This is a genomic window from Williamsia herbipolensis, assembly GCF_036153515.1.
GTDB lineage: Bacteria > Actinomycetota > Actinomycetes > Mycobacteriales > Mycobacteriaceae > Williamsia_A > Williamsia_A herbipolensis.
In genome coordinates, this window is the sequence record NZ_CP108021.1 from 2533539 (window position 1) to 2648881 (window position 115343).

At 69.1% G+C, this 115343-nt stretch carries 101 protein-coding genes (2 of these 101 cut by a window edge); 41 read left to right on the top strand and 60 right to left on the bottom strand.

The window, feature by feature from the left end; genetic code table 11:
• The 14 genes from OG579_RS11350 to OG579_RS11415 all read right to left on the bottom strand — a co-directional run.
• Positions 1–1160, bottom strand: partial view of an acyl-CoA carboxylase subunit beta gene (locus OG579_RS11350; RefSeq protein ID WP_328856017.1) — the 5' portion only. Its footprint begins 388 nt before the window's first position; only the first 1160 of its 1548 coding nucleotides appear in the window; it begins with the start codon at positions 1158–1160; the stop codon falls past the left edge of the window.
• Positions 1160–6457 carry a polyketide synthase Pks13 gene (pks13, locus tag OG579_RS11355; RefSeq protein ID WP_328856018.1) on the bottom strand — a complete coding sequence of 1766 codons (5298 nt, stop codon included), beginning with the start codon at positions 6455–6457 and terminating at the stop codon, positions 1160–1162. The genes OG579_RS11350 and pks13 overlap by 1 nt, the downstream gene beginning before the upstream one ends.
• Before the next feature lie 11 nt (positions 6458–6468).
• Positions 6469–8367: a long-chain-fatty-acid--AMP ligase FadD32 gene (gene fadD32, locus OG579_RS11360; RefSeq protein ID WP_328856019.1), complete on the bottom strand. Its 1899-nt coding sequence runs from the start codon at positions 8365–8367 to the stop codon at positions 6469–6471.
• Between the two features lie 296 nt (positions 8368–8663).
• Positions 8664–9665, bottom strand: a complete 1002-nt coding sequence (locus tag OG579_RS11365) for an LLM class F420-dependent oxidoreductase (protein ID WP_055784137.1) — start codon at positions 9663–9665, stop codon at positions 8664–8666.
• Positions 9666–9792: 127 nt separating this feature from the next.
• Complete coding sequence (locus OG579_RS11370; protein ID WP_328856020.1) at positions 9793–10788, bottom strand: cutinase family protein; 996 nt, start codon at positions 10786–10788, stop codon at positions 9793–9795.
• Positions 10789–10794: 6 nt separating this feature from the next.
• Complete coding sequence (locus tag OG579_RS11375; RefSeq protein WP_328856021.1) at positions 10795–11328, bottom strand: DUF732 domain-containing protein; 534 nt, start codon at positions 11326–11328, stop codon at positions 10795–10797.
• 80 nt (positions 11329–11408) lie between these two features.
• The gene (locus OG579_RS11380) at positions 11409–13334 is read right to left on the bottom strand and encodes an alpha/beta hydrolase-fold protein (protein WP_328856022.1); all 1926 of its coding nucleotides are present in this window, start codon (positions 13332–13334) and stop codon (positions 11409–11411) included.
• Positions 13335–13515: 181 nt separating this feature from the next.
• Positions 13516–14454 carry an alpha/beta hydrolase gene (locus OG579_RS11385; protein WP_408068666.1) on the bottom strand — a complete coding sequence of 313 codons (939 nt, stop codon included), beginning with the start codon at positions 14452–14454 and terminating at the stop codon, positions 13516–13518.
• 360 nt (positions 14455–14814) lie between these two features.
• Positions 14815–16731: a flagellar motor control protein ZomB gene (gene zomB, locus OG579_RS11390; RefSeq protein WP_328856023.1), complete on the bottom strand. Its 1917-nt coding sequence runs from the start codon at positions 16729–16731 to the stop codon at positions 14815–14817.
• A 43-nt stretch (positions 16732–16774) separates the two neighbouring features.
• A complete protein-coding gene (locus OG579_RS11395) occupies positions 16775–17701 on the bottom strand; it encodes a decaprenyl-phosphate phosphoribosyltransferase (protein WP_055784143.1) in 927 nt (308 codons plus the stop codon).
• Positions 17698–18336 (bottom strand): phosphatase PAP2 family protein, encoded by a 639-nt coding sequence (locus OG579_RS11400; protein ID WP_328856024.1) that lies wholly within the window; start codon positions 18334–18336, stop codon positions 17698–17700. The genes OG579_RS11395 and OG579_RS11400 overlap by 4 nt, the downstream gene beginning before the upstream one ends.
• Positions 18317–20206, bottom strand: coding sequence for a glycosyltransferase (locus tag OG579_RS11405; RefSeq protein ID WP_328856025.1), 1890 nt, complete (start codon positions 20204–20206; stop codon positions 18317–18319). The genes OG579_RS11400 and OG579_RS11405 overlap by 20 nt, the downstream gene beginning before the upstream one ends.
• Positions 20203–21411, bottom strand: coding sequence for a UDP-galactopyranose mutase (gene glf / locus OG579_RS11410; protein WP_045821166.1), 1209 nt, complete (start codon positions 21409–21411; stop codon positions 20203–20205). Before glf ends, OG579_RS11405 begins: the two co-directional genes overlap by 4 nt.
• Before the next feature lie 67 nt (positions 21412–21478).
• Complete coding sequence (locus OG579_RS11415) at positions 21479–23146, bottom strand: SpoIID/LytB domain-containing protein (RefSeq protein ID WP_328856026.1); 1668 nt, start codon at positions 23144–23146, stop codon at positions 21479–21481.
• A gap of 235 nt (positions 23147–23381) precedes the next feature.
• Between OG579_RS11415 and OG579_RS11420 the strand changes: the two genes are divergently transcribed.
• Positions 23382–25571, top strand: a complete 2190-nt coding sequence (locus OG579_RS11420) for an N-acetylmuramoyl-L-alanine amidase (protein ID WP_328856027.1) — start codon at positions 23382–23384, stop codon at positions 25569–25571.
• Between the two features lie 12 nt (positions 25572–25583).
• Here the strand turns inward: OG579_RS11420 and OG579_RS11425 are convergent, their stop codons facing one another.
• The 3 genes from OG579_RS11425 to OG579_RS11435 all read right to left on the bottom strand — a co-directional run bounded on the left by OG579_RS11425 (position 25584) and on the right by OG579_RS11435 (position 27631).
• A complete protein-coding gene (locus tag OG579_RS11425; protein ID WP_150116345.1) occupies positions 25584–25949 on the bottom strand; it encodes a hypothetical protein in 366 nt (121 codons plus the stop codon).
• Positions 25950–26010: 61 nt separating this feature from the next.
• Positions 26011–26841 carry a Cof-type HAD-IIB family hydrolase gene (locus OG579_RS11430; protein WP_045821164.1) on the bottom strand — a complete coding sequence of 277 codons (831 nt, stop codon included), beginning with the start codon at positions 26839–26841 and terminating at the stop codon, positions 26011–26013.
• A 1-nt stretch (position 26842) separates the two neighbouring features.
• Positions 26843–27631 (bottom strand): lysophospholipid acyltransferase family protein, encoded by a 789-nt coding sequence (locus tag OG579_RS11435; RefSeq protein WP_328856028.1) that lies wholly within the window; start codon positions 27629–27631, stop codon positions 26843–26845.
• Between the two features lie 214 nt (positions 27632–27845).
• On the opposite strand from OG579_RS11435, the gene OG579_RS11440 reads away from it, so the two are divergent.
• Entirely contained in the window at positions 27846–29000 is a 1155-nt protein-coding gene (locus tag OG579_RS11440) for a GGDEF domain-containing protein (protein WP_328856029.1), read from the top strand.
• A 6-nt stretch (positions 29001–29006) separates the two neighbouring features.
• Here the strand turns inward: OG579_RS11440 and OG579_RS11445 are convergent, their stop codons facing one another.
• Complete coding sequence (locus OG579_RS11445) at positions 29007–29762, bottom strand: lysophospholipid acyltransferase family protein (protein ID WP_328856030.1); 756 nt, start codon at positions 29760–29762, stop codon at positions 29007–29009.
• An 80-nt stretch (positions 29763–29842) separates the two neighbouring features.
• Between OG579_RS11445 and OG579_RS11450 the strand changes: the two genes are divergently transcribed.
• Both OG579_RS11450 and OG579_RS11455 read left to right on the top strand, forming a co-directional pair.
• On the top strand, positions 29843–31423 hold the full coding sequence (locus OG579_RS11450) for a Rieske 2Fe-2S domain-containing protein (RefSeq protein WP_328856031.1): 1581 nt from the start codon (positions 29843–29845) through the stop codon (positions 31421–31423).
• Positions 31420–31908, top strand: a complete 489-nt coding sequence (locus tag OG579_RS11455) for a PaaI family thioesterase (protein ID WP_045821160.1) — start codon at positions 31420–31422, stop codon at positions 31906–31908. Before OG579_RS11450 ends, OG579_RS11455 begins: the two co-directional genes overlap by 4 nt.
• Before the next feature lie 3 nt (positions 31909–31911).
• On the opposite strand, the gene OG579_RS11460 is transcribed toward OG579_RS11455, so the two are convergent.
• The gene (locus OG579_RS11460; protein ID WP_328856032.1) at positions 31912–32568 is read right to left on the bottom strand and encodes a hypothetical protein; all 657 of its coding nucleotides are present in this window, start codon (positions 32566–32568) and stop codon (positions 31912–31914) included.
• Positions 32569–32743: 175 nt separating this feature from the next.
• On the opposite strand from OG579_RS11460, the gene OG579_RS11465 reads away from it, so the two are divergent.
• Complete coding sequence (locus tag OG579_RS11465; RefSeq protein WP_045821158.1) at positions 32744–33043, top strand: FeoA family protein; 300 nt, start codon at positions 32744–32746, stop codon at positions 33041–33043.
• A 28-nt stretch (positions 33044–33071) separates the two neighbouring features.
• Here OG579_RS11465 and OG579_RS11470 read toward each other — a convergent pair whose 3' ends face one another.
• A complete protein-coding gene (locus OG579_RS11470; RefSeq protein ID WP_328856033.1) occupies positions 33072–34127 on the bottom strand; it encodes a hypothetical protein in 1056 nt (351 codons plus the stop codon).
• A 217-nt stretch (positions 34128–34344) separates the two neighbouring features.
• Here OG579_RS11470 and feoB point away from each other — a divergent pair, with 217 nt between their 5' ends.
• The 3 genes from feoB (at position 34345) to OG579_RS11485 (ending at position 38450) form a co-directional block, all read left to right on the top strand.
• The gene (gene feoB / locus OG579_RS11475; protein ID WP_328856034.1) at positions 34345–36291 is read left to right on the top strand and encodes a ferrous iron transporter B; all 1947 of its coding nucleotides are present in this window, start codon (positions 34345–34347) and stop codon (positions 36289–36291) included.
• A complete protein-coding gene (locus OG579_RS11480) occupies positions 36288–36872 on the top strand; it encodes a NifU family protein (RefSeq protein ID WP_328856035.1) in 585 nt (194 codons plus the stop codon). Before feoB ends, OG579_RS11480 begins: the two co-directional genes overlap by 4 nt.
• An 84-nt stretch (positions 36873–36956) precedes the next feature.
• The gene (locus OG579_RS11485) at positions 36957–38450 is read left to right on the top strand and encodes an HNH endonuclease signature motif containing protein (RefSeq protein ID WP_328856036.1); all 1494 of its coding nucleotides are present in this window, start codon (positions 36957–36959) and stop codon (positions 38448–38450) included.
• 15 nt (positions 38451–38465) lie between these two features.
• Here the strand turns inward: OG579_RS11485 and OG579_RS11490 are convergent, their stop codons facing one another.
• From OG579_RS11490 to OG579_RS11505, 4 genes are all read right to left on the bottom strand, one after another.
• Positions 38466–38972: a hypothetical protein gene (locus OG579_RS11490; RefSeq protein ID WP_328856037.1), complete on the bottom strand. Its 507-nt coding sequence runs from the start codon at positions 38970–38972 to the stop codon at positions 38466–38468.
• Positions 38969–42265 (bottom strand): PE family protein, encoded by a 3297-nt coding sequence (locus tag OG579_RS11495; RefSeq protein WP_328856038.1) that lies wholly within the window; start codon positions 42263–42265, stop codon positions 38969–38971. The genes OG579_RS11490 and OG579_RS11495 overlap by 4 nt, the downstream gene beginning before the upstream one ends.
• A gap of 166 nt (positions 42266–42431) precedes the next feature.
• On the bottom strand, positions 42432–42914 hold the full coding sequence (locus OG579_RS11500; protein WP_328856039.1) for a hypothetical protein: 483 nt from the start codon (positions 42912–42914) through the stop codon (positions 42432–42434).
• Positions 42915–43010: 96 nt separating this feature from the next.
• On the bottom strand, positions 43011–43847 hold the full coding sequence (locus OG579_RS11505; RefSeq protein ID WP_045820982.1) for an alpha/beta fold hydrolase: 837 nt from the start codon (positions 43845–43847) through the stop codon (positions 43011–43013).
• 106 nt (positions 43848–43953) lie between these two features.
• Between OG579_RS11505 and OG579_RS11510 the strand changes: the two genes are divergently transcribed.
• Both OG579_RS11510 and OG579_RS11515 read left to right on the top strand, forming a co-directional pair.
• Positions 43954–44511 carry a TetR/AcrR family transcriptional regulator gene (locus OG579_RS11510; RefSeq protein WP_045820981.1) on the top strand — a complete coding sequence of 186 codons (558 nt, stop codon included), beginning with the start codon at positions 43954–43956 and terminating at the stop codon, positions 44509–44511.
• Positions 44511–45173, top strand: coding sequence for a maleylpyruvate isomerase family mycothiol-dependent enzyme (locus tag OG579_RS11515; protein ID WP_328856040.1), 663 nt, complete (start codon positions 44511–44513; stop codon positions 45171–45173). Before OG579_RS11510 ends, OG579_RS11515 begins: the two co-directional genes overlap by 1 nt.
• A gap of 19 nt (positions 45174–45192) precedes the next feature.
• Here OG579_RS11515 and OG579_RS11520 read toward each other — a convergent pair whose 3' ends face one another.
• Complete coding sequence (locus OG579_RS11520) at positions 45193–45696, bottom strand: VOC family protein (RefSeq protein WP_203225389.1); 504 nt, start codon at positions 45694–45696, stop codon at positions 45193–45195.
• 63 nt (positions 45697–45759) lie between these two features.
• Here OG579_RS11520 and OG579_RS11525 point away from each other — a divergent pair, with 63 nt between their 5' ends.
• Positions 45760–46572, top strand: coding sequence for an AraC family transcriptional regulator (locus OG579_RS11525; RefSeq protein WP_203225388.1), 813 nt, complete (start codon positions 45760–45762; stop codon positions 46570–46572).
• A 3-nt stretch (positions 46573–46575) separates the two neighbouring features.
• On the opposite strand, the gene OG579_RS11530 is transcribed toward OG579_RS11525, so the two are convergent.
• From OG579_RS11530 to OG579_RS11545, 4 genes are read right to left on the bottom strand one after another with little or no spacing between them, the layout of a single operon-like run.
• Positions 46576–46968, bottom strand: a complete 393-nt coding sequence (locus tag OG579_RS11530) for a tautomerase family protein (protein WP_045820978.1) — start codon at positions 46966–46968, stop codon at positions 46576–46578.
• A 54-nt stretch (positions 46969–47022) separates the two neighbouring features.
• A complete protein-coding gene (locus tag OG579_RS11535; protein WP_328856041.1) occupies positions 47023–47925 on the bottom strand; it encodes a hypothetical protein in 903 nt (300 codons plus the stop codon).
• A 10-nt stretch (positions 47926–47935) separates the two neighbouring features.
• Entirely contained in the window at positions 47936–49195 is a 1260-nt protein-coding gene (gene serS / locus OG579_RS11540) for a serine--tRNA ligase (RefSeq protein WP_045820977.1), read from the bottom strand.
• Positions 49196–49238: 43 nt separating this feature from the next.
• Positions 49239–49649, bottom strand: coding sequence for an ankyrin repeat domain-containing protein (locus OG579_RS11545; protein WP_328856042.1), 411 nt, complete (start codon positions 49647–49649; stop codon positions 49239–49241).
• 54 nt (positions 49650–49703) lie between these two features.
• Here OG579_RS11545 and OG579_RS11550 point away from each other — a divergent pair, with 54 nt between their 5' ends.
• Both OG579_RS11550 and OG579_RS11555 read left to right on the top strand, forming a co-directional pair.
• Positions 49704–50972 carry a septum formation family protein gene (locus OG579_RS11550; RefSeq protein ID WP_328856043.1) on the top strand — a complete coding sequence of 423 codons (1269 nt, stop codon included), beginning with the start codon at positions 49704–49706 and terminating at the stop codon, positions 50970–50972.
• A gap of 37 nt (positions 50973–51009) precedes the next feature.
• On the top strand, positions 51010–51360 hold the full coding sequence (locus tag OG579_RS11555) for a metallopeptidase family protein (RefSeq protein WP_045820975.1): 351 nt from the start codon (positions 51010–51012) through the stop codon (positions 51358–51360).
• A gap of 1 nt (position 51361) precedes the next feature.
• On the opposite strand, the gene OG579_RS11560 is transcribed toward OG579_RS11555, so the two are convergent.
• Both OG579_RS11560 and pheA read right to left on the bottom strand, forming a co-directional pair.
• Positions 51362–52009, bottom strand: coding sequence for a histidine phosphatase family protein (locus tag OG579_RS11560; protein ID WP_328856044.1), 648 nt, complete (start codon positions 52007–52009; stop codon positions 51362–51364).
• The gene (gene pheA / locus OG579_RS11565) at positions 52009–52947 is read right to left on the bottom strand and encodes a prephenate dehydratase (RefSeq protein ID WP_328856045.1); all 939 of its coding nucleotides are present in this window, start codon (positions 52945–52947) and stop codon (positions 52009–52011) included. The genes OG579_RS11560 and pheA overlap by 1 nt, the downstream gene beginning before the upstream one ends.
• A 100-nt stretch (positions 52948–53047) precedes the next feature.
• Here pheA and OG579_RS11570 point away from each other — a divergent pair, with 100 nt between their 5' ends.
• The 4 genes from OG579_RS11570 (at position 53048) to OG579_RS11585 (ending at position 56664) form a co-directional block, all read left to right on the top strand.
• Positions 53048–53803, top strand: a complete 756-nt coding sequence (locus OG579_RS11570) for a DUF2470 domain-containing protein (RefSeq protein WP_328856046.1) — start codon at positions 53048–53050, stop codon at positions 53801–53803.
• Positions 53804–53830: 27 nt separating this feature from the next.
• Positions 53831–54643 (top strand): CPBP family intramembrane glutamic endopeptidase, encoded by an 813-nt coding sequence (locus tag OG579_RS11575; protein WP_328856047.1) that lies wholly within the window; start codon positions 53831–53833, stop codon positions 54641–54643.
• Between the two features lie 37 nt (positions 54644–54680).
• Positions 54681–56030: an LCP family protein gene (locus OG579_RS11580; RefSeq protein WP_328856048.1), complete on the top strand. Its 1350-nt coding sequence runs from the start codon at positions 54681–54683 to the stop codon at positions 56028–56030.
• 73 nt (positions 56031–56103) lie between these two features.
• Complete coding sequence (locus tag OG579_RS11585) at positions 56104–56664, top strand: ferritin (protein ID WP_328856049.1); 561 nt, start codon at positions 56104–56106, stop codon at positions 56662–56664.
• A 1-nt stretch (position 56665) separates the two neighbouring features.
• On the opposite strand, the gene OG579_RS11590 is transcribed toward OG579_RS11585, so the two are convergent.
• The 5 genes from OG579_RS11590 to OG579_RS11610 form a co-directional block, all read right to left on the bottom strand.
• Positions 56666–57118, bottom strand: a complete 453-nt coding sequence (locus OG579_RS11590; protein WP_328856050.1) for a YdeI/OmpD-associated family protein — start codon at positions 57116–57118, stop codon at positions 56666–56668.
• Entirely contained in the window at positions 57115–58053 is a 939-nt protein-coding gene (locus OG579_RS11595) for a DUF5926 family protein (RefSeq protein ID WP_328856051.1), read from the bottom strand. Before OG579_RS11595 ends, OG579_RS11590 begins: the two co-directional genes overlap by 4 nt.
• Positions 58054–58087: 34 nt before the next feature.
• Positions 58088–58894, bottom strand: coding sequence for a glycerophosphodiester phosphodiesterase (locus OG579_RS11600; RefSeq protein WP_045821004.1), 807 nt, complete (start codon positions 58892–58894; stop codon positions 58088–58090).
• Positions 58895–58977: 83 nt separating this feature from the next.
• Entirely contained in the window at positions 58978–59877 is a 900-nt protein-coding gene (locus tag OG579_RS11605) for a DUF4328 domain-containing protein (RefSeq protein WP_328856052.1), read from the bottom strand.
• Between the two features lie 423 nt (positions 59878–60300).
• Positions 60301–61167 carry a S49 family peptidase gene (locus OG579_RS11610; protein WP_328856053.1) on the bottom strand — a complete coding sequence of 289 codons (867 nt, stop codon included), beginning with the start codon at positions 61165–61167 and terminating at the stop codon, positions 60301–60303.
• A 56-nt stretch (positions 61168–61223) separates the two neighbouring features.
• On the opposite strand from OG579_RS11610, the gene OG579_RS11615 reads away from it, so the two are divergent.
• From OG579_RS11615 to OG579_RS11625, 3 genes are read left to right on the top strand one after another with little or no spacing between them, the layout of a single operon-like run.
• Complete coding sequence (locus tag OG579_RS11615; RefSeq protein WP_328856054.1) at positions 61224–62147, top strand: LLM class F420-dependent oxidoreductase; 924 nt, start codon at positions 61224–61226, stop codon at positions 62145–62147.
• 25 nt (positions 62148–62172) lie between these two features.
• Entirely contained in the window at positions 62173–62937 is a 765-nt protein-coding gene (locus OG579_RS11620) for a maleylpyruvate isomerase family mycothiol-dependent enzyme (protein ID WP_328856055.1), read from the top strand.
• The gene (locus OG579_RS11625) at positions 62937–63695 is read left to right on the top strand and encodes a VOC family protein (protein WP_328859226.1); all 759 of its coding nucleotides are present in this window, start codon (positions 62937–62939) and stop codon (positions 63693–63695) included. The genes OG579_RS11620 and OG579_RS11625 overlap by 1 nt, the downstream gene beginning before the upstream one ends.
• Positions 63696–63719: 24 nt before the next feature.
• Here the strand turns inward: OG579_RS11625 and OG579_RS11630 are convergent, their stop codons facing one another.
• Both OG579_RS11630 and OG579_RS11635 read right to left on the bottom strand, forming a co-directional pair.
• A complete protein-coding gene (locus tag OG579_RS11630) occupies positions 63720–64967 on the bottom strand; it encodes an MFS transporter (protein ID WP_328856056.1) in 1248 nt (415 codons plus the stop codon).
• Complete coding sequence (locus OG579_RS11635) at positions 64964–65605, bottom strand: GntR family transcriptional regulator (RefSeq protein ID WP_328856057.1); 642 nt, start codon at positions 65603–65605, stop codon at positions 64964–64966. Before OG579_RS11635 ends, OG579_RS11630 begins: the two co-directional genes overlap by 4 nt.
• 81 nt (positions 65606–65686) lie before the next feature.
• Here OG579_RS11635 and OG579_RS11640 point away from each other — a divergent pair, with 81 nt between their 5' ends.
• Complete coding sequence (locus tag OG579_RS11640) at positions 65687–66163, top strand: nucleoside deaminase (protein WP_328856058.1); 477 nt, start codon at positions 65687–65689, stop codon at positions 66161–66163.
• A 12-nt stretch (positions 66164–66175) separates the two neighbouring features.
• Here the strand turns inward: OG579_RS11640 and OG579_RS11645 are convergent, their stop codons facing one another.
• Genes OG579_RS11645 through OG579_RS11660 form a run of 4 tightly spaced genes read right to left on the bottom strand, consistent with a single transcriptional unit; the run spans position 66176 to position 73023 of the window.
• Positions 66176–67261, bottom strand: a complete 1086-nt coding sequence (locus OG579_RS11645) for a winged helix DNA-binding domain-containing protein (RefSeq protein ID WP_328856059.1) — start codon at positions 67259–67261, stop codon at positions 66176–66178.
• A gap of 7 nt (positions 67262–67268) precedes the next feature.
• Positions 67269–70670 carry an ATP-binding protein gene (locus OG579_RS11650; RefSeq protein WP_328856060.1) on the bottom strand — a complete coding sequence of 1134 codons (3402 nt, stop codon included), beginning with the start codon at positions 70668–70670 and terminating at the stop codon, positions 67269–67271.
• Positions 70667–71494, bottom strand: coding sequence for a DUF4194 domain-containing protein (locus OG579_RS11655; RefSeq protein WP_328856061.1), 828 nt, complete (start codon positions 71492–71494; stop codon positions 70667–70669). Before OG579_RS11655 ends, OG579_RS11650 begins: the two co-directional genes overlap by 4 nt.
• Positions 71491–73023, bottom strand: a complete 1533-nt coding sequence (locus OG579_RS11660) for a DUF3375 domain-containing protein (protein ID WP_328856062.1) — start codon at positions 73021–73023, stop codon at positions 71491–71493. The genes OG579_RS11655 and OG579_RS11660 overlap by 4 nt, the downstream gene beginning before the upstream one ends.
• A 185-nt stretch (positions 73024–73208) precedes the next feature.
• Here OG579_RS11660 and OG579_RS11665 point away from each other — a divergent pair, with 185 nt between their 5' ends.
• The 5 genes from OG579_RS11665 (at position 73209) to OG579_RS11685 (ending at position 76887) form a co-directional block, all read left to right on the top strand.
• The gene (locus OG579_RS11665) at positions 73209–74177 is read left to right on the top strand and encodes an epimerase (protein WP_328856063.1); all 969 of its coding nucleotides are present in this window, start codon (positions 73209–73211) and stop codon (positions 74175–74177) included.
• A 106-nt stretch (positions 74178–74283) separates the two neighbouring features.
• Positions 74284–74442 carry a hypothetical protein gene (locus OG579_RS11670; RefSeq protein ID WP_160298490.1) on the top strand — a complete coding sequence of 53 codons (159 nt, stop codon included), beginning with the start codon at positions 74284–74286 and terminating at the stop codon, positions 74440–74442.
• A gap of 188 nt (positions 74443–74630) precedes the next feature.
• Positions 74631–75260 (top strand): superoxide dismutase, encoded by a 630-nt coding sequence (locus OG579_RS11675; RefSeq protein ID WP_045821001.1) that lies wholly within the window; start codon positions 74631–74633, stop codon positions 75258–75260.
• 202 nt (positions 75261–75462) lie between these two features.
• A complete protein-coding gene (locus OG579_RS11680; RefSeq protein ID WP_045820958.1) occupies positions 75463–76041 on the top strand; it encodes a hypothetical protein in 579 nt (192 codons plus the stop codon).
• A 108-nt stretch (positions 76042–76149) separates the two neighbouring features.
• Positions 76150–76887, top strand: a complete 738-nt coding sequence (locus tag OG579_RS11685; RefSeq protein WP_328856064.1) for a TMEM165/GDT1 family protein — start codon at positions 76150–76152, stop codon at positions 76885–76887.
• Here OG579_RS11685 and OG579_RS11690 read toward each other — a convergent pair.
• Both OG579_RS11690 and OG579_RS11695 read right to left on the bottom strand, forming a co-directional pair.
• Positions 76861–77442: an XRE family transcriptional regulator gene (locus OG579_RS11690; protein WP_408068667.1), complete on the bottom strand. Its 582-nt coding sequence runs from the start codon at positions 77440–77442 to the stop codon at positions 76861–76863. The two genes, OG579_RS11685 and OG579_RS11690, sit on opposite strands and share 27 nt — an antisense overlap.
• A gap of 205 nt (positions 77443–77647) precedes the next feature.
• Positions 77648–79372 (bottom strand): TM0106 family RecB-like putative nuclease, encoded by a 1725-nt coding sequence (locus tag OG579_RS11695; protein ID WP_328856066.1) that lies wholly within the window; start codon positions 79370–79372, stop codon positions 77648–77650.
• Positions 79373–79519: 147 nt separating this feature from the next.
• Between OG579_RS11695 and OG579_RS11700 the strand changes: the two genes are divergently transcribed.
• The 5 genes from OG579_RS11700 to OG579_RS11720 all read left to right on the top strand — a co-directional run bounded on the left by OG579_RS11700 (position 79520) and on the right by OG579_RS11720 (position 82884).
• Positions 79520–80215 (top strand): DUF6474 family protein, encoded by a 696-nt coding sequence (locus OG579_RS11700; protein WP_328856067.1) that lies wholly within the window; start codon positions 79520–79522, stop codon positions 80213–80215.
• A gap of 17 nt (positions 80216–80232) precedes the next feature.
• Positions 80233–80907: a hypothetical protein gene (locus OG579_RS11705; protein WP_328856068.1), complete on the top strand. Its 675-nt coding sequence runs from the start codon at positions 80233–80235 to the stop codon at positions 80905–80907.
• 92 nt (positions 80908–80999) lie between these two features.
• Entirely contained in the window at positions 81000–81704 is a 705-nt protein-coding gene (locus OG579_RS11710) for a YcnI family protein (RefSeq protein ID WP_328856069.1), read from the top strand.
• Entirely contained in the window at positions 81701–82231 is a 531-nt protein-coding gene (locus OG579_RS11715) for a copper resistance CopC family protein (RefSeq protein WP_045820953.1), read from the top strand. The genes OG579_RS11710 and OG579_RS11715 overlap by 4 nt, the downstream gene beginning before the upstream one ends.
• A 164-nt stretch (positions 82232–82395) precedes the next feature.
• Positions 82396–82884, top strand: coding sequence for a hypothetical protein (locus OG579_RS11720; protein ID WP_328856070.1), 489 nt, complete (start codon positions 82396–82398; stop codon positions 82882–82884).
• 24 nt (positions 82885–82908) lie between these two features.
• Here the strand turns inward: OG579_RS11720 and OG579_RS11725 are convergent, their stop codons facing one another.
• From OG579_RS11725 to OG579_RS11735, 3 genes are all read right to left on the bottom strand, one after another.
• A complete protein-coding gene (locus OG579_RS11725) occupies positions 82909–84462 on the bottom strand; it encodes a succinic semialdehyde dehydrogenase (RefSeq protein WP_328856071.1) in 1554 nt (517 codons plus the stop codon).
• Between the two features lie 92 nt (positions 84463–84554).
• Positions 84555–85031, bottom strand: coding sequence for a ribonuclease E activity regulator RraA (gene rraA, locus OG579_RS11730; RefSeq protein ID WP_045820950.1), 477 nt, complete (start codon positions 85029–85031; stop codon positions 84555–84557).
• 27 nt (positions 85032–85058) lie between these two features.
• Entirely contained in the window at positions 85059–85289 is a 231-nt protein-coding gene (locus tag OG579_RS11735) for an RNA-binding S4 domain-containing protein (RefSeq protein WP_328856072.1), read from the bottom strand.
• Positions 85290–85435: 146 nt separating this feature from the next.
• Between OG579_RS11735 and lysX the strand changes: the two genes are divergently transcribed.
• Together lysX and OG579_RS11745 are read left to right on the top strand one after the other, a co-directional pair.
• Complete coding sequence (gene lysX, locus OG579_RS11740) at positions 85436–88825, top strand: bifunctional lysylphosphatidylglycerol synthetase/lysine--tRNA ligase LysX (RefSeq protein WP_328856073.1); 3390 nt, start codon at positions 85436–85438, stop codon at positions 88823–88825.
• Positions 88822–89724 carry an alpha/beta fold hydrolase gene (locus OG579_RS11745; protein ID WP_328856074.1) on the top strand — a complete coding sequence of 301 codons (903 nt, stop codon included), beginning with the start codon at positions 88822–88824 and terminating at the stop codon, positions 89722–89724. The genes lysX and OG579_RS11745 overlap by 4 nt, the downstream gene beginning before the upstream one ends.
• A 59-nt stretch (positions 89725–89783) precedes the next feature.
• Here the strand turns inward: OG579_RS11745 and OG579_RS11750 are convergent, their stop codons facing one another.
• Positions 89784–89948 (bottom strand): hypothetical protein, encoded by a 165-nt coding sequence (locus OG579_RS11750; protein WP_160298489.1) that lies wholly within the window; start codon positions 89946–89948, stop codon positions 89784–89786.
• A 233-nt stretch (positions 89949–90181) separates the two neighbouring features.
• Here OG579_RS11750 and OG579_RS11755 point away from each other — a divergent pair, with 233 nt between their 5' ends.
• Positions 90182–90679: an enoyl-CoA hydratase gene (locus OG579_RS11755; RefSeq protein ID WP_328856075.1), complete on the top strand. Its 498-nt coding sequence runs from the start codon at positions 90182–90184 to the stop codon at positions 90677–90679.
• Positions 90680–90683: 4 nt separating this feature from the next.
• Here the strand turns inward: OG579_RS11755 and OG579_RS11760 are convergent, their stop codons facing one another.
• On the bottom strand, positions 90684–93092 hold the full coding sequence (locus tag OG579_RS11760) for an acetyl-CoA acetyltransferase (RefSeq protein WP_328856076.1): 2409 nt from the start codon (positions 93090–93092) through the stop codon (positions 90684–90686).
• 46 nt (positions 93093–93138) lie between these two features.
• Between OG579_RS11760 and OG579_RS11765 the strand changes: the two genes are divergently transcribed.
• Both OG579_RS11765 and OG579_RS11770 read left to right on the top strand, forming a co-directional pair.
• A complete protein-coding gene (locus tag OG579_RS11765) occupies positions 93139–93804 on the top strand; it encodes a TetR/AcrR family transcriptional regulator (RefSeq protein WP_045820945.1) in 666 nt (221 codons plus the stop codon).
• A gap of 11 nt (positions 93805–93815) precedes the next feature.
• Complete coding sequence (locus OG579_RS11770; RefSeq protein ID WP_045820997.1) at positions 93816–94691, top strand: SMP-30/gluconolactonase/LRE family protein; 876 nt, start codon at positions 93816–93818, stop codon at positions 94689–94691.
• Positions 94692–94700: 9 nt separating this feature from the next.
• Here the strand turns inward: OG579_RS11770 and OG579_RS11775 are convergent, their stop codons facing one another.
• From OG579_RS11775 to OG579_RS11810, 8 genes are all read right to left on the bottom strand, one after another.
• Entirely contained in the window at positions 94701–95252 is a 552-nt protein-coding gene (locus tag OG579_RS11775) for a dihydrofolate reductase family protein (protein WP_328856077.1), read from the bottom strand.
• A gap of 185 nt (positions 95253–95437) precedes the next feature.
• Entirely contained in the window at positions 95438–96904 is a 1467-nt protein-coding gene (locus tag OG579_RS11780; RefSeq protein ID WP_045820943.1) for a glutamate synthase subunit beta, read from the bottom strand.
• Positions 96897–101495 (bottom strand): glutamate synthase large subunit, encoded by a 4599-nt coding sequence (gltB, locus tag OG579_RS11785; RefSeq protein WP_328856078.1) that lies wholly within the window; start codon positions 101493–101495, stop codon positions 96897–96899. The genes OG579_RS11780 and gltB overlap by 8 nt, the downstream gene beginning before the upstream one ends.
• A 301-nt stretch (positions 101496–101796) precedes the next feature.
• Positions 101797–103746 (bottom strand): EAL domain-containing protein, encoded by a 1950-nt coding sequence (locus tag OG579_RS11790; RefSeq protein ID WP_328856079.1) that lies wholly within the window; start codon positions 103744–103746, stop codon positions 101797–101799.
• Positions 103747–103855: 109 nt separating this feature from the next.
• Positions 103856–104470: a response regulator transcription factor gene (locus tag OG579_RS11795; protein ID WP_328856080.1), complete on the bottom strand. Its 615-nt coding sequence runs from the start codon at positions 104468–104470 to the stop codon at positions 103856–103858.
• Entirely contained in the window at positions 104467–105633 is a 1167-nt protein-coding gene (locus OG579_RS11800; RefSeq protein WP_328856081.1) for a sensor histidine kinase, read from the bottom strand. Before OG579_RS11800 ends, OG579_RS11795 begins: the two co-directional genes overlap by 4 nt.
• Positions 105634–105659: 26 nt before the next feature.
• The gene (locus OG579_RS11805) at positions 105660–106463 is read right to left on the bottom strand and encodes an ABC transporter permease (protein WP_328856082.1); all 804 of its coding nucleotides are present in this window, start codon (positions 106461–106463) and stop codon (positions 105660–105662) included.
• Positions 106460–107389: an ABC transporter ATP-binding protein gene (locus tag OG579_RS11810; protein ID WP_045820938.1), complete on the bottom strand. Its 930-nt coding sequence runs from the start codon at positions 107387–107389 to the stop codon at positions 106460–106462. The genes OG579_RS11805 and OG579_RS11810 overlap by 4 nt, the downstream gene beginning before the upstream one ends.
• Before the next feature lie 100 nt (positions 107390–107489).
• Between OG579_RS11810 and OG579_RS11815 the strand changes: the two genes are divergently transcribed.
• Positions 107490–108515: an alpha/beta hydrolase gene (locus OG579_RS11815; RefSeq protein WP_328856083.1), complete on the top strand. Its 1026-nt coding sequence runs from the start codon at positions 107490–107492 to the stop codon at positions 108513–108515.
• Here the strand turns inward: OG579_RS11815 and OG579_RS11820 are convergent.
• On the bottom strand, positions 108499–108987 hold the full coding sequence (locus OG579_RS11820) for a hypothetical protein (protein WP_328856084.1): 489 nt from the start codon (positions 108985–108987) through the stop codon (positions 108499–108501). The two genes, OG579_RS11815 and OG579_RS11820, sit on opposite strands and share 17 nt — an antisense overlap.
• Positions 108988–109040: 53 nt before the next feature.
• Positions 109041–109586: a hypothetical protein gene (locus OG579_RS11825; protein WP_328856085.1), complete on the bottom strand. Its 546-nt coding sequence runs from the start codon at positions 109584–109586 to the stop codon at positions 109041–109043.
• Between the two features lie 172 nt (positions 109587–109758).
• Here OG579_RS11825 and OG579_RS11830 point away from each other — a divergent pair, with 172 nt between their 5' ends.
• A complete protein-coding gene (locus tag OG579_RS11830; protein ID WP_328856086.1) occupies positions 109759–110934 on the top strand; it encodes a sensor histidine kinase in 1176 nt (391 codons plus the stop codon).
• Entirely contained in the window at positions 110931–111611 is a 681-nt protein-coding gene (locus tag OG579_RS11835; RefSeq protein ID WP_328856087.1) for a response regulator transcription factor, read from the top strand. The genes OG579_RS11830 and OG579_RS11835 overlap by 4 nt, the downstream gene beginning before the upstream one ends.
• Before the next feature lie 99 nt (positions 111612–111710).
• Here OG579_RS11835 and OG579_RS11840 read toward each other — a convergent pair whose 3' ends face one another.
• On the bottom strand, positions 111711–112175 hold the full coding sequence (locus OG579_RS11840) for a toll/interleukin-1 receptor domain-containing protein (protein WP_328856088.1): 465 nt from the start codon (positions 112173–112175) through the stop codon (positions 111711–111713).
• Between the two features lie 378 nt (positions 112176–112553).
• Between OG579_RS11840 and OG579_RS11845 the strand changes: the two genes are divergently transcribed.
• Both OG579_RS11845 and OG579_RS11850 read left to right on the top strand, forming a co-directional pair.
• Positions 112554–114296, top strand: a complete 1743-nt coding sequence (locus tag OG579_RS11845) for a type I restriction-modification system subunit M (RefSeq protein WP_328859227.1) — start codon at positions 112554–112556, stop codon at positions 114294–114296.
• Positions 114293–115343, top strand: the 5' portion of a protein-coding gene (locus tag OG579_RS11850) for a restriction endonuclease subunit S domain-containing protein (protein WP_328856089.1). It continues 209 nt past the right edge of the window; the window shows 1051 of its 1260 coding nt (coding positions 1–1051); it begins with the start codon at positions 114293–114295; its stop codon lies beyond the right edge, outside the window. Before OG579_RS11845 ends, OG579_RS11850 begins: the two co-directional genes overlap by 4 nt.

The window sequence follows — 115343 nt, forward strand, 5'->3', positions numbered from 1 at the left end:
TCCACGTAGGCGAAGAGGAACTTGCCCGAGCGCCGGATGGTGCCCTTGGCCTCCTCGGCGACGCCGGGGAGGATGCCCGGGGTGTCGACGACGAACACCAGCGGGATGTTGAAGGCGTTGCAGATGCGGACGAATCGCGTCGCCTTCTCCGAGCTGTCGGTGTCGAGGACACCGGCCATCACGCTGGGCTGGTTGGCGACGACACCGACACTGTGACCGTCGACGCGCGCGTACCCGGTGATGATGTTGGGCGCGAAGATCTCCGACACCTCGTGGAACGCGCCGTCGTCGAAGATGCGGACGAGGATGTCGCGCATGTCGTAGCCGGCGTTGTCGTTGTCGGGTAGGAAGTCGTCGAGACCCAGATCGCTCTCGGTGACCTCGGGCTCGAGACCCGGGTTGATCACCGGGGGCTTCTCGTGACACGTCGAGGGCATGTAGTCGAGGTATTCGCGCACCCACGCGAAGGCGTCGGCCTCGGTGTCGGCGATGTGGTGGATGTTGCCCCAACGCGCCTGGTTGTGGGCGCCGCCGAGATCCTCGGCGTCGATCTCCTCGCCTGTGGTCTGCTTGATGACGTCGGGACCGGTGACGAACATGTAGCTCGAGTCCTTCACCGCCACGAGGATGTCGGTGTTGGCGGGGGTGTAGACCGCGCCGCCGGCGCACTTGCCGAGGATCACCGACACCTGCGGCGCGAGACCCGAGAGCAGATCGTTGCGTCGTCCCATCTCCGCGTACCAGGCCAGCGAGGTGACCGCGTCCTGGATGCGGGCGCCGGCGGAGTCGTTGATGCCGACCATGGGGCAGCCGATCTTGCCCGCCCACTCCATCAGCATCGACACCTTGCGACCGAACACCTCGCCCACGGTTCCGCCGAACACGGTCTGGTCGTGGCTGAACGCTGCGACCGGACGGCCGTTGACGAGACCGTGTCCGGTCACCACGCCGTCGCCGTAGCCGCTCGAGTCGGTGCCCGGCAGCTTGGCCAGCTGACCGAACTCGACGAAGGTACCCGGATCGAAGAGCATCGCGAGACGCTCACGCGGAGAACAGATCCCCTTCGCGGCACGCTTGGCGATCGCCTTCTCGCCACCCGGTTCCTTCGCGACCTCCAGTCGTGCTCGGAGGTCGGCCAGCTTGGCTGCGGTGGTGTCCACTAGTTGGTGCCTCCTGAGGCGCTCGCTGCGGCCGAGTGCCGCGTGATGTCGGCCAGCCGCGTGGTGAGATCGGCACCGATCCGCCCGATGTAGGGCTCGTCGATGAGCGCGAGGTGATCGCCGCCGATGTGCACGATCTCGAGGTCGTCGACGACCTCACCCCAGCGACCGTCCTCGGGGATGTCACCCCACCGGGGCTCGAGTTCGACTGCGCCGTCCTGCATCTTGTCGGCGCGGTAGAGGACCACCTTGCCGTCGTACCGCGTCGGTTCGATCGTCGACAACGCGCGGTTGTCGAGGAACGAGGTGCGCTGGTGCTCGATGATGCCGCCGGGGATCTTGGCGTTGCTCATCGACAGCAGCTCCATGATGATGCGGAACTGACCCTCGTCGTCGGCCTCGACGAGTCGGTCCATCGGGACCGGCACGTCGTCGACACCGTAGGTGCGCTTGGCGAACGTCATGTACCGCTCGAGGCGGGCACGCTTCTCGTCGGTGGTCTCCTCGGGAGAACCGTTGGGCCGCACCGCGTCGAGCAGTGCCACCATCGCGACATCCTCACCCTGCTCGCGCAACACCTGTGCGCAGCCGTAGGCCAGTGCGCCACCGAGCGACCACCCCGCCAGCACATACGGCCCCGTGGGGACCACCTCACGCAGCTTCGGGATGTACTGCAGCACACGCTCTTCGATGGTGCCCTCGACCCGGTCGAAACCGATCACCGGGAGGTCGGCGGGCAACTTCTTGATGAGCGCCTCGTACGCCATCGACGACCCACCCGCGGGGTGGAACAGCAACAGCGGTGGGCGGGTCGGGTTCTCGACTGTGCGCAGGTACCGCACGAAGCCGTCGACCTGTCCGCCCTCGAGCTGGTCACGCACGTAGGTCGAGAGGTCCTCGATGGTCTGCGCGTCGAGCACGTCCTCGATGTCGATCTCGCCGCCGGCCCGCTCGGAGAGCCGTGCCGTCAACTTCTCGGCGGTCTCCTCGTCGAGCACGGGCAGCGGGTTGAAGATGCCGCCGGCCGAGGTGCCCGTGACCATGGCCCACACACCGAATGTGAGCCGCTCGGCCGCATCACGCGGGGGCACGTCGGCACCTGCGGCCGCGGCCACCGCGGCCTGACTGATGAGGTCGCCCGCCTGCGCGGCGGGACGTGCGGGCTCGCTCGGCGCGGCCTCGGTCGGTACGGGGTCCGGCTCCGCCGCAGGGGCGGTCGGCTCGGCGGCAGGTGCGGCCGCGGCAGCCGGCGTGGAGGTCGAGTCGATCAGCTCGGCGATGGCCGCGGTGTCGATCTCGCCGCCGCCCTCGGCGTCGGCGGCGAGGGCCGCCACCTCGTCGCGGTGTTCCACGGCGTAGCTGACGAACTTCACGACGTCGCGCAGATCGGCCTCGCGCATCGCCTGCAGCTGCATCTGCGGGATGTCGAACTCGTACTCGACACGGTTCTTGATCCGCATCGCCATCAGCGAGTCGAGACCCAGCTCGATCAGCGGGATCTCCCGCGGCAGGTCCTCGGCCTCGTAGCCCATGGACTCGGCGATGATCGACGCGACACGGTCGTCCACGCTCTGTCCGCTCTCGGGATCCCATCGCGCACCGGCGTCCTCGACGATCTCGGGCTCGACGGTCACGCGTTCGTCGACGAAGCCCGACGCGCGGGCCGCCTCGGCGGGGGTGGGGGTCGTGATGGGTTCGCCCGCGACGGCGGTGCCGCCCAGTGCGGCGCCCGCGGTGACCACGGCGTCGGCCAGCAGCGTGAAGGCACCGCCGGCGTCCTTGCCGTGCACCTGCAGCGAACCGCCGCCGGGGTGCGGGGTGAACGTGGTGGTGACGGTTCCGGCCGTCGGCATCTCGCCGCGGGTCTCGACCGCGCCGACGCGGATGTCGGTGAGGACCTGCGTCGCGGCAGCCGCGACGAGTTCCCGCGGATCGGTGACGACCGAGGCCGCCACCTCCCACGCGTGACGCCCGTCGGGCAGCGCGACGTGCGAACCGGGGACGCGGTTGGCGCCCGCGCCGCCGTTGATGACCGCACGCATCCAGAAGTCCTTGCGCTCGAAGCGCGTCCGCGGGATGTCGGCGAACTCGCCGGCACCGAACAGCGACGCCACGTCGACGCGGTGGCCGTGGACGTAGAGCTTCATCAGGGCGGTGACCCACCCGAGGTTCTCGTCCTCCTTGCGCCGCAACGTCTCGATGAGCTCGGCGTCGTGCAGACCGGCACCGAAGGTGACCGCGGCGACCGAGATCAGCACCGCCGGGTTCGGCGACAACTCGATGAAGGTGCGGTGCCCGTTCTCGACGGACTTCGCGATGGCCTGTGAGAACCACACCGAGTGCCGGAGGCCCTTGGTGAAGTACTCGATGGTGTGGACCGGCTCGTGGCCCGGACGGTAGAACGTCTCACGGTCGATCGAGCTGTAGAAGCCGACGGTGGGCCGCAGCGGCTCGATACCGGTGAGCTCGTAGGCGAGTTCACCGAGCAGCGGGTCCATCTGCGCGGTGTGGCTCGCACCCTTGGTCTGCAGCTTGCGACCGAGCTTGCCCTCGGACTCCGCCCGCGCCACGATCGCGTCGACCTCGGCCTCGGGTCCACCGATGACGGTGTGGGTCGGGGCGGCGTACACGCAGATCTCGAGACCCGGGTAGTCGGCCAGGACGCCGGTGATGTCGTCGGCGCTGTACTCCACCAGCGCCATCAGGCGGATGTCGTCACCCTCGAGGCTGGCCTCGCCCTCGCCCATGAGACGCGAGCGCTGGCAGATGACGCGGGTGGCGTCCTCGAGCGACAACCCACCGCTGAGGTACGCCGCGGACGCCTCGCCCATCGAATGGGGCACCAGCACACCGGGTTGCGCGCCGTGATGACGCAGGAGCTCGAACAGGCCGACCTGGATGGTGAAGATGCCGACCTGCGCGGTCTCGATGCCGTAGGTCTGCTCGTCGTCGGTGAACATCTCCGCGATGGAGTAGCCGAGCTCGTGCTGGACGAAGCCGTCGACCTCGTCGACCGCGGCGGCGAACACGGGGTTGTCGAGGTACAGCTGCTTGGCCATCTTGCGGTGCTGTGAGCCGAAGCCCGACAGCAACCACACCGCCGACGCGGGGTCGGGGGTGTCGCAGCTGAACACGAGCGGGCTGTTCTTGCCCTCGGCCACCGCGCGCACTCCGGCGACGGCGTCGTCGTGGCTGTGGGCCATGATCACCGCGCGGCTGCGGCCGTGGTTGCGGTGGGCAAGCGATCGACCGATGTCGGCCAGCGGGGTGGCACGGCCCTCATCGGACTCGAGCCACTCCAGCAGGTCGGTCGCGGTCTTGCGGCGACGCGAGGGCAGGAAGCCCGAGATCACCAGGGGCACCACGGCTCCGGCCACCGTGCTCGGCGCGTATCCGGCCAGCGGATCGACCGTCGGGGCGATCTCCTCGACCGTCGCGGCGGCGCTCGTGGCGAACATGCCACGCGCGGCCTTCTCGGCGTCGGTCAGGTACTCGTCGTCATCGTCGTCGTACGGGTCGATGTCACCGCGGTCAGCCGAGGAGTGCGACAGATCGGCCTGATCGAGATCGCTGACCCCCGACGTCGCGGGCACCGGTACCGATGTCGGCTCGACGAGGTCGGTGGGCAGCACCTCGCGCACCACCACGTGCGCGTTGGTCCCGCCGAAACCGTTGCCCGACACACCCGCGACGGCGTGACCGCCGTAGCGCGGCCAGTCGGTGGCTTCGGTGATGACCCGCAGTCGGGTCGCCTCGAACTGGATGTAGGGGTTGGGGCCCGCGTAGTTCAGCGACGGGGGCAGCTTGTCGTTCTGCAACGCGAGCACCAGCTTGATGAGACCCGCCGCGCCCGCACCCGACTCGAGGTGGCCGAAGTTCGTCTTCGCCGAGCCGAGCAGGGTCGGCTTGTCGATGTCGCGGCCGCGCCCGAGGACGCGTCCGAGCGCATCGGCCTCGATCGGGTCACCGAGGATGGTGCCCGTGCCGTGCGCCTCGATGTAGTCGACCGAGCGGGGGTCGATCGCGGCGTCGCGGTAGGCGGTCCGCAGCATCGCCACCTGCGCCTCGGGGTTCGGCGCGGGCAGACCGTTCGACCGCCCGTCGGAGTTGACCGCCGAGCCGGCGATGATCGCGAGCATGGTGTCGCCGTCGCGGCGCGCGTCGGCGACGCGCTTGAGGATCATCAACCCGCCGCCCTCGCCGCGGATCATGCCGTCGGCGTCGGCCGAGAACGCCTTGATACGACCGTCTTTCGCCTGCACACCGACGCGGTCGAAACCGAGCGTCGCCGCGGGCGAGATCAACATGTTGACGCCACCGGCGACGCACACGTCGGTCTCCCCCGAACGGAGGCTGCGCACGGCCTGGTGCACGGCGACCAACGACGACGAGCACGCCGTGTCGAGCGCGACCGACGGGCCGTGGAAGTCGTAGAAGTACGAGACGCGGTTGGCGACGATGGCCGTCGACGTACCGGTCAGCGCGTACGCCGCGGTGTCGCCCATCGCCTCGGGATCGGCGACCGCGAGCATCTGGTAGTCGTTCGTGGAGCTGCCGATGTAGACACCGACCTGTCCGCCCTTGAGATCGCTCGGCGGGATGTGTGCGTGTTCGAGTGCCTCCCACGTGAGCTCGAGCGCGAGCCGCTGCTGCGGGTCGACCATCTCGACCTCGCGCGGCGACATCTGGAAGAAGTCGGCGTCGAAGCCCTTCACGTCGTCGAGGTAGCCACCGCGGATGTTGCTCTCGGCGAGCACCTTGGCCAGTCGCGGCTCGGCCTTGAACTCCGTCCACCGGTCCTCGGGGAGATCCCCGGTGCCCGAGCGGCCGTTGATCAACAGATCCCACGTCGACTCCGGGGTGTGGCCGGCGCCGGGGAAACGGGTCGCGACACCGACGATCGCGATGTCGTCGTCGGCGGGACGATCGCGGTGGTAGAACGCCGCGTCCTCGTCGACCTCGAGACCCTCGTCGGGATCGCCCTCGATGATGCGCTTGGCCAGCGACGCGATGGTCGGGTGCTGGTAGGCGACGGTCGCGGTGAGCAGGACCCCGGTCTTGTCCTCGATGTCGGCGGCCATGGCCACCGCGTCACGCGAGGCGAGACCGAATTCCTCCATCGGACGGTCGTCGGAGATCTGGTCGGCGGGCATGCCGGTGGCGGTCGAGACCCAGTCCCGCAACCAGTCGCGCAGTTCGGCGACCGTCAGATCGCCGGCCGTCTCGCCGTCGTTGCTGGTCGCCGGGTCAGCGTCGGGTGCTGTGGGGACGTGGGTGTCGCTATTCAGTTCAGACATCGAGATCCAGTCTATGGAGTGGCGTCAGGAGCGTCGGGGAAGGCCGTCTGGGTGTGGCCACCGCGCAGCGTTCCGTCGATGTAGGCGTTCTTGCACGCCGTGTGGGCGATCTTGCCACTGGAGGTACGGGGGATCGATCCCGCGGGCACCATCAGCACGTCACGCGCCATCACACCGTGCCGCTGGGCGATGGCCGCGCGCACGATGTCGGCGACCTCCTGCGGATCGGCGCGCTTACCGGTGTTGCGCTCGGCGACGATGACGAGCTGCTCGGAGGCGTCGTCGGCGTCGAACTTCAGGCCGCTCGCCGACGATGCGAACACCTCGGCGGGCAGCTGGTTGGCGGGCACGGCGAACGCGGCCACGAAACCGGGGCGCAGCGCGGTGCTGGCCTCCTGCGCGCTGAACTCGAGGTCCTGCGGGTAGTGGTTGCGGCCGTCGACGATCACGAGATCCTTCACGCGACCGGTCACGTACAGCTCGTTCTCGAACCACACGCCGTAGTCGCCGGTGCGCAGCCACCGGTCGTTGTCCGGCGCGCCCTCGGCGTGGCTGCCCGATTCCAGTGGGTGGATCAGGCTGTTGCGGAACGTCTTCTTGGTCTCGGCCTCGTTGCCCCAGTACCCGTGGCCGAGGTTGATGCCGTTGAGCCAGATCTCCCCCACGTGGCCGTCGGGGCGCTCGGTGGCGGTCTCGGAGTCGACGATCGCCGCCCACTGGCTCACCGCGACCTGTCCGCAGGAGACCTGCGCGACGGCACCCGGGGTGGTCTCGTCGACGAGCTCGAACCGACCCTCGTTGAGGGCTTCGCGGTCGACGTAGATGACCTTGGCCTCGGTGTCGCGCGTGGAGGTGGAGACGAACAGCGTCGCCTCGGCCATGCCGTAGGAGGGCTTGATCGCGGTCTTCGACAGGCCGTAGGGCTCGAAGGCCTCGGTGAACTTCTTCATCGAGCTGACCGTGACGGGCTCGCTGCCGTTGATCAGACCGATGACGTTGCTCAGATCGAGGGTCTCGCCCTCACGCGGCAGGCCACGGGCCGCGGCGTGCTCGTAGGCGAAGTTCGGCGCGGCCGCGAAGGTGCCCGCGCCGTCACTCAGTGCGGCGAGCTCGTTGATCCACCGACCGGGCCGCCGGACGAACGCCGCCGGGCTCATGATGGTGATGTACTTGCCGCCCAGCGCGGGGATGATGATGGTCAGCAGGCCCATGTCGTGGAACATCGGCAGCCAGGTGACCCCACGCGAGTCGTCGGTGAGGTGCATCGCCTCGATCATCTGCAGCGCGTTCGCCGAGACCGACTCGTAGGTGATCTCGACGCCGGCGGGGGTGCGCGTGGACCCCGAGGTGTACTGCAGGTAGGCGATGTCGTGCAGGTGCGGCTTCGGCTGGCGCCACGTCTCGCCGACCGAGTCGGGGACGGCGTCGACCGCGATCACACGCGGCCGCTCCTTGGCCGGGAGGTGCTTGAAGAAGTCGCGGACCGCCTCGGCCGACTTCGACGCGGTGAGGATCGCACTCGGGGTGCAGTCACCGAGGACCGCGTGCAGGCGGTCGGTGTGGCCCGGCTCGTCCGGGGAGAACAGCGGCACCGCGATGTTGCCCGCGTACAGCGAGCCGAAGAATCCGATGACGTACTCGAGTGACTGCGGCGCGAGGATGGCGACGCGGTCGCCCGGTTTGGTCACCTGCTGCAGGCGCGCGGCGATGGCGCGCAGGCGCTTGCCGAACTGTGCCCAGGTCAGCTCGATGGCCTCGCCGTCGCGCTCGCGGCTGTAGTCCATGAACCGGTAGGCCAGGGTGTCGGCCTTGTCGCGGACGTTGCGCTCCACGTAGTCGACCAGGGTGTCGTCGTCGCTGAAGTGGATGTTGCCGGTCTCATCGAGGAAATCGTCGAACGCGTTCTTCATGTGGACTCCTGTTGACATCGTCTACCCCGATCGTCGGTCGCCGTCGTCGCTACAGCCGGTCCACGTCGTGGCTCGGCGGCGCCGGGAATCGTCGGGCAGTCGTCGATGACCTGGCCTCGGATCCGTCCCCCAGCGTTTCCTTCGATTGAACGCACCACAGTGTGACCGACACCCTCGGCTCCCCACGGCCGACGCTGCCGATGGCACGTCAAACTCCGAGTATGTTAGCCGCTGCGAACGGTCTGTCGGGTTCACCCCTGCAAACTGTGGTCGCACGTCACCCCGCACGGCGGGCATCATGTTCCCCTCAACAGTGGGATCACCGGTGCGAAGGCATCCATCTGTGTCGGGAACACCCCCACATACGACATAGTGGTGCGCTCGCGCACGGTACGGATCTGCTCGGCGATCTCCTCGAACGACCCGCACATGATGTAGGGCGAGGCCAGGATGTCGTCGACGGTGAGGTCGGCGTCCTTCGCGAGGTTCGGCGGGAAGCCGCTGTCGATGGCACCGAGGATCATCTCGGCGGTCGACGCGCGATCGTCGGTGATGAGGATGGTGGCGATCGTCCAGTTCAGCTCGATGTCGTCGAATCGGCTGCCGGCGGCGCGACGGATCCGGTCGACGCGCTCGATGGTCTTCTCGATCGTCATGTCCGACAGCTTGAGCAGACCGTCGGGGGTGCTGCCGGTGGCCACCGAGATGATGTCGGCGTGCTGTGCGGCGAGCTCGAGCATGCGCGGGCCGCCCGCACCGACCATGATCGGCGGACGCGGTCCCTGACGCGGTCGTGGCGCCCCGACGACACCCTTGACCTGGTAGTAGTCGCCCGAGAAGGTGCACTCCTGACCGCGCAGGAGCACGTCGAGGATCTGCAACGCCTCGTCGAGCTGGCGGAGACGCTCGCCCGGCGTGCCGAACGGGATCCCGGCGGACTCGAAGTCCTCACGCAGCCACGAGGCCCCGATACCGAGTTCGAGGCGGCCCTTCGACAGCACGTCGATGGTGGTGGCCTCCTTGGCCAGGACCACGGGGTGTCGCATGCCGGCGGCCAGCGTCGTCGTCGCCAACCGGATGGTGCTGGTCGCCTGGCTCAACGCACCGAGCGCGGCCAGCGGCCCGACCTGGTTCTCGAGGTGGTCGGGGATGGCGAAGGTGTCGAACCCGTACTCCTCGGCCCGCTGGGCGAGGGCCACGAACTTGCGGGCGCCGCCCTCGTCGCGGTTGCCCTCACCTCCGGCCGCGAATCGGAACGGGCGCAACGCCGGGGTGGTGGCGGCTGCGTCGGTCGTCATCGGCACTCCTCATGTCGTGCGATCGGCGGTGTCGCCGATCAGCAGGGCGAATCGGTCGGGTGAACGCCGGACACGATACGTGGGCAGACCTGCGGTACCCAACTCCTGTCCGCGTGCGCACACCGGGTCAGGTGTGCGGTGGGCGGGGGGCGTCGGAGATCAGCGACCGGGCCCACCCGAACATCCACCGGGTGGCCGAGGCGCCGTTGTCGTTCCAGTACCGCGTGGTCGCATAGAGCGCGTGGACCGGGTTGTTGATGGCGCCCGCGAGTTTCCCGAGTGCGTCGATCGGGTTGAGGATGGTCGGCGAATCGCACACGAGGTCACCCTCGGCGCAGATCGAATAGGTGCGGTCCTTGAGGTCGCCGAACGCGCCGGGCCGGCCACCGGTCATCGCGATGCCGGGGACGATCCCGCCGAACCCGCCGAGCGCCACCTCGGCGCCGACGCCCTTCGGGTCGGGGCCCGGCGTCTTCGCCTCGCCGGGCTGGCGCCGACCGTCGGCGATGAGGCCCACGCCGAGCACGAGGTCCTGCGCCACCGGTCCGCGTCCGTTGCCGATGTCGGAGGCGATGTCGCCGACGATGACCGCGCCCTGCGAGAAGCCCATCAGGACATAGCTCGTCAGCGGGCACCGCTGGTTGACCTCGGTGATCTTGCCCTTGGCACGAGCCGTGCCCTGCGCACGCGAGGTGTTGTAGTCGGTGGTGCGGTCGGCCGGGTTCGTCGGGTTACGGAACTGCGCGACATAGGGAACGGTGTAGACATCGGCCCGCGAGCCCGGGAAAGCCTCACCGAGGGGCTTGGACACCTTCAGCATCAACGACGCCGGGTTCGCCGACGGCGCGTACGGGTCGTCGTTCGCCGAGGACTCCCAGGTACCGGGTACGACGATCACCTGCACGTCGGGGCAGTCGGCCGACTGCGCGCTCGGACGCTGCGCACTGCTCGACGGTCCCGGACCGGGCCCCGGTCCCGGTGGGGACGGACGCAGCAGCGAGACGATGAGGGCGACCACCAGGATGATCGCGATGATCGCGAGCACCACGACGCCGAGGATCACGCCGATGACGATCCGACGCCGACGACGGCGTGGATCGGTGGTGCGGGGCCGGGGAGGCATGGCGGGCTACTTGCAGTAGGTCGACGTGGCGGCGGCGATCACCTTGTCGGCCTTGGCCGAGGCCGCCGCGGCGTCGGTGGTGCCCGAGGCGACGAACGCGGTGACGTAGGTCTTGATCTGCAGCGCGTCGGTGTTGGAGGCCTTGCTCGAGCACACGTACTCCGCGGTCGCGAACGCAACCGCGTTGTCGGGATCGTTCGGGAACTCGACGCCGGTGCGCTTGAGTTCGGCGAGGTAGGCCGCACCCTTGCTGCCCTGCGGAGCCGGCGACGCGCCACCGGGGAAGCCCGCGGGCGCCGACGTCTGTGTGCCGGGCGCGGTTGCGGCCGAACCGGATTCGGGAGCACTGCTCGAGGCGGTGGACGACGCCGCACTCGAGGAGGCGGCCCCCGACGACGGCACCGACGAACTCGTCGTGACCGAGCTCGACACGCTGTCGGGGGCACTGACGGTCGAGTCGCCGCTGCCACATCCGGCGACCCCCACGGTCACCGCGGCCCCGGCGGTCGCCACGAGCACCCGCATCCACTGCTTGTTCATCTCACGTCCTCGCTGATCTGGTCTGTCGTCGCCGGGACGCTCACGCGCCCCGACGGCCTGCGCCAGGCTACCCATCGGCGTCAGCGGATGGTCGCGACCCCGTTGACGACCTCGATGTACCCGCGCTCGAAGTTGACGCGGTCACCCCCGGTGACCTGGAACTGGTCGCTGATCGGGTAGCCCAGGCGGCCACCCTCGAAGCCCACGGTCGCCCAGGCGTCGAAGACGGGTCCGCTCGGGAGTGCGAAGGCACCCTTGGCAGGTGTCCAGTAGATGTTGCCGCCCTCGAAGCGGTTGAACCGGCCGCCGCGGACCGCGCCGATCTCGTTGCTGGTCGGGAACCCGAGGTAGCCGCCCTCGTACCCGGTCTTGGCGTACTTCTTGATGATCTCGCCCTGCACCGAATGCGCGCCGGTCGCCGCCGTCCAGTAGTAGGCGCCGATCTGGAATCCCTGGACGCGCCCCTTGTCGTTCGGGGTGTCGACCTCGTCGCCGGTGGGGTACCCGAGCGGTCCGCGCTCGTAACCGCTCTTGCCCCAGTCGGCCAGGATGGCCCCCGTCACCGGGTGGGCGCCGGTGGCCTGCGTCCAGTAGACGTAGCCGCGCTGGAACTTGTTGAGACGTCCCTTGCGGTCGGGCGTGCCGAGCTCGTCGCTCACCGGGAACCCGAGGTATCCGCCCGGGCCGTCGGCGGCCACGTAGGCGCCGCCGATCGCCCCGGCCACCACGTGGGCGCCGGTCGATGCCGACCAGATGACACGTCCGCCGCGGAAGTCCTGGGCACGGCCGCCGGGGACGCCGTACTCGGGCGTGAGGCACTCGCCGAGCTCACGATGCTTGACCGACACGGGTTGGATGGCACCGCTCACCGAGCACTTGGGGGTGTCGGAGGCGACACCGAGCGCACGGGCGGCCTGCGGCCACGCCTGATGCATCTCGAACTCCCAGTACGGCCACGTGTGGGTGCCCGACGGCCGGTACACGACCTGGGCGGCGATGCCCATCCGGTTGAGCGTGGTGGCGAACTGGGTGGAGGTGACGCGTGAGAGGACCTCGAGCCCGACACCCGCATAGTTGGTGGCCAGGTACGGCAGCGTCGACGGTGTGTCGTACTGGCCGATCAGACCGTTGCCCGACGAGACGTAGAGGCTCATCCCCTTGAGCTTGTCGGCGTGCAGGTAGGGGTCGTGTTCCTTCCACGCCGGATCCGACGGCGGGCCGAACATCTTGGCCGAGTCGTATCCGCCGGCGTCGCGGACGGCGAACTGCACGGCCTGCGGCATGCCGAACGAGCTGAGCTGCAGGATGCCCGAGAACGACGCCGCGAAGCGGAAGAAGCCGGGGTTGCGCTCGGACAGCATCATCGCGGCGCTGCCGCCCATCGACAGACCCTCGACGCCGCGGACGTCGGTGGACCGCCACTGACCCTGCAGGATCGGCGGGAGTTCCTTGGTCAGGAACGTCTCCCACTGGTAGTTCTTGCCGTTGTCGGGCTGCTTCCAGTCGGTGTAGAAGCTCGACTCGCCGCCCACCGGGAGGACGACGTTGACGTTCTTGTCCTTGTAGAAGTTCTCGACGTCGGTGTTGATGGTCCAACCGTTGTTGTCGTTCTGGGCCCTCAGGCCGTCGAGCATGTACAGCTGGGCGAAGCGCTCCTGGGGCGACTGGTTCCAGTCGCGGGCCAGCAGCAGCTGGACCTGGATGTTGGTGCCCATCGCCGGCGAGTAGACCCAGATCGCGACGCGCCGGTCGGAGTACCAGAAGGTGTTGGTCACCCGCACGCCCGCGACCGGGGCCACCGAGGTGGCGGCTGGGGCGGGATCGGCCGACGATGCCGGCGCGGCCGGTGCCGACGAGGAGCCCGACGCGGCGGGCGCGTCGGAACCGTCCGGCGCCGACGCCGCGACGCCCGTACCGCTGACCATGAGGAGCGCGGTCAGACCGGCTGCTGCCCCGAGAACTCCGCGCCGCCACACCCGCATCGACCGATACTCCTTCGCCACCATCGGTTCTGCTCGTGGTCGACGGTCTCGTGAACCGTCGATTCCGGCATCGTCACCGGCAGCAGAACGCCCTACGTGTAGAGGTCTACACGTAGGGCGCTGCGAAGTGTGGACGCCACACTGTGACTACTGTGAATTGATGTGACTTGTGAGGTTTCTGTGACTCACCAGTCGCGGGCGGGTGTCAGTCCCGGAACCATCCCTGGTTCTTGGCGCGGAACACCATGTCCGACCAGTAGCCCCAGGCGTGCAGACCGGTGGACGGGAAGTCCGAGGTGATCTGGACGCCGTTGACCAATGCCTGCACCTGGAAGGCACGCGACTGGGCCAGCGACAGCGCCTCGAGCGGGGCGCCCTGAATCAGGCCGAGGAAGTCGGTCGGGAAACGGCCCTGGAGACCACTGCCCGAGGCCACACGGACCTTCTTGCCGCGCATCTTGCCGATCTGCACGAACGGGTCGTTCTCCAGCCAGCGCACGCTGGTCGGCGGTCCCCACATCGAGTCGGAGTTGAACGGGCCGACGCCGGCCTCGATGCCCGCGTCGAGCAGGGCGATACGGATGGCCTCGCGCATACCGGGGGCCGAGAGGTTCAGGTAGCCCGACATCGAGAACATGTGGTCGATGCGCGGGTTGTTCGCGCCGATCACCATGGCGGAGTTGCCGCCCATGGAGATGCCCATGATCGCGTACTTGCCCGTACGGCCGACGGCGAGGCCGCGACGGTCGAGCTCGGGGATCAGGCGCTGGTTGATCGCGCAGCTCCACCGGTAGCGGTAGGGCTGGTTGTTGAAGTTGCTGGGCGCGTTCCAGTCGCTGTAGAAGCTGGCGAGTCCACCGATGGGCTCCACAACGTTGACGCCGGAGTCGGCCATGTCCTGGATGCGGGTGTTGTGCTCCCAGCCGCTGATGTCATTGGTGGCGCGGAGACCGTCGAGCGCGATGACGGTCTTGTAGTTGCCGGGCTTGGTCCACATACGGACCTTCACCGCGGGCATGCCGCAGCCGTCGATGAAGTACTGCTGCACGCGGGGTGCGGCCGAGGCGGTGCCCGATCCGACGACCACGGCGACCGACGACATCGCGGCGAGCGCCACGAATGCGGCCATCAGGCGCTTCATCATCGAGAACTGGGTCCCGGACCTGCGGGCTCGTGAACTCACACGCATCGAGTGGTGCTCTCTCTCTGTCCGCCACCGACGAAGTCGGCAACTCTGTCCACACCGACGGTGTCGGTGGTCTTCCGGCGTTCGACGACGCCGAACCGGCCGACCGTCTTCGATCTCATTTCGGCAACGCGGAGCCATCCACGTGCGCCGAACGGAGCCTATTGGATGCCATTGCGTCTGACAAACCTGCGATCTCGTTCCGTCGGCAAACCGTCACACCGGCGTGACCTGCCGAAACCGGTCCGTGTGACCATATCGGTCGAAGGCGGCACCGCGTTACACAACCGATATGTTAACGATCGCGAACGTCACGGATCAGCGCTGCCCGACCGGCGCGGGGATCGGCAGACGGCACCGCTGCAGCTCGTAGCGCGGCACACGATCGATGCGGTAGTCGGTGAAATCGAACGACTGCACCAGGTTCCGACGGAAGCGCGTCAGGTTCATCGGCGCCTCGTAGGACGCGATGAGATCCTGTGTCGGCTTACAGGTCAACGCCTCCTTGGCCTGTCGCACCCAGTCCTGGTCGAGGTAGAGCGGCAGGAACGGGTAGATCGGCACCGCGCCGCTCTCGGCGATCACCCATTCGGTGTCGAGATCCTTGTCGTGACCGATGCGGGCGTCCTCGAGGCGCTCGGTGTGCGAGGCGATCGGGTACGCCAGTCCCATCTGGTCGATCACACGGACGTCGAGGGACGAATTCATGCTCGTCATACCGAGATTGAGGAAGAAGACGGTGATCTGCTTGGGCACGCCGGCCGGCGGCGGCACCGGCAGCGGGTCGTAGTACCACTCGTCGTAGTTGCCCGAGGGCAGCAACACGCCGCCCTTGTCGGAGTGCTCGGCGATCGACTCCACCATCGCGCGCATGCGCGGGTAGTTGAGGTAGTCCTCGGCGGTGACCGGGTGCTCGATCCCGATGTTCTGGATGTAGTAGCGCCGTTCGTCGACGATGCCGCTGCGCCCGATGTCGGTGCCGTTGGGCATGCCGGGCGAGTGCGAGGTGACGATCGCCCACACCACCGTGGTCACGAAGAAGGCCGTCGACGCGACCGCGACTCCCACACCGACGATCCCGCCGCCCGCGCCCCGCAGCGAGGTGGGCACCGCGATCGGCAGCACCATCACCGGGAGCATGAGCAGGAACAGCGGGACGAGCAGCACGCGCGCGTGCATGAAGTCGCCGCCCTGGCGCAGCCAGTAGACCGCCTCCAGGAGACCGGCGACGAGGACGACCACGACGACCGCGCCCGGCGACCGCAGGCGCGACCGGAATCGCGCGACACGACCGACCGAGGCCGACCGGACCGGCGTGGGCAGCGACCGCGACCGTGCGAACCACACGAGCGCGAGGGCGAGCAGCGCCACGATCAGCGGCAACAGCAGGACATAGGGACCGAAGAGGTTGCCCAGGTAGCGGAACCCCTGCTCGAACTTCGAGCCGCTCGCGTCCTTCGCGACGGCCGTGTTCGGGATGAGCAGCCCGTAGTAACCCATCCGGAAGATCTGGTAGCCGACCGGGAGCACAGCGGCGACCGCGACGAACGCGATCCGCATGCGCCACGTCATCGTGGTGGCGAAGACCAACAGCAGCACGAGCGCGCCGACGATCGCGAGTTCGGGCCTGATCAGCGGCGAGAGCCCCGCGGTGAACCCCAGGGCCAGGGTGGCGGCGTTGGCGCGGACACCGGTGGTCTCCGGTGACCGACGCGACCACGCGACGACCTGACACCAGAGGACCGCGACCCAGAAGATGCAGAGCGACACCTCGAGACCGCTGGTCGCGAAGTCACGCGCGGGCGGCAGGGCGATGTAGACCAGCGCACCGAGCGGGACGACGAGGACCACCGCGGCGCGGTGCGCGGCCGGTGCGCGCTCGGACATGCCGAGCAGCCGGTAGGTGCCGAACATCGCCAGCGGCAGGGCCGCGACCGAGAGCACCAGGGCGATCCACAGGACGACGTACTCGATCTGCGCGTCGGTGATCCAGGTCCAGAACCAGATGAGGTAGGTCCACACCGTCGAGGTGTTCGCCTCGACACGTTCGCCCTTGTTGAACACCGGACCGTTGCCTGCGAGCAGGTTGCGGACGGTGCGGAGCACGATGAGGCCGTCGTCGGCGATCCAACGACGCTGCCAGGCGCCCGAGGCGAACAGCGCCGCGACCACCACGGCGCTGATGGCGAAGGTGCCCGTGGGCAGCGCCGAGCGGACACGGGAGGACGCGCTCACGGGGCGCTCGGAGGTGATGGCTGTGCGATCTGTGATGTCAGCCTCAGCTGACGATGTAGACCGCGACACCCACGCATATTAACCAGGCGACCGCGAGGAACTGCAGGACGCGGTCCCCGAGCGCGATCTCCTCGGGCTCACCGGCCTGACCGCCGTCGACGTCGACCGCGTAGCGCAGGATCGCGACGGTGAACGGCACCATCGACACCGCGTACCAGACGTTGTCGCTGTGACCGGCCTCCTTGTCGAAGGCCCACAGTCCGTAACAGAGGACGACCGCGGTGGCCGACAGCGTCCACACGAACCGCAGGTAGGTGGTCGTGTAGTACTCGAGCGACTTGCGGATCTTGGCGCCGGTCCGTTCGGCCAGCTGCAGTTCGGCGTAGCGCTTGCCCGCCGCCATGAACAGCGACCCGAAGGCCATCACCAGCAGGAACCACTGCGAGAGGCCGTTGGGCAGTTCGGTGGCGACACCACCGGCGATGGCGCGGAGCAGGAAGCCCGACGACACGATGCAGATGTCGAGGACGGCCTGGTGTTTGAGGCCGAAGCAGTAGGCAAGCTGGATGCCGATGTAGACCGCGATGACCGCCGCGAGATGCCAGTTGGCCAGGAACGACAGCGCGAGCGCGCCGACGCCGAGCACGATCGCGAGGGCGAAGGCGAACGACCGCGGCACCACGCCTGCGGCGATCGGACGGTAGCGCTTGGTGGGGTGCGCGCGGTCGGCCTCGACGTCGAGGGCGTCGTTGACGAGATAGATGCACGACGCGGCCATGCAGAACACCACGAAGGCGATCGCCGCGCGGGAGAGCACCGTGCCGTCGTCGACCGCGCCGGCGGCGAGCGGAGCCGCCAACACGAGCGCGTTCTTCACCCACTGCCGGGGACGGACGGCCTTGATCAGCCCGCTCGTCAGGTTCTTCGGCGGGCCCTTGACCTCGGCGGTCTCGACCGGCTCCTCGCTCATCTCACTCCCATGCCGCGCATCGGTCCCCGAGAACTGCTCAGGGCACGCCACACCCGTGGCGTCACGCGCGCAGCCAGTCTGTCACTGCGCGTGGTCGCGGCTGCACACGCGGCTCCCACCAGGGCGCCGGCGGCGACGTCGGACGGATAGTGCACACCCAACACCAGTCGCGACAGCATCATGGGTGCCACCAGCACCGCGGGCAGGGCCGCGGGCGGGAGTCCGGCCGCCCGGCCGAGCAGGATCGCCGCTGCGGTCGTCGAGGTCGCGTGGCTCGAGGGGAAGCTCAACCGGCTCGGGGTCGACACCCCGACGGCGATGCGGGGGTGCGCGGGCCGCGGGCGTCGCACGATGCGCTTGATGATCACCGACGCCGCGTGGGCACCGAAGGCACCGACCCCGGCCTGGGCGTACCGCGCGGCTGCGACCTCGTCGCCACGGAGCTCCGACACCACGACACCGATCCCGGCCGCCGCCATCCATCCGAGCGCGTGCTCACCGACGTGCGACATGCCGCGCGCGATCGGCAGCACCCCGGGGCGGTCGGCCAGCGCCGACTGGATGCCCACGAGGATCGCGTCCTCTCCCGACACGGCGCGGTCACTGTTCTGCCCATCACTCTTGTGCGAAGACACGTTCCCAGCTCTCCTCACTGGTGAGGTCGGCGGCGGCGGCGCGGTAGGTGGCGCGCATCTCGTCGAACCGGGCCTTCACCTGGCGGTTGAGCGACAACGACTCCCGCAGCAGCGCGGCGGCGATGTCGCGGTCGCGTTGTCGGTAGACGACGCCGCGTCCGTCGGCGGTGGTCACCGTCACGCCGTCGACGCGGCCGAGGCTGAACCAGCGCGCCTCGATCGGCGGGTAGTTGGCCTGCGGCACCTCGTGGTGTCGCGGATCGGCCGGACGCAGGTTGTTGACCACGGCCGAACCCAGGGCACGCATCTTGGTGATCGGGTTGCTCGGCGCGTTGACACCCAGTGCTGTCGCCTCGCCGCTGGTGCGCGGCAACGCCGTCGCCGAGGGAAGCACCACGGCGTCGGGGTACTGCTTGCGCATCGCGGCGATCTTCGGCAGTGCCGTGGGCAGCAGATCGCGGATGTGATCGGGGCCGGCGAGGAAGTCGCGGATGGCCTCGTTCTGGATCGCGACCGTCGAGTACTCCAGGCACAGAAGATGTTTGACCGTGGCCTTGGCCATGGAGGTGACGATGCCGTTCACCGGGCCGTCGTGGTGGATGGCCGCGACCACCAACCGGTTGCGCAGGTGGAAGTAGGCCTGCCAGTCGATGGCGTCGTCCTTGTCACTCCACGCCATGTGCCAGATCGCGATCCCGGGCACGGTCGCCGTCGGGTAACCGGCCTTGCGGGCCCGCAGCGCGTACTCCCAGTCGTCCCACTTGATGAACAGCGGCATGGGCAGCCCGATGTCCTCGGCGCACTGCCGCGGGATCATGCACATCCACCAGCCGTTGCCGTCGACGTCGATCCGGCGGTGCAGGTTCTTCGAGTTCTTGCGGTCGCGCAGTGGGTATTTGGCGAAATCGTGGTCGTAGGTGACGAACGGCGCCGCAGTCCACATGAAGCGGTTGCGGTCGATGCTCTCGCCCATGCAGTGCAGATGGCTGCGGTCCTGCAGGTTGAGCATCTGCCCGCCGACCAACATGGGGTCGCGCGCGAACCGCGACATGGCCAGAGCCCGCAGGATCGAATCGGGCTCGATCGCGATGTCGTCGTCCATGAACAGGATGTAGGGGCTGTCGGTCTGGTGCAGCGCCTCGTACATGATGCGCGAGTAGCCACCGGATCCACCGAGATTGCCCTGCTTGAACATCCGCAGTCGGTCGCCGAGAGCGGCTGCGGCGGAGTCGAACCCGTCCTGCTCGCGGACCAGCTTCGTGCCCTGGTCGGGCATCATGACCGCGTCGATGACCTCGTCGACCAGGGGGTCGGAGGTGAGGGCGGCCAGTGCGGCCACGGCGTCGTCGGGCCGGTTGAAGGTCGGGATGCCGATGGTGACCCGTCGGGTGTCGTCGCCACCGGGGGCGTCGATCGGGGCGTACCAGGCTGCGGCGACGATCTCGGCGTCGGTGTCGGTGGTGACGTCGAACCAGATCCATCCGCCGTCCTCGAACGGCCCGAGGTCGAGGGTGAACTCGATGACGCCGGTGCCGGTCTCGGGATCGAGCGGCACCAGGTCGCCGCCGATGCCGATGCGGGCGCCGTCGCTCTTGGAGCGGTAGACGTCCACACGGCAGGTCCCGACGACCTCGACGCGCAACACGACCGACTCGAGGATGCTCCAGCGCCGCCAGTACGACGCGGCGAAGGCGTTGAAGTACGTCTCGAAGCTGACCTCGGAATCGGCGCCGAGTGCCACCGACGTACGGGTCGGGGCGTGCGCGCGACGGGCGTTGTTCTCCGACTCCACGAGGTAGAGCGCGCGGACGTCGAGCGGCTCACCCCGGCGGGGGAAGATGACGCGCTGCAGCAGCGTCTGGGCCGTCACTCGGATTCCACCAGCGGCGCGCCGTCACGCAGGTGCGGCGCCACGGTGTTGGTGTACAGGGTCAGGGCGCTCGCGATCGCCATGTGCATGTCGAGGTACTGGTAGGTGCCCAGCCGACCGCCGAAAAGCACGTTCTGCGAGGCCGTCTCGGCCTTGGCGCGATCGCGGTAGCGGGCCAGCTTGGTCCGGTCGTCGGGGGTGTTGATGGGGTAGTACGGCTCGTCGCCCGACTCGGCGAAGCGGCTGTACTCCCGCATGATCACCGTCTTGTCCTTCGGGTAGGACCGCTCGGGGTGGAAGTGCCGGAACTCGTGGATGCGGGTGAACGGCACGTCGCCGTCGTTGTAGTTCATCACCGGGGTGCCCTGGTAGTCGCCGGTCTCGAGCACCTCGGTCTCGAAATCGAGTGTGCGCCAGCCCAGCTCGCCCTCGGAGTAGTCGAAGTACTGGTCGAGGGGACCGGTGTAGATCACCGGCGCATCGGGGTTGGCGGCCCGGATCTCGTCGCGCACGTCGAACCAGTCGGTCTCCAGGCGCACCTCGATGAGGTCGTGGTTCGCCATGCTCTGCAGCCACGCGGTGTAGCCGTCGACCGGCAGTCCCTCGTAGGTGTCGTTGAAGTACCGGTTGTCGAAGGTGTAGCGGACGGGCAGGCGCGTGATGTTGCCGGCGGGCAGGTTCTTCGGATCGGTCTGCCACTGCTTGGCCGTGTAGTGCTTGATGAACGCCTCGTAGAGCGGCCGGCCGATCAGGCTGATGGCCTTCTCCTCGAAGTTCTCTGCGGTGTCGCTGTCGAACTCGGCGGACAGCTCGGCGATCAGGGCGCGCGCCTCGTCGGGGGTGTGCGATTTGCCGAAGAACTGGTTGATCATCCCCAGTCCCATCGGCAGCGGGTAGGCCTGGCCCTCGTAGAGGCCGAACACCCGGTGCTGATAGTTCGTGAAGTCGGTGAACTGGTTGACGTAGTCCCACACGACCTTGTTGGAGGTGTGGAACAGGTGCGCCCCGTACTTGTGGATCTCGATGCCCGTGGTCGGCTCCGGCTCGGAGTACGCGTTGCCGCCTAGGTGGTTCCGGCGGTCGATCACGAGGACCCGTTTGCCCAGCTGCGACGCGGTGCGCTCGGCGACGGTGAGTCCGAAGAATCCGGACCCCACGACGATCAGGTCGTAGGAGGAATCGGGTGCTGCGTTGTCAGGTGCCACGGGGCCTCAGGGTAACGGACGGCGATGGCCCACCGGGTCACCGCCGATCGGGTGCACCCGGCCGGGGTCACCTCGTGGGGATGCCGGCGTCGGCGGTCGGCAGGCCGAGGACTCCCTCGGCCCCCTTGGCCACGTAGTCGGTGAGCGCCGACCCGCCGAGCGCGTGCGCCCCGGTCTGCGGACTGAAGTAGACGTTGCCGTTCGCGAACTTCTGGAGGAACCCGCCACCCGCCAATTGCAGGACGGGGGTGAGTACCTGACCGAGGAGTCCCGAGGGGCCGCCGTATTCGACGATCTTGGCGTCGATGGCCGCGATCGCGGCCTTGAGCAATGCGGAGATGGGTCCGCTGATCAGCGTCGACAGGTCGCTCCCGGTGGGCGCACCGGGTGTCGCGGGCGTGCTCGGTGCCGAGGGCGCTCCCGGTGTGGACGGGCTGACGAGACCTCCGAGCGCGCCGGTGACCGCGTCGACCAGCGACGGGAGCACACCACCGGGCACCGACGGCACGCCGGGCAGGGTGGCCGTGCTCGCCCCGACACCCGCGGGCGGCGCGACGATCTGCGGTTTCGCCTGACCCTGGACGGTGAACCAGGCGGATTTGAGCTGCAGCTTGGAACGGACCTCGTCGCCGGTGGCCTCCACCGTGCGCGAGCTGCCGGAGATGCGGACCTTGATCGCCCGGCCGTTCTCGGCCCCGAGGCCGTTGGCCTGGATCACCTGGAACCCGGTGAGAGCGCCCACGCCGAAGGCCGAGGCGATGCTGCCCGACCCGACGGTGGCGGTCCAGTTGTGGTTGGGCGACTCGGTGTCACCGTCGTCGACGACGGCGGGGAAGTTCACACCCGCGGTGTACCCGCCGGTGGAGGAGGAGAACTCGGTGAACGCGGGCTGGCCCCCGACCACGCGGATCTGGCCTGCGGTCGCGTCGGCGGCGGCGTTGGTGCGCGGATCCTCGCTGCCGGCCCCGCCGTACACCTGCGACATCATCGTGTCGTCGATCTTCTTGCCCTTGGCCGTGGCGGCCAGCGCGTAGGTGCGCGCGGCGACGGCCTGGGCCTTGAGTGCCTCGGCGCCACCGGAATCGGCCCAGCGGGCGGGGCTCTCCTTGGGCGTGACGCCCTTGGTGTAGTCGTCGACGCCGACGATGTTGACCACGCGGCCACCGTCGAGGCCGATGGAGCCGCGGTAGGCGTCGTTCGATCCGCAGAACCGGAGCCACTCGTTGGCCGGCCGGTTGCTCGCGGTGTTGATCGGGTCGATCGTCGGCGGGTTCACCGTGACGGTGCGGACCACCGCGCCACCGCATCCCGCGGTGATGGTGGCGGTGGTCCCGGACAGTCGAACCGCCTGTCCGGGCGCCACCGTCTGCCCACCGACCCTCATCCCGGCGTCCGCACGCACATTCGCCGTGGTGTTGCGCGTGAGCGCAACGGTCACGGATTTGTCCGTCTTCCCCGCGGTGGTGCCACCGTAGTAATGGTTGAGGATCTGATCGGCCGTCCAACCCTTCTTGGCGTAGCCGTACGCGCCGTACTGCCCCATCCCGCGCCCGTGTCCGAACCCGTGGCCGATCAACGTGACCTGGCTGCCCACCGACAGGGTCACCGGCTCGGAGATCTCGCGGTGCGCGACGACGGCCCCGACGCCGAGGATTCCCGCGCCGAGCACGAGAACGGGCGCGAGACCGAGAGCTGCCGAGGTCAGCAGACGTCGGTCGGTGGCCCGTTGTGCCATCGGCTGGGGTCCTTTGCGGTTGGGCGAACATCGTGATGCGTGCGTATGGATGGGACTCCAGCGACGATAGTGTCCGATTAGTAGTCACAACAGCCCCATGCGATAACAACCGCATCACGAGTTTCACGCCACGCCGTGTCCGGTTCTGGACTTGACCCCTCCGCGACAACACGATGTGGCGGTCTGCGTACGACGACTCGTCGTGTGCGATTCACCGTCACGCGAGGAGTTCACTGTGCGATATCGCCGCTCGAGGCCGTCGATCGTGGTGGCGACCGTCGCGGCGGTGGTCGTGGCCAGCCCCGTGATCGCCGTCATCGGCGGAAGCGCGCCCGAGAACGCCACCGACCAGCGTCGACCGACGCTCGCGGCCGAGGCGACCACGATCAGCCAGGTCGGCCTCAACACCGTGCCGACGATCGTCCTCGACCTGGTCCGGTCGGGTCTCGCCGCGGCCGGGGTGACCCTGCCGCCCATCGACCTGTCGTCGATCCCTCTCCCCGATCTGTCGAAGGTCATCCCCTCCGGCGTCCTCCCGCCCGGCCTGCTGCCCTCGGATCTCCTGCCCACCGGGGCGGCGCCGTCGGGGAGCAGCACGACCGCGCCTGCCCCGACGACCGATCCCCGGACGCCGGTCTCGGCTGACGTCCCCGCGGGCGCGGTCGTCAAGGAGATCAGCCGCGACCGGCCGTTCAGCATGATCGGCCTCACCTGGGACGACCTGAAACCGGCCGCGAACGCACCGCAGGCCGCGACGGCCGCCGCCGAGCAGGCGCTGGCCCAGACGACTGCATTCATCCGGGCGCAGAAGTCCGACGGCAGCTGGGGTCCATGGCTCTCGGCCGATCCCGCCGACGGAGGACCGCGTGCCGGCGGCAAGGGATCGACCGCCGGCACCGAACCGATCTGGGTCGGGGTCACCAAGGCCGTGCAGGTCGCCGTCACCCGCGCCGGTGTCGCCACCCCGGCGGTCCCCGGCGCGCCGGAGAACCCCGCATCGGCGGACAAGCCCGAGATGACCGTCGCCCCCGGCGAGATCGCCCCGCGGGCGTTCACCGTCCCGCGCTCGCCGGTCGCAGGTGACCCGATGGCTCCCGCCGCCGGCACCACGACGGCGACCGGACCGGCCCCGGTCACCGGGCCCTCGACGCCGAGCGTGCTGGAGAACGTGGTCTCGACCCTCAAGGCCGCGCTCATCGACCCCGGCACCCCGGGCGGTTCGGGCGGTGCTCTCGGCCTGCCGACGGTGCTGCCCGGTCAGCAGCCGCCGATCATCACCCGCGCACAGTGGGGCGCCGACGAATCGAAGCGGTGCGATCAGCCCACCTACGATCCGACGCTGAAAGCCGCTGTGGTGCACCATTCCGCGGGCAACAACGACTACACCCCCGAGCAGTCGGCGGAGATCGTGCGCGGCATCTACGCCTATCACGCACAGACGCTGGGCTGGTGCGACATCGGCTACAACGCACTCGTCGACAAGTACGGGCAGATCTTCGAGGGCGCGTTCGGTGGGCTCGACCGCAACGTTCAGGGCACCCACACCGGTGGGTTCAATCAGGGCACGGTCGGTGTGGCGATGCTCGGCAACTACAACGACGTGGCGCCGACCCCGGAGCTCATCCGCTCGGTGGGCAGCTACCTCGGGTGGCGCCTCAAGCTCGCCGGCCTCGATCCGAAGGGCACCTCGGCGCTGACCTCCATCGGCTTCGACACCGCGAAGTACGGAGCGGGTCAGACGACGTCACTGCCGATGATCAGCGGGCACCGCGACTACGACAACACCGAGTGCCCCGGGACGCTGGGCTACGCCGCGCTCCCACAGATCCGCGAGGTCGCCGCGGGCAACCTCGCCGCCGCGGGCACCACGGCGCCCACCGCGACGACACCCTCGACGTCCACCCCGACCGACGCCACACCGGCGCCGACGTCACCGACCACGGCGCCGGGCGAGACGACGACGTTGGGCGGGGTCGCGACGCAGGTGTTGTCGGCGACCGACCCGGGCGCCATCGCGCAGAAGTGGTTGTCGATGGGCGGGGCGACCGGCGCGTTGGGTGCGCCGACCAGCGCAGAGCTGACCACCCCGAACGGGTTGGCCAAGTATGTCGATTTCACGAACGGGAAGATCTACTGGTCGCCGCAGACCGGGGCGCAGGTCGTCCAGGGCGCCATCGCCAAGGCGTGGGGCGCGGCCGGCTACGAGAAGAGTGCGCTGGGGCTGCCGACGGGGTCGGAGGACTCCGCGATCAGCGGGATCATCACCCAGGCGTTCCAGTTCGGCTCGCTGGTCTTCAACAAGAGCAGCGGCGTGGTGGTGCAGGTGATCAAGGCGTTCATCGACGAGTTCACCCGCAGCCTGGGGAATCAGATGAACGGTGCCAGTGCGCCGGCACCGGTGCCCAGCACCGGCCCGGCGAACTGAGGTCGCGTCAGGTCAGTTGACCGACTGGTTCGAGTTGGCGGTGCCGGCGTCACGCAGGCAGATGGCGGTGATGGTGGCCGTCCAGCCGGTGGGGTTGTCGGGCTTGACCAGCGGGTTGCGCTGCTCGGAGCAGGCCTGGTTGCCGTTGAGGCGCACCGAGTTGAACAGGTAGAGGTTGATCTCGGCCCCGATGACCGCGCTCTGCGGGGTCGGGTAGTACCGCGAGGTGAACGTCTTGGTGTACGTCCCCTCGGGGGCCGACGGTGCGGCCGAGGCGGCACCGGCGCCGGCGGCGACGAGTCCGGCAGCAGCTGCCGTCGTGGCGACACCGAGTGCGATCGTGCGGGCGGTGGGGCGGCGATCCTGTGCTGTGTTCACGACCACAGTGTCCCCGAATCGGATGCACCTGTCGACCTCGATGGGGCGGGATGCGCCCCGATCAGGTGAACCACCGGTGCAGCACACGACCGACACCCTCGTTGTCGTTGCTCGTCGTGATCTCGTCGGCCGCAGCCCGCGCCGCGGGGTGGGCGTTGGCCATCGCGACGCCGCGCGCGGCCCACCGCAGCATCTCCACGTCGTTGGGCATGTCGCCGAAGGCGATGACCGCATCGACCGGCAGTGAGGCGATCTCGGCCAACCGCCGCAGACCGGTCGACTTGTCCACGCCGGGCACGGCGAGTTCGATGAGCCCGTTGTCGGTGGAGAACGTGACCGCGGCACGGTCGCCGACCGCGGCGGTCATGGCCGCGGCCATCGCGTCGCTGGATGCACCCGGCTTGCGGATGAGCATCTTCACCGCGGGTGCCGAGACGATGTCGTCGTCGCCGACCTCGACGTGATCGGGGTTGAGCCAGGCGTGCACGTATCCCGCGGCGGCGACGAAGGGCGCGGTCGCCGAATCGTGGGCGCTCTCGCCGACCCGCTCGGCGGCCAGACCGCACCCGGGGATCTCCCGGCGCGCGATCTCGGCGATCTCGGCCAACACCTCCGGCGAGAGGGTGGCCGACTGCAACACGACGTCGGCGGTCACGTCGTAGACGATGGCGCCGTTGGCGCAGACCGCGTAGGTGACGTGGTCGAGCTGCTCGGCGATGGGGGCGATCCAGCGGGGCGGGCGACCGGTCGCGAGCACGAAGGCCGTGCCCTCCTCGGCCGCGCGGCGCAGAGCACGGCGGGTCAACGGCCGGACCGTCTCGGAACCGTCGATGAGGGTGCCGTCGACGTCGCTGACGATCAACGAGGGCGGCCCGAACGGGGTGCGGCGCATGTCAGCCCCGTCCCTTCTCGCGGCGAATCTGCTCGGCGCGCCTGCGCTCCCGCAGCTCGGCCTTGCGGACGGCCTCGGCGGCCTCGATCTCGTGGGCCTGCTCGGGTGTGGGTGCGCCACCGCCCATCGACGCGGGAACCCAGGGCGCGCCGGCGGGATGGTCGCCGTAGTCGGCGCGCACGGCATCGAGCAGCTCCGACATCTGCGTCTTGAGGCGGGCGGTCTCGTCGACGGGGTCGATGTCGGCACCGACGTGCAGGGGGTCACCGAACCGCACCGACACCGGGATACGGCTGCGTCCCATGTCCCGCGGGACACCTTTGCTCCACTGACGCTGCGCACCCCACACGATCACGGGCACGATCGGGACGCCCGCGTCGGCGGCCATGCGCACCGCGCCGGTCTTGAACTCCTTGAGCTCGAAGCTGCGACTGATGGTGGCCTCCGGGTAGACGCCCACGACGTAGCCCTCGCGGAGGTTCTCGACGGCCTGGGCGTAGGCCTCCGCACCGGCCGAGCGATCCACAGGGACGGTGTGGGTGTGGGTGATGAGGAATCGCACCAGCGGGTTGTCCATCATCTCCGACTTGATCATGTAGCGGGCACGACGGCCTGCGCGGTGGACACCGAGTGCCGCCGCGAGGAAGTCGACGTATGCGGTGTGGTTGACCGCCAGCACCACACCGCCGGTGGCGGGCAGCTTGTCCTCGTCGCGTACCGACAGCCGCATCCCCTGCGCTCGGACCAGGGCATGCGCCGCGATCTCGAGCGTCCGGTAGACGGGTTCCATCTCTTCAGACTATCGACCCGTGGGAGTGCGCCGGAGTGCAATGATGTGGGCCGAGCCCGTCGGGGGGCTGACCGCTTCGACCCGAAAGCTCTCTGTGCTGCATTCACATCCGTCGTACAACCGGCAGCGGCTGGTGCGCCTGCGATCCGGCGACCGGCCGCGGTCACGGGCCGGCGGCGATCAGGCCGGCGTCGCGGTGATCTGACAGGTACCGATGCCCACCCCCGACCACACACCCGACCGACCCGCACCGGTGAACACCATCGGGGCCGGCGGCCGATCTCACCTCGTCCGGTGGTTGACCGGGCCCCACGACTACGCCTGGATCGTCGACCACCACTCGATGCGGTCGCTGCGGTCGTCGATCCGTGCGGTGTTCGCAGGTAACACGCTGCTGATGGCGGTGTGTTCGGCACTGCTGCTGCGTAGCCCCGACGGCCCACAGGGGACCGTCGCGCGGACGGTCGCCCTGGTGGTGATGGCGGTGCAGGCGGCCGCGATCGTGCTGATCGTGCTCGCCCCGATGCCGACGACCCAGCGGCGGGCGCGGAACTACTTCGTGGGGTTCGGTGTCTTCGGTGACGTGGGGTTGACGCTGATCCTGGTGCTCTACAGCCCCGTGGTCCACGCCATCGGGTGCGCACTGTTCGTGATCAACAGCGCGCTGTGCACCTACTTCGTGAGCTCGCGATGGCTGCTCGCCCACCTCGCCTGGGCAGCCGCGGTCATCGGCTATGCGCTGTGGCGAGTGGACGATGCGCACCTCTTCGACCCGTACGCCGTCGCCGCCGGTGGACTGGTGCTGCTCGCCGCGGTGTGCGGGGTGCCGATCGCCGCGCACATCGCATGGAATCGGCTGTCGATCGATGCCCAGCAGTCGCTCGTCGACCCGTTGACGGGTCTGCGCAATCGGCGCGGCATCGAGGTCTCGGTGGAGCCGCTGTGGGAGCGGGCGTCGCGCGACGGTCTGGCGATCGCGGCGGTGGTCGTCGACATCGACGATTTCAAGCGGGTCAACGACACCCACGGACACGTGGCCGGCGACGACGTGTTGCGGTCCCTGGCACGTCGGATGCGCGACACCCTGGGTCGTGACGCGGTCGCGGGACGCACCGGCGGCGAGGAGTTCACCGTCGTGCTCTGCGGGACCCGGACCGAGGTGACGGGGTTCGTCGACCGGCTGCCCCGGCGACTCTCCGACACCGACGACGCGGTCCCGGTCACGGTCAGCGTCGGCGCGACCGTCATCGGCGCACCCCGGGACCACCACTTCCCCGAGTCGCTCGACGCCGCCATGCGGGACGCAGACACACGGATGTACGCGGCCAAACGCGCAGGCGGCGGGCAGTCGAGCACCGCGCTGATCTGACAGGGGTCAGGTGTCGCGTCCGGTGCGCTTGCGGGCCCGCTCGGCCGATTCCTCGGCGTCCATCGCGTTGGCCTCGTCGAGGGTGGGGGCGCCGCCGCCGAGGCGCGCGGGAACCCAGAACTCGCCGGCCGGATGCGGCCCGTACGCGTCCTGGATCTCGTGCAGGGTGTCGGTCATCACCTGGTGCAGCGTCGCAGTGAGCTCCTCGGGGGTGCCGGTCGGCGTGATCGGCGGCGCGACCCCGATGCTGATCGGGGTGTTCGACCGTCCCATCCGCTTCGGGTGGCCCTTCGTCCATACGCGCTGGGCGCCCCAGATCACCGTCGGGACGATGGGCACGTTGGCCTCGAGCGCCATGCGCGCGGCGCCGGTCTTGAAGTCCTTGATCTCGAAGCTGCGGCTGATCGTGGCCTCGGGGTACACGCCGACGAGCTCGCCGCGCTGCAGGTATTCGACCGCCGCCCGGTAGCTCTCGGCACCGGCGCCGCGGTCGACCGGGATGTGTCGCAGCGCCCGCATGATGGGCCCCGACACCTTCGAGTCGAAGACCTCCTTCTTGGCCATGAACCGCACCTTGCGGCGGCCGTGGAGGAACGCCGGGAGTCCGGCGTAGGTGAAGTCGAGATACCCGGTGTGGTTGATCGCTATGACCGCCCCACCGGAGGAGGGGACGTTCTCGGCGCCGGTGACGGTGAACTTCAGTCCCTGCGCGGCCCACATGGAGCGGGCTATCGCGATCACGGTGTCGTACGCGGGTTCCATGCCGATGACCCTAGCGTCCGCCTCTACCCTGGAGGTGCGCCTCGCTTCCCGGGGCCGCGGAATCGAGAGAGAGGCGCAGAGTGCAGGTCACCAGCATCGGACACGCGGGATTCCACATCCAGACCGCGGCCGGGTCCATCCTGTGTGACCCGTGGGTGAACCCCGCCTACTTCGCCTCGTGGTTCCCGTTCCCCGACAACTCCGAGCTCGACTGGAAGACCCTCGGCGACTGCGACTACCTGTACGTGTCGCACCTGCACCGCGACCACTTCGATGCGCGCAACCTCGCCGAGAACGTGAACAAGGACGCGACCGTCCTGCTGCCGGACTACCCGGTGCCCGATCTGCGGCGCGAGCTCGAGGCGCTCGGGTTCCACACGTTCGTCGACACCGAGGACTCGGTGAAGACCACTGTCTCGAACGACAAGGGCAGCCTCGACGTCATGATCGTCGCCTTGCGGGCACCCGCCGACGGTCCCATCGGCGACAGCGGGCTCATCGTCTCCGACGGCGAGACCACGTGCTTCAACATGAACGACGCGCGCCCGGTGGACCTCGACGTGATCTCGGATGCGTTCGGCCACATCGACATCCACCTGCTGCAGTACTCCGGAGCCATCTGGTACCCGATGGTCTACGACATCCCTCGCAAGACGAAGGCCAATTTCGCGGCGCAGAAGCGTCAGCGTGGCATGGACCGCGCACGGTCGTACATCGAGCAAGTCGGCGCCACCTGGGTGGTGCCCTCGGCGGGTCCGCCGATGTTCCTCGACCCCGAGCTGCGCTACCTCAACGACGTCCCCGACGCCGACGGCACACCCGACACGACCAGCATCTTTCCTGATCAGGCAACCTTTCTCGACCAGATGGTCGAGCACGGCACCGACGACGGCACCACGCACCGCGGCCTGATGATGGTGTCGGGGTCGACGGCGGAGCTGCGAGGATCCGAGCTCGTCGAGGTGTCGCACCCGTATCCGCCCGAGCAGGTCTTCGGCGCCAACAAGGCCGCCTACCTCGAGAAGATGGCCGAGAAGTTCGCGCCGGTGATCGCCGAGGCGAAGGCGTCGTGGGCGCCGGCCGACGGTGAGCCGCTGCTGCCGCCGTTGCGCGATCTCTTCGAGCCGATCATGGCCGCGAGTGACCTCATCTGCGACGGCATCGGATACCCGGTCGGGCTCGTGATGGGTGATCAGACCGTCGTCCTCGACTTCCCCAACCGCACGGTCCGCGAGCCGAAGGAGGGTGAGGGCAAGTACCGCTACGGCTTCCGCATCCCGGCCGAGTTGGTGCGCACCGTGCTGCGCGACGACGAGCCCGACTGGGTGAACACCATCTTCCTGTCGACGCGGTTCACCACGTGGCGCATCGGTGGATACAACGAGTTCCTCTACACGTTCTTCAAATGCCTCACCGCCGAACGCATCGCGTACGCCGACGGCTGGTTCTCCGAGGCGCATGACGATTCGGCGTCGATCGAGAAGGACGGCTGGGAGATCCAGCGTCGGTGCCCGCACCTCAAGGCCGACCTGTCGAAGTTCGGGGTGATCGAGGGCGAGAAACTGACCTGCAACCTGCACGGGTGGTCGTGGGACCTGCCGACCGGTCGCTGTCTCACCTCCAAGGGACATGAGTTGCGCGCGAACAAGATCGAGTCGTGACGCAGGTCGACGAGCCACGGCGCGAGTACACGTGGGCGCCGCCGGTCGGACGTGCCCATGCCGAGCTGCACGGCATCGAGCAGGTGCACGCCCAGATCGCCGGTGAGCTGCCCATGAGTCCGGCGTCGTCGACCATCGACTACCGTCCGGTGGACGCGGGCGAGGGGTGGGCGGTCCTCGAGCTCGAGCCACGCGAATTCCACTGCAATTCTTTCGGGACCATCCAGGGCGGACTCATCGCCGCGGTGATCGACGCGGCGTTCGGTTCGGCCCTCATGACCGTGAACCCGGAGAACCGCCGCTTCACCACGCTCGACCTCAGTTGTCGCTACATCCGGGCCATCGCCCCGGACACCGGGCCGATCCGCGTGCGCGCACAGGTCGAACACCACGGCCGCACCACGGCCACCGTCCGTGCCGAGGTGCACGACTCCTCCCAGCGGCTCGTGGCCAGCGCGACCTCGACGCTGCTGATGCTGTCCTGACCCCTAGAGGACCGTGAACGATTCGGCGGACAGCACGAAACCTCGCGCGCCCGAGCCGCCGACCTGGGTGCAGGTGATCCCGTTCGACGCCGATGAGCAGGTGATGGTCCGGCCCGCGTCGGCGGGGAATGTCACGCGTTGTCCGTAGCCCAACGTCTTGCCGGCCGCCCATCCGTTGCCCTGGATGATCGTGGCGCATGGCTCGGTCCGGCTGGTGAACCAGCCGAACTGCACGGCTCGGCCCTGTTCCTCGCCGGAGTAGAAGTTGCACAGCGAGGCCGAGCTCACCGTGTGCGGGTTGCCCTCGGTGCGACAGAGGAAGTTGCCCTCGACCGCGTGGCACTGGATCTTGCCGCTCGGTGTGCCGAATGCGTAGTACGACCCCACCGCGAACTCCGACGCAGGCACGGCCGACACGGCGGGAATGCGGGTCTGGCCGGCGGTCTCCTGGGTCGGGGCGTCGGTGGCCCCATCCGCCGACGAGTCGCCGCCGCCGCCGCTGGTCTCGCCGCCCGAAGCGGATGCGGCGGTGGACGGGGTGACGGTGACCGTCGAGGTCGGTGTGGCGGTGTCGGAGGAGTCCGACGAGCAGCCTGCGGTGAGGCCGGTGAGCACGAGCGCAGCGGCGGCGGCGGTCAGATAGGTCGCGATCCTGGTCATGGTCTGTCCCTGGGGTCGTCGGACGGGTGTACACGCAGATCGCCCGTATCGGGCAGATCGTTACCGACGCTCACCGAGGGCCTGGCGCCGGGTCGGAGATCGTGGTTATGCTTGCCTCATCTCAGCTAGGTAAGGCTCACTTGCCCAGCACGAAATCACACAGGCAGGAGGCGACATGTCGATCACCACCGACCGTCTCCGCTCGCGCGCCGTCGCCGATCACGAGGTCACGATCGGTGAGGTCGCCGTGAGCGACCTGCCGCTGGGGACGTCCGCGGTCGTGTCGCGCCTGTGCGCAGACGCCGACCCGTCGGCCGCACGTCGCTTCTTCGACCTCGGTTTCGCGCCGGGCGCCGAGGTCGTCGCCGTGCGACGCGCTCCGATGCGCGGACCGGTGGTGGTGCGGGTCGCCGGGTACGAGATCGCGTTGCGCCGTCGCCAGGCCGACTGCATCAAGGTCATCGCGGCCGCCTGATCCGGCCCTGGTGTGATCGGGTCGCGGCTCAGCCCGCTGCCTGCACCGTGTACGGCACGCGGGTCCAGCTCAGCACCTTCGGATCATTCGGCTTCGAGATCGACACCCGCAGATAGTCCTTGTTGTTCGACGAACCGTCGACGGTCACGCGTGTGAGGTTGTCAGCCGCGTCCTTGATCCCATAGAACGACAACCACTTCGAGCCGGTCGCGAGCGGGGTGTCGGAGTTGTAGATGTGGCTGTCGCCGTTGAACAGGTAGACCGGCTTGCCGAAACTGCGCGACTCCTCGACGAGTGCACGCACCAGCGGCGTGAACGCCGAATCGTCGTTCTGCGTCACCGCATAGGTGGGATCGAACATGTCGGCCTGTGTGTAGAACGACACAGCGCGGTCGTTGCGCGCCTTCGCCTGGGCGAACGTAGTGCGCACCTGCGTGATCGCGGCGTTGATGCGCGCGGTCTCCTCGGCGATCTGCGCGGGCGTGGCCGCGGTCTGGCCGATCCCGGTCCACGGCTGCAGGTCGTCGTTGCTGCCGACCACGTGCAGGGTCGCCATGGCCACGCCGCGCTGGGTGAGCGACACGTTCTCGGGGAATCCGATGGCGTTCTGGGAGGCGACCGGTCGCGCCTGCTGCCCGAGGGTCCGCCCGGGACGCGAGAAGAAGGTCTTCCGCACCGCCGCGAGGCGCTCGAGGGGGTTGTAGGCGCCGTTGTTGGCGCGGTGGCAGTCGGTCCACTCGTTGTCGCCGGGGGTGTAGAGGAAGGGCCGACGGAAGGTGTCGAAGTCCTTGCGGATCAACGCGAAATAGTCGTCGGTGCACTTGGTCGACCCGTTCTTGATGTCCCCCACGTGGAAGGTCATGTCGACGGCGCGGTCGGCGTTGATCTGGGCGATCCAGGTCGGGAAGACGTCGATCTGGGGCTGTCCGTAGGGCACGTCGCCGATCACCGCGTAGGTGTAGGTGCCGGGGTCACCGCCGAGTCCGGAACTGCCGAAGTCGACAGCTCCCGCCGATCCGGGTGCGACGGTCATCGCCGCGGCGAGGGCGAGCACGAGGGTGGCCAGGCGAGTCGTCGGTCTCATGACGCGACCGTGGTCGATCCACATGAACCAACGCTGGCCTGACGATGTCGAGCGGGTGTCGATCGCACCCCGTGCGTCTGCCATTCGGGCAAGTCGGACGTACGCCCTCACCTGCGTGAATTCGGGGAGGGCACGGTCGCGTCGCAGCGCTACTGTGGTGGACGGGGAGTCCAGGAAAGCCTTACCTGACCCGAGCCGACGAGAGGGGTGGTGACGCGTGAGCTGCGGACCGCACGGTGGCGCCGGATCACTCGACGATCACGGCTCCGATGCCCGACTCGCCCTCGTCGGCAGCCCGAACTCCGGTAAGACAACGCTGTTCAACGCGCTCACGGGGCTCCGCGCGAAGACCGGCAACTACCCCGGTGTCACCGTGGCCCGCTACGAGGGGCGCACGCAGGTCGGCGACCACGACGTCCTGGTCGAGGACCTGCCCGGAACCTACAGTCTCGACGCGATCAGCCCCGACGAGCAAATCGTCGCCGACGTCCTCGACCCCGAGGACGTCACCACCGACACCCCCGACGGTCTCGTCGTCACCCTCGACGCGACCACGCTGCGCCGATCTCTGGGCATGCTTGCCCAGGTGCTGGGCACCGATCTGCCGGTGTGCGTGGTCCTCACCTTCACCGACGAGCTGACCCGCCGCCAGGGCTCCATCGACATCGACGCCTTCTCGCGCGCCGTCGGCGTGCCCGTGGTCGCGGTCGTCGGCGGACGCCGCCGCGAACTCGGTGCGCTGCGCGAGCTCCTCCCCCACCCCGACCAGTGGACGACCCCCGCACTCCCCCCGCCCGCCGATGGACCCGAGGTCACGGCGTGGATCGAGTCGGTGCTGAGCACGTCGCGCTACCGCCTGCCGCGCCTCGACGACCGCACGCGTCGCATCGATGCCGTTCTGCTGCATCCGGTCTGGGGAACGCTGGTGTTCTTCGCGACCATGTTCGCGTTCTTCCAGGTGATCTTCACCGTGGCCGCACCCCTCCAGGATTACGTCCAACAGTTCTTCGACCACCTCGCCGGGCTGGTGCGCGACCATGTCGGGATCGGCTGGTTGGCAAGCTTTCTCGGGGACGCGATGATCGGTGGCGTCGGCGGCGTGCTGGTGTTCCTGCCGCAGATCGCGCTGCTGTTCATCCTCATCGCCCTGCTGGAGGGCGTCGGGTACATGGCGCGCGCCGCGTTCCTGATGGACAAGATCATGTCGGTGGCGGGACTCGAGGGCCGCGCGTTCGTGGCCCTGCTGTCGTCGCTGGCGTGCGCGATCCCGGGGATCATGGCGACACGCACGCTGCCGTCGACCCGAGATCGCCTGGCCACCATGATGGCTGCGCCGCTGATGACCTGTTCGGCGCGGCTCCCGGTCTACATCCTGCTGACGGGTCTGCTGGTCGATTCCTCCGACCGGGTCGGCCCCTTCGGGGCGCAGGGCGTGGTGATGTTCGCGCTCTACCTCGGCGGCGCCGTATCGGCGATGGCGACGGCGTGGCTGTTCTCGCGCATCGGTCGCGGTACCGGTCCACTGCTCCCGTTCTACATGGAGATGCCGCCCTATCGGTGGCCGTCGGTGCGCTCGATGTCGTTGTCGGTGTGGGACGCCTGCAAGGGTTTCGTCCGCAAGGTCGGTGTCATCATCCTCGTGACGACCGCGGCCCTGTGGCTGTTGCTCAACCTCCCCACACGGGGCGACAGCGACTTCCGGGCCGCCGGGATCGACCCGAACGACGATGCTGCGACGTCCTCCTACGTCATCGAGCACAGCGCGGGCGCCGCCGTCGGCAAGTTCATCGCGCCGGTGTTCGCGCCGCTCGGATTCGACTGGCGCATCAACATCGGCATCCTCGCGTCGTTGTCGGCACGCGAGACCTTCGTGGCCACGCTGGGGCAGGTCGGTGCGGCCGAGAACCCCGATGATCCGAGCAATGCGCTGTCAACGATGCGCGTCACCAGCGGTGAGCGGATCGGCGAGCCGCTGTTCACCCCGCCCGTGTTGGCGGCATTGATGGTGTTCTTCCTCTATGCGCTGCAATGCATGTCGACGATCGGCGTGATGCGCCGGGAGTCTGGAACCTGGAAGTGGCCGGCCATCGCGTTCGGGTACATGTTCGTGCTCGCCTGGGTGATGGCGTTCGCCGCACACACCATCGTGGCGGCGGTGACATGACCGTCCCCATCCATGCCGAGGCCGTACCCGGTGCGCCACAGGAGCTTCGCTGGGTCATGCCCGCCGGCACTCTCGGTTTCATCGGCGAGGTGGCGTCGGCGCCGGTGGCGGTGCAGGCGTTCGTCGATGACGGAGTGATCACGCTGCTCCGCGTCGAACCGGATGCCGTACGCATTCGCCTGGACGACAATCACTCCTGGCGTACCGCCGGCGGTGCGATCCGCTCGGCGCTGGGATCGGCCTTGGGTGAGCCGGACGCATGGCGCCCGGTGGATGAGGGCTCGGCCGATGACGTGTTGCGGGCCGCGGTCGACCAGGTTCTCTCCGGCGAGGTGGGTGCCTTCATCCGGTCCCACGGCGGCGCACTGACCGTGGTCGAGGTCGCTTCCGGCGTCGTCACCGTGTCGCTGGGCGGCACGTGCGCCCACTGCCCGGCCTCCGACGTCACCCTCACCGACCGCTTCGAAGAAGCTGTGCGCGAGCTGTTCCCGGCGATGGTCGAGGTGCGCGTGGCGTCCGCGCCGTCGATCGCATCGGGTCGTCGGCTGCTGGGCCTGTTCCCGGTCTCGCCGCGCAGCTAGTGAACTGTCCACAGTTCTCGTCGATCCACAGGGCGTCAGCGTTCTCTGGCCATGGTGTCAGTGGGTGCCTGTACGTTCGCATCCATGACCTCGGGGGTGGTGACGCAGCTGGCAGAAGATGCTGCCTTGACCGCGGTCGAGCTCGTCGAGGTGCTCGCGCACTGCCGGTCGGTCACGGCATCCGCTGACTACCGAATGCTGCAGGCGGCGAGCCTGATCCACGAGGAACGCGAAGAGGACTTCCTCGCCGAGGTCGCCGAGGAACACAGCGGCGAGGCCACGACGTCCGAGCAGTTCGGCGAGATGTCCGCTGCCGCGCGGGCGAAGCAGGATCCACGGTCGCAGTTCGGACCCGACGGTCTCGAACGTGCCATGGCGGAGGTCGGTGCGGTCCTCAACGTCACCCCGGGCCGGGCGCGCGAGCTCATCGTCGCCGGTTCCGCGCTCCGGCATCGACTCCCGTTCACCGGCCATGCTCTGGCCACCGGGCGACTCGACCTCGGGCACTTCCTCATCGCCGTGTCGCGGACGGCGCTGTGTTCCCCCGAGACCATCGCCGATGTCGATGCCCATCTCGCGCAGGCGATCTTCGCCCGGCCCCCGATGGCTCGTGCCCGGTTCACGGTGATAGTCGATGCCGCTGTGGCGCAGTTCGATCCTGACGCACTACTTCGCCGACGCGAGCGCGCCGAGGCTGACAGGAAGGTGTCGGTGCATCCCGACCGGCACGCGCCGGGGCAGGGTCGGCTGTCGGCGTCGTTGCCCATGGCGAGCGCAGCCGAGATCGACGCGCAGCTCGAGGCGATGGCGGCGCAGCCGCACAGCGGGGATCCGCGCACACGTGACCAGCGTCGTGCCGACGCGCTGCTGGCGTTGTCGCGTCACGAGTCCCGGCTCGAGTGCCTCTGCGACGACTGCGCTGCGACAGCGGTCGACGGTCCACAGAAGGCCGTGTCGACGTCGGCACGTCCGACCTTCCACATCGTGGCGAACCTGTCGACACTGCTGGGCCTCGATGATCAGCCGGGGTTCCTCGACGGCCACGGCATCGTCGATGCCGACACGATGCGATCGCTGCTCGCGGACGCTCAGCGCGAGTTCCTGCGTCCCCTGCCACCGGCGCCTGACGCAACCGGATACGTCCCGAGCAGGAAACTGCAGGCGTTGATCCGAGCCGGTGAACTGTGCTGCACCTTTCCCGGCTGCAGCGCGCCGGCATGGTCGACCGACATCGACCACACCGACCCGTTCGACCACCGCCATCCGAGCCGCGGTGGCTCGACCGTGCGCGCGAATCTCAAGCCGCTGTGCCGTTTCCACCACCGGATCAAGACGTTCACCGCGTGGCGCGACCACCAGGACGAGATGGGCACGGTGCTCTTCGAGTCACCCACCGGCCACATGTTCCTCGGCAACGCCTACACCGGCACCGATCTGTTCTCCGCACTGCGCTCGCCACCCTCTCGAGCCGATCATCCGGCACGCAGGCACCTCGACGAACTCCGCATCCGACAACGCGACGCGCATCGTCGTGCCGTCGAACGTGCCCAGGACGCGGAACCCCCTCCGCCGTACTGAGAGCCGCGCAGGCAGCTACGTACAGGCCTTGCTGACCGATGTCGCTGCCGTACCCGCACTGCGTTTCGCCGCCGCCACCTCGGTCGAGTTCACACCGGCGTCAGCGAGATACTGCGTTGCCACCGTGCGGTATTGCTTCGCGAGGTCGGTCACCGCCGACCGGAGCGCATCGGGTGCTGCCGGGGCGGACTCGAGTGCATCCGTCAGGTTCACCCCCGCCGCGAACAGTGCCAGCCGCGCGTTCGCCGCGGCAGCCGCGACTCCGGATTCGCCTGCCGGCGCTTGCGATCCGGTCTGGATCGACACCGCTTTCAGATTGAGTGCGAACGCATCGCACACCGTGCGGGTGTCAGCGGATCGCTGCGATTCGGAGTAACTCGGCGACGAGTCGTCGGACCCACCCTGCACCAGCGCGATCACCGAGACCACCAGCGCAGCGAGCGCGAGGACCGCCGCCAGAGACGCCACGGCCAGTGGGAGGCGGGTCGAGGTGCCCGGGCGGCCGCTCGCGTTCCTCGTCATGGTGCCGACGTTATCGAACCGGTGGCACCTGGGGACCCGGCCGCCTTGAGGGGTCCGCCGGCCGCACCACCCGTTCCGCCGGAGCCCGGGTTCGCGGAACCGTCAGCCGCGCTCACCGAGCCGCCGCTCCCGCCGTTCCCGCCATTGCCGCTCAGGGTTCCAGTGACTCCCGGACTGCCGTTGCCTCCCGCGCCACCGGTCCCGCCGGTGGCCGCACCCACGCCGGAGTTGGTCGCGCCGCCGCCGGTTCCGCCGGTTCCACCGTTGCCACCGGCGTTCACGGGTGATCCGAAGAGATTGAATCCGGGGGACCCGCCGTTGCCACCGCTGCCGCCGGCACCGCCGGTGGCGTCACCGCCTCCGGTACTGGTCGCAGTTCCGCCGGCTCCGCCCGCACCACCCGCGTAGGTCGTGCGGCCATTGCCACCGGCGCCGCCTTGTCCGCCGACGGCATCGGCGCCCGAGGCGCTGCCACCCGCTCCGCCGGTGCCTCCCGGTGACGGGAGCTCGGCGATCACGTTTCCGTTCTGGCCACTGTCGCCGCCGCGACCACCGGCGCCACCGATCGCCTGTCCGTCCGATGCGGATGACACAGCGTTTCCGCCGGCACCGCCCGCTCCGCCTCCGTTCGCACCCTGATTCGAGTAGCCACCGTTCCCTCCGGCTCCGCCGGCACCGGCCACCGCGGTGCCGTGCGCGGTGGTCACGTCACCACCGCGACCTCCGGATCCGCCTACGACGATCTTCCCGTCGCCGCCGGATCCGCCATCGCCGCCGGTGCCGTTCGCGCCGGCCGCACCGATACCCCCGGGAGCACCCGTTCCGGCCAACCCCCCACTGCCGGCCTGTCCACCGACTCCACCGATGCCTCCCGCCGCGCCCCGTCCGCCGTTCCCGCCGTTGGCCGGATTCGCGCTTCCGAAACCGTTCGAATAGGTGACCGTCGCGCCGTTTCCACCGGCGCCACCGTCACCACCACCTCCCCCTGACCCACCATCGCCGCCGGTTCCGCCATCGCCGTTCCGCCCGACGACACCGGCGTTCAGGCCCGTACCCGCGGCACCGCCGGCGCCACCGACGCCTCCGATGCCACCGTTCCCGCCTACCTGTCCATCCGCACCCGCACCGCCGTCCGTCGCCGGCGTGACACCGTTGAAGGGCCCGCTGATGACCGCATCGGAGCCGCGAGAACCATCCGCTCCCGTGGCCCCGGCGAATCCGGCTCCGCCGGAACCACCGTTCCCACCCGACCCGCCGTTGCCGCCGTTGCCGCGGACACCCGCCGCCCCACCGGTGCCGCCGGTCCCCGCGGCACCTGCCGCCCCGCCGTGACCGCCCGAACCACCCGCGAGACCCGCGCCGCCCGCACCACCATTGACCATGGTCGATGTGCCCGCGGTACCGCTGCCGCCGTTCACACCTGCAGCGCCGTTACCGCCGGCCGCGCCATTGCCACCGGCGCCGTTGACGCCGTTCGACCCGTTGGTCGAGCCGACGCCTCCGACTCCGGCGTCACCGCCTGCTCCGCCGGCGCCACCGTTCTGCGCCGCTCCGTTGTTCACACCGGTCACACCATCGGCACCCGCGACACCGTTTCCGCCGCGTCCGCCGCTGCCGCCGTCCCCGCCGTTGCCCTGTGAACCCTGCACGCCTGCAGCGCCTTTCGCACCTCCGGTCCCGCCGCTGCCGGCGAGGCCCGCGGAACCGGCAGCACCCCCGGCGCCGCCTGCTCCGCCATTGCCGCCGGCCTGACCCGCTGCGCCGGAGCCACCCGGTGTCGTCGCGTTCGTCCCGTTCGCGCCGTCGACCCCGTTCGAGCCCGCACCACCTCGACCACCGTTCCCGGCGTCGCCTCCGGTTCCGTTCACGCCCGCCGCGCCGATGACGGAACCGGCGCCACCAGCGCCGGCGTCCCCGCCCTTGCCGCCATTGCCGCCGGCCTGGCCGGTTCCACCCACGTTCCCGTTGGCGCCGGCGCCGGCCGCAAGGCCGCCCACGTTGCCGACTCCGCCATCGGCACCTGCGCCACCACGGCCGCCGTTGCCACCCGCGCCGCCGAAGCCCTGCGCACCGTCGGCACCGTCCGTGCCCGCCGTGCCACCCGTACCGCCGGTTCCGGGCGCGCCTCCGACACCCGCGGCTCCACCGACACCGCCTGCCCCGCCGGCTCCACCGTTCTGACCATCCCCGCCGTTGCCGCCCGCGCCTGTCGCCGCCGTGCCTGCCGCACCATCGGCACCGGTGCCACCGTCACCTCCGCGGCCGCCGGACCCACCCGCACCGCCGTCACCGTTCGCGCCTGACAGGCCGGCCGCGCCGATGAGTCCTGCGGCGCCCCCTGCTCCCGCATCGCCGCCACGGCCGCCCGCGCCACCGGCCGTTCCCGCGCCGCCATCACCGCCCGCGGCACCCGACACGGCTCCGCCGGAACCGTTTCCGCCGACCGCACCCGCACCACCCGCTCCGCCGAGACCGCCGGCACCGCCCACACCACCGTTGCCGAACAGCAGACCGCCGCGACCACCGACACCACCTGGGCCACCTGCGCCACCGACCGAGCCCGTGGTCCCGACCGCCCCGGCAGCGCCCGCGCCGCCGCTCCCACCGACCCCGATGAACCCGGCGTTCCCGCCCGCGCCACCGACACCACCGGCCACGGTCGCCGCTCCGCCGGCACCACCGTTGCCGAAGAAGCCGGCGTTGCCGCCGGAGCCACCGTTCGCGCCGCGACCGCCGTTGCCGAACAACAGACCCCCGTTGCCGCCGTTGCACGCCGCCGCAACACAATCCGCCGGCGCGTCCGTACCGTCGCCGATGAACACGCGGATCAACATGCCCAGACCGGCGAGCGGATCGGTCCCCGGAGCGGGCACGAACGCGTATGCCGTCGACGACGTGCCGGCTGCGGTCCGCAACGGGGTCCACGTCGTCTCGGGCGTGAACACACTGAACCGCGACACCGACGCCTGCGACACCGGACCCGAACCGCCGGTGGCGGTCGATGGGACGAAGAGCGTGACCGGTGACGAACCGGTTCCCGTCAGCGGCGGCACCGAGGAGGTACTGCCGCTCGAGGTCGACACCGGCACCTGTTCGGGGACCACCACCGACGAGCCCGCCGGCAACGACGACAACATCTGCAGGGTCTTGCTCGTGAGCACCACGCCTTCGAGGTGCACGCGGCTCGGTCCGCTCTCGGTCGAGGCGCCGACATCCGTCGCGGCATTCATCGAGGCCGGAGCCGAGCCGACTCCCGCACCCATCAGCACCGCGGCGGCGGCCGTGGTGACCACCGCGCCGGCTGCCGCGCCCGTCAGAACCGCTCTACCTGCAGACTTCGACACACGCGACGCCCTGTGAACACCCACGACAACTCCCTCGAATCTCGACGCACCCGCTTTCGCGGCAGCCTAGATTCGCACTGCAATTTTTCTGCACATCGTTAGACGTCGGAACGACTTACGCGGCCCTCGGCGGATCGGGCCACTCGGGCAGCAGCGGTTCGATCAGAGCCATCTCGGCGCGCGTGACCCAGGAGGGGTTGCTCGCCTGCGGCAGACGCAGGATCTCCATACCGGCGACGCCGGGTATCTCGCCGAGGTCGGTCGCCCGGACGCGCTCGGCATCGGCGAGCAGTCTGATGTCGGTGTGGGCCAGCCACGACGGCTCGTCGGAGTCGTTCTCCGGGTCGATCTCACTCGGACCGGTGATCCATCCCAGCCCGGCGATACCGCGCGGACGCGGTCCGTGTGGGGGACCGCTGACCCAGAGCAGCGCGCGCTGGCGCGCGGCCATCACGTCCTTGCGGTAGTTGGCCGCGACGCAGCGGGTGGTGAGTCGTCCACCCTGTGACGCGATCTCGACCACGGAATCCCACCGCGCACCGTTGACGGTGAACACCCACGCGCCCAACGAGGATTCGGCGACCTTGCGTGCAGCCATGCCCCACGATGGCACGCCCCCGAACGCGAACCGGCCGCACCCGGGTGTCGGGTGCGGCCGGTGAGCGGACGAGCCGCTACTTCGCGGGGAAGGTTCTCACTTGGCGAGGAAGTCGAGCAGCACCTTGTTGACCTCTTCGTGGTGGGTCCACAGCAGACCGTGCGGCGCGCCCTCGATCTCGACGTACTCCGCGTCGGGCAGCGCCTTGGTGAACTCGCGGCCCGTGGAGTCGATGGGGAGGATGTTGTCGGCGGTGCCGTGCACGATGAGCGACGGCACGTCGATCTTCGGGATGTCCTCGCGGAAGTCGGTCAGCCAGGTCGGCTGCGCCGCCACCGATGCCCACGCCGAGGCGTTGTAGGCCAGCTGCTTGTTCGCGGCGAGGGCCTCTTCGCTGAGGCGGTTGCCGAGGTAGTCGTCGGTGTTGAAGAAGTTCGTGAAGAAGTCGGTGAAGAACGCGTAGCGATCGGACTTCACCGCGTCGGCGAGGCCGTCGAACACGTCCTGGGGGACGCCGGCCGGGTTGTCGTCGGTCTGGAGCAGGTACGGCTCCAACGAACCGAGGAACACCGCCTTGGCGACGCGGGACGAGCCGTATTTCCCGAGGTAACGACCCACCTCGCCTGTGCCCATCGAGAACCCGACCAGGACAACCTGATTCAGCTCGAGCTGATCGAGAACGGCCTTGAGGTCGGCGGCGTAGGTGTCGTAGTCGTGACCGATGGTCGGCTTGCTCGACTTGCCGAACCCGCGGCGGTCGTAGGTGATGACGCGGTAGCCGGCGTCGAGGAGGGCGGTGGTCTGCTTCTCCCACGACGACCCGTCGAGGGGATAACCGTGGATGAGCACGACGGGCTGCCCGGTGCCGTGGTCTTCGTAGTAGAGCTCGATCGGTGCGGAGTTCTCGGTGCCTGTGGTGGTGATCTGACCCATGACGTGTCTCCTGGACGAGTTGTGGCTCGGTCGGCGAGAGAACGATCATTCTCTCGTGTTCCCAACGGTACAGAACGATCGTTCTCTGGGCAAGTACACTGACCCCATGGACACCAGAACCGCCATCGTCGAGGCCGCCGACCGGCTGTTCTACGAGCGCGGGATCCAGCAGGTGAGCATGGACGAACTGCGCGAGTCGGCCGGCGTCTCCCTCAAGCGTCTCTACGCAGACTTCCCCGGCAAGGACGCGATCGTGCTGGCGGTCCTCGAGCACCGTCACGCCATGTGGGTGTCGGGCCTCGACCGTGTCGCGGCCCCGCTCGCCTCGCCCCGCGACAAACTGCTCGCGGTGTTCGACTTCCTCGCCGAGTGGTTCGTCACCGACGACTTCCGAGGCTGCGCGTTCATCAACGCGTTCGGCGAACTCGGCGGGTCGTCACCCGAGGTCGCCGCGGCGGCGCGCGCCCACAAGGAGAGTTTCCAGATCTACGTCGACGACCTGGTCGAGAAGGCCGGCGCCACGCCGGCCCTGGCCCGCCAGCTGGTCCTGCTCGCCGAGGGTGCGCAGACGACATCGGCGATCGTCGCCGACCCCACCGCGGCACGGCACGCACGTGACGCCGCCGAGGTGCTGATCTCCGCCGCGATCGGCGCCCCCGCCTGATGTTCGACGCGAGCACGGAATGGACGGCGGCGCAGCAGCGCGTCATCGACCTCGTCGAGCGGGCTCCCGCGGCGGCCGTCGCCTCGTCGGTTCCCGCCTGTCCCGACTGGACGGTACGGGATCTGTTGTCGCACATGGTCGGTATCGGCGCCGATGTCGTCGCGGGTCACGAGCCCGACGACCACAACGAGGCCTGGACCGCCGCGCAGGTCGAGGCCCGACGCGACAGGAGCGTCACCGAGCTGGTCGCCGAGTGGCGCGGTATCACCGATGCCATGGTCGCCCACATCCGGTCGTCGGGCGACCGGCCCGTCAACGACATCGTCATCCACGAGCAGGATCTGCGCGGTGCACTGGGTGCCCACGGTGCCACCGACACCCCTGCGGCACAGCATGTCCGGGACCGATTTGCAGAGCGGCTCGCCGGACGGATCGCCGAGCTCCCGCCTCTCGAACTGCGCGGTCAGCGCTGGACGTGGCGATCGGCCGACGGTGATCCCGCAGCGGTCATCGCCGCCACCGACGCCGATCTCGCCCGCGCCCTGGTGAGCCGTCGATCAGCGGCGCAGCTGCGCTCGTGGACCGTCGCCGGCGACATCGAGCCCTACCTCGAGGGATTCGCGATCCTCGGCGATCTGCCGTCGACCGACCTGCACGAATAGACGAGCGACCCGCGATCCGTCAGCCCTGTTCGGCCGCCCAGTCCGCCACGCGGCGTTCGCTCTCCTCCGGACTGAGATCGACGACGCGCGTCATCACCGACCACCGCACGCCGAACGGGTCGAGCACCGACGCGAACCGATCACCGGAGACGAACGTCATCGGCTGCTCCCGCACCGTGGCGCCGGCAGCGACGGCACGCGTCACCGTGTCGTCGACATCGGGGACGTAGACGGCGAGGGAGTAGACGGCCGGGGCGCCCGGGGTGGGCGCGGCGAGGTCGTACGTCGCGCTCGGCTCACCCAGTTGCAGGCGCCCCTCGGGGAACTGCAGTTCGGCGTGGGCGACGGCCCCGTCGATCTCCGTGACACCGCCGACCGACGCGCCGAACACGCTTCGGTAGAACCCGATCGCATCGCGGGCCGGGCTCACCACGATGAACGGGGTGAGCGACGAGTAGACGTGCGGGCGACCGTCGGTGGTGTGGTCTCCGGTGGCGGCGGTGGTGTCCTCGGTGCGTGTCATGCCATCCATCGTCGCCGCCCGGGGCTGGCAGGTCTTGTACGTTTGCGACAGACTTGTCCGACCATGGGGCCGCCGGAGATCCACCACGCGATCGCGTCCCGGGGCCACCTGAACCCGGGCGCGCCCGGTGTGGTGTTCGACCGCTTCGAGCTCGGCCTCCCCGAACTGGTGCGCAACATCTGGGTGGTGCGGTGGGACATCGAAGCGCCACTGACGCAACGAGTCCTCAACTATCCCGCGCTCAACGTCGTGGTCGAGGCCGGGCCGCAGGTCGACGGCCCGCACCACACCGGCCTCTACGGGCCGCAACCGCGTGTCACCGAGCGCACGCTGACCGGCGGCGGCTGGGCGGCCGGTGTGTTGTTCCGGCCGGCCGCCACCCCCCTGCTGACCGATCTCGCCGACGCCGGACTACTCGGTGCGGACATCGCTTTCCATGACGCACCGTCGACGCGCATCGCCGCCGCGATGACCGGCGAGGGCGACGACCTGAGCGCTGTGCTCCGGGAGTGGCTCGCCCCGCTTGCCCAACGCGTCGACGACGCCGGCCGACTGGCCACCTCGGCCGCGGTGATCGCCGAGGAACGCACCGACATCACCACCGCCGCCGCGCTCGCCGACGCCGTGCACGCATCGGCGCGGACGGTCGAGCGGGTGGTGCGTCGACACACCGGCTTCACCCCGAAACAGCTCATCGAATGTCGACGGATGCAGAACGCGGCCACACGGCTGTTCACCGATCCCGATACCGACCTGGCCACGCTCGCAGCCGATCTGGGTTTCACCGACCACGCCCACTTCTCACGCCGCTACCGCGGGATCATCGGCGAGACACCCGGACGGACCCGCACCGCAGGCCGCGAGGCGCGCGGCTGAGGTCTACAGGTCGCCGGTCACGAACTGGGCGACCCCATTGCCGAACGACCAGTCGGACTGGGTGTTCTCGACGACCGACACGATGAGATCGGTTCCGGCCAGACCGCATTCGGCACCCAGCCGGTCGGCCAACGCGCGGTAGGTGGCCTGCTTCTGGTCGCTGTCGCGGCCCTGTTGCACGATCTGGATGAGCACGATGTCGTCGGTGCGCTCGAACCCCAGACCCGTGTCCTCGGCGATGATGTGGCCCGGCTTGTGCTCGGTGATCAGCTGATAGCGATCCCGGGGCGGGGCGGCGAAGTGCTCGAGCAACACCTCCTGCACGGTGTCGGCCAGCACGCGGACCTGTTCGGGGGTACGGCGGTTCTCGATCAGGTGGATGTGTACGAGTGGCACGGTCGGGATCTCCTCAGGTAGGCGTCGACGACCTCAACCCGCCCGTGCCCGGCACTATTCCGCCTGCGCCTCGGCCTGCGCCGACGCCTCGACGGCCCCCGACCAGGCGACGGTGACGGCACCGACCACGGCGGCGATGAAACCCAGCACGGCGAGCCAGGCGAGACCGTTCACCGTCTCGTCGCCGAGGAAGATCACACCGATCACACCCGGCACCACGGTCTCGCCGACGACCAGTGCAGCGGTCGCACCGTTGACCGAACCCAGTTGCAGCGCAACGGTGTGCAGGTAGAAACCGCCACCGCCGGCCAGCGCCAGCGCGTAGAGCGCGGGATCGGCGAACAGCGTCGACAGGGAGAACGGGTCGAGCCCGTCGAGCACGCGCACCGAGATGGCCACGGCACCGAACAGCGCACCGGCGGACAGGCCGGCCGCGATCGCCGCCCGCGAACCCAACCACCGCACGAGTGCGACCGACACGACGACGAGCGCCGCGGTCGCGCCGAGCAACACCCAGTGGAACAGCATCGACTCGGTCTGGCGGGGATTCTCTTTCGCCGACACCCCCAACGCGCACAGCGCCAGCAGCACCACGGCGATCGCGACCCAGTCACGGGCGTGCAGGCGGATCTTCAGCACGAAGATGCCGAGGACCGCGGTGATGACGAGGTTGGCGCTGATGATGGTCTGCGAGAGGAACAGCGGTGCCAACCGGGCCGACACGGCACCACCGACGAAGCCCGCCACGTCCATCACGGTCCCGACGATGAAGTAGACCGTGAGCATCGCGAGCACGGTCGATCGCAGTGTGGGAGCGCCGGTCTCGGTCGAGAGCCCGGTCTCGCCCCGGGCCAGTGCGGCGTCGTGACTGCTGCGGGCGCCGTGGGCCTGCAGCACCGACGACACCCCGTAGGCGATCGAGGCGAACAGCGCTGCGAGGACTCCCGCGATCAACATGGGCGCGTGGTCAGCTCGTGGGGCGCAGCACGTCGGTGCCGACCGACGCGGCGAGCGCCTCGGGCAGCCGCACCGTCCCGTCGGGTTGCTGGTGGTTCTCGAGGATCGCGACGATCCAGCGCGTGGTGGCTAGCGTGCCGTTGAGGGTAGCGGCGGTCTGCGGCTTGCCGTTCTCATCGCGGTAGCGCACTGAGAGCCGACGGGCCTGGTACGTCGTGCAGTTCGAGGTCGAGGTCAGTTCGCGGTAAGTCCCCTGCGTGGGAACCCATGCCTCGCAGTCGAACTTGCGCGCGGCCGACGATCCGAGATCGCCTGCAGCGGTGTCGATCACGCGGTAGGGCACGTCGATGGCGGCGAGCATCTCCTTCTGCCACCCCAGGAGCTTCTGGTGCTCGGCCTCGGCGTCGGAGGGCTTGCAGTAGACGAAGCCCTCCACCTTGTCGAACTGGTGCACACGGATGATGCCGCGGGTGTCCTTGCCGTAACTGCCGGCCTCGCGGCGGAAGCAACTCGACCATCCCGCATAGCGTTTCGGCCCGTCGGAGAGATCGAGGATCTCGTTCATGTGGTACCCGGCCATGGGTACCTCCGAGGTCCCGACGAGGTACAGGTCGTCGTCGGGGAGGTGGTAGATCTCGGCCGAGTGCGCGCCGAGGAAGCCGGTGCCCTCCATCACCTCGGGGCGCACCAGCACCGGAGGGATCATCATGGTGAACCCGTTGGCGGTCGCCAGGCGCGCGGCGAGCTGCAGCAGACCGAGCTGGAGCAGCGCGCCCTGCCCGGTCAGGAAGTAGAACCGCGACCCCGACACCTTCGCGCCGCGCTCCATGTCGAGCAGGCCGAGCGACTCGCCGATCTCGAGGTGATCGCGCGGGTTGTCGATCGCCGTCGGCTCGCCGACGTGCTCGAGCACCACGTAGTCGTCCTCGCCGCCGGCGGGCGCCTCGTCGGCGACGACATTGCCGATCGCCCGATGGGTCGCGGTCACCACGGCCTCGGCCTCGGACTGGGCCGCCGAGGCGGCCTTCACCTTCTCGGCGAGTTCCTTGCCGCGGGCCAGCAGCGCGGGCTTCTCCTCGGCGGAGGCCTTGCCGACCGACTTGCCGAGCGTCTTCTGCTCGTTGCGCAGCGCGTCGGCATCGGCGATCGCGGATCGCCGCGTGACGTCGGCGTCGAGAAGGGTGTCGACGAGCGCGGGGTCCTCCCCGCGCTTGCGTTGGGAGGTACGCACGAGGTCGGGGTCGTCCCGCAGGATCTTGAGGTCGATCACCTGCAGAACCCTACTGGCTGCCCCTGCGCGGGTCAGTCCCCGATCACCGCCACCGCGCCGCGTAATCCTCGCGACCGAACATCGAGGCGGCGTCACGGGCGGTGGGCGTGCCGGCGTCGGGATCGGCGCCCGCGGCGGCGAGGGTCTCGACGACGTCGTCGTGCCCCTTGAACACCGCACCTGCGAGCGGGGTCTGGTTCTTGTCGTTGGGGCGATCGACCTCGGCACCGAGACCGACGAGGGCGGCGACCGTCGCGGCGTGCCCGTGGTAGGCGGCCAACATCACCAGCGTGTCGCCGGTGCCGGTCGTGAGGTTCACGGGCACACCGGCCCGCACGTACTCGACCAGCGACGCGGTGTGACCGCCCCGCGCCATGTCGAACAGCCGGCCGGCCAGCTCGGCCATGTCGGAGTCGTCGTGCTGGTCAGGGGTCGGTTCGTCGGGTATCGGCATCGAGGTCCACGGTATCGGCCGGACGCCGCCCCGCGACAGGCATGATGGACGGCGATGTCTGCGCCCACCGAACCCCCCACACCCGACGACTCCCCGTCCGACGACACCTCGCCCGATCCCGTCGACGAGAAGGGGTCGGCCGCGGACGCTGCGCCGGACGACGATCTCGAGGCCGACGACGAGACCGCGGTGCACGAGGAATCCGAGGCCGACGACGCTCGCGAAACCGAGGACACGGCCCCCGTCGCAGCGGCGGCAGGACGAACCCGGTGGCTCACCGCGCACCCGATGCGCACCGTGCTCGGCGCCGTCGTGCTCGGCGCGCTGGCGGCAGCGGCGATCGTCGCGGCGATCGGCGGGTTCTCCGACGCCGGTTCGATCGACCAGACCGCGATCGGCGCCGAGGCCCGCGGGCCGCAGGCCAACGCGTTCAACCGCTCGACCCCGGGCACGTGTCTCACCTGGCCGCAGAACGATCCGAGTCGCCCGTCGGCCATCGGCTGCGGCGGATCGCACTACTTCGAGGTCGCCGGGGTCGTCGACCTCACGGCCGCCGCCGGGAATCGGTTCGGCGACACCGCGCCGTGGCCGAGCCGGGAGCAGTTCGTGGCGCTGCGCGAGCAGTACTGCCCGAACGAGGTGAACGCCTACCTCAACGGTCGATTCGATCCCAACGGCCGCTTCTCGGTCGGGATGCTCTACCCCTCGCAGCGCCAATGGAGCGATGGCGAACGCACCCTGCGCTGCGGCATCCAGGCCGCAGATTCCACGGGTCGACTGCAGCCGTTCCTGGGTCGTGTCGCCGATCTCGACCAGGCGCCGCAGTGGCCGATCGGTACGTGCATCGGCATCAACCAGCAATCGCGCCAGCCCACCGACCCGGTGAACTGCGCCGAGCAGCACGCGTTCCAGGTGACCGGGCTCGTCGGGTTGGCCGAGCAGTTCGGTGCCCCCGGTGCGGGGAAGCCGTGGCCCGACATCGCGGCCCAGAACCGGTTCCTCTCCGGTGTCTGCCCGAAGATGACGACCGGGTTCTTCGGCACCCAGAAGGCGTTCACCGACACCACGCTGAACGTGCAGTGGTCCACGATCAGCCAGGTCAGCTGGTTGTCGGGCAGTCGCACCGCGGTCTGTTACGTCGGGCTGCCCGACCGCGGGGGCTTCGCCACCCTCGTCGGCGACGGCAAGCCCAACCTGCTCATCAACGGCAAGGTGCCGGTGCCGCCACCGGTGGAGCCGCCCGGGCGCCTCAACCCGACGCCGGTACCGCTGCCGTCGGGCATCGCACCCAACCCCACCGAGGTCCCGGCCCCCGAGGGCTGACCGCCATGTACCTCTCTGTCGCAGACGGATCCGCGCGATGACGGTCGAGATGTCGGACCGGGAGTTCGAGGAGCTGGTGTCGGACGCGCTCGACACCATTCCCACCGAACTCACCGAGGCCATGAGCAACGTGGTCGTGCTCGTCGAGGCGCACCATCCCGAGGAGCCCGATCTGCTGGGTCTCTACGAGGGCATCGCGCTGACCCACCGCGACACCACCTACGGCGGCGCACTGCCCGACACCATCACGATCTATCGCGAACCGCTGCTCGCGATGTGCACCGACCGCGACGAGGTGGTCAACGAGGTCGCGATCACCGTCGTGCACGAGATCGCGCACCACTTCGGCATCGACGACGCCTGGCTGCACGCCCACGGATGGGGCTGACTCAGCCCATCGGGTCGACGGTGACAGCCGCGGACGGGCGAGCCGGGTCGACACCTCCCCAGTGCACGCACGTCCACGCGTCGTCGCGCCAGGCGAGTTCGATCGACCCGGTGTTGGGCAGACCGTTCTCGAGCGCGAACTCGGGATCGACGCCCGAGAGATGGGCGGCGACCAGTCGGATCGCGGCCCCGTGGCTCACCACGTAGACGTCGCCGGGCGCGTCGGCGTGGGCGTCGCGCAGCGACTCGATCACCGGGACGTAGCGGTCCAGCAGGTCGTCGAGGCTCTCGCTGTTGCCGACCCGCCGATCGGTGTGACCGGCGAACCAGTCGGCGATCAGATCACGGAAGGCGCGTATCGAGTCGTCGTCGTTGCGATCCTCGAGGTCGCCGACCTGCACCTCGTGGAGGTCGGAGACCGCGCGGGCCTCGATCCCCCACACCGTGCCGATGAGGTCGGCGGTCTCCCGTGCACGACGGGCGATCGAGCTGTACAGCGCGACCGGTGTGACGTCGGGGCGTTCGAGGCCGAACCGAACCGCCTGGCGCGCACCGAAATCGGTGAGCCCTGCGCCCGGGGGTCGTGTGTCGAGGCGCGCCATCACGTTCGAGGTCGTCTGCCCGTGCCGCACGAGGTGCAACGTCGCCATCAGTGCTCACCCCGGCGCAACGCCTCGACCCAGCGCAGCGAGTCGGAGTGGTCGGGTGAGGCCGCCCCGGTCGCGCGCTCGGCGGCCCACGAACCGAGGAACGTGACCTTCTCGGCGAAGGCGTGCAGTCCCGCCAGCGCGTGTCCCATCAGAGGGTCGTCGATGTGACCGGAGGCGTCGAGGAAGAAGTGATAGCCCGGCGAATGGCGTCGGGGGCGCGACTCGATGCGCATCAGATCGATGTCTCGCGTGGCGAATTCGCTCATCGCACGCACGAGGGAGCCCGGCACGTCCGGCAGGTTCAGGATCACCGCCGTCCGATCACGTCCCGTGCGCGCCGGGACCGGCGCCGGGCGTCCGATCAACACGAACCGTGTCGTGGCGTCGGCCGCGTCGGCGACATCCTCGGCGAGCGCGACGAGACCGTGATTGTCGGCGGCGAGGGCCGTCGTCAGCGCGGCATCGGCGCGGCCGGCCGCGACATCGGCAGCGGCGGCGGCGTTCGACGAGGACGGTACGACCGTTGCCGAGGGGAACAGCCGCCGCAGGCTCTCGCGCGTCTGGCCTTCGGCGACGGGATAGGCCGCGATGGTCTGCACGTCGTCGCGGCCACGTCCGGGGACCGCGGCGACGGTGAAGGCGATGTCGAGGACGGTCTCGGCGAGGATCTGCACGCCGTCGCCGGCGGCGAGCGCGTCCATGGTCGCGGGCACCGCACCCTCGACCGAGCTCTCCATCGGGACACAGCCGTACTCGAGGGCACCCGACCGGACCGCCCCGACGACGTCACCCGGGCTCGACTGCGCGGAACGTTCCCGGACGGCCCACCCGACGCGGTCCATCAGACGGTCGAGGGCCATCTCGGTGAACGTTCCCGCCGGACCGAAATACGCGACCGCGCCGGACGGCTCGGGTGGCAGAGGGCGACGGTCGGACACGCGTCGAGCCTAGTCCACCTGTTGCCCGACTCGGTTCCAGAGTTTAGGTTAGGGTTACCTTAACCACGCTCGTTCAGCTCCCGCCAGAACAGGACCCGCCATGGCAACCACCGTGACCGACCGCCCGACCGACGCCGAGGCGATCCGCACCGCGTGTATGCGCGTGACCGCGGCGATGGTCGCCATCGAGGGCGCCGAACCGTCGCCGGTGACGATGGTGCACCTGTTCGACGGTCAGGCCTTCGTCCTGATCGGGTCCGACACCGACGCCATGGCCGCCACCCGCGCGGGCTCCGACGGTGCCCCGGCGATGGTCGAGGTCACCGACTGCGCACCCATAGAACTCCGCGAACGCGTGCGGTCGCTCATCTGGCTCAACGGCGTGCTGCACCGGGTGCCCGCCGACCTCGAGCGCGACCTCGCCATGGAGATCGCCCTCGAGCACCCCGCCGACGAGCTGCTCGACCTCGGTCACGGCTACTCGATGCTGCGTCTGCAGCTGACCGGCGCCGTCATCGCCACATCGACCGGAGCGGCCGCGGTGGCCGCCGACGAACTGACCCGCGCCACACCCGACCCGTTCTGGCAGTACGAGGCCGAGTGGATCGCCCACCTCGACTCCGACCACTCCGACGTGATCGAGCAGCTCGGCCGTCGTCTACCGCGGCACCTGCGCAACGGGCGGGTGCGCCCGCTCGGCATCGATCGCTGGGGCATCCGGTTCCGGGTGGAGGGCGAGACCGGTGACCTCGACACCCGCCTGTCGTTCGACCGCCCCGTCACCGACGTGATGGCCCTGTCGCGGGCGATCCGCGCGCTCGCGGGCTGCCCTTACCTCAACAGCATCACCGACTGACACAGGCGGCATCTCTATCGTGGCGAGGTGCCCTCACCCATCCGAACGCTGCTGACGCCGGCGCGCCCCGCCGACATCGCGGTCGTCACCGACCGCACGCAGCGTCGGCTCATCGGCGCCGAGATCAGCATCGTCGTCATCCTCACGTTCGGTCTCTCCGGCGCGTACTCGGCGCTGTCGTTGCTCGAGGCCGAGCTGCGATCGGGCGGGATCGGCAACAGCACGGTCGCCCTCAACCAGTCGACCTCGACGATCGACTACATCGACCTCGCGCGCCAACTACTCGCCGCCACGAGGCTGTTCGCCATCGCCGCGCTCGCGGCCTACCTCATCTACCGCGGCGGCGTGGCCCTGCACCGCGCCGGGATCACCCGACGCCCGACACGCCGCGACGTCGCCTGGGGCGCAGCGCTCGCCGCCGGGATCGGGCTGCCGGGGCTCGGCCTCTACCTCGTGGCGCGCGCACTGGGCGTCAACGCCCAGGTGCTGCCCAGCGACCTCACCGATACGTGGTGGCGCCTACCGATCCTGGTGATCTCGGCCGTCGGCAACGCCGGGGCCGAGGAGGTGCTGGTGGTCGCCTACTTGATCACCCGGCTGCGCCAACTCGGATGGGGCGAGAACCGATCGCTGCTGGCGTCGGCGCTGCTGCGTGGCAGCTACCACCTCTATCAGGGCTTCGGTGGCGGACTCGGCAACGTCGTCATGGGCCTGGTCTACGGCCGGTTCTTCCAGCTGACGTCGCGCACGTGGCCGCTGGTGATCGGCCACGCCCTCATCGACACCGTCGCGTTCGTCGGATACGCACTCCTTCGGGACCATCTCAGTTGGCTGCAGTGACCGCATCCACCCGCCTCGCCTCCGTACAGTCGTGGCTGTGAGCGACCAGGAGGGGCCCTTCATCCGTCGGCCCCGCGACCCGGGCGGGCCCCGACGCGGTGACGGCGGTGGTGACCGACGCCCGCCCCGCGCCTGGTCGGAGACACCGAACCAGCCCGCACCTCCACGCTCGGGCGCGCCACGACCGGGTCCCGCGCGAGGTGTCGACGGCTACGCGCCCCCACAGAAGCCCGAACCGTTCCGCGACGCGCCGCCGCGCCGCGGCGGCCCACCCCCTCCGCCGCCGCGCGGTCGCACACCGGCCGACGCCCAGGGCTTCCGACGCGATCCGAGACTCGAACGTCCGGGCCCACCCGGGCCCCCTCGCTCAGCGCGACCCGAGCGCCCCGTCGGCCCGCCGCCGCGACCGCCTCGGCGTCGACGTCTGCGTCGCCCCCGCATCGGTCGCACCCTGCTCGCGCTGCTGCTCGTCATCGTGGTGGCGCTGGTGGGCCTCACGTTCTACTACGACTCGAAGCTCAACCGCGTCGACGCCCTGAGCGCCTACCCCGACCGCGTCCGTGACACCCCGGGCACCAATTGGCTTCTCGTGGGCTCGGATTCGCGTGCCGGCCTCACCGAACAACAGAAGCGCAACCTCACCACCGGCGATGTCGACGGGGATCTCGGCCGCACCGACACCATGATGCTGGTCCACATCCCCAACAGCGGGAAGGCGACCATCGTCAGCATCCCGCGCGATCTCTACGTCACCATCCCCGGTCAGGGCCCGCACAAGATCAACGCGGCGTTCACCTTCGGCGGTCCGAAGCTGCTCGTGCAGACCATCGAGACGTTCACCCGGGTGCACATCGACCACTACGCCGAGATCGGTTTCGGTGGCTTCGACACCCTCGTCGACTCGGTCGGCGGGGTGAACATCTGTCTCGACCAACCACTGCGCGACCCGAAGGCCGGCCTCAATCTGCGGGCCGGGTGCCAGGATCTGAACGGCCGTCAGGCGTTGGGACTGGTGCGCACCCGCGCGTTCCCGAACGCCGACCTCGAACGCGTGGTGAACCAGCGCAAGTTCCTCACCGCGCTGATGTCGAAGGCGGCGAGTTTTTCCACCATCGCCAACCCGTTCCGGCTGTTCCCGTTCGTGAGCGGCACCGTCTCGACGCTCACCGTCGACAACGGTGACCACATCTGGAACCTCGCGATGTTGGGGTGGGCGCTGCGTGGCGGTCCGGTGACGACGACCACACCGACCGGTGGCTCGGAGAGCACCGACGACGGCGACGCGCTGGCCCCCGACGACGACACGTCGACCTTCTTCGACCTGATCGCGAAGGATGCACCCATCCCCCAGAACCTCTTGAGTACCAACACCGGTGCGATCAGCTGAGCGGTGGGAAGTGCGACCTCAGTAAGGGCGAACTTGGGTGACAGGCCAAATCGGACAGCCTAGTCTCGTCGCCATGTCCGTCTCCACGCGCTCAGCAGCGAGCCCCGTATCCGCTTTCCACCAGCTCCTCGCCGAGCAGATCGCCCATGAGTTCGCGGCGTCGCAGCAGTACATCGCGCTCGCCTCGTTCTACGCGAACGAGGATCTCCCGCAGCTGGCCAAGCACTTCTACGGCCAGTCGGTCGAGGAGCGCAACCACGCCATGATGATCATCCAGTACTTCCTCGACCGCGACATGGCCGTCGAGGTTCCCGGGATCGCCGATCCGCGAAGCCATTTCGGCGATTTCCGCGAGCCGATCAAGCTCGCCCTGCACCAGGAACAGACGGTCACCGACCAGATCATCGCGCTGGCCAAGACCGCTCGCGACGAGGGCGATTACCTCGGCGAGCAGTTCATGCAGTGGTTCCTCAAGGAGCAGGTCGAGGAGGTCGCGGTGATGACGACGCTGCAGACCGTCGCCGAGCGCTGCAACGGCAACACCTTCGATCTCGAGAACTTCGTGCAGCGTGAACTCAACGTCGCGGCCGAGGCCGACGCGACCGCGCCCTCGATCGCCGGCGGCGCGATCTGAGCTAGCCGCTCCGCAACCCCTCCACGATCGCCGCGATCCGGCGGTCCCGGGTCTCGTCGCGCTTGGCGTCGGCGACCGCGCGGGCGTGCTCCTTGCGACGCGACGGCGCCAACGCATCGAACGCCGCACGCACGGTGGGGTCGGCGTCGAGAGCCGCGGCCAGTGCCGACGGGATCTCGATCTCGCGCGGACCGTCGTCGAGTTCGATCACGACGTCGACGGTGTCGCCGGCCTCCACCCCCAGCAGGGTCCGCACCGCCTTGTTCAGACCCAGCAGGTTCTCGCCGCCCATCCGTCCGATGCGCCCGGCGATCTCGGTGCCGCCGATCGTGAAGCGCACCGGCGGAGTCTTGGTGCCGCCGAGTGAGGCGACGTCGTCGTCGGTGAGGACGATCGCCGCGGCCGGACCCCGCTTCTGCAGGGTGACCGTGCGCCGCAACGACTTCCCGGTCACCGCAGGGTGACCTGCCGGCCGCGGATGCCGTCGCGCGAGCGACGCTGTTCACCGGTGAGCTCGCCGGTCTGGGCGAGGGCCTCGGCGAGATCGGCCTCGAAGCGGGCACAGGGGGCCGTCCACTCCTCGTGGTGCATCTCGTTGTCGAGGTCGAACACGGGCACCAGCAGACCGTGGGTGCGGAACGAGCCCGCGAACTTCGATCCCTCGCCGAGGGTGAGCTTGCCCGCCGCGTGGAGTCGCGCCAGCGCGGTCATCACGTCGTCCTCGGCCTCGGGCCGCACCCAGCGGATGTGGGCTCGTTCGCCGGCGTCGACCCACCACGGGGCGCCGGAGAGGTCGTCGCCGACGATGCGCGCGGTCGGGAGGATCGACTCCGAGGCCTGCTCGATCATCGCGGCGATGTCCGGCGAGATGTCTGCGGAATCGGCGAACCACCACGAGAAGTCGTCGTGCAGCGTGATGTCGAGGGTGGTCTCGGCGCCCAGGGTGGCCGCGAGATCGGCCTCACCGTCGGTCTCGGAGCCGTCGGTGTCCTGCGGCCGCGGCTCGTAGGGCGCGCCCGCTTCGGCGCGGCTCGCCCAGCGCAGCGCGTACGCGAGCTCGCCGGGGATGTCGGACCCCTCGAACTCGGTCTGCAGGGCCACCAGGCCCTCGACCGAACCGCCCAGATCCCGGGTCAGGGCCTGGACCGCACCGGGCAGGATCGTCGCGAGCGACACCGCGTTGGACCCCGACTCGCCGTGCACAGTGATCGACGCCGTCGCCGCCGCGACGAACGCGCGGAGCGCAACGATGTCGCATTCGGCGGCGAGACCCTCGAAGGGCCGGGCCGGCGCGGCCAGGGCCTGCGCCTGCCGCGCCTTGCGTGCGGCGACCCGCTCGGCTCGATCACTGCCGGGACGTCCGGTTCCGCGCTTGCTCTTCTTGGCCATGGGACCAGAATCTATTACCCCGAGCCCACGGGGTTCAGCGCCGCCCCGGCTCGAGCCACTCCCGCACCCGGCCGGGGTGGTTGGTGGCGATGAAATCGACACCGATCCGTGCGCAGTGCGTGACGTCGGCGTACTCGTCGACCGTCCAGCAGTAGGTGGCGCGACCCGATGCCGCGGCGCGGTCGACGGCGTCGGGATGATCGCGCAGCGTCACGATCGACGGTCCGATCCCGGTGGCGCCCACGGCGGTCGCCGCGCTGCCGCCCAGGAGCCGCGCGGTCTCGCCCAGGAGGATGGTCGGCAGCATGGGCGCGTTGCGGCGGACACGCCACACCGCGGCCGGGGAGAACGAGATCACCACCGCGCGACTGTGATCGGCCGACGCAGGTGCCGCGACCCCGAACCGGTGCAGCTCGGCCAACAGCAGTTGTTCGACGAGCGCGCCGTAGCGCACCGGGTGCTTGGTCTCGATGAACAGCCGCACCGGGTCGGGCCAGTCGAGGGTGAGGGTGAGCAGCTCGGCCAGCGTCAGCACCGACGCGGGCGCCCCGCGCGCATGCCAGCTCCCGAAATCGAGTTCGCGCAGTTGGGCCAGCGTCATCTCGCTGACGACGCCGGTCCCCGACGACGTGCGGTCGACGGTGCGGTCGTGCACGCACACCAGCTGATGGTCGCGTGTCAGCCGCACATCGCACTCGAGCCCTTCGGCACCCTGGGCGAGCGCCAACTCGTACGCGGCGAGGGTGTGCTCGGGGCGATCGGCGGAGGCGCCGCGGTGCGCGACGACGGCCGGACGACGTTGCCTGCGGATCCGCGAGACCTCGGCGAGGTCGTCGGTCATCTGCGCGTCGGGTGGGATGGCCTCGGCGTCGTCGCGATCATGGTCGTCCGGCCCGTGATCACCGGGAAGCGGCATCGGGCCGGTCATGCCGCGAGCCACCGGGTCGACGGTTCGGGTCGCGCGTCGGGGTCGAACGCCCGGACCAGCAGACGCGAGGACACGACCGCGAAGGCCGCGCCGGCGAGGTCGCAGACGACCGTGAGCAGCACCGCGTTCGCACCCCACTGGATGGAATCGGACGCGTAACGGATCACCAGCGTGCCGATCGCCAGCGCCGACAGCGCGGCCCACGCCGCCCACCACAGCCGCAGCACGCGCATCACGCGGTCGGCGGGCAGCGCGTGACCGCACCGCGCGAGTTCGTGGAGGAACACCGCCGGAGCGACGATGTTGACCACCGGGACGAGACAGCCGACGACCAGGTGCCAGGTCGGTCGGGGGTCGAGGCGGTCATGCTCGGCGAAGGCCTCCGCGCGGCGGCGCCGAAGCCACTCGGTGAACGACAGCAGGCTCGCGACGACCATCACGATCGACACCACGCCCAGCGCCCAGGTGATGGCGTACGCCCACCCGGCGGTCGTCGCACCCACGGGTGCGGTGCGGTTGCGGATCAGGAGTGCATAGATCCAGGCCTCGGCGAACGCCGCGACCAGCAGCACCGAACCGGTCGCCTGCAGCAGTGGTGTCAACGATCCGGCGAGGCGCTCTAAGCGCGACGGTCTCGGTTCCTCGGCCGGGGTGATGACGTCGACGAGTCCCCACCGCGGCGGCACCGAGTACCGGGGGGTGGGTCCGAGGCCGACCGGTCGCGGACCGCGAGGAGCGGGACGCGCCTCGGGTGGCCGACGCGCCTCCCAGCGGATGCGCGGGTCGCGCCGCGCGGTCGGCACCGGGCGCGGTCGCGGCGGCGCCGGGCGCGGTCGCGGCGGCGCCGGGGCGGCCGCGGGGCGGGGCGGGATCTGATCGAGGCCGTCGAGGACCATCAACTGCCCGCCGCAGCGAGGACATCCGGAACGACGCGGGTCGTGCGGTGCCTGGATGCGACAGCGGGGGCAGAAATCGATCACGGCAGGCCGATCCGAGAACCCGACCGCCCGTGCGCACCCACGCGTCCCATGGTGGCACGTCGGGCCCGGGCGGCGTTGGCGACCGAATTTGTCCACAGGCTGTGCACAGGCGAGGCGGCGTCTGAGCCGCGCGAAGTCTGCAATCCGGTCTTCAGAACCGCGAACGAAATGGGCTCACTTGCACGAAAAAGGTGACCTGACTCACGTAGTGGTGCATGAAAACGCAAGTTGTCCACAGTTTCCACAACCTCATCCACAACTTGAGGGTCGTCGAGAACGTGCCCGGGCCTGCAGGGGAAGGTCACGCCTGTGGATGAATCCTCGCATCCGTGGACTTGTTCACAGACCGAAGGCCGACCAGCGCGACCGCTTCTCGGCCGCCGACAGGGCACCGGACACCACCCCGTCGACCATGCCGTCGACAGCGGCTGCGACACCGACCTGGCCACCGGTCAATCGGGCCAGCAGAGGCTTGGGCGGAGTGATGACGTCGACGTCGGCGTCGGGGTACCTCTCGGCGATCACCGACCGCAACACACCGACCGCGTCGACGAGCCCGGCGTCGACGGCCTTGCGTCCGATCCAGACGTCACCGTTGAAGAGGGTCGCGTCGTCGCCCTGGAGCTTGGTGCCGCGACGCTGCCGCACCCAGGCGATGAACGCGGCGTGCAGATCGCCCTGGATACCGGCGAGCCACGCCACGTCCTCCTCCTTCTCCGGCGAGAAGGTGTCGAGACGGGCCTTGTTCGCCCCCGCGGTGTAGATGCGGCGCTCGAGTCCGACGCGGCCGATGAGATCGGTCGCGCCGAAACCCGATGAGACCACCCCGATCGAGCCGACCATCGACGTCCGGGCGGCGAAGATCTCGTCGGCCGCGCAGGCGATCCAGTACCCGCCCGAGGCCGCGACGTCCTCGCAGAACGCCAACACACGGACGCCGTTCTCGGAGGCCAGTTGGCGGATCCGTTCGGCGATGTACTCCGACTGGGCGGGCGAACCCCCGGGCGAGTTGATCACCAACACGACCGCCTTCACGCGGTCCCCGGTGAACGCGCGCTTCAGCACGCCCTCGACCCCGTCGGCGGTGATGCCCCCGCGCCCCACACCCACCGATCCGATGTGGCCCTCGAGTCGCACCACCGCGACACGGTCGCCCTGGGGCGGACGCAGACGACGCAGCAACCGTGGCAGACAGCGATCGGTCATGCGCGGGGTCCGCCGGTGCTGTCCATGACATCCACTCTAGGGGGCATGCTGGAGGGATGGAGACGTGCATTTTCACCGAGCCGCAGCAGGGTGCCACCTACGACGAGCTGCTCGCGGTGGCCACCACCGCCGAGTCGGCCGGCTTCACCGGCTTCTTCCGGTCCGACCACTACCTCGCGATGAACGTGCCCGACGGGGTCGGGCCGAGTGACGCGTGGATCACCCTGGCCGGTATCGCCCGCGAGACCAGCACCATCCGTCTGGGAACCCTGGTCACCTCGGCGACCTTCCGTCTGCCCGGGCCGGCGGCGATCTCGGTGGCGCAGGTCGACGCGATGTCGGGTGGGCGCATCGAGTTCGGCATCGGGGCGGGCTGGTACGCCGAGGAACACTCGGCCTACGGCATCCCGTTCCCCGCGCTCGGCGAGCGGTTCGACCGGCTCGAGGAGTACCTGACGATCGTCACCGGCCTGTGGGCGACCCCGGTGGGCGACCGCTTCACCTTCGACGGCAAGCACTATCAACTCACCGAGTCCCCGGCCCTGCCCAAGCCGACCCAGCAGCCCGGTCCGCCGATCATCATCGGCGGTGCGGGCAAGAAGCGGACCCCTGCGCTCGCCGCGCGCTTCGCCGCGGAGTTCAACACCCCGTTCATGACCGCCGCCGACGCCGCCCCGCTGCACCGTCGCATCGACGAGGCCTGCGCGACGGTCGAACGGTCGGCGCCCATCAGGCACTCGGCGGCGCAGGTGCTGTGCTGTGGCCGCGACGACGCCGAGGTCGCCCGTCGCGCCGACGCGATCGGACGCGACGTCGACGATCTGCGGGCATCCGGACTCGCCGGGACACCGGCACAGATCGTCGACACCATCGGCCGGTTCGCCGACCTCGGCATCACACGGATGTACCTGCAGACGCTCGATCTCGGCGATCTCGACCACCTCGAACTGGTGGCCGCACAGGTACTCCCCCAGCTGTGAGCCCCCACGTGCCACACTGATCGGCATGTCCGTTGGGCCGACCATCGACGAGTTCCGATCCGTGATCGACGCGGCGACGCACCGGTTGTCGGCGTCGGCGCGCTCGGCCGGACTCACGGCCCTCGTCCCGCCGTGCCCGGACTGGACGGTCGCCGATCTCGTCGCGCATCAGGGGATGGTGCACCGCTGGGCACAGGCGCAGATCCTGGGCGTCGAGGCGCCGTTCGCGTCGGAGTCCGACGTCCACGACCGCGTGGCGCCGACCGACCTCACCGACTGGTTCGTCGACGGCGCACGGGAACTCCTCGAGACCCTCACGACGGCCGATCCGGACGTCGAGGCCTGGGTGTTCATGGAGACCGGCCGCACCCCGCTGGAGTTCTGGACCCGCCGGCAGGCGCACGAGACCACCATCCACGCCGTCGATGCCGTTGCCGCCGAACACGGTTCGGTCCCGACGGCCGCGGCGCTGGACATCGACCCCGTCCTCGCCGCGGACGGCCTCGACGAACTGCTGGTGCGTTTCGCGCCCCGCGGGCGGTCGAAGCTGTACGACGGTGAGCCCGCGACGATCGGCGTCGAGACCACCGACACCGGCCACGCCTGGACGCTGTCGGTGTCGGCGGAGGCGTTGACCGTCACCGACGGTGCACCGGAATCGGCGACCGCCTGGTGGCGGGGCACCGCCGGCGCCCTCTACCTCGGGTTGTGGAACCGCGGCGACGAGATCGAGGTGTCCGGCGACCGGACGACCCTCGAGCGGTGGCGCGCGCGGCACCGGGTGCGCTGATGGCGGTGACCTCGGTGCGGTGGTTGTCGGTCGTGCTCGATTTCCCGGCCGACGAGTTCGGCGACGAGGTCACGTTCTGGCGTGCGATCGCGGGCAGCACCGTCTCCCCGCCGCGGGGCGAGAAGCGACAGTTCGCCTCGCTCGAACCGTTCAACGGCGATCCGCACCTGCTGGTCCAGCGCATCGACCACGGCGTCGGTGGGGTGCACCTCGATCTGGCCGTCGACGACATCGTCGTCTCGGCCGCCGGCGCCCAGGAGATCGGCGCGGCGGTGGTCTCGTGGGCCGACGACTGCATCACCATGACCTCGCCGGCCGGGTTCGTGTTCTGTCTGGTGGTCTGGCGGGGACAGAGCCGCAAGTCGCGTCCCATCCGGTGGCCCGGCGACACCATCAGCATCATCGACCAGGTGTCGATCGACATCCCCTCGCGACGGTTCGATCGTGAGTGCGCGTTCTGGGAGGCGCTGACCGGGTGGGAGGTGATCGGCGGCAGCGGTGGCCGACCCGAGTTCCGTCACCTGGCGCGGCCCGAGCACCTCGCGGTTCGGATCCTGTTGCAGGCGACCAACTCCGGGGCCATCTCCGGTCATGTCGACCTCGCCAGCACCCACCCCGCCGACGAGGTGGCCCGGCACGAGGACTGGGGCGCGGAGGTCGTCGCCGAGCACGGTGACTGGACCGTGATGGCCGATCCGACGGGGCGGCCCTACTGCATCACCGCCCGCAACCCGCGTACCGGCGAACTCCCCGGCTGAGCACGTCTCGGCCGCGGCGCTCGGTCAGACCTGCGGCAGGTGGCGGCGGTATCCGCGCACCACGACGGCGGTCGAGGCGAGCAACAGCGCGGCGAGCACCACGAGCAGCGCTGTCGTCGTGAACGGCGGGGTGAGGGCGGCGAGGATCGTGGGCACGACGAAGCCCAGATAGGCGACGGCGTAGAAGATCCCGGTGAGCCGGGCCAGATCGGACGCGGGCGCGATGCGCTGCACCTCGCGCAGGCCCGAGACGAGACCGACACCGAACCCGACCCCGAACACGACTGCCGCCACGAGTCCGACCACCACCTGCGAGGTCTCGACGGCGGCGATCATCACGACGAGACCGACCGTCAGCGTCACCATCGACACCACGATGCCGCGGGCACTCGAGGGCGAGTCGATGCGCGTGGCGACGGGCTGGACGAGTGCGCCACTGGTGAGCGCGACGACGCTCAGGAGTGTGGCGTAGGCGAGGCCGAGACCGCCGGTCGCGTCGGCGAGCAGCACCGGCAGGTAACCGTAGGCGAGCGCACAGGCCGCGAACAACCACGGCCCGCACACGAGGACGACTTGCAGGAACCGTCGGTGGCGCATCGACGGCACGGTGAGTCGTGACCGAAGTGGTTGTGCGACAGCGCCTGCGAACACCGTCTCGGGTGGGCGGCGCACCAGCAGGAGGAAGGGGACGGCCACCGCGATGTGGATCAGGTACGGCAAGACTTCGGGCAGCGGACCCCACTGCGCGATGCCACCGGCGACGAGAGCGCCCGAGGCCGAACCGAGGGTGAACGCCAGTGAGGCGCGGCGGGCACCGGCGCCGGCGTCGGCCGTCGGCTCGAATCGCCCCTGACTGAGCTCCTTGAGCCAACTCGTGCCGACGGCCATCGCCGTGCCGACCGACATGCCCGCGAACAGCCGGCCCAGGCAGATCGGCAGCGATCCGAGTTCACCCAGGGCGAGTAGCGCGCTGGCCGCCACCCCGAACCACACCGCACACGACATCGGTCCTCGACGCCCGCCGTGGTCGCTCACCGCGCCCGCGATCACCAGTGCCGGTGCGAGTCCCGCGACGTAGATGCCGAGGAAGAGCGTGACCGTCGCGGACGAGTAGTGCGCGGTGTCGCGGTAGAGCAACAGCATGGGACTGAACTGGTTCCCCGACCACGCGCATACGAACAACGTGCCGAACACGAGGACCCAGGCCCTCCCGGGCGTACCCGACGCGGCGGTCGGCCGATTGACAGCCGCCGCGCGGGCCGGGATCGTCATATCGCTCCCTGGTAGCGCTCGAGGTGCGCGACGAGCGCCGCGGTGAAGCCGTCGCGGTCGCCGCGTACGAAACAGTCTGCGAGGGTGCGGTGATCGGCATATGACGCCGCGAGGTTGCCGGGATCGATGCGCAGGTACATCGTGCGCAGTCGTTGCTGCCGCCCACGCAGTTGCTCGTAGAACTGCCGCGCCAACGGATTACGGGAGGCCTCGATGAGCAGGGCGTGGAAGTCGTCGTCGGCGTCGACGAACGCCGCGACGTCACCGGCGCCGACCGCCGCCTCCTGCTGACGCAGGTTCTCCTCGATGCGCCGGGTGATCTCTGCGTCGGGGCCGCCGGCGGCGAATGTCTGCGCGGCCGAGGCCGATTCGATGCCCTGCCGCATGGCGAGCACGTCGGTCGCCTCCGACGGCGTCATCGGTCGGATGATGGCGCCTCTCCGGGAGACCAGCTCGATCAGCTGCTCGGCGTCGAGACGGAGGAAGGCCTCGTGGACGGGGGTTCGGCTGATACCGAGCTCGGCGCCGATCTTGGCCTCGCTCACCAATTGCCCGCCGGCCAGACCGCCGCTGATGATCTGCGCCTTGGTGTGGGCGTAGGCGCGCTCAGCGGCCACCGGTCCCGCGTTCACGGTCATGCAGACGACCGTAACACCTTGCATACAAGGTTGCATGCAAGGTGGTGGCAGGAGGGCCGCGCGACCGCCTACGCTGGCACGATGGCGATCTCCGACGACGATCTCACGCATCTTCGACGCTGCGTCGACCTGGCCGGCGAGGCCCTGGCCGCGGGCGACGAGCCGTTCGGTTCGGTCCTGGTCGACGCCGGGGGCCGGCCGGTCTTCGCCGACCGCAACCGCGTCGGCGGCGGAGACGAGACCCGCCATCCGGAGCTCGCGATCGCGCTCTGGGCGGTGGAGAACCTCGACCCCGACGACCGCGCCCGGTCGACGGTGTACACCTCCGGTGAGCACTGCCCGATGTGCGCGGCCGCGCATGCGTGGGTCGGGCTGGGACGCATCGTCTACGCGGTGTCGTCGGCGCAGCTCACCGACTGGTTGCAGGAGTGGTGTGTGCCGGCGTCACCGGTGGCGCCGCTCCCGATCGAGACCGTGGCGCCGGGTCTCCCCGTCGAGGGACCCGTCGAGATGTTCGCCGAGGAGATGGCCGCCCTGCACCGCCGCGCCCACGCCTGACATCTCCAGATCTCAGTCGTTCGGCCGTCGGACGAACTCCGACACCGCGTCGACCTCGGCGTCGAGAGCGCGTCGTCGCGACGCGGGAACGTCGCGCAGGTACTCGACGGACACCGCTCCGGCGGCGTCGACGCGCCACGAACCGACCACCCGACCGTCGACCATCGCGAATCCCGGTAGACGACCGTTCGGGGTGGCCATCGCCTTGTAGACGTCCTCGTCGATCACGCGACGGCGATCGGCCTGGGCGACCACGACGTTGTCGAACGGCGCCAGGAGACGCGCCGGCGCGGGCTCGGCGGCCGAGGCGATGTCGAGGCCGTCGAGGTCGAACAGCTCCTCGCCGTCGGGCCCGGTCAGCCGATTGAGCTCCCAGTCGCGTTCCATCGCCTCGATCGGCTCGCGGAGTCGGGTGAGCCCCGACCAACTCTGCACGCCCGCAACGGTCGACGGCCCGAACCCACGCAGGTACAGCCGGATGAGGTCCTTGATCGCCTCGTCCGCGGTGACGGCGGGCTCACCGGGACCGACCCACTCGTCGAACAGCCGGTAGGTGGTGGCGCCACTCCCTGCGAACAATCCGCGCGGCGGCACCTGGACGAGCGGCAGCGTGCACCGGGCGATCGTGCACAGGGTCGACGCCGACTCGCCGGGAAAGCGTTCCGCCAGAGCGGCACCGAGCGCTTTCGTCGACATCTCCCTGCCGGTCAACAGGTCGCGCGCATGCCGTGTCACCGCGGCGGGGTCGGCGGCGACGACGTTGCGCAGGTGGTTGGTCCGCAGCTCGGCATCGAGCGTGGGCTGGGCCAACGGTCGGATCCAACGGGCGTCGGCGGCGTCGATGCAGAAGACCGTGCTGCGCAGCAGCGCCATCCGCACCACCTCACGGTCGAGCATCAACCCGTCGAGCTCGGCGGGATCGAAATCCACCACGCGCGAGAACAACCCGAAGAACGCCGCGCGCGGGTCCTGCGACTGCAGACCCACACACCGGTCGAGCACCTCCACGGCGTCGTCGTCGACGCGCTCGAGCAGGTGCTGACGGGTCAGCACGGTGCGGTTCCACTGCTCGAGCGAGATCCGCTCCGACGACGTCACGGCCGGCTCACCGCTGCTGCCGCGCCGTCGCGATCTCGCCGAACGTCGCGGTCCGGGCGTCCGACCGCGCGCCGTCGGGCCCGATCCGCTTGTCCACCAGGATGACCTGACCGATGAACTGCTCGACGATGCCCGCCATACGGATCGGCGCAGCGATGATGAGCTGGAACCCGAACTGCTCGAACGCCCGCAGCGACTGGCTGCTGAACGTCTCGTCGGATTTGCTGAACGCCTCGTCGAGCATCAGCGGCGCGAAGCCGGGGCGGTGGTCGTCGGGACTGCTCAGCGAGAAGCTCAGTGCCGCAGCCAGACAGAACGCGACCAGCTTCTCCTGCTCGCCACCGGAGTTGGTTGCGGTGTTGCGGTAGGTGTGCACCGGCGGCGCGTCGTCATCGGCTTCCTGCCCTGCGGCGGGGCGTGCGAGTTCCTTGCCGTAGAAGAAGTAGCTGTTGCGCACGTCGAGGACGTTGTCGCACCAACGCTTGCCCTCGGCGTCGGTCGCGGTCAGCGCGATGATGAGGTTCTTGATCCGGTAGAACTGCCGCGCCAGCACCGCGCCGTCGCCGGCCCGGGCCGCGGGGGCGTCGCGCATCATCGCGTCGACGATGCGGGCGAACTCCGTCGCCTCCTCGGTGGGGTTGTGCTGCACCGCGATCTGCAGATAGGTGCCGGTGTTGAAATCGACCCGCCGGAGCCCGCTGTTCACCTCCGCGATCCCGCGACGGATCCGCTTGTTGGTGTCGCCGATCTCCTTGTAGAGGTTCGACACCGAGTGGGAGATGTCGGTGGTGATGAGTTGCCGGAACCGCTCCTGGGTGGAGGCCAGTCCGTGGTCGATGAGTCCGGCGTGGATCGACACGAGATCCTGTGCGCCGGCGATGGTGGGCGTCAGGTTGTTCGCCGCGGCGGGCCATTCACGCACGAACGCCTCGGCGGCGCGGACGATGCGGTTCTCCGCGCTGTCGCGGTCGGCGTTGGCGTCGGCCTGCACCGCCTCGAGGGCGTTGCGCAGATCCGACCGCACCTCGCCGTAGGTCTCGATCGACAGGTGCTTGCCGTTGTCCTCCAACACGGTGCTCAGCACACCGGAGAGGTAGTCGCGGTCGTCGTCGCTGATGGCGTCGGCGTCGCTGGACTGCTCGAGTTCGGCGAGCCAGCGGTCCCAGTCCGAACCGATGTGGCGCAGTTGATCGTTGATCGCACCGACCCGCGCGACCGCCTCACGCCAGTCGGCGCGGGCGATGTCGACCTGCTCCTCGAGTTCGGCGAGATCGACCCGGTTGCCTCGGACGGCCTCGATCCGCTGGTTCAGCTCGTCGGCGTCGCGTCGGGATGACCACCAGTTCAGCTCGGTCCACGAGCCGTAGGCGGCGAGCGCATCGGCCGCCTTGGCGCGTTCCCGGTTGTCCTCCAACAGGTCCCGCATGTCCTGCGATGCCTGCCGCGCGTCGTCGAAACGGGCCTGCAGCCCGACGAGCGATTCCTCGAGCGCGGCGCGCTTGCCGTCGGTGTTGGTGCCGAAGATCCAGTGGGTGCGGTCGTCCACGCGACGGCGATCGTCCTTGCGGTAGCGGTCGCGTCCGGCCTTCACCAGGCCCTGCGGTGTCACCGCGAGCTCGTGACGGTCGAGTTCGACCGGGGTGCCGACACACACGTGCGCGGCCGAGCGGGCCACCACGCCGGTGAGCCACGGTCCGGCCGGGTGCGCGGTGTCCACCGTCATGACAGCGGCCAGTGTTCCCGGGGTCGGGTCGGTCACCGTGGCGTCGGTGTCGAAGGCGCGGAACTCCAGCACACCACCGAGGTTGGTGGCGTTCACGAAGTCCGAGACCCGCCTGCGATGTTCCTGCGGCACCAGCAACGTCATGCCGAGGCTGCGCAACACGCGTTCGGCGGCACCGGCCCAGGTGTCGCGGTGCTCGGGTGCGACCTCGACGAGTTCCGCGGCGAACGGCAGGTCGTGGGCGGCGACACCGGTTCCGGTCGCGATGGCGTCGCGCTGGGCGAGGGCATCGCGCGGCAGCAGCGAGCGGCGGGCGGTCAGGGTGGTCAGCTCCTCGAGCACCGCCTCGTGCTCGCGACGGGCGTCGGTCTCGGCACTGAACACCGGGTGCGCCCGCGCCGACAGCGACGCCGCGGCCTCCCGGGCGGCACGGCCGATCTGCGGGGCGCGGTCACGGAGTGCGGCGAACTCCTCGTGCGACTCCGGCGTGTTCTCGCCGAGACGCGACACCACCGCCGAATACCGTTCGTAGGCACGGTTGCGGGCGGTCACCTGCGCCTCGAACGACTTCAGTTCCGCCTCCAGCGACGTGAGTTCCCCCTTGTCGACGGTGAGCTGGTCACGCAGCGAGGTGTGCCGGTCCTCGCGTTCGTCGGCGATGTTCTCCCACGAGGCGACCTCGTTGTCGAGCGCGGTCCGCTGGTCCTCGATCGAGTCGAGTTTGGCCTGCAGCAACGCCACGCGGTGTTCGCGCATGAACGCGCGCATGGGCGGCCCCAGCAGCTCGGCGGCACGTGTCGTGGACTTCTCGGCACCGCAATACGCCTGCCACGCATCGGGTATCGGCCGCAGCACCTTCTCCTGTGCATGGGCCCGCGCCGCGGCCTGATAGGCCTCGTCGAGCTGGGTGAAGTTCTCGACCAACCGCTGCGCCTTGGTGTAGGTGTCGGGGCGGTCGAGCATGTAGGTGCGGATGAAGAGGTTGAGGTCGCCGACGTTCTTCATCGCCTTGGCCTTGCCCATCAACGCGAGCGCCGCCGAGGAGCTGCCGATGCCCACCCGACGGCGCAACGCCTCCTGGTAGGCGCTCTGCACGTCGAAGCAGGCGACCTCGGGATGGGAGGCCCGGTAGGAGCGGATGTCGAATCCGCCTGCAGCCCAGTCGTTGAGCGACAGCAGGTCGGCGTCACCGGGGTGCAGCTGGTACCACGAGCGCAGCGCGGCCCCGTCGTTCCCGGAGCCGGGGAACCACTTGATGGCCACGGCCGTCGTCACCGAGCCCGCGCCGTTGTCGTAGGTGGCGGCGATCGCCGACCACGTCGCGCCCGACCCGCGCAGGTACTGCACCTGCGACTGGTTGTACTCGTCGTCGTTCTCCGCCCACGCCCCGCGCACGTAGTCGGCCATCGAGCGCGCGGCCCGCTTCGCGCCCTTGGCGGTGAGGTCGGCCGAGGCGTTGAACCCCTGGTCGTAGGTGGGTAGCAGGACCACCGAGTGACCGTCCATCAGCGACGACTTGCCCGATCCCGACGGACCGGTCAGCAGCACACCGCGCTCGTCGATCGGAAAGTCCTTGTAGCCGTGAAAGGTTCCCCAGTTGACGAGCTGGATACGCGTGAGCCGGAACTGTCCGATCGCGACGGTGCGCCGTGCGGTCGTGGCGGTCTGCTCGAGGGTGTCGGTCACTGCTCGTCCTCATCCTCGGTGGTGCCGTCGGGGGCGTTCTCGGTCTCGTCGAGCGACGCCTCGTCGAGTTCGGCCAGATCGGGACTGGGGTCGTCGCCGGCGAGGACGCGGTAGGCGCGGGTGTAGGACTCGACCTGTTCCGGCGTCAACAGCGCGGCGATCACGCCGTGGATGGCGTAGCGGTCGGTGCCGGGCAGGGCGCGGATGACCTTGCGGTTCTCCAGCACGTTGATCGCGGCGTCGACGCGGCGGATGAACCCGGCCTCGTCGGTGTCGCGGACGGGCTTGTAGGTGAGCATGTGGTCGACCATCTCGGTCCGTTCCACCGTCGCCGACTCGTCGACACTGGTCAGGTACTTCTGGCGGAGGAACAGCGCGAGCACCGACGCGGCCAGGGTGAGAGTCGACGCGCGGAGGATGTTGCGTTGGCGCGGATCGGATTCGGTGACCTGGCGGGTGAACGCATAGCGGTGTTCGGTGTCGATCTCGAGTACGAGGTTGAGCTCCGACAGGCGCGAGCGGATGATCTGCTCGTTCGCCTCGATGGCACGCCAGTTACGGGACTTGCCGCTCACGTGGGCGGCGGCGACGAGTTCCTGCAGGGCGTAACAGACCGGCGCGGGGAGTTCGGAGGTGTCGCCGTCGAAACGGGGTTCGGTGCGGCGCTGACCGATCTCGCCGAGCGGTTCGGTGCCGTCGAAGCTGAAGTGCGACAGGTCGACCGACGGCGAGGCCTCGGCGTCGGGGCTGTCGACGAACAGGTCGTCACCGGCCTCGGGGGCATCGGCCGCGAGATCGTCGTCGGTCACGTCGTCAGTGGTCACGCTGGGGTCCCCCCGGTCAGGTCGTCGAGCAGGTGCACCGCGGGGTCGGCGGCGGTCACCACGGGTTCGGGCATGGGGGCGGTGAACACGATGGCGGGCACCGTGATCTCCCGGACACCCCGCGCGGTGTGCGCACCGACCGTCATCGCCGACCGCGTCGTGTCGACCGCGCCGTGTCGTTGCGCGAGCGACCACACGCCCACCACATCGCCCACGCGCGGGGAATCGATGCGCGACAACACCTCCGCGAGATCGGCGGCGCCGCTCCTGACCGACGCGTTCACCGCGTCGGTCAGGGCCTGCCAGTCGATGGTCTCGGTACCGACGAGCGCGGCGGGGTCGATGTCGATCTCGCCGGCCGAGGCCTCGACACCGTCGGGGACCTCGATCACCCCGTCGTGCAGTGAGACCGCGCCGATCGAGTGGGTGTCGGCCACGCCCATCGGGACCTCGATGCCCATGTCGCGGCCCGCGCTGACGTGTTCGAAAGCCGCGGCGGCCGCGCGCTGTGCCTCGCCGATCTGCTCCCGCAGCGCCCGATAGTGCAGGAAGTCACCACCTTTGACGAAGGTGTTGATCCGTCGGTACACCTGCCCGCGGATCTCGTCGACGTGCTGCACCTCGTCCCACATGCGGTCGATGAAGCGACCCAGGATGTCGGCCTGATCACGCGGGAGATCGGGGAGGGCGGCGAGGATCGCGTCGATGTGTCGCTCGAGGTCGTCGCGCAAACGGTGGTCGGAGATGAGGGTGTAGAAGGCGTCGAAGGCACTGCCCTCGGCGGACCGGTGGAGTTCGTCGTGCCCGTCGAACATCCGGTTGAGTGCGTCGGCGTAGGCACCGGCCCGCTCATCGAGGCCGCCGGTGAGCAGCTCGCGGGAGTTCTCCCGCAGCTTCTCGCCGTAGCCGATGATGTCGGCCGGCATCCGCTCGGCGAGCGAGGTGACCATGCGGATGTCGTCGAACACCCGTCGGGCGTCGACGGCGGGGACCGCGCCTGCGGCCAGCTCGGCCCGCCGCGCGGTCAGCTCGGCGATCTTCGCGTCGATGTCGCGGATGTGTTCGCCGGGATCGGGATTGATGGCGACCGCGATGTTCGACAGTCGACCGATCACCATCTCCATCGCCGTCTGGGTGGCGACCGTACGGTCGTGTCGCACCGACTGCACCTGTGCCAGCGCGGTGGTCGCGCCCCGCGTCAGCTGATAGCGCTCGATGTGTCGATCGGCGTCGAGGGTGCGGGCGACGAACCCGCGGCGCGTCCAGAGGTCGAGGAGCTCCTCGGCGGTCGGGACGGCGACGTCACGGTCGGTCCAGTGCGACGACAGCGCGGCGATGTCGTGGGCGAGGCCCGCGGCGAGGTGATCGCCGTCGACCTGGCCGTCGCCGAGGCGGGCGGCCATGAGCGCGAGGTGCACCATCGCGCTGCGCGACCGCAGCAACCGCAGGGTGACGTCGGCGTCGGCGCTCTCGGTGAACGCGGCGTGCAGTGCGGCCGCGGAACCCGCGGGGGTGGTGCCGACCGCCATGTCACCGCCTTCGCCCGTGTCGAGGAATGTGTCGTCGGCCGAGATCGCCCGACGCCTCCGGCGAGGATAGTGGCCTCACGCCCTCCCGAGCGCACCCGTCGGCCACCTTGTGGACAGCCTGTGACAGGCGAGATGGGTGAGGTTTCACACGGCCTTCGTGAGCTGTTCCGGGGTTACCGTGACGCATGTCCGCATCGCCGCAGGACCCCGCCACCCCCGCCGCCGGAGCGCCGCGTCGCGTCGTCATCGCCGGGGGCTCCGGCGCGCTCGGTCGCCGCATCTGCGGGGACCTGAGTGCTCGCGGCATCGAGGTCGTGGTGCTGACCCGATCCCCCGACACGCAGTGGCCGATCCGGCAGGTCCGCTGGGACGGCGAGACGCCCGGCGAGTGGGTCCGCGAGCTCGATCGACCCGCGACCGCCCTGATCAACCTCGCCGGCAAGCTCGTCGATGTCCGGCCCACGGCGGCGAACATCGCCGAACTCACCCGCAGTCGTGTGGTGCCGACACGCGCCCTCGTCGCCGCGGCGGCCGAACTCTCCGCACCGCTCACCCACTGGGTGCAGGCGAGTACCACCGCGATCTGGGGCGACGCCGGCGAGACGTGGTGCACCGAGCAGACCCCGCTGCCCGATCCCGGGCTGCCGCAGATGACCGGTGTCGCCGCCCCGTGGGAGGCCGCCGCACACGGGGCGCGATGCGGGCATCAGACGATCCTGCGGACCTCCATCGTCCTCGACACCGGGGCCCCGGCGCTGAGGACGCTGTCTCGACTCACCCGCGTCGGGTTGGGCGGTCGGGTCGGCTCGGGACAGCAGTGGTTCAGCTGGATCCACATCGACGACTGGCTGGCGATCGTGCGAGCCGCGCTCGGGCTCACGCCCGGTCTCGAGCTGCCCGACGGCGTGCTGGTCGCCGCCACCGACCAGCCCGTCCGCAACACCGACCTGATGGCCGCGCTGCGCCGACACCTGCACCGACCGCCCGCGCCGCCGACCCCGACGCCGTTGCTGCGTCTGGGGGCCGTGCTGCTGCGCAGTGATCCGCTTCTCGGTCTCACCGGGCGCCGCGCACGGTCAGAGGTGCTCGCCGCGAGAGACTTCCGGTTCGCCTTCCCCGACCTCGACGGCGCGCTCACCGACCTGATCGGGTAGGTCCGACGCCGCCGATTTGAGATGTCTCATCGCCGTGCCTATAGTTGCGCCAACGGTCGCTTCGTGTGACCGTTCTCACTCCCTCGACGGCGACAGGAGCTTGGCGGTGGCGACACACACCCAGTCCGATCCCCATCGGTCGGCCGGTCGGCGCCACTCCTCCGCCTGGCACGAGGACACCGTCGACATCCGCGGCCGCTGTGTTGCGATCAGCATCAGCATCGCCGCACTCATCGTCGTCCTGGTGGCGCTCTTCCTCTTCTGATCCGACCCACCCGACCACGCGTCGGACTCGGTATCCCTGCACGTCACGCCGCATTTACCCTGCCATCGAAACCTGAACCAGGGTTGAGGTGGAATCGTCGGCGACTGTTGCATTCACCCCAGCACTGCGTAAGGCTGGATACGGTAGAAGAACATCGCACGGGTATGGAACCCGAGGAGAGGAACAACGTGTCTGAATACACCTTGCCGGATCTGGACTACGACTACGCGGCACTGGAGCCGCACATCTCCGGCAGGATCATGGAGCTGCATCACAGCAAGCACCACGCCACCTACGTGAAGGGCGCGAACACCGCGCTCGAGAAGGCCGCCGCCGCGCGCGAGGACGGCACCATCGCCGACAAGGTCTTCCAGCTCTCGGCGAACCTGGCCTTCCATCTCGGTGGCCACACCAACCACTCGATCTTCTGGAAGAACCTGTCCCCCAACGGCGGTGACAAGCCCGAAGGTGACCTCGCGGCCGCGATCGACGATCAGTTCGGCGGCTTCGACAAGTTCCAGGCGCACTTCACCGCCGCGGCGACCACGCTGCAGGGCAGCGGATGGGCGATCCTCGGCTTCGACACCATCGAGGGCAAGCTGGTCATCCAGCAGCTCACCGACCAGCACGGCAACACCTCGGTCGGCCTCATCCCGATCGTGATGCTCGACATGTGGGAGCACGCCTTCTACCTCGACTACCAGAACGTGAAGCCCGATTACGTCAAGGCGTGGTGGAACGTCGTCAACTGGGCCGACGCCGGCGAGCGTTTCGCCAAGGCGCAGAGCCAGGGCAAGGGACTCATCGTCGGGGCGTGATCACCCCGGGGTGATCACCCCCAAGCAGGACTGAGAAGGGCCATCGACGAGAGTCGGTGGCCCTCCTTGTGTCTCGGTCCTGCAAACATCCTGTAACGCTGCACTGCGCAGTACGCGCCAGCAGTTGTGGCGCCCTTCGCGGTCGGTGATGCTCGTGAGAAGTGACGCTCGGTGGTGGCGTCCGTCTGCGGTAGGAGGCCTCATGAGCGAGGACATCGGTCCGGCGAGGCGGTCCGCCGCGGGCATCCCCATCGGCCTCACCCCGTTCCATCGCGACGGCCGCCTCGGCGGCATGTTGATCTCCGGCCGTTGGCCCGACACCACCCTCGAATGGACCCAGACCCTCGTGGCCTCGGTGCGGATCGCGTGCCGACCCGGCCTGCTGCAGACCACCACCATCTTCGGGGTGGTCGAGGACCGTCCCGACGAGTGCGAGCCGGGCACGGTGGGGATGATGCTCGCGATGGGCAGCGTCTTCAGCGACGACTTCATCGCGGTGCTCGCCCACGGCCGCGGCGACCGATCCGGCCTGCGTGGGCATCCGCCGGCCCTGGTGATGCTCCATCCGCCGTCCCAGACGCGACCGTCGCTGCCGGAGTGTTCGGAGGTCGCGTCGGGTTGCGTCCTGCTGCCGGGTGTCCCCGAACTGGGCCTCGAACACCGCGCGGGCTGGGCCGAGGCGGAGGCCGACGGAACGGTGGTGACGCTGCGCAACCAGGTCGGGGTCGACCCGAACTCCGACCCCGACACCGCCGTACTGGCGATGTTGCTGGCCGCCTGAACCGTCTCGCACGGGTCGCCGAAACCACTCGGAAAGGGCCTCCGAACTGGGGTTATGAGGGTTGGGTAACTGTTGCTCGCCCGGCCGGACCCCTCTACCGTCACAGTCATGCTCTCCGCTCTGATGATCAGTTTCGGCGTCATCTTCGTCGCCGAACTCGGCGACAAGTCGCAGCTGATGGCGATGACCTACGCGATCCGCTACCGCTGGTGGGTCGTGCTGCTCGGCATCACCATCGCCACCACCGCCGTCCACCTCGTGTCGGTGGTCGTCGGCCACTACCTGGGGCTGTCGATCCCGTCGGACCTGATCACCATCGTCGGCGGTCTCGCCATGCTCGTCTTCGGGCTGTGGACCGTGCGCGGCGACGAACTCGACGACAACGAGTCGAGCCGCGCCGCCCGGACCGGGGCCTCGGTGATGTTCGCGGTCATGTCGTCGTTCTTCCTCGCCGAGCTCGGCGACAAGACGATGCTGGCGACGATCACGCTGTCCACCGACCACAACTGGGTCGGGGTGTGGATCGGTTCGACCGTCGGCATGGTGGCCGCCGACGCGTTGGCGATCATCGTGGGTGCAGCGCTGGGGCGGAAGCTGCCGGAGCGCGCCATCTCTCTCGGTGCGGCCGTGCTGTTCTTCGGTTTCGCGATCTGGTTGCTCACCGAGGGCATCCTCGCCGCTGCCAGCACCACGATCGCCCTCAGCGCCATCAGCGCCGCCGTCGTGATCACCGTCGTCGGGATCGGCGTCATCATCGCCACCCGCAGTTCTCGGGCCGCCCGCGCCGCGACAGCGGAACCCGTTGTGGCGGAGGCTCCGTCACGATCGAACGGGGACCACGCGTAAACCGCTGTGCACCGGCTCGTTCGACGGCCGGCTGTCGACGCCGTTCAGTGCCGACGCCAGATCCGGCGGATCGACCGGTAGGCCCTGCTGCGCGCGGAGGACCTTGATCAGTTCCCCGACGATGAACACCGAGTCGCTCGAGAGGCCCGCGAGGCGGAACGCCGCGACCTGCACGCTCGAGTCGGCCTGGAGGCGCATGAGCTCGATCTGATCCCGGGTACGTTGCGCCGCACGGTCTTCGAGGAAGTAGTGCACGTCGACGCCGAACGCCGCGGCGATGCCCTCGACGGTGCGGAACGACGGCGACTTCGCCTTGCCCGACCGCAGCTGGCTCAGGTAGGACTCGCCGAGGCGGAATCCGCGCTCGGTCGACCGCGCCGCGATCGCCTTCGCGCTGTACGCCCGCCCGTTCGGGCCCGGCACGGTCCGGAACAGTTCCTCGAGCCGCCGGGCGAACAGACCCGCATCCGACGATTCGACCCCGTCGTCCGTCGAGTCGTCACTCGTCGACACAGCATCGTCCGGACGCGATGTGCCCGAAACAGATCCAGACATCTTTCCCCACCCCCACTGAGTTCAGTGAAATCGGTGCGGGACGTCACCAGATGGTTCTCACAAGGATCCGCCCCCGCACAACCCTGCCGGTGGCGACCGTTTCCCCCGGTCACCGACATGGTCCCGCACAGGATATACGACAAGGTGGTCAAACGTGGACGTCGCGGCCCCGACGGGCCTCCCGACGATCGTCGACCCGAGGCGGCTAGAGGGCCGACCGGTGCGGGATCGCGTCCTTCGCGGCGGTGTCGATCCACTCCCGGAGCACCTTGGTGGCCCACACGTCGTCCTCGTTGTAGCGCAGGAGTCGTGCCCGCTGCCCCTCCGCGGAGTCGGTGGGATCGGGACCGGCGGGGTCGTCACGCCCCACCGCGACGCGGTACCAGTCCATCGACGCCTCGCCCCCGGCCTCGGGGTCGCGCCACGAGAAGCCCGCCACCGGGGCTATCTTCTTCAGGCCCTTGCCGTGGGGGCACACGAAGTTCGTGCCGACGGCCTCGTAGACATCGACCCACTCCGGGGAACCGATGAACTGCTCGATCTCCCCGATCGCGGGGACGCCGGGACGGCCCGCGAACCGCCGGGCCGAACCCAGCAGCCACCGGTTCTCGGCGGCTTGTGAATAGCAATAGGCGGCGAAGGTGTGACCGGCCTCGTGCGCGGCGGCACGCTCGTCCATCAGCCACGCCCAGAACTCCGCGAACGACCGGGCCTCGTCGTCGGTGGGCAGCGGGTCCCAGGTCACGAACGGGCGGTAGAGCACCTCGCGCGCGGGGTCGGTGCGATCGGTCAGCAGGGTGCCCCACAGGTAGGCGCCGTCCTCGCCGTACGACTCCATGTCGACATCGACCTCCACGTCGGCGCGCGCGACGACGGGCTCCTCGATGCGGCGGATCAGCGGTACCCCGGCCAACCAGGCCCGCGCAGAGGTCACGGCATCGGCGAGGTCGGCCCGACCGGGCCAGTCCGACGGCACCGGACCGTCGAACGCGGCGAGATCGTCGATGGTCAGCACCCCGACGGTCCGCAACGCGTCGACCTGCGATCCGTTGACCACGAGACTCACGTCGCGGGTGGCGGTCAGCTCGGGTTCGCACCGCACCCACCACGGGCACGTGCGGCACTCACCGACGCGGCTCGGCCCGGTCGTCAACTCCCCCGCGGCGATGGCCCCGCGGCGGGTGAGCAGGTCGTCGTAGCCCGCGAGGGTCTCGGTGAGGTCGTGGACGACGATGCAGTCGGCGTCGAGTCCGATCGAACCGCCGAGCCCGGTCGTCGACCCGACGCCGGCGTGGGCGAGCAGTCGGGTCAGGTGCGCCAGGCGCAGCAGGTCACGGCGATGGCGACGAACCGCGCGGGTCGGGTCGGGCGTGGGCGACCACGACCAGAGCGGGCTGGTCACCGGAGGTGCCGCCGGGGTGTCGCCGGAGCCCGGAGCCACCTTCTTGGCGGGCGGTGCGGGCACGGTGACGCGGTGGTTGACCACGATCACGGGCACGTAGCCGTCGGCGACGCGCACGAGGAGTTCGGATCCCCCGCGGATCCCCGCGTCGGGATCGGCGGGCAGCGACGCGTTCCAGATCCACGCGACGTCGGCGGCGCAGGCCGCCATCGTCGCCGCCACGCGGTCACCACCATTGGCGCCCGCGACGCGCACCACCGCGCCGGGTTGATCGCTGTGCAGCCCCTCGAGCATCTCGGCGACCGTCTCGCGGTGAGCGGTGGCGGCCTCCTTGCGGCGGGTGACCGACGGATCCTCCGCCGACGGTTCGGCGGTGAGTGCGACGACACCCTTCTCCGGCGAGGACTCGGCGGAGGCAAACGTGTCGGGTACCACGCCCGAGTCCAGCGCGAGGCGATGGTCACAGCCGCTGAGATCACGTGCCGAGAGGAGTCGACGGGCACGTCGCACGGCCACCCTGTCGTCCATCTGCACCCATCCCTTTCGCATGCCCCCGGAGTCACCCGCCGGCTTCCTCGCCCGCGCGAGGGCACCGCCCGTCGGCTGTGCGATGCTGGTGTGGCTGTTCTTCTACCGTAGTGCCGAGACATTTCTTCAACCGGGAGGATCCGATTCATGGGTCTGTTCACCTCGAGACGCAGCACGCGCGCGCAGAGGAAAGCCCAGGCCAAGGCCCTCAAGGCCAAGGCGAAGTTGGAGGCACGCCTCGATTCACGCGGAGTGGACCGGGATCGCAAGGCGCGCAGGCGCCAGGAGGCGAAGCTCACCAAGAAGACGCTGCGCGCCCAGCGCAAGTCCGACAAGGCCGTGGTGAAGGCCGTCACCGACACGAACAAGGCGAGCGTGAAGGTGGCCAAGGCGAAGGCCGACGCCGCCGCCGCAGGCACCTCGCTGACCCCGCGCAAGGTCAAGCGCTACCTGTCGATCGCGAAGGTCGCCTCCCCCATCGTGGTGCCGCTGGCCTACCGCGGATCGGTGCTCGCCCGCGAGCAGCTCACCCGCTACCAGGCCGAGCGCGTCGGCGTCCCCGTCGACGAGATCAACCAGTACAGCGGCCACGGCGCCACACTGTCGGCACAGATCGCCGGGGCCAACCGGTCGCTGTCGACGCTCGCGGGGACGCGTGACAACGACGCGGAGACGAAGACCTTCGTCTCGACGATGCAGTCGCGGCTCACCGACCTGACCGCGGCGACCGAGGCGGCCGAGCACATGCCGGCCCCGCGCCGTCGTGCCGCACACAAGGCGATCTCGACCGAACTGACCGCCATCAACGCCGATCTGCTGGCCCGCCTCGGGGTGCGTCCCTGAGCGGTGATCGCCGCGCCGTGAGCGCTCGTGTCGCCGGCGTCGTGTCGGTCCGGGGGGCCGCGGTCGCGGCGCTGATCCCCGCACTCGCCGTCGCCGCCCACGCGATCGCCTCCGGTTCCGCCCCCGGCCCGCTGGGTGTCGGTGCCGCGCTGCTCGTCGGTGTCGTCGCCGGCATCTTCGCCGGACCGCACTGCGGTCGTCTCGGGCTGCTCCTGGTCCTCTCCGCCGGTCAGGCGGTCGCCCACCTCGCCCTTTCGATGGGGATGTCGCACTCCGGCGCGATGTCCTCGGGTATGGCGTCCCCGCCCGACTCCCCGGGGCATCACCACGTGATGCCGTCCGGCGAGATGATGGGCGGCGCCGGTCACGCGGCACACGGTTCGGCCGGCGGCGGATCGTCGATGCTGCTCGATCATCTCGCCGTACTCGCCCACCCCGGGTCGGCCGACGGCCTGCTCATGCTGCTGACGCACCTGGTGGCCATCCCCCTGTGCGTCGTGCTCGTCGCCCTCGCCGGCGCCGTGTCCGGGATGGCGACCGTCGTCGTCGCAGCCCTCACGACACCCATCACCGCACTCGCGCAGAGCGTCTCGACCGTCGTCACGGTCACGCTGCTCGTCATCGCCCGCCGCATCGATCGCGCCGCGGGCGCCGGGACCCGCGGCCCTCCGGTCGTCGGCACGTTCGCCTGACACCGCCCACAGGGCATCGCACCGCCTGCCGGCATGAGAGCCGTCGCAGGCGGCACACCCACATCTCTTCTCAGTGAGGATCCATCTCAGTCATGACCATTCATCACATCTCCCGGCCTCGATCTCGCCGGCCCGGATCTCGTATTCGCGGTCGGGTCCCGGTCGCCCTCGTCGCGACCGTCGCCACCCTCGGTCTGGGTGCGGCGCTCGCACCGGCCGCCGCCTCGGCGCACGTGACCGCCACCTCCCCCGGTCTCGCGCAGGGCGGCTACGGCGTCATCACGTTCAACGTGCCGAACGAGACCGACACGAACACCACCACGACCAGCCTGACCATCACCCTCCCGAACCTGAAATCGGCTCGACCGGAGGCGATCCCGGGATGGCAGGCCGCGGTGACCAAGGACCCCACCACCGACGAGGCCACCTCGGTCACGTGGACCACCACCCCCGGGGCGACCGGTGTGGCGCCCGGGCAGTTCCAGCGGTTCGTGCTCAGCGCCGGTCCGCTGCCCGAGAAGGAGTCGGTCACGTTCCCCGCGGTGCAGACCTATTCCGACGGTGAGCGGGTCGACTGGAACCAGGCCCCCAACGCCGACGGCTCCGAGCCCGAACATCCCGCACCCGAGATCGAGTTGGCGGCGAAGTCCGACGACCACCACGGGTCGGGCACCGCTGCCGGTGGCGAGGAGTCCTCGGACACCGACACCACCGCGCGCTGGCTCGGCGGCGCGGGCCTGGTCGTGGGCGTGATCGGTCTCGCCGCAGCCGGTGTCGCGTTCCGGCGACGGGCATGACCTCGTCCGTCGCGCGGCGGCTCGTCGGGGGCGCGCTCGCCGCGTTCCTCGTCGTGCTGGCGTCTATCGCGTTCGCCGGGCCGGCCTCGGCGCACTCCTCGCTGGTGTCCTCGGACCCGGCGCGCGGTGCGTCGGTGTCGGCGGGCCCGCAACGCGTGACGCTCACCTTCAACGAGGCGCTGCAGGACTCCTACGACACCCTGACCGTGGTGGGACCCGACCAGAACTTCTGGCAGCAGGGTGATGCACAGGTCGTCGGGCAGCGGATCAGCATCGCGCTGCGCCCACTGGGTCCTGCAGGTGAGTACCGCATCAACTACCGTGTCACCTCCGCCGACGGTCACCCCGTCTCGGGGCAGGTGCCGTTCACGCTGACCACCGCGGGTACCGGTACGCCCGGTCCCTCGGCGGACGGTTCGGACTCCTCCGACGACTCGGGGATCCCGGTGTGGGTCTACGTGGTCGTCGTGGTGGTGGTCGTCGGCGTCGCCACGACGTTCGTGGTGCGACGACGCGCGCGTACCTGACCGACAGATGTGACAACAGATGCGGTGCGCCGGAACCCGGCGCACTGCATCGTCGGTTGTGAGGGTCACCAAGGACGCGCGCCGCACCCGTCCATTTCGGCATGATGATCACCAACGTGAGGCACCCCCCACCCACACCATCGCGCAGCAGGGAGCATTCGACGATGACCGAACCGGCCGCCGGCACCCCCGACGAACCCGAGAAGACACCGGCGAAGAAGACACCTGCCAAGAAGGCCCCGGCGAAAAAAGCCCCGGCCAAGAAGGTGGCGGCCAAGAAGGCGCCCGCGAAGAAAGCGGCGGCGAAGAAAGCCCCCGCCAAGAAGGCCCCGGCGAAACGCGCGTCGACGTCGCCCGGAAGCCGGACACCGGCCAAGAAGGCGCCGCCGAAGTCATCCCCTCACGACACCCCGCCGACCCCACCGGTTTCGACGCCCGAGCAGACACCACCGCCTGCGCTGCCGACACCCGCTGTGTCGGCGCCCGACGCGGGGGACGAGACCGCTCGCTTCACGCAACTGCGGCGTACCGCACCGACCGCGCTGTCGACACAGGATCCGATCAACCCCGTGCCGTATGTGGTCGCAGTGGGTGTGGTCGGTGTCGCCGTGGCCCTGCGGCGCCGGCGTCGCCGACGCCGCCGCCGCGGCTGAGCGGGGACGACTCACACGGTCGGGTCAGCGACCGGGCAGGAACCTCAGCAGCTTCATCGAGGTCGGCACCAGCTTGAGGAACAGCTTGCGCGGGACACCGCGGATGCCGTCGATACCGATCACGCGCTGTGTGGCGATGGTCTGCGGCTCGGTGTACTTGAGCAGACCCTCGGTGCCGTGGCGACGCCCGACACCGGAGACCCCCATGCCGCCCATCGGTGCCGCGGTGGAGCCCCACGCGGCGGCGTATCCCTCGTTCACGTTGACGGTGCCGACGCGCAGCTGAGCGCCGATGTCCCGCGCCTGGCCGGTGCTGCCGGCGAAGACGCTGGCGTTGAGGCCGTAATCGGTGTCGTTGGCGAGCTTGATCGCCTCGTCGACCGAGTCGACCTCGTACACCGACACCAGCGGGCCGAAGGTCTCGGTCGCGAAGCACTCCATGTGCTCGTTGACGCCCTTGAGCACGGTCGGGGCGTAGAAGAACGGCCCCAGTTCGTCGAGCTTCTTGCCGCCGGCGAGCACGGTGGCGCCCTTCGCGGTCGCGTCTTTGACGTGGGCGTCGATGACGTCGATCTGGGCCTGCGAGGCGAGTGAGCCCATGTCGGCATCGAAGTCGTAGGCCGGCGCCACCTTCATCGAGGCGACCTTGGCGGCGAACTTGCGGGTGAACTCGTCGGCCACCGGCTTCTCGACGTACAGGCGCTCGATGGAGATGCACAGCTGGCCGGAGTTCGAGTAGCAGGCGCGGGCGGCGCCCTCGACGGCCTTGTCGACGTTGGCGCCCGAGGTCACGATCATCGGGTTCTTGCCGCCGAGTTCGGCAGAGAAGCCGATCAGGCGGCTGCCGGCCTGCTCGGCCAGCGTGGCGCCGGTGGCCGAGGAACCGGTGAACATGAGGTAGTCGGCGGTCTTCACCAGCGCCTGCCCCACGACACCGCCGGGGCCGGGCACCACGGCGAACAGTTCGGGTTCGAGGCCGGCCTCGTAGAGCAGTTCGGCGACCGCGAGCGCGCAGTACGGGGTCTGGCTGTCGGGCTTGATCACCACGGCGTTGCCCGCCATGAGCGCGGCGACGGCGTCCGACGCGGCGAGGGTGACCGGGTAGTTCCACGGCGAGATGACGCCGATGACACCCTTCGGCTGGTAGCGCACCCGCACGTCGGTGGCGCCGGGGATCATGCCCTTGACCTTCTTGGCGGCCAACGTCTTCGGGCCGGTCTTGGCGTAGTGCCGCGCGGTGAGCGCGACGTCCATGACCTCTTCCTGGGCGTACGACCGGGCCTTGCCGGTCTCGGCCTGGGCCATGTCCATGAGCTCGATGCGGCGGTCGAAGACCAGCGCGGCGAAGCGCAGCAGGAGGTCTGCGCGCTCCTTCGGCGACGTCGCGGCCCAGCGGGCCTGCGCGGCGCGGGCGCGACGCACGGCCACCTCGAGGTCCTCGGCGGTGCCGATCGGGATGGTCGTCATCTCGGTGCCGGTGTAGGCCTCGAGCACCGACCGCACGGGTCGGGCGTCGTACTGGTCGATGGCGACCAGTCGACGAAGACGGTCGAAGGTCGCGGTGTCCGGTCTCGCCATCGGGGCTCTTCTCCTCGCAAGCGGTGTGCCGATCTGACACACAATGTTGTCAGTGTAGGCGGTGGCTCGCGCCCCGCCCAGAGCTGATGTGGCTAGACGACCACGATGCCGTCGTCGTCGCTGTGTACGACATCGCCGACTCGGAACGTGACGCCGCCGAAGGCGACATCGACATCGGCTTCGCCCGCACCGGTCTTGGTGGATTTGCGGGGATTGGTACCCAGCGCCTTGCAACCGAAGTCCATCCCGCCGATGACGGCGGAGTCGCGGATGGCGCCGTGCACGATGACGCCGGCCCATCCGTTCGAGCGCCCCAGCTCGGCGATCAGGTCGCCCACGAGCGCCGTGTGCACCGATGCGCCACCGTCGACGACGAGGACCGCGCCGTCACCCGGCGTCCCCAACACCGATTTGAGGAGCGCGTTGTCCTCATGGCAGCGCACGGTGCGGACCGGTCCGGAGAACTCACGACGACCGCCGAACTGGCGGAACTGGGTGTCGCAGCTACGGACGTCGGCGCCGATCTCGTCGACGAGGTCGGCGGTGGCCTGGAAAGTCGATTCGCTCACGGAGGATCAGCTTAGGTGCGGATCAGCTCACGTGACAGGGCCGGCCACACGCAGGGCGATGCCACCGGCGGCGACGACGTCGCCGACCACGAGCTGCCGACCCCGTCGCGTCTCGACCTCGCCATTGACGGTGACCTCCCCGTCGGCGATCACCGTCTTGGCCTCGGCGCCGCTCTCGATCAGGTTCGCCAGTTTGAGGAACTGGCCCAGTCGGATCGAGTCGTCGGCGATCTCGACCTCGCCGGACACATCTGTCATGCCACGCTCCTCGTCGACCGTCACCCACACCCGATGACGACACAGGTGTACAGGTGACACCATGTCACCTGCCCCACTGTGACACCGACACCGTGGGACGCGCGACGTCGAGGGCACGCGAGGCCGGGAGAGGGGGGTCGCCTGCGATGACCGCCACCGCTTCGGCCGAGAAGCGTCTCGACCCGGTCGAACGGCGCGATCCGGTCGAGCGATCCGCACGGATCCTCGAGCGCATCCGCACCCCGTCGGGCAACGGCGGACGAGCACCCCGGTTCGCGGGCCGCGTCGTCGGCGTCCTGGCCGCCTTCGCCGTCGTCAGCAGCATCTCGGTCACCGTCCGCCACATCGTCGCGGTGCCCCGGGACTGGATCGACACCTACGTCATCTCCGCGCCCGACACCAGCTTCGCGTGGGCCTTCGTGCTCGTATTGCTCTCCGTCGCACTCTCGGCACGCAAGCGCGTCGCGTGGTGGCTGACGGTCGGCTACATCGTGCTGTTCGCCGGCACCAACAGCATCTATCTCGTCCCGTCGATCGCCCGGGAGTACGAGGTGTCCACGGCCGGTCGCGTAGGTGTCGCGATCGGTCTCGCCATCGACATCGTCGTCCTCGGTTACCTGATCCTGCGGTATCGGCAGTTCTACACACGGGTACGTCGTGGCGCACTGCTCACCGCGCTCGCCGTCCTGGCGGGCGGGTTGGTGGCCGCGACCCTGGTCGGGTGGGGCCTGGTCGAGGCGTTTCCCCGCGATCTCGAATCCGAGCAGCGCCTGCCCTACGCCTTCAACCGGGTCGTGACCTTCGCGTCGGTCGGCACGCGCACCTTCGACGGCAACCACACCTACACCGTCATCAACTCACTCCTCGGTCTGCTCGGTGCGCTCGCGCTCATCGCCGCCGCCGTCGTGCTGTTCCGTTCGCAGCGGCTAGCTGGACTGATGACCCCTCCCGACGAGCGTCTGATCCGCGCGCTGATCACCGCCTACAACGACGACGACTCGCTGGCGTACTTCTCCACCCGCCGGGACAAGGCAGTCGTGTTCGCGCCGAACGGCCACGCCGCCATCACCTATCGCGTCGAGGTCGGTGTCGGCCTGGCCTCGGGCGACCCCATCGGCGATCCGCGGTTCTGGCCCGACGCCATCGCCGAGTTCTTCACCCTCTGCGACCGATACGGCTGGCATCCCGCCGCGATGGGCGCCAGCGAACGCGGCGCGACCGCCTACGCCGCGGCGGGCATGACGGCGCTCAACATCGGCGACGAGGCGGTGGTCGACGCCCGCACCTACCGCATCCACGGGCCCGACATGCGCGGTGTGCGACAGGCCGTCACCCGCACCCGTCGCGCCGGTGTCACCGTGCGGATCCGGCACCACGGCGACCTCACCGAGGACGAGATGGCCGCGGTCATCGACCGCGCCGACCGGTGGCGCGACACCGAGGACGAGCGGGGCTTCGCCATGGCCCTGAGTCGACTCGGTGATCGACACGACGATCGGTGCCTGCTCGTCGAGGCCGTGATCGCCGGTGACGAGACGGACCCGGCCGATGAGGTCGTCGGGATGCTGTCGTTCGTGCCCTGGGGTCGCACCGGCGCATCCCTCGACCTGATGCGCCGCGACCGTGATGCCGTGAACGGCGTGGTGGAGGCGATGGTGACCGAGTTCGCCCTGCGTGCAGGGGAATTCGGCGTCACCCGGATATCGCTGAACTTCGCGGCGTTCCGGTCGGTGTTCGAACGCGGTGGAGAGATCGGTGCCGGACCGGTGATGAAGGGGGCGCACGGCGTGCTCACCTTCGCCTCCCGGTTCGTCCAGATGGAATCGCTGTACCGCTCGAACGCCAAGTACCTGCCGCAGTGGGCCCCGCGGTTCCTGTGCAGCGAGGACGCGCGGTTCATCCTGCGCGCCGGCATCGCCGCGATCGTCACCGAGGGTTTCGTCACGATGCCCCACATCCGCCGGACCCGGATGGGGTCACGACGTCACGTCGGGACCACCCCGGCCATCCCCGCCGGACTCGACATCGACACCGTCATCGACGAGATCCACGCTGCGGCAGAGGCGTCGGTGACGGGACCCCGTCGGCCCGAGCAGGTCCGGGTGCGGATGGCCAAGCTCGCCGCTCTCACCGCGACCGGAGTGGACGCCTATCCGGCCGCCCGCCCGCCGAGTCACACCGTGGCCGCCGCGCTGGCCGCCGAGCCGGGTCTGCCGGTCGAGATCGCCGGCCGAATCCTGCGGGCCCGCAATCTCGGTGGCGTGATCTTCGCCGACGTCCGCGATGCATCGGGATCGATGCAGGTCCTGTTCGACGCCGGCGAGCACGCGGGAGTCGCCCACCGATTCGCCGAGTTCGTCGATCTCGGCGATCTGGTGTCGGTGCGTGGACGTCGAGGGCGCAGCCGGTCGGGCGAGGAGTCGGTGCTGGCCGACGACTGGACGATGCTCGGCAAATGCCTGCACCCGTTGCCGGACAAGTGGAGTGGCCTCACCGACCCCGAAGCCCGGGTACGGCTACGACACGTCGAGCTCGCCGTCGACCCCTCGGCGGCCGACGCTCTGCGCACGCGGGCCCTGGCCGTGCGGGCCATCCGTGACCACCTCGTCGCCCAGGGCTTCCTCGAGGTGGAGACACCCATCCTGCAGCGGGTGCACGGCGGGGCGAACGCCGAGCCGTTCCGTACGCACATCAACGCCTACGACCTCGACCTCTACCTGCGCATCGCGCCGGAGCTCTACCTGAAGAGACTGTGCGTCGGCGGGATCGAGCGGGTCTTCGAGATCGGTCGCAACTTCCGCAACGAGGGCGTCGACAGCACGCACAATCCCGAGTTCACCAGTCTCGAGGCCTATCTCGCGCACGGCGACCACATGACGATGCTGCATCTGACCCGTTCACTGATCCAGGCCGCGGCCATCGCGGCCCACGGTGCGGCCGTCGCCATGCGGCCCGGCCCCGATGGCGCGATGACGGCGGTCGACATCTCCGGCGACTGGCCGATCCGGACGGTGCACGGCGCGGTGTCGGACGCGGCGGGTGCACCGGTCACCCCGGACACCGATGCGGCTCGGCTGCGCGAGATCTGTGACAGTCTGGCGATACTCCACCGACCCGAGTGGGATGCGGGTCAGCTGGTGCTCGAGCTCTACGAGCACCTCGTCGAGGATCGGACCACCATGCCGACGTTCTACGTCGATTTCCCCACGTCGGTGTCGCCGCTGACGCGCTCGGATCCCGACCGCCCCGAGGTGGCGCAGCGATGGGATCTCGTCGCCTGGGGTGTCGAACTGGGCACGGCCTACAGCGAACTCACCGACCCCGTGGAGCAACGGGCGCGCCTCACCGCACAGTCCGACCGCGCGGCCGGGGGCGACCGTGAGGCCATGGAGGTCGACGAGGACTTCCTCGACGCCCTCGAGTACGCGATGCCGCCGACCGGGGGTCTGGGGATCGGCGTCGACCGCGTGGTCATGCTGCTGACCGGCAAGTCGATCCGCGAGACCCTCGCCTTCCCGTTGGCCAAACCCCGGTGACCGAGGAGCTGCCCGGGCAGCTGATCGACGTCGACGGTCGCTCCACGCATGTGATCATCGAGGGCTCCGGCCCGCCTGTGGTGTTGCTGGCGGCGTTGGGCAGCAACTGGTTCGATCTCGATCAGCTCGCACTCGCGCTGTCGCCGTCGTTCACGGTCATCCGTTTCGACCGGCCCGGGTACGGCGCCAGCGAGGCACTCCCCCGCGACACGTGGCCCACGTTGGGCGGCGAGGTCGGAAGGATCGCGAGCGTCCTCGACGCCCTCGCGATCGAGGAACCCGTGCTGATCGCCGCGCACTCGATGTCGTCGATGTACGCCGAGGCGTTCGCCCGCGAACACCCCGATCGCACGGCCGGTGTGCTCATGATCGACGGCACGTTCGTGATGTTCCCGTGGCGCGTGCTGCCGACTGCTCTGCGCGTGCGCAACTGTCACCGCGCGGTGGCCGTGGCCGACCTCCTCCGACTGCCGCAGCTGCTCGGCGCCGCGGCGCACGATTCGGTCTTCCCCACCCCTCCGACCGGTTACACAGCGGCGCAACGTTTCTGGGTCCGTCAGGTGTTCAGCCGGTCGGACATGTTGCGGGCCACCCTCGTCGAGAACGCAGCGTTCCCCTCCATCAACATGGATCTCATCGACCTGCGCCGGCGCGACGGCGGAACGGTGCGTGCGGCGGTGACCGTGCTCGCCGCACTACCGGCGGCGGGGCTGTGGCTGCGCTGGTGGCGGTGGCGACACCAGCGTTATGCGCAGATCCTCGGTGGCGTGTACGAGGAGATCAGCCCGGCGAATCACCTCGTCGTCGCCCAGCATCCGGCCGACACGGCGTTCTACATCCAGCGCCTCGCCCGCCGCGCCGGGCATCTCCCCACCCCGCCCCGCCAGTTGGGCACGTAAACCCGCCGGTTGGGCACGTAAAGACCGCAAGTGGGCAGTGGATTCGACCTGCGGCTGCGTCAGAGACCGAATGCGCGCATGTCGGCCGCGGTGACCATGCGCTCGCCGTCCTCGGGCCACCGACGGGCCAGACGGTGCCGGGTGAACAGGCCGCCGGGGCGTCCCGCGAAAATGTGGGTGGGTCGGGCAGTACGTCCGTGATGAATGTTCGTGGTGAGCTTCACGAAGGATCACATCCCTGGTTCCGAGAGGTCCGACACCCGTCGACCCGAGCACCGGTGTGACAGATGTTACTCATGTGACTATCGAAATGTGACCTAAGACACGCGCGACTCTGACGTTCGGCCTGTGGATAACCACCGGGCAGCACGCCGACGCAGAACGTTCGTACGGTAGGTTGACGACGTTCTCGACGCCGACGGGGCGTCGACCACATCCTCGGGGAGATCCAATCACCATGCGTACGCGCTTTCGCTCACTCGTCGCCGCCGTCGCGGTCACCGCTGCCGCCCTCACCGGAGGTGCGCTGGCTGCAGCTCCCGCATCTGCCGCACCACCGAAGGACATCCCCAAGTTGTCGGTGTACAGCGACAACATCGGCGCATTCGGCGACCACGACTTCTGTCGCGGCGCCTTCAACGTTCGCCTCAGCTCTCCGAAACGTGGAGTCACCCGCGTCACGCTGACCTCCTTCGGTTTCACCGGCAACGGCGTCGGCTGGGCGAAGAATCCCAAGTGCAAGCTCCTGATCGGGACCAACTTCACGAGCGCAATAGCTTTCAACCGGGAGGACTTCTTCCCCGTCGTGTTCGGTACCAAGCGCGGCGAGAAGGCCACCCATGACATCGCAACCGGGTCGGGCCTGGTCCAACTCGGCCTGGTGCCGTATGCGGCGAACAGCCCGGTACGGGTCTTCCAGGGTTACGGCTCCGGTTACTACTACGTCGCGCCCTAGGGTCCTAACGACCCCGCCACACAGGGGCGCGCTTCTCGACGAAGGCGGTGACACCTTCGATGGTGTCCTGGCTGATGATGAGTTCGTCCATCGCCGTCGTCGGATGAGCCGCCGCGACAACGGGATCGCTGATGCCCTGGGTCTCGGTGATGCCGATCAGTGAGGCGCGCACCGACGTCGGCGAGGACGCGAGAACCTCCGACGCCAGTTCGCGGGCGGCGTCCATCACGGTGCCCTCGGGTGCGACGCGGCAGGCCACGCCGCGCTCGAGGGCCTCGGCGGCGGGCATGCGACGTCCGGTCAGGATCATCTCCATCGCGATCGACCGCCCGAGCAGACGGGGCAGTCGCACCAGCCCGCCGGCCAGCGCCGCGAGCCCGACCTTCACCTCCGGTAGCGAGAACGTCGCGCGCTCGTCGGCCACGATCATGTGGCAGGCGAGCGCGATCTCGAACCCGCCGCCGAGCGCGTGGCCGTTGACCGCCGCGATCACGGGCTTGGTGAGATCGGGGCGGCTGGTCAACCCGGCGAACCCGTTCTTGGGCACCGAGAACATCGCGCCCGACGCCGTCGCCGCGAGATCGTTGCCCGACGAGAACGCCTTGTCGCCCGCACCGGTCAGGATCGCGACCCACAGATCGGGATCGGCGAGATAGGCGTCGAAGATCTCGTCGAGCTCGGCGTTCGTCGCGGCATCGAGGGCATTGCGCGCCTGCGGCCGGTTGATCGTGACCTCCAGCAGGTGCCCATCACGCCGGACGAGAACACCGCTGTAATCGTCCCGAAAACCTCTCGCACGAACAGGATTCAACGCATCCATGGTTGCGACATCGAGACTCACCCGATTGCCGTCGGCGAACGACCGTGCGACCACCCGCGTCCCGATCGGCTGGTCGGTGTCGGTCAGGTGCGCCATCATCGCCTCGTCGGACCGGTGCACGGTCGAGATGAAGCGCGCGCCCTGCCCGCCGTCGGCGTCGAGCAGCCGACCGATCACGATCGCCGACGTCGGCCCTCGCTTGCCGTAGGACACCGTGAACGTCTCGATGACCGCGGGGCCGTCGGCACGATCGACGATCGCGACATCGGGGACGGCATCGAGCCGTGCCTGGACTCGCGCGCTGTGGGACGCCGTCCACGGCGCCGGGGTGGTCGAGTAGATGCCGGTCGAATACTTGCTCAGCACACCACCATTGGCACCGACGAGCCCGAACGAGCCGGGCTCGGCGCGCACACGATCGACGACCTCGACGATCGCGTGCATCGAATAGTTGTTGCCGGGCCCGCCGAAGTAGGGCAACCCGCCGGTCACGGTGAGGCCGCGCGGGTCATCCGGTGCCAGACCGAGGCCGTCGCACACCGCCGACACCGCTACGGGGAAGCAGCTGTACAGATCCATGGCGGCCACGTCGTCGAGACCGATCCCCGCCACCTCGAGCGCCGAGGAGACCGACGCCGCAGCGGCCGGCGCGGAACCGATGTCGGGCCGGTCGAGCAGACGCTTCTCGCGGAGATCGGCATGCCCGTGGAGGAAGACCCAGCGGTCGGAGGGGATCCCGAGCTCGCGGGCGCGACTCACCGACATCAGGACGACAGCCGCGGCCTGGTTCACCTGATCGCGCGCGATCATCAGACGCGGGAACGGATCGGTGACCTGCCGGTTGGAGTCGTCCACCGACGCGATCTCCTCGGCAGTGCGTTCGACCGGTGACGCCGCGTGCGGATTCTTCGCCGCGACAGCGGTCATCGGCGAGAACAGCTCGGCCATCGATCGTGTGTAGGTTGCGCGATCGGTACCGAGCCGCGCACGACGCGCGTTCTCGATCACCGAGTACTGCAGCACGGGCACCATCAGTCCGTGGCGGACCTCGGCGACGGTGGTGATGCCGCGGAGTCCGAATCCTCGGTCCTCGAGGCGCGCATCGGCAGCCGCGTCGTTGGGCTCGTTCCAATCGGGCCGGGTCGCCTCGGTGTCGGACGTGATCGCACGGACCGTGGAGATGACCTCGGCCCCCACGATCACCGCGGCCTGGGTGTCGCCGGCCGCGATCGCACCGGCGAGTTCGGTGAGCAGATGCTGCGGACTCTGCCCGCCGACGACCTCGGCGATGAGTCGTCGGGCATCGACACCCACCCGTCGCGCGATGGCGCCCGGCATGTTCGCCGGGCGTCCCAGCTGCGATGACGACAGCGGGCTCGACACCTCGAACGATCGGATGGCTCCGAGGGTGTCGATGGCGCTCGCCACCTCGTCCCGCGCGCAACCGGTGTCGTCGAACGCTGCGCGGACCGAGTCCGCGGCGAGGTCGGCTTCGGATCGAGCGCGGTATTCGGGCTCGCCGAGCCGCTCGGACACCTGACCCACCCCCACGATGACCGGCGTGGATGGATCCAGATCGGTGAGACTACTCATGACTGAATAGTCTCACACGGCCTCGGCGCATGCGATCATCGCAGCCATGACGCGACCGGGTGCACCACTGGGAGATCTCTTCGCCCGCGCCGTGACACAGGCCTTCGGACCCGCGTTGCCCACGTCCGACACCACCGACGACCGCATCCTCGACGCCGCGCTGGCAGTGCTCGGCCGCCGCAGCACGCGGGAGGCGACGGTCGAGGAGATCGCCCGCGAGGCTGGCGTGGGTCGTGCCACGGTGTTCCGCCGGTTCGACAGTCGCGACCACGTCTTCGAGGCCGCACTCGTACGGTTCGTCGGTCAGGTCGTCGGCACGATGGTCGACCGGTTCGCCGCGGTGACCGATCCCGTCGACCAGGTGGTGGAAGGGTTCGCGATCTGTCTGGCGCTCGACGACGACCCGCTTCTCGCCGACCGTGGACGCCGGGGCGAGCTGCTCGCCGCCCTGTCGGGCGGGGACCCGTCGCCGCTGCGACTCGCATGGTCGGCCGTCGCGGCGAATCTTCGCCGAGCGCACCGGGACGGTTCGATCACGGTCGGCGATCCCGACGAACAGGCAGACGCGCTCGTACACCTGGGGCTGTCGTATCTGATGACGCCGGGGCTCGCGGTCGATCTCACCGATCCAGCAGCGGTCCGGGCTTTCGCCCGGCGCACCGTCGCGCCGATCGTGGGCGCGATTCCGCCACACGCCGTGCCGTCCCCGTGATCGGATCGGGTATGACCACCGACGCAACCGTGATCCTCGAGAACTACACCTACTTCGAGTGCCCGCGCTGGCACGACGATCGCGTATGGGTGTCGGATTTCTACACCCACCAGGTGATCTCGGCGAACGCCGACGGCTCCGACGTGCGCGTGGAGGCGCAGGTCCCGAACCAGCCGTCCGGGCTGGGGTGGCTCCCCGACGGGCGGCTGTTGGTGGTGTCGATGCGCGATCAGACGATCCTCCGGCGCGAACCCGATGGTGAACTCGTCGTGCACGCCGACCTCTCCGAGCTGGTGTCGGAGAATCTGAACGACATGCTCGTCGACGCGAGCGGCCGCGCCTACGTCGGCAATTTCGGCTTCGACCTCATGAACGGCGGGACGCCCGCATCCACGCACCTCGTCCTCGTCGAACCCGACGGTTCGGCGCGTGTCGTCGCCGACGACCTGTATTTCCCGAACGGGATGGCGCTCGCCGACGACGGGCGGCTGCTGGTCGACGAGACCATCGCCAACCGGGTCAGCGCCTTCGACATCGCCGACGACGGATCGCTCGGCGAGCGCCGTGACTGGGCGGTGTTCGGTGATCTCCCCGACATGGACGACATCGCCGCGGCGATGGGCCAGATCGTCCTCGCACCCGACGGATGCTGCCTCGACACCGACGGCACACTTCTGGTCGCCGATGCGCTCGGCGGGCGCGTCGCCCGCGTGGCCGAGGGCCGCGGCGTCATCGACCAGTACGACTTTGACAGCGGTGTGTTCGCCTGCGGCCTCGGAGGAACGGACGGTCGCACCTTGTTCGTCTGTGCCGCTCCCGATTTCGACGAACACGCCCGCAAGGTCGCCACCGACGGCAAGCTCTTGGCGGTGCAGCTGCCCTCGTGACCGCCGCGGTCAGACCGGCCGCGGCCGGTATCGCGTCATCGTGATCCCCGACGGGAACGCTGTCGACTCCTCCAGCGCGAGAGGCACGGGCGGCGCGTCCTCGAAGAGTCGGCGACCTCGACCCCGGAGGAACGGGTAGACGAACAGCCGGAACTCGTCGACCAGCCCGAGTGCGATCAACGCGTGACAGAGGCCGATGCTCCCGGTGCACACGATGTCGCCACCCGCCCGCTGCTTGATCTCCTCGACTCCGCTGCGCAGATCCCCCGAGAGCACCTCGGTGTTCGCCCACCCCGGCTCGGTGATCGTCGACGACACGACGTACTTCGCGACCTGGTTCAGGTGTGCGGTCACACCCGTCGTGTCGTCGGCGCGCGGACCCCAGTAGTCCCGCATCCCGACGAAGGTATCGCGGCCGACGAGGAACCCGTCGGAGGCGTCGCGCTGACGGGCCAGAACTGCATCGGCTGCGGGATCGGATCCGGCGTTGGTGAACCAGTCGTCGGTGGCCTCGACGACGCCGTCGACGGTGATGTTCTGGGTGATGACGAGGTCTCGCACGTCCATTCCTCTCGGTGGTGCCGCCGCTCGGCACGGAGGCACGACCGGCGCGATCTTTCGCTGTCCTGAATACAGACTCCGTCATCGGACGGAACTCATCGGGGCACCGGCTACCGTCGGCCATCCAGAACGCACAACGCCCCCCGTCGCGATCGACGGGGGGCGTTGTGGCGGAGCAGTTCAGGTCAGCGCTGAGGTGCCTGCGTGGGGTGAATCGGCGCGGGGAGGTAGGTCTCCTGCGTGAGGTAGCGGTCGGCGCCGGCGGCGGCGGAGCGCCCCTCGGCGATGGCCCACACGATGAGCGACTGTCCACGACCGGCGTCACCGGCGACGAAGACGCCGGGCACGGTCGACTGGAAGTCGTCGTCGCGCACCACGTTTCCGCGGCCGTTGTACTCGACGCCGAGCTTGTCGAGGAAGTCCTCGCGCTCGGGACCGACGAAGCCCATGGCCAGCAGGACGAGATCGCACTCGAGCTCGAACTCCGAACCCTCGACCTTCTCGAACTTGCCGCCGCTCATCACGACCTCGTGAGCCGAGAGCGAGGTGACCTTGCCGTTCTCGCCGGTGAACTTCTCGGTGTTGACCGAGAACACGCGCTCGCCGCCCTCCTCGTGGGCCGAGGACACGCGGAACATGAGCGGGTAGGTCGGCCACGGGGTGCTCTCGGCGCGCTCGTCCGGCGGCCGCGGCATGATCTCGAACTGGTGGACGATCTCGGCACCCTGACGCAGCGAGGTGCCGAGGCAGTCCGCACCGGTGTCACCACCGCCGATGATGACGACCTTCTTGCCCTTGGCGGTGATCGGCGGCTGACCGTCCTCGCCGACGACGTCGTCGCCGAGCTGCACCTTGTTGGCCCACGGCAGGAACTCCATGGCCTGGTAGATGCCCTCGAGCTCGCGGCCGGGGATCGGCAGGTCGCGCCAGCTGGTGGCGCCGTTGGCGAGGATCACCGCGTCGTAGGACGACCGGAGCTCCTCGACCGAGAGGTCGACGCCGACGTTGACGCCGGTGCGGAACGTGGTTCCCTCGGCCTCCATCTGCTCGACGCGACGGTCGATGTGGCGCTTCTCCATCTTGAACTCGGGGATGCCGTAGCGCAGCAGTCCGCCAATCCGATCGGCACGCTCGAGCACCGTCACGGTGTGACCGGCGCGGGTGAGCTGCTGTGCCGCAGCGAGTCCCGCGGGACCCGAACCGACGACGGCGACCGTCTTACCGGTCTCCTTGGTCGGCATCACGGGCTTGACCCAGCCGTTGTCGAAGGCGTTGTTGATCAACTCCACCTCGACCTGCTTGATCGTCACGGCGGGCTGGTTGATGCCCAGCACACACGACGCCTCGCACGGCGCGGGACACAACCGACCGGTGAACTCCGGGAAGTTGTTGGTGGCGTGCAGACGGTCGATGCCGTCCTCCCACTGCCCCTTGTAGACGAGGTCGTTCCACTCCGGGATCAGGTTGCCCAGCGGGCAGCCGTTGTGGCAGAACGGGATACCGCAGTCCATACACCGGCTGGCCTGGCGCTGCAGCGTCTCGTGGTCGTACTCGGCGTAGACCTCTTTCCAGTCCATCAGCCGCAGATCGACCGGCCGACGTGCCGGGAGCTCACGTTCGGTGTACTTGATGAAACCCTTTTGATCACCCACGAGCTGCCTCCATGATCGCCTCGTCCACGTCACGCCCGGCCTTCTCGGCGTCGGCGATGGCCGCCAGAACCCGCTTGAAGTCCCGGGGCATCACCTTCGTGAACTTGCCCTGCGTGTTGTCCCAGTCGGCCAGAATGGCTGCGGCCACCGGGGAATCGGTCTCGCTGCGGTGCTTCTCGATGATCCCGTGCAGGAACTCCACGTCGTCGTCCTCGAGCGCCTCGGGCTCCACGAGCTCGGTGTTGAGGTTGTCGGGGAGCTTGCCGAACGGGTCGTAGACGTAGGCGACACCACCGGACATGCCGGCCGCGAAGTTGCGCCCGGTGTCGCCGAGGACGACCACCCGTCCACCGGTCATGTACTCACAACCGTGGTCACCCACACCCTCGACCACCGCGACGGCACCGGAGTTGCGGACGCAGAACCGCTCGCCCACCACGCCGCGCAGCAGGATCTCGCCGCCGGTGGCGCCGAACCCGATCACGTTGCCCGCGATGATGTTCTCCTCGGCGACGAAACTCTCCGGCGCGACCTTCGAGGGATGCACCACGATGCGTCCACCCGAGAGACCCTTGCCGACGAAGTCGTTCGCGTCGCCCTCGAGACGCAAGGTGATGCCCTTGGGCAGGAACGCACCGAAGCTGTTGCCCGCCGACCCGGTGAAGTCGATGATCACCGTTCCCTCGGGAAGTCCGGTGGCGCCATACACCTTCGTCACCTCGTGGCCCAGCATGGTGCCGACCGTGCGGTTGACGTTCGAGATCGCCGAGGTGAACGAGACGCGCTCACCCTTGTCGATCGCCGGACGGCTCTGCGCGATGAGCTGCTGATCGAGCGCCTTGTCGAGCGCGTGATCCTGGCTGCCCGAGCAGTAGAGGTCCTGGTTCATGAACGGCGAGTCGGCCTCGGCCAGGATCGGCGAGAGGTCGAGCTTGCCGGCCTTAGCGCCCTTCCAGTGTGCGAGCGCCTTGGTGGTGTCGAGGGCCTTGACCTGGCCGACCGCCTCCTGCAGCGTGCGGAAGCCCAGGCGCGCCAACAGCTCACGCACCTCCTCGGCGATGAACATGAAGAAGTTCTCGACGAATTCGGGCTTACCGGTGAACCGCTGCCGCAGCAGGGGGTTCTGCGTCGCGACACCCACGGGGCAGGTGTCGAGGTGGCAGACACGCATCATGATGCAGCCCGACACCACCAGTGGCGCCGTGGCGAACCCGAACTCCTCGCCACCGAGCAGTGCGGCGACGACGACATCACGGCCGGTCTTGAGCTGACCGTCGACCTGGACCACGATGCGATCGCGGAGACCGTTGAGCAGCAACGTCTGCTGGGTCTCGGCGAGGCCGAGCTCCCACGGTGCGCCGGCGTGCTTCTCCGATGTCAACGGGGTGGCACCGGTGCCACCGTCGTGCCCGGAGATGAGCACCACGTCGGCGTGCGCCTTCGACACACCCGCGGCGACGGTGCCGACACCGACCTCCGACACCAGCTTCACGTGGATACGCGCGGCCGGGTTGGCGTTCTTCAGGTCGTGGATCAGCTGGGCGAGATCCTCGATCGAGTAGATGTCGTGGTGCGGCGGCGGCGAGATCAGTCCGACGCCGGGAGTGGAGCCGCGGACCTCGGCGACCCAGGGGTACACCTTGTGCGGCGGCAGCTGGCCACCCTCGCCGGGCTTGGCGCCCTGCGCCATCTTGATCTGGATGTCGGTGCAGTTGGTCAGGTAGTGCGAGGTGACGCCGAAGCGACCCGAGGCGACCTGCTTGATCGCACTGCGCCGCCAGTCGCCGTTCTCGTCGGGTTCGAAGCGGTCGACGCTCTCACCGCCCTCACCGGAGTTCGAGCGGCCGCCGAGACGGTTCATGGCGATGGCCAGCGTCTCGTGGGCCTCACCGGAGATCGAGCCGTAGCTCATCGCGCCCGTCGAGAACCGCTTCACGATCTCGCTCGCGGGCTCCACCTTGTCGATCGGGATGGGGTCACGGTCACCGAAGTTGAAGTCGAACAGTCCACGCAGAGAGGCGATCTTGCGTGACTGGTCGTCGACGAGCTTCGTGTACTCCTTGAACACCGAGTACTGACCGGTGCGGGTCGAGTGCTGGAGCTTGAACACCGTGTCCGGATTGAACAGGTGGTACTCGCCCTCACGACGCCACTGGTATTCGCCGCCGACCTCGAGTTCGCGGTGCGCGCGCTCCTCGGGACGGGCCTCGAACGCCAGCGCGTGACGCGCGGCGACATCGGCGGCGATCTGGTCGAGACCGACGCCGTCGAGGTGGCTGAGCAGGCCGGTGAAGTACTCGTCGACCGTCTCCTGGCCGATACCGATGACCTGGAACAGCTGCGCACCGGTGTACGAGGCGAGAGTGGAGATGCCCATCTTGCTCATCACCTTGAGCACACCCTTGCCCGCGGCCTTGACGTAATTGGCCTGCGCGGTGACGAAGTCGAGGGGCTCACCCTTCGCGTCCTTCAGCACACCCCGCTCGGCCATGTCCTCGATCGACTCGAGTGCCATGTAGGGGTTGATGGCCGCGGCGCCGAAACCGACGAGGCACGCCATGTGGTGCACCTCGCGGGCGTCACCGGCCTCCACGAGCAGCCCGACCTGGGTGCGGGTCTTCTCGCGCACGAGGTGGTGGTGCACCGCCGAGGTCAGCAGCAGCGACGGGATCGGGGCGAGCTTCTCGTCGGATTCCCTGTCGGACAACACGATCAACCGCACACCGTCGGCGATCGCCTCGGACACCTGGCGACGCACGTCCTCGAGCGCCTGGCGCATGCCCTCGCCGCCCTCGGCGACCGGGTACAGACCACGGATCTGCACGCTGCGGAAGTCGGGGTAGTTGCCGTCGTCGTTGATGCGGACCAACTTGGCCAACGCATCGTTGTCGAGGATGGGCTGGGGCAGCGCGATCTGACGGCACGAGTCGGCCGTCGGGTTCAGCAGGTCGCCCTCCTTGCCGATGGTCACGCCGATGCTGGTGACGACCTCTTCGCGGATCGCGTCGAGCGGCGGGTTGGTGACCTGGGCGAAGCGCTGCTGGAAGTAGTCGAACAATGTGCGGGGCCGCAGCGACAGCACGGCGATGGGGGTGTCGGTGCCCATCGAGCCGATGGCCTCCGCCCCGCTGGCCGCCATCGGCGTCACCAGGAGGCTGAGCTCCTCGCTGGTGTAGCCGAACACCTGCTGGCGCAGTCGAACCCGATCGTGGGGCATGTGGGTGTGCGGGCGGTCGGGCAGGTCGCCGAGTCGCAGGAAGCCCTTGTCGAGCCACTCCTGGTACGGGTGCAGCGACGCCAGTTCGTCCTTGATCTCGGCGTCGTCGACGATGCGGCCCTGATCGGTGTCGACGAGGAACATGCGGCCGGGCTGCAGACGCAGCTTCTGCACGACGTCGGCGGGATCGATGTCGAGGACACCGACCTCCGACGCCATCACGACCAGACCGTCCTTGGTGACCCAGATCCGGCTGGGGCGCAGGCCGTTACGGTCGAGCACCGCACCGATCACCGTGCCGTCGGTGAAGCACACCGACGCCGGGCCGTCCCAGGCCTCCATCAGCGTCGAGTGGTACTCGTAGAACGCCCGGTGCTCGGGCTTCATGCTCTCGTGACGTTCCCACGCCTCCGGGATCATCATCAGCACCGAGTGCGGCAGCGATCGGCCACCGAGGTGGAGCAGCTCGAGCACCTCGTCGAAACGCGCGGTGTCCGAGGCTCCCTCGGTACACACCGGGAAGATCTTCTCGGCCACCGAGTCGCCGAACACGCTGGTGTCGATCAGCGCCTCGCGAGCGCGCATCCAGTTCTCGTTGCCGGTGACGGTGTTGATCTCACCGTTGTGGGCGATACGGCGGAAGGGGTGTGCCAGCGGCCACGAGGGGAACGTGTTGGTGGAGAAGCGTGAGTGCACCAGCCCCAGAGCGCTTTCCACCCGATCGTCCTGCAGGTCGAGGTAGAAGCCACGGAGCTGCGGGGTGGTCAGCATGCCCTTGTAGACGAAGGTGCGACCCGACAGGCTCGGGAAGTAGACGGTCTCGCGTCCGGGTCCGTCCTGGCCGGCACCCTTGCTGCCCAGCTCGGTCTCGACGCGCTTGCGCACCACGAAGGCGCGCCGCTCGAGCTCGTCGCCCGAGGCACCGCCGACGAAGATCTGACGGAAGGTCGGCATCGCGTCGCGGGCGAGGGCGCCGAGCGAGGTGTCGTCGGTGGGGACCTCGCGCCATCCGAGAACGGTGAGGCCCTCGGACTCGGTGATCTTCTCGACCGACTCGCACGCCGTCCGGGCATCGCCGGAGCCCTGCGGCAGGAACGCCATGCCGGTCGCGTACTCACCCTCGGCGGGGAGTTCGAAATCGGTGACCGCGCGCAGGAACGCGTCGGGGACCTGGATCATGATGCCCGCGCCGTCGCCGGTGTTCGGCTCGGCACCCGCGGCACCGCGGTGTTCGAGGTTGACCAGCGCCGTGATCGCCTTGTCGACGATGTCGCGCGAACGGCGGCCGTGCATGTCGACCACGAAGGCGACGCCGCACGAGTCGTGCTCGTTGACCGGGTGGTAAAGGCCCTGGGGGCCGGGTGCCTGCTTCATTGTTGTTCGCCCTTACATCGCGTAACGCGAGAACGCCTCACTGCTTCCCAGATTACGGCACCACCGCTCGGCAAACCCTTATGAGGACAACCTAATCACGGCTCTGACCAGCGCTTACGCCCCGGCCCACGGTATCCGCACCCAACGTTGCAGCCCCATTGCTTCAACGGTGCACGCCAGCCCGTCACCGGACGTGGCGTCGTCGACCCCGGCAAGGGGTCGCCCTGCACGTGATCATCGGACAATTTTCTCACGGAAGGCGGCTACCACAGAAATCGCCCACCACCACTGACCGCGGTGGTCATGTCCCCGTGGCCCCGCACGATCCCTCGGTCGCGACCGCCGCGACCGGACGGCCTTCCCGCACGGCCCGGTCGAAGACCTCGCGCACCCGGCCCATGCGACCGGTGTCGGGTGCGGCGGTGTGGCTCGCCGGCGCCTCCGGTCCGCCGACCGCGTCGTCGATGGCCGCCGCCAGGCGACCCCGCGGGATCGGGGTCGGGGCGTCACGAGCGGTCAACGCACGCAGTGAGATCCAGTACTGCTGGGTGTGGCGGGCGAGCTCGTGGGCGACCTCGACCGCACTCGGATCGAGGGCATGGGACTCCTGGGCGTAGAACGTGATGAAGCCGGAGGTGTCGAGACCGGTGAACAGGCGGAACGACAGCACGGTGCCGATCGGTGCCGCGGAGTTGATGACGCGGCTGTACTCCGGCCACCGTTCGTCGGAGGCGAGGTCGGAGATGTGGATCACGGTGTCGTCGTCGCTCGGTTCGAGACTGGGCCCCACCCCGTAGAGCTGTTGGAGCTGATCGAGCAGCACCGGGTACTGGTCGTTGGCGGCGATCGTGGTCAGTCCCTGGTCGCGCGACACCAGCGACAGCCCGACGCTCTCGGCACCGGGCACGGCCCGTGCCGCCGTCTGCGCCAGCTCCGACAGGAGAGCGCGGTGGTCACCCGACGTGGCGTGGGCGGCGATGCGGTGTCCCTGTGCGACGTCGGTCGACGGGAGCGGGGCCAGCCGGCGCAGCAGGGCACGGGCGATGCCGGCCACCTCGCGTTCGTCATGGGTGATGGCCCACTCGTAGCGGCGGTCCCCGACCGGCCCGGTGTCGCCGAGGTTGCGGGCGACGACGGCGGTGGACCCGTCGGGGTCGACCACGGCGAGCGCGACGTGCTCGCGCAACGGTTGGATGTGGGCGCCGCGGACGCCCTCCGGCAGGGCGGTGCCCACCCCCACCACCCCCACGAGGGTGTTCGACTCCGCGAGCTCGGCGAACCTCGCGGCGGCGGTGGAGGTGAACAACTCGGGCAGATGGATCGAGAGCAGGATCAGCCCGATGGTGCCGTCGCGGGCGGCAGCCTCCTCGAAACCCGATCCCAGAGTGGCGATCTGACGCAGTGGCGAGGTGCGCGTCGGCACCCGTCGCAGCAGATCCGCCGGGACCGAGGGGATCACCGACGGCGCCTCGGGCTCGATGGCCAACACGGTCGACCCGCTCGCGGCGTCGAGGATGTCGGCGGTGATCTCCAGCGGGCCCGGCATGCCCAGGTGGTAGCCCTGCACCAGGGTCGCACCCAACGCTCGCGCATGATCGAGGTCGTCGTCGGATTCGATTCCCTCACAGAGGATCCGGCAGTCACTGTCGCTGACGTGGTCCCACACCGCGCGCAGGGTGCGGCGGTGTTCGGAGGTGAACTCAGGGCCTAGCATCACCCGGTCGAGCTTGATGATGTCCGGTCGGATGACCGAGAGCATCGCCACCGAGTCCGGATTGACCCCGACGTCGTCCAGAGCGACGAGACACGAGCGTTCCCTGGCCCAGTCGGCGGCCCACAACACCGAGCGCGGATCGGTCAACAGGGCCCGCTCGGTCAGCTCGATCACGGTCGGGACGATGCCCACCGCCTCCGACACCTCGCGGGGGTCGACCCTCCACGGTGGGGGCGTGCCCAGGACGCTGGGTTCGAGGTTGATGAACAGGTGCAGCGGGCCGCGGACACCCGCGTGGAGCGCTCCGGTCATCGCGGCGCGGCGGCACTCCCAGTCGAGATCGCCGAGAACGCCCATGTCGCGGGCGGCGGTGAACATCTCGGCCGGACCGAGTTCGGGAGTCCCCGGGAAGCGGGCGAGAGCCTCGTACCCCACGACGACACGGGTCTGCAGGTCGAGGATCGGTTGATAGACCGACCGCACCCGACCCGACGGACCCAGCAGGTCGTGGAGAGATCGCGCGGCGTCGGTCGACATCGTTGTTCCCCCCAGGCGAGGCAGCTCTTTTACCCCACTCAGTTTCGGAAAGCGTAGCCCGACGAACCACACACCGGACCGCGAACCGCGATGTGACAGAACAGCGGGTCTACAACCAGCCGCGACGCCGGGCGGTGACGGCGGCCTCGGCCCGCGTGGATGCGCCGGTCTTGCCGATGGCGCTCGACAGATAGTTGCGCACCGTCCCCGGCGTGAGATGCACCTGGCCGGCGATGGCGGCGACGGTCGCCCCGTCGAGAGCCGCGCGCAACACGTCACGTTCCCGTTCGGTCAACGGACTGTCTCCGTCGGTGAGGCTCTCGGTGGCCAGCGTCGGGTCGATCACCCGCAGACCGGCGTGCACGCGTCGCACCGCGTCGGCGAGTTCGCTTGCGGGCGTGTCCTTCACGACGAACCCGGAAGCACCTGCCTCGACCGCGCGCCGCAGGTACCCGGGGCGACCGAATGTCGTGACGATCAACGAACGGGTCTGCGGGAGTTCGGCCTTGACCCGTGCAGCGGCCTCGATGCCGTCGGCGCCGGGCATCTCGATGTCGAGCAGGCACACGTCGGCGGCGGCCGCCCGCGCGGCGTCGACCACCTCGTCTCCCCGGCCCACCTGCGCCACCACGGTGATGTCGTTCTCGAGATCGAGCAGCGCCGCGAGGGCGCCCCGCACCAGCGCCTGGTCGTCGGCGAGGAGCAGGCGGATCGGTCCACTCACGCGAGGATCACCTCCACCGCGGTCCCGCCGGAAGTCGCACGCACGTACAGGTCGCCGCCGGCGGCCTCGACACGCTCGGTGAGTCCTCGCAAGCCGTTGCCGAAGGCGTGGTCGGGGATGCCGCAGCCGTCGTCGACAACCTCGAGGCGGTCGGCCTCGACCGAGACGCTGCACCGGGCGGCTCCGCTGTGGCGCACCACGTTCGTCACCGACTCCCGCAGCACCCAGGCGAACAGCGCCGAGCGCGACGGGGCCAGATCCTCCGGCGCCTGCGGTAGGTCGGCGACGATGGCGGCCGCGGTCAACGCGGTGCGCGCGGAGGCCAGTTCGGTGCGCAGGTCGGGTGTCCGCAATCCGCCCACGGTCGCCCGCACCTCGGCCAGCGCCTGGCGCGACATCGAGTGCAGCTCGGCCAATTCGGCTTTCGCACGCTCGGGGTCGATGTCGACGAGGCGCCCGGCCAGCTCCGACTTCAGGGTCATGACCGTCAGAGAGTGCCCCAGGATGTCGTGGACATCGCGCGCGACCCGTTCACGTTCGGCGACCACGGCCAGTTGCTCGTCGAGCTCGCGTTGCCGTTCCTCGGCAGCCTCGCGTTCCCGTTCGCGCAGTTGCAGATTGCGGGCCGCGATCATCGCCCCACCCGACACGATGAGCGCGATGACCGTTCCCGGGTCGAAATCCCAACCGGGGATGAACTCCGGTCCGAGGACGGCGAGGCCGATCACGATGCCGGTGACCACGAAGCCCATACGTTGCGACAACCCGAACACCGTGATGGCGATGAGGAACGGTCCGAAAGCGAGGCTGCCGTTGGCGAGGATCGGCGTGGTCGCGACCGTGATCGCGCTCAGCGCCGTGAAATACCGCAGCGCGATCGCCGGGTCGGGGTTGTCGTGGCGCATCGGGATCACGTGGACACACGCCAGGACGTAGGTCACGGCGAACGCGGCGATGAGGGCCATGCCGATCGCGGTGCGTGTCGCGGTCTCGTCGGCGGCGAGCAGGGAGGCGATCGGATAGCCGAGGAAGATCAGCCAGATCGCCGGGAACGCCCATCGCAGGTCGTCGCGTCCCCGTCCGCGGACCCACCCCCGCAACCCACCGCGCCGGCGTGGCGCGGTGGGCTCGGTGGTCGCTGACTCGGGAGACGCCGTGCTCACGGGGTCGACTCTAAGCGCGAGCGGCGTCATTGACGATCGGTGCTGCGGTTGTAGAACCACACGGCGGCCGCGGTGAAGATCGACGCCCACACCACGATGTTCAGCAGGCTGATCCAGAGCGCGATGTGGTCGCCGTAGACGGTGTCGCCTCCGGTCATCGGGTAGTTGGCCAGCGTGTTGATGCCGAACATCGGGGTGAACATGGAGAAGGTCAGCATCGCGCCCTTGAGCGGCACGAACAGGTTGCCGGCGAAGGCCAGCAGAGTGAGGACACCGCCGCTGACCTGCATCGCGGCCTCCGATTTGAGGGCGCTGCCCATCGCCATGCCGAAGGCGGCGAACACCGAGGCACCGATCCAGCCGAGCAGCACCGAGCCGATCCAGATGGCCACCGGCGCGCGGGCACCCGTGAACACACCGACGATCGACAGCAGGATCAGCGGCAGGGCCGCCATGGTGAGGGCGACGAGGGCCTTGGTCACGACGTATCCCAACGACGTCAGCGGCGTCAGTCGCAGGGTTCGCGTCCATCCGGCCTGCTGTTCGAGGGCGACCGACGCGGCGTTGGTGGTGGTCGCGAGGATCGCGCCGTAGACGGCCATGTGCACCATCACGTAGGCGGCGGTGTTGGCGTGGCCGATCCTGTCGTCGCCGCCGTACTTCTGGGTCGCGCCGAACACGATGTAGAGGAGCGTGGGCATGGCGAGGGTGAAGATCATCGCCCGCCGGTTGCGCAGCACGCGTCGGACGTCGAGGCGGACATAGGCGGGCGAGAAGCCGCGTAGCGGGCCGCCGCCGGTGGAGGGTGCAGTCGGGGTGAGGGTGCTCATCTGATCGTCTCCGGGGTGCTCTGGGTGGTGGGGGCGGTGAGGGCGACGAACGCATCCTCGAGGTCGTGGGCGACGATCTCGAGGTCGTGGGCGTCGGTGGCGGTGAACAGGAACCGTGCGACGGCATCGGAATCGCTGGTGGACAGGTGGAGTCGACCGCCGCGGACCTCGCTGGCGGTGACACCGGGCGCGTTGTCGGTGATCCAGCCGATGCGGGCGGGATCGACGACCGCCGAGACCACGCGGCCCGAGGACTGCGCGCGGATGGCCGCGGTCGAGCCGTCGGCGACGACCCTGCCGCCGGCGATCATCACGATGCGGTCGGCGAAGTCGTCGGCCTCCTCGAGGTAGTGCGTGGCGAACAGGACGGTGCGTCCCTGTCCGGCGTCGGCGCGCATCGTCGCCCAGAACGCACGTCGGGACTCGACGTCCATCCCGGCGGTGGGCTCGTCGAGCACGATGAGGTCGGGATCGGGAAGCAGCGCGAGCGCGAACTTCAGGCGCTGCTGCTCGCCGCCGGAGCACTTCGACACCTTGCGGCCGGCGATGTCGGTGATCGACGCCCGGTCCATCACGTCGTCGACATCACGCACGCCGAAGGTCGAGGCGACGATGCGGACCGTCTCGGCGACGGTGAAGTCGGGCAGCAGCCCGCCGGTCTGGGTCACCGCGGCGATCCGCCCCGATGCGGTCGCGGCGTCGGGCGTGGTGCCGAACAACTCGACCGTGCCCGAATCGGGTCGGGTGAGTCCGAGGATCATGTCGAGGGTCGTGGTCTTGCCTGCGCCGTTGGGGCCCAGGAAGGCGACGACCTCGCCTTGGCGGATGGACAGGTCGACGCCGTCGACGGCACGCACGGTCTGCGACCGTGGTCCGCGGAACGACTTCGTCAGTCCTTCGGTGTGGAGAGCGAGTGGGATGTTCATGCCGATGACGATGCCGTCGCCAAGGGCCTCGCACCGGGATCGGATGTCACGGATCTCGAATGACAGATGTCATCTCGATAATCGGGGTTATGGTCGGTTGATGGTCGCGTCCAACGACATCGGTGATCCCGTGCAGCCCTGGCACACGCCCCGCGGCTCGAGGCGGTCCCGGTCGCTCAATTCCTCGATGCAGCGCACGCTGCCCGCCCTGATCTCGGGATTCGGGCTCCGCTCGACCGACGCGGTCAACTCCCCGACCCCGACGATGATCCGACGGGCACGGCCGGTGGTGAACCGCACCATCGTGGCGTTGAGTCCGGTCCCCCGCGGGACAACGATCAGCCCGGTGCACGAGCGACGCGGCGTCCGCGGCGAGTGGGTCCACGGGCGCGGTGTGGGGCCGAGCGCCACGATCATCTACTACCTGCACGGCAGCGGGTTCGTGGTGTGCTCTCCGCGTACCCATCGCGGTCTGGTGTCGCGGTTGTCGACGCTCACCGGTATGCCGGCCTTCAGTCTCGACTACCGCCTCGGGCCCGAGTACCGGTTCCCCACCGCCGGTGACGATGCGATCGCCGGATACCGATGGCTGCTCGACCGCGGATACTCGCCGAACCAGATCGTGATCGCGGGCGATTCCGCCGGGGGCCACATGGCCTTGGATCTGCTGGCGTACAACCACGCCCACGGCCTCGGCCAGCCGCGGGCCATGGTGTTGTTCTCGCCGTTGTCGGATCCGACCTTCGAGATCTCGCTGGCCCGGCAGCGCGGCGGTCACCGCGACCCACTGATCGATGCGCGGTTGGGCGCCAACGTGATACGCATGTATCTCGGCGATGTGGCCGTGGATGATCCCCGCCTGCAGATCGACCTCTCGGCGGACATGGATCTGCCCGCGACCCTCATCCAGGCCGGCTCGCTGGAGGTGATGGCCGACGACGCGCGAGACATCCACCGGCGCATCACCGACGCCGGTGGTTCCAGCGAGCTGCAGATCTGGCCCGACCAGACCCACGTGTTCCAGATGTTCCCCCTGTTCGGACCAGAGGCCGCTCGCGCGGTGCGCGCGGCGGCCTCTTTCGTGTCCGATCAGTTCGATCGCTCGCGCGTCACCGATTCGCGCTGACCTTGCCCGCGTCGGTCTCGGCCAGGGGCAGACCGGCTTGCCGTGCGCGGGCCGTCACCACGAGGTTCTGCACCAGCAGCACCGACCCGAGGTAGAACAGCAGCGTCGATCCGCTGACGTCGGCCGACGCGAGCAGGTCGATCCCGACATGGGCGGCGATGCCTGCCAGCCACAGTCCCGCGGTGAGGGCGGTGCCGCGGCCATAGGCGGTGTTCGTGGCGGGATCGCGGTAGATCCGCACCGTGTGGCCACGGACCACCGCGATGGCCAGACCGACGACGGTCGACACGCCGAGCACGACGAGGTCGAGAGCGCCGACCCCGGTGCCGTCGAGGGACTTCACGGCGACGACGGCGCCGATCACGGTGAGGATCACCGCGGTCTTGGGTGAGCCGCCGACCGGTGTCGGGCGCATCTGGCGGTAGAGGATGAGGCCGATCACGGCGACGGCGATGACGATGTTGGCGAGCATGATGTGCCTTTCCGATGGTGTGTTCGCGGTGCGGTGGACGTCCGGTTACCCGCTCAGCGAGCGAGGGCGAAGTCGGTGGACGACGCGCGGACCTCGGCGCGCAGCCGGGCCGAACGGGCGGTGAGGGCGACGACACGGCCCACGACCATCACCAGTGCCCAGATCACGAAGAACGGGGCGATCGCGTCGGACGTGAGGTGCAGCGACATCATGTGCTCACCCACCCAGGTCCGGAAGGACGCGTTGTCGGAGACGGCCCACACGAATCCGATCCGTGCGGCCATGGCCACCAACCACACCGAGACGAAGGCGGTCGTGCAGCGGGTCATGATCTTGCCGGTGGAGCGATCGGCCCACATGGCCGTGGCGAAGTAGGCCAGGAGCCCGAACACCGCTCCGATACCCGCGCCGACGAGATACAGGACGATCGAGTTGTGGTCGGTCGGCGCGTCCTTGAGGTAGACGTAGCCGAAGCCGGCCACCGCGAGAACGGGCATCGCGATCTTGTGCAGGCCGAAATGACGTGTGCCGTACTGCGTCGCCATCATGAGGGCGAAGATTCCGCCGCTGATCTCGACTGCCTGGCTGAGGTCCGACATGGTGTTCTCCTTCGTGGGTGACGATCCGTGGCGACCGGTGTGTCGCTCGAGAACAACTCTGCTGCGCCACAACGGAAAGCGGATCGACCCGACAGTGGAGTGCGGGGTGGACATATGTCTCCACCCGTGGGTGGAGGACGGACACGCACGGTCGGTGGCATCGTGGTCACCTATGCGCGTTCCGAACCTGTCCCGACTGGCGCCGCCGGTACCGGCCGACGGCTTCGCGGGGACCGGGATCACCGACGCGACGGTGTCGCGACTGTTCCCGTTGATCAACGTCGCCGTGGTGGTGTGGGCCTGGCTCACGGTCTCGCCGCTCGGGTTCTCCGGCGCCGGTCTCTACGGCGTGATCCTGATGGTCCTGGGGACGCTGGGGATGTCGATGCGTCTGCTCGATCCCGCCTTGTTACCGCGCCCGATCGGCTTTCTCGCCACCCTGGCCGCCGGTGTCGTCGCCGGACTGCTCTTCGCGTTCGACCCCACCAGCGCGGTCACCGCGTTCGCCCCCATCATCGCCGGCACCGCGGGGTTCCGGTTCGCCACCGTCCCGGCGATCGTCATCGCCGCGACCACTTCCGCCACCGCCTTCATCGCGACGTCGATCCGCGTCGACGGCACGGCGTACTGGCCGCTGCTCGTCGGGTTGGCCGTGCTCATCGGGATGACGCGCCGCGACCGCAGCGAGGCCATGCGTCTGGCACGCGAGAAGGTCGAACAGACCGACCGGGCGATCGCCTCGGAGAGCCGGGCGCAGGTGCTGGCCGAACGGGCCCGGGTCGCACGCGAGATCCACGACGTCCTCGCGCACTCGTTGTCTGGGGTGAACATGCAGCTCAATCTCGCCGACGCGCTGCTCGAGGACGGTCGCGCCGAGGAGGGGCGACAGGCTGTGAAGACGGCCCAGGGCATGGTGGCCGACGGACTCGTCGAGGCACGACGTGCGGTGTACGCCCTACGGGAGGAGTCGCGTGATCTCGTCACCGCGATCCGCGCCCTGGTGACCGGAGGTCGCGAGACGGTGTCGACCGACGGTGAACCGTGGGAGCCCGCACCCGAGGTAGCCGCGCACCTCGCCCGCATCGTCGGCGAGGCACTCACCAATGCCCGCCGTCACGCGGCCGAGGCACCCATCACGGTGGCCCTGGAGTTCACGTCCGCCGCGCTTCGTGTGAGTGTAGTCAACGGCAGGGGCACGCACGCAGAGCGATTCACCGGAGGGTCGGGCATGGGACTGGTCGGTATGCGGGAACGCGCCGCGGAGATCGGCGGGACGCTCACCGCCGGGCCCGGTACCGTCGCCGATCCGGGCGCAGGCTGGACCGTCGCGATCGAGGTGCCCCGGTGACCGCCGCCGACTCCGCGCAGCCGATTCGGGTCGTCATCGCCGATGATCAGGCCACCATCCGCGACGCACTGGCCGCGATGCTCGACCTCGTGGCCGACCTGTCGATCGTGGGTACCGCGGCCGACGGAGCCGCACTCGTCGACCTCGTGGCGGAACATCAGCCCGATGTGGTGCTGACCGATCTCCGGATGCCCGGGATGGACGGCGCCGAGGCCACCCGCATCATCGGCGAATCGTCTCCCGACCTACCCGTCGTCGTGCTCACCACCTTCGACGACGACGAGTCGATCTTCCGCGCACTCGACGCGGGCGCCCGCGGTTACCTCACCAAGGATGCGAACCGCCACGAGATCGCCGCCGCCATCCGCGCAGCCGCCGCCGGACAGTCCGTCCTCGATCGCACTGTGCAGCAACGCCTTCTGGCCGGTGCCGTCCGTTCCGCCGGTCCGTCTGTGGCGACCGCGTCACCGGCAGAACTCGATGCACTCACCGCCCGCGAGCGAGAAGTCCTCGTGCACATGACCGATGGATCCAGCAATCGCGAGATCGCCAAGGCGCTGTTCGTCAGCGAGTCCACCGTGAAGACCCACATCAACAACGTGTTCGCGAAGTTGGCGCTCCGAGACCGCGGCCAGGCCATCGCCTTCGCGCACCGGCATGGGTTGGCGAACGGATAGTCAACTTCAACCTCTCGGCAGACCGGGCGCGAAGATCTGACGACCGTGTTCGTGCGCGGGCACTCTTCTGATCATCCGCTCCGACGCGAACACGCGGAGCTACCCGGCGGCTGCAGTCGCCGCAGCAACCTTCTGCGCGACGTCGTCCAGCGAAAGCGTTCCAGTCGTCAAGCCGGAACGCGCCGCGAGAAGAGGACTGATCTCCCGGAGGGCATCAAAGGTAGTGTCGTGCGCAATAGGAATTACACGATCGGTGGCGAGGAGAGCAGAGAGTTCCTTGCCGGCAAGCCCTGTCGCGGACTCCAAGCCCTGCAGAAGTGCGGGGGTGACAAGGACAATTCCTGCGCGGGAATTGGCCAGACCCCTGTCGATCTCCTGAATAAGCGACTTACCGAGCGAGACGTCGTACTCGCTGAACCACACGGTGGCACCGTGCGAAAGGAGGAGGTCGCAGAGGTCCTTGGCGGGACCCTCGCGGTCGTCCCAGGCGTGGCAGAGAAACAGATCACGGCGCTCGGGGTGAGTACGCGCGACGATCTCGGCACTCCTCGCTACGGGTTCCAACGTGCGCCACTCTGTCGGGCTGTACGAAACCGACCGTCCGCCGCGCAGACGACGTGAGCTTCCACCTGACGTCGACGCGCGACCCGATCCGGCGGCGACACCGGAGTAGCCGCCACTGTAAGCACGTGGTGGGGGCGCGTAGTAGGAGTTGGACCGCCGCGTGCGGCCCCGGCAAGCCGGGCACCTTTCGGCAGCAGCAGAAGAGCGGTGACCTTGAACTGGAGCAGTGCAACTGGACATATGGCAAGGATAGGAGCGGGTACCGACAAGGCCTCGACATGAGAAGTGAAGACAACGCTTCGTACCCCTCACATCACGGGATAGACCATGCTGTAGCGGTCGGAGAAACTGAACTACGCAGGGACGAGGGGGTTGAGTTTGAGCAAGTTGGGCAACTTCGTGTGGGGGATCGCTGACCAGCTGCGGGGTGTGTACAAGCCTCATCAGTACGGGAGCGTGATTCTGCCGTTCACGGTCCTGCGGCGACTCGACTGCATCCTCGAACCCACACGCGATGAGGTCGCCTCCCTGGCGGAGAAGTTCACCGACGGTGCTCTGGACGTCCAGGTCAAACGCAAGACCGGTCTCGCGTTCTTCAACACGAGCCCATTCACGTTCGCGACCCTGCTCGAGGACCCCGAGGGCCTTCGCGCGAACCTCGTCGACTACCTGACCGGCTTCTCGTCGAACATCGACGTCTTCGAGCGCTTCAAGTTCGACAACGAGCTCGCAACTCTGGACGAGAAGAATCGCCTCTACCTGGTGACGTCGCAGTTCGCCGGGATCGACCTTCATCCCGACACCGTGAGCAACGCCGAGATGGGCGACCTGTTCGAGCACCTGATCTTCAAGTTCGCAGAGGCCTCCAACGAAGAGGCCGGCGAGCATTACACGCCGCGGGACGCGATCAGGCTGATGGTGGATCTGCTGTTCGCCGAAGACAGCATCGGGCTGATGGAGCCGGGCACGGTTCGCACCATCTACGACCCCACCGCCGGCACCGGCGGCATGCTCTCGGTGGCCGAAGAGCGACTCATCGAGCGCAATCCGGAAGCGCGCCTGCGTCTCTACGGCCAGGAGATCAACGACCAGTCGTACGCCATCTGCAAATCCGACATGATCGCCAAGGGTCAGGACGTCGGCAACATCAAACTCGGCGACACCCTCGCCGAGGACCACTTCTTCGACCGCACCTTCGACTTCTGTATGTCCAACCCGCCCTACGGCGTGGACTGGAAGGCATCGCAGGAGACCGTGAAGAGGGAAGCGCTCACTCAGAACTCGCGCTTCTCCCACGGCCTGCCGTCGATCGGCGATGGTCAGATGCTGTTCCTCTCGCACCTCGCCAGCAAGATGCGCCCGGCCCATGAGGGCGGCGGCCGCGCAGGGATTGTGCTCAACGGCTCACCGCTGTTCAACGGCGCCGCCGAATCCGGGCCGTCGATGATTCGCCAGTGGCTTCTCGAGTCCGATCTGGTCGAGGCGATCATCGCGCTGCCGACCAACATGTTCTTCAACACCGATATCGCCACCTACATCTGGCTGTTGGACAACACGAAACAGCCGGAGCGCGTAGGCAAGATCCAGCTGATCGACGCGACCACGTTCTGGACCAAGATGCGCAAGAGCCTGGGTAAGAAGAGCCGTGAGATCGATGCCGACGCCCGTGGCCGCATCCTTGAGCTGTACGACCAGTTCGATGAGGCCGATCCCGACTTCTCGAAGGTGTTCACCGCCGACGACTTTGCCTACTGGACGGTCACCGTGGAGCGTCCGCTGCTCACCGACACGGGCAAGGTGTCCACGGATCGCTCCGGCAACCCGAAGCCAGATCCGAAGAAGCGCGACACCGAGAACATCCCCTTTACCTACGGCGGCAACGCCGACGGCGCCATGGCCAAGACCGCGACCATCAAGGCCTATTTCGAGGCCGAAGTACTCCCCCACCTCCCCGAGGCCTGGATCGACGAGAAGAAAACCAAGGTCGGCTACGAGATTCCCTTCACCCGCCATTTCTACAAGTACGTGCCTCCCCGGCCTCTCGCCGAAATCGACGCAGATCTGGAGAAGCAGGTCGCGAAGATCCTGGAGTTGCTGCGGGAGGTGGAGGGGAGTCGATGAGGGCGTACGTAGATTCGGGGGTCGACTGGTTGGGTGATATTCCTTCTGAGTGGACCACACAGCCATTGTGGTCAATGTTTCAGCGCATCAAGGACGTTGGTCATCCGCAAGAACAAATGCTCTCTGTCTTTCGCGACCACGGCGTCGTCGCCAAAGACTCACGGGCGAACAATAATCAGACGGCAGAAAACCGCGATATCTACCAGCTCGTCCACCCCGGCTGGCTTGTCGCCAACCGGATGAAGGCGTGGCAGGGATCGGTTGGCATCTCCGATCTCCGCGGAATCGTATCGGGCCATTATATTTGTTTCGCGCCGAACCATGACGCTCACGGACCGTTCCTGAATTGGCTCTTCCGGAGCCCGCCTTATGCGGTGGCATACGCACTGCAGTCCCGCGGCGTCCGTATCGGTCAAGCGGAGATCGACAACGACCTGTATCGGGCGATGCCTGTCCTACTCCCGCCACTCGTCGAGCAGCGAGCCATCGCCGGCTTCTTGGACCGGGAGACGGAGCGGGTCGACACGCTGATTGGGGAGCAGGAGTCACTGATAGCACGTCTCGATGAACGTAAGAAAGCAGTAATCGATACCGTCACTTCTCGTGGCTTGGACCCACATGTCGAATGCGTTGACTCAGGAATTGGCTGGTTGGGGGCGGTACCTCGACACTGGTCAATTCGCCCCCTGTGGACGATGTTCAATCGCACTAAGGACGTCGGCCATCCCGATGAAGAGATGCTTTCGGTATTTCGAGATCTCGGCGTGGTCGCCAAAAATTCACACAAAAACACTAATTGGACCGCCGACAATCGCAATATATATCAACTTGTGCACCCGGGGTGGCTGGTCACGAATCGGATGAAGGCATGGCAAGGATCGGTAGGAATTTCTTCCCGTCGAGGTATTGTTTCGGGCCATTACATTTGTTTCGACCCAACGCATAGAGAGGACCATCGGTATCTCAATTTCCTATTCCGGTCGGCCCGCTATGTCGCTGCATACGGACTTATTTCGCGGGGGGTGCGTATTGGTCAAGCCGAGATCG

Bases quoted from the DNA above. Each gene is read 5' to 3' on its own strand.
- OG579_RS11505 (WP_045820982.1), bottom strand. From the start codon at position 43,847: ATGGGTCAGATCACCACCACAGGCACCGAGAACTCCGCACCGATCGAG.
- OG579_RS11445 (WP_328856030.1), bottom strand. From the start codon at position 29,762: ATGGAACCCGCGTACGACACCGTGATCGCGATAGCCCGCTCCATGTGG.
- OG579_RS11460 (WP_328856032.1), bottom strand. From the start codon at position 32,568: ATGACCAGGATCGCGACCTATCTGACCGCCGCCGCCGCTGCGCTCGTG.
- OG579_RS11415 (WP_328856026.1), bottom strand. From the start codon at position 23,146: ATGGCACAACGGGCCACCGACCGACGTCTGCTGACCTCGGCAGCTCTC.
- OG579_RS11560 (WP_328856044.1), bottom strand. From the start codon at position 52,009: ATGGCGACGTTGCACCTCGTGCGGCACGGGCAGACGACCTCGAACGTG.
- OG579_RS11535 (WP_328856041.1), bottom strand. From the start codon at position 47,925: ATGTTGATCGCGGGAGTCCTCGCAGCGCTGTTCGCCTCGATCGCCTAC.
- OG579_RS11490 (WP_328856037.1), bottom strand. From the start codon at position 38,972: ATGACGAGGAACGCGAGCGGCCGCCCGGGCACCTCGACCCGCCTCCCA.
- OG579_RS11690 (WP_408068667.1), bottom strand. From the start codon at position 77,442: ATGTCTGGATCTGTTTCGGGCACATCGCGTCCGGACGATGCTGTGTCG.
- OG579_RS11550 (WP_328856043.1), top strand. From the start codon at position 49,704: ATGTCTGCGCCCACCGAACCCCCCACACCCGACGACTCCCCGTCCGAC.
- OG579_RS11465 (WP_045821158.1), top strand. From the start codon at position 32,744: ATGTCGATCACCACCGACCGTCTCCGCTCGCGCGCCGTCGCCGATCAC.
- OG579_RS11600 (WP_045821004.1), bottom strand. From the start codon at position 58,894: ATGACCGACGACCTCGCCGAGGTCTCGCGGATCCGCAGGCAACGTCGT.
- OG579_RS11545 (WP_328856042.1), bottom strand. From the start codon at position 49,649: ATGCCGATACCCGACGAACCGACCCCTGACCAGCACGACGACTCCGAC.
- OG579_RS11810 (WP_045820938.1), bottom strand. From the start codon at position 107,389: ATGAACATCCCACTCGCTCTCCACACCGAAGGACTGACGAAGTCGTTC.
- OG579_RS11620 (WP_328856055.1), top strand. From the start codon at position 62,173: ATGTCCGTTGGGCCGACCATCGACGAGTTCCGATCCGTGATCGACGCG.
- OG579_RS11370 (WP_328856020.1), bottom strand. From the start codon at position 10,788: ATGCCTCCCCGGCCCCGCACCACCGATCCACGCCGTCGTCGGCGTCGG.
- OG579_RS11695 (WP_328856066.1), bottom strand. From the start codon at position 79,372: ATGGACGACAGGGTGGCCGTGCGACGTGCCCGTCGACTCCTCTCGGCA.
- OG579_RS11630 (WP_328856056.1), bottom strand. From the start codon at position 64,967: ATGACGATCCCGGCCCGCGCGGCGGCTGTCAATCGGCCGACCGCCGCG.
- OG579_RS11715 (WP_045820953.1), top strand. From the start codon at position 81,701: ATGACCTCGTCCGTCGCGCGGCGGCTCGTCGGGGGCGCGCTCGCCGCG.
- OG579_RS11570 (WP_328856046.1), top strand. From the start codon at position 53,048: ATGGCAACCACCGTGACCGACCGCCCGACCGACGCCGAGGCGATCCGC.
- OG579_RS11435 (WP_328856028.1), bottom strand. From the start codon at position 27,631: ATGGAACCCGTCTACCGGACGCTCGAGATCGCGGCGCATGCCCTGGTC.
- OG579_RS11440 (WP_328856029.1), top strand. From the start codon at position 27,846: ATGCCCACCCCCGACCACACACCCGACCGACCCGCACCGGTGAACACC.
- OG579_RS11635 (WP_328856057.1), bottom strand. From the start codon at position 65,605: ATGACCGTGAACGCGGGACCGGTGGCCGCTGAGCGCGCCTACGCCCAC.
- gltB (WP_328856078.1), bottom strand. From the start codon at position 101,495: ATGAAGCAGGCACCCGGCCCCCAGGGCCTTTACCACCCGGTCAACGAG.
- OG579_RS11820 (WP_328856084.1), bottom strand. From the start codon at position 108,987: ATGCTCGCCAACATCGTCATCGCCGTCGCCGTGATCGGCCTCATCCTC.
- OG579_RS11725 (WP_328856071.1), bottom strand. From the start codon at position 84,462: ATGGCGAGACCGGACACCGCGACCTTCGACCGTCTTCGTCGACTGGTC.
- OG579_RS11665 (WP_328856063.1), top strand. From the start codon at position 73,209: ATGTCCGCATCGCCGCAGGACCCCGCCACCCCCGCCGCCGGAGCGCCG.
- OG579_RS11805 (WP_328856082.1), bottom strand. From the start codon at position 106,463: ATGAGCACCCTCACCCCGACTGCACCCTCCACCGGCGGCGGCCCGCTA.
- OG579_RS11625 (WP_328859226.1), top strand. From the start codon at position 62,937: ATGGCGGTGACCTCGGTGCGGTGGTTGTCGGTCGTGCTCGATTTCCCG.
- OG579_RS11640 (WP_328856058.1), top strand. From the start codon at position 65,687: ATGGCGATCTCCGACGACGATCTCACGCATCTTCGACGCTGCGTCGAC.
- OG579_RS11765 (WP_045820945.1), top strand. From the start codon at position 93,139: ATGACGCGACCGGGTGCACCACTGGGAGATCTCTTCGCCCGCGCCGTG.
- OG579_RS11830 (WP_328856086.1), top strand. From the start codon at position 109,759: ATGCGCGTTCCGAACCTGTCCCGACTGGCGCCGCCGGTACCGGCCGAC.
- OG579_RS11720 (WP_328856070.1), top strand. From the start codon at position 82,396: ATGACCGAACCGGCCGCCGGCACCCCCGACGAACCCGAGAAGACACCG.
- OG579_RS11525 (WP_203225388.1), top strand. From the start codon at position 45,760: ATGGGGCCGCCGGAGATCCACCACGCGATCGCGTCCCGGGGCCACCTG.
- OG579_RS11760 (WP_328856076.1), bottom strand. From the start codon at position 93,092: ATGAGTAGTCTCACCGATCTGGATCCATCCACGCCGGTCATCGTGGGG.
- OG579_RS11755 (WP_328856075.1), top strand. From the start codon at position 90,182: ATGCGTACGCGCTTTCGCTCACTCGTCGCCGCCGTCGCGGTCACCGCT.
- OG579_RS11555 (WP_045820975.1), top strand. From the start codon at position 51,010: ATGACGGTCGAGATGTCGGACCGGGAGTTCGAGGAGCTGGTGTCGGAC.
- OG579_RS11660 (WP_328856062.1), bottom strand. From the start codon at position 73,023: ATGGCGGTCGGCACCACCCCCGCGGGTTCCGCGGCCGCACTGCACGCC.
- OG579_RS11685 (WP_328856064.1), top strand. From the start codon at position 76,150: ATGCTCTCCGCTCTGATGATCAGTTTCGGCGTCATCTTCGTCGCCGAA.
- fadD32 (WP_328856019.1), bottom strand. From the start codon at position 8,367: ATGAAGAACGCGTTCGACGATTTCCTCGATGAGACCGGCAACATCCAC.
- OG579_RS11485 (WP_328856036.1), top strand. From the start codon at position 36,957: ATGACCTCGGGGGTGGTGACGCAGCTGGCAGAAGATGCTGCCTTGACC.
- OG579_RS11605 (WP_328856052.1), bottom strand. From the start codon at position 59,877: ATGGTCCTCGACGGCCTCGATCAGATCCCGCCCCGCCCCGCGGCCGCC.
- OG579_RS11365 (WP_055784137.1), bottom strand. From the start codon at position 9,665: ATGACGACCGACGCAGCCGCCACCACCCCGGCGTTGCGCCCGTTCCGA.
- OG579_RS11815 (WP_328856083.1), top strand. From the start codon at position 107,490: ATGGTCGCGTCCAACGACATCGGTGATCCCGTGCAGCCCTGGCACACG.
- OG579_RS11510 (WP_045820981.1), top strand. From the start codon at position 43,954: ATGGACACCAGAACCGCCATCGTCGAGGCCGCCGACCGGCTGTTCTAC.
- OG579_RS11615 (WP_328856054.1), top strand. From the start codon at position 61,224: ATGGAGACGTGCATTTTCACCGAGCCGCAGCAGGGTGCCACCTACGAC.
- OG579_RS11500 (WP_328856039.1), bottom strand. From the start codon at position 42,914: ATGGCTGCACGCAAGGTCGCCGAATCCTCGTTGGGCGCGTGGGTGTTC.
- OG579_RS11380 (WP_328856022.1), bottom strand. From the start codon at position 13,334: ATGGTGGCGAAGGAGTATCGGTCGATGCGGGTGTGGCGGCGCGGAGTT.
- OG579_RS11610 (WP_328856053.1), bottom strand. From the start codon at position 61,167: ATGACCGATCGCTGTCTGCCACGGTTGCTGCGTCGTCTGCGTCCGCCC.
- OG579_RS11515 (WP_328856040.1), top strand. From the start codon at position 44,511: ATGTTCGACGCGAGCACGGAATGGACGGCGGCGCAGCAGCGCGTCATC.
- OG579_RS11680 (WP_045820958.1), top strand. From the start codon at position 75,463: ATGAGCGAGGACATCGGTCCGGCGAGGCGGTCCGCCGCGGGCATCCCC.
- OG579_RS11735 (WP_328856072.1), bottom strand. From the start codon at position 85,289: ATGACAGATGTGTCCGGCGAGGTCGAGATCGCCGACGACTCGATCCGA.
- OG579_RS11470 (WP_328856033.1), bottom strand. From the start codon at position 34,127: ATGAGACCGACGACTCGCCTGGCCACCCTCGTGCTCGCCCTCGCCGCG.
- OG579_RS11710 (WP_328856069.1), top strand. From the start codon at position 81,000: ATGACCATTCATCACATCTCCCGGCCTCGATCTCGCCGGCCCGGATCT.
- OG579_RS11770 (WP_045820997.1), top strand. From the start codon at position 93,816: ATGACCACCGACGCAACCGTGATCCTCGAGAACTACACCTACTTCGAG.
- OG579_RS11790 (WP_328856079.1), bottom strand. From the start codon at position 103,746: ATGTCGACCGACGCCGCGCGATCTCTCCACGACCTGCTGGGTCCGTCG.
- OG579_RS11595 (WP_328856051.1), bottom strand. From the start codon at position 58,053: ATGGCCAAGAAGAGCAAGCGCGGAACCGGACGTCCCGGCAGTGATCGA.
- OG579_RS11585 (WP_328856049.1), top strand. From the start codon at position 56,104: ATGTCCGTCTCCACGCGCTCAGCAGCGAGCCCCGTATCCGCTTTCCAC.
- pks13 (WP_328856018.1), bottom strand. From the start codon at position 6,457: ATGTCTGAACTGAATAGCGACACCCACGTCCCCACAGCACCCGACGCT.
- OG579_RS11700 (WP_328856067.1), top strand. From the start codon at position 79,520: ATGGGTCTGTTCACCTCGAGACGCAGCACGCGCGCGCAGAGGAAAGCC.
- OG579_RS11825 (WP_328856085.1), bottom strand. From the start codon at position 109,586: ATGTCGGACCTCAGCCAGGCAGTCGAGATCAGCGGCGGAATCTTCGCC.
- OG579_RS11395 (WP_055784143.1), bottom strand. From the start codon at position 17,701: ATGAGCGAGGAGCCGGTCGAGACCGCCGAGGTCAAGGGCCCGCCGAAG.
- OG579_RS11480 (WP_328856035.1), top strand. From the start codon at position 36,288: ATGACCGTCCCCATCCATGCCGAGGCCGTACCCGGTGCGCCACAGGAG.
- OG579_RS11375 (WP_328856021.1), bottom strand. From the start codon at position 11,328: ATGAACAAGCAGTGGATGCGGGTGCTCGTGGCGACCGCCGGGGCCGCG.
- OG579_RS11520 (WP_203225389.1), bottom strand. From the start codon at position 45,696: ATGACACGCACCGAGGACACCACCGCCGCCACCGGAGACCACACCACC.
- OG579_RS11385 (WP_408068666.1), bottom strand. From the start codon at position 14,454: ATGATGAAGCGCCTGATGGCCGCATTCGTGGCGCTCGCCGCGATGTCG.
- OG579_RS11430 (WP_045821164.1), bottom strand. From the start codon at position 26,841: ATGCGCCGCACCCCGTTCGGGCCGCCCTCGTTGATCGTCAGCGACGTC.
- lysX (WP_328856073.1), top strand. From the start codon at position 85,436: ATGACCGCCACCGCTTCGGCCGAGAAGCGTCTCGACCCGGTCGAACGG.